This is a genomic window from Affinirhizobium capsici (genome assembly GCF_977018625.1).
On sequence record NZ_CDRNXD010000004.1, the window covers coordinates 345,017 to 457,784 of the forward strand.

General features: G+C 55.9%; 106 protein-coding genes and 1 tRNA gene (2 of these 107 cut by a window edge). 58 read left to right on the forward strand and 49 right to left on the reverse strand.

Going from position 1 to position 112,768, the window contains the following annotated elements; genetic code table 11:
* The 5 genes from AC0JZ1_RS05040 to tkt all read right to left on the reverse strand — a co-directional run.
* A protein-coding gene (locus AC0JZ1_RS05040) for a fructose bisphosphate aldolase (RefSeq protein WP_471881327.1) crosses the window boundary here: on the reverse strand, positions 1-110 show its beginning. It extends 790 nt beyond the left edge of the window; only the first 110 of its 900 coding nucleotides appear in the window; the start codon lies at positions 108-110; the stop codon falls past the left edge of the window.
* A 216-nt stretch (positions 111-326) separates the two neighbouring features.
* Positions 327-1,529 (reverse strand): phosphoglycerate kinase, encoded by a 1,203-nt coding sequence (locus tag AC0JZ1_RS05045; RefSeq protein WP_471881328.1) that lies wholly within the window; start codon positions 1,527-1,529, stop codon positions 327-329.
* 96 nt (positions 1,530-1,625) lie between these two features.
* Complete coding sequence (locus tag AC0JZ1_RS05050; protein ID WP_471881329.1) at positions 1,626-3,452, reverse strand: potassium/proton antiporter; 1,827 nt, start codon at positions 3,450-3,452, stop codon at positions 1,626-1,628.
* Positions 3,453-3,793: 341 nt separating this feature from the next.
* Positions 3,794-4,804, reverse strand: coding sequence for a type I glyceraldehyde-3-phosphate dehydrogenase (gap, locus tag AC0JZ1_RS05055; protein ID WP_471881330.1), 1,011 nt, complete (start codon positions 4,802-4,804; stop codon positions 3,794-3,796).
* A 70-nt stretch (positions 4,805-4,874) separates the two neighbouring features.
* Complete coding sequence (tkt, locus tag AC0JZ1_RS05060) at positions 4,875-6,848, reverse strand: transketolase (RefSeq protein ID WP_471881331.1); 1,974 nt, start codon at positions 6,846-6,848, stop codon at positions 4,875-4,877.
* A 374-nt stretch (positions 6,849-7,222) separates the two neighbouring features.
* Here tkt and AC0JZ1_RS05065 point away from each other — a divergent pair, with 374 nt between their 5' ends.
* Together AC0JZ1_RS05065 and AC0JZ1_RS05070 are read left to right on the forward strand one after the other, a co-directional pair.
* Complete coding sequence (locus AC0JZ1_RS05065) at positions 7,223-7,495, forward strand: DUF4164 domain-containing protein (protein WP_471881332.1); 273 nt, start codon at positions 7,223-7,225, stop codon at positions 7,493-7,495.
* Positions 7,496-7,510: 15 nt separating this feature from the next.
* Positions 7,511-7,891 (forward strand): cell division protein ZapA, encoded by a 381-nt coding sequence (locus AC0JZ1_RS05070; RefSeq protein ID WP_471881333.1) that lies wholly within the window; start codon positions 7,511-7,513, stop codon positions 7,889-7,891.
* Between the two features lie 69 nt (positions 7,892-7,960).
* Here AC0JZ1_RS05070 and AC0JZ1_RS05075 read toward each other — a convergent pair whose 3' ends face one another.
* Positions 7,961-8,464 carry a pyridoxamine 5'-phosphate oxidase family protein gene (locus AC0JZ1_RS05075; protein WP_471881334.1) on the reverse strand — a complete coding sequence of 168 codons (504 nt, stop codon included), beginning with the start codon at positions 8,462-8,464 and terminating at the stop codon, positions 7,961-7,963.
* Between the two features lie 196 nt (positions 8,465-8,660).
* On the opposite strand from AC0JZ1_RS05075, the gene AC0JZ1_RS05080 reads away from it, so the two are divergent.
* On the forward strand, positions 8,661-9,407 hold the full coding sequence (locus AC0JZ1_RS05080; RefSeq protein ID WP_471881335.1) for a YebC/PmpR family DNA-binding transcriptional regulator: 747 nt from the start codon (positions 8,661-8,663) through the stop codon (positions 9,405-9,407).
* A 74-nt stretch (positions 9,408-9,481) separates the two neighbouring features.
* Here the strand turns inward: AC0JZ1_RS05080 and AC0JZ1_RS05085 are convergent, their stop codons facing one another.
* Both AC0JZ1_RS05085 and AC0JZ1_RS05090 read right to left on the reverse strand, forming a co-directional pair.
* Entirely contained in the window at positions 9,482-10,477 is a 996-nt protein-coding gene (locus tag AC0JZ1_RS05085; protein WP_471881336.1) for an LLM class flavin-dependent oxidoreductase, read from the reverse strand.
* A 104-nt stretch (positions 10,478-10,581) separates the two neighbouring features.
* Positions 10,582-11,850, reverse strand: coding sequence for a hypothetical protein (locus tag AC0JZ1_RS05090; protein WP_471881337.1), 1,269 nt, complete (start codon positions 11,848-11,850; stop codon positions 10,582-10,584).
* Between the two features lie 186 nt (positions 11,851-12,036).
* Between AC0JZ1_RS05090 and ruvC the strand changes: the two genes are divergently transcribed.
* From ruvC to AC0JZ1_RS05175, 17 genes are all read left to right on the forward strand, one after another.
* Entirely contained in the window at positions 12,037-12,546 is a 510-nt protein-coding gene (gene ruvC, locus AC0JZ1_RS05095; protein ID WP_471881338.1) for a crossover junction endodeoxyribonuclease RuvC, read from the forward strand.
* Positions 12,547-12,615: 69 nt separating this feature from the next.
* The gene (gene ruvA, locus AC0JZ1_RS05100) at positions 12,616-13,233 is read left to right on the forward strand and encodes a Holliday junction branch migration protein RuvA (RefSeq protein ID WP_471881339.1); all 618 of its coding nucleotides are present in this window, start codon (positions 12,616-12,618) and stop codon (positions 13,231-13,233) included.
* A gap of 97 nt (positions 13,234-13,330) precedes the next feature.
* Positions 13,331-14,371 (forward strand): Holliday junction branch migration DNA helicase RuvB, encoded by a 1,041-nt coding sequence (gene ruvB / locus AC0JZ1_RS05105; protein WP_471881340.1) that lies wholly within the window; start codon positions 13,331-13,333, stop codon positions 14,369-14,371.
* Between the two features lie 3 nt (positions 14,372-14,374).
* Entirely contained in the window at positions 14,375-15,280 is a 906-nt protein-coding gene (locus AC0JZ1_RS05110) for a metallophosphoesterase (protein ID WP_471881341.1), read from the forward strand.
* Positions 15,277-15,801, forward strand: a complete 525-nt coding sequence (locus AC0JZ1_RS05115) for an NUDIX hydrolase (protein ID WP_471881342.1) — start codon at positions 15,277-15,279, stop codon at positions 15,799-15,801. Before AC0JZ1_RS05110 ends, AC0JZ1_RS05115 begins: the two co-directional genes overlap by 4 nt.
* 37 nt (positions 15,802-15,838) lie before the next feature.
* A complete protein-coding gene (locus AC0JZ1_RS05120; protein ID WP_471881343.1) occupies positions 15,839-16,057 on the forward strand; it encodes a hypervirulence associated TUDOR domain-containing protein in 219 nt (72 codons plus the stop codon).
* Between the two features lie 80 nt (positions 16,058-16,137).
* A complete protein-coding gene (gene ybgC, locus AC0JZ1_RS05125; RefSeq protein ID WP_471881344.1) occupies positions 16,138-16,584 on the forward strand; it encodes a tol-pal system-associated acyl-CoA thioesterase in 447 nt (148 codons plus the stop codon).
* Positions 16,585-16,814: 230 nt separating this feature from the next.
* Positions 16,815-17,534 carry a protein TolQ gene (tolQ, locus tag AC0JZ1_RS05130; protein ID WP_471881345.1) on the forward strand — a complete coding sequence of 240 codons (720 nt, stop codon included), beginning with the start codon at positions 16,815-16,817 and terminating at the stop codon, positions 17,532-17,534.
* A 30-nt stretch (positions 17,535-17,564) separates the two neighbouring features.
* Positions 17,565-18,023, forward strand: a complete 459-nt coding sequence (gene tolR / locus AC0JZ1_RS05135; protein WP_471881346.1) for a protein TolR — start codon at positions 17,565-17,567, stop codon at positions 18,021-18,023.
* 10 nt (positions 18,024-18,033) lie between these two features.
* Entirely contained in the window at positions 18,034-19,167 is a 1,134-nt protein-coding gene (gene tolA, locus AC0JZ1_RS05140) for a cell envelope integrity protein TolA (protein WP_471881347.1), read from the forward strand.
* Between the two features lie 14 nt (positions 19,168-19,181).
* Complete coding sequence (gene tolB / locus AC0JZ1_RS05145; RefSeq protein ID WP_471881348.1) at positions 19,182-20,489, forward strand: Tol-Pal system beta propeller repeat protein TolB; 1,308 nt, start codon at positions 19,182-19,184, stop codon at positions 20,487-20,489.
* A gap of 164 nt (positions 20,490-20,653) precedes the next feature.
* On the forward strand, positions 20,654-21,193 hold the full coding sequence (pal, locus tag AC0JZ1_RS05150) for a peptidoglycan-associated lipoprotein Pal (protein WP_471881349.1): 540 nt from the start codon (positions 20,654-20,656) through the stop codon (positions 21,191-21,193).
* 204 nt (positions 21,194-21,397) lie between these two features.
* Positions 21,398-22,393: a tol-pal system protein YbgF gene (ybgF, locus tag AC0JZ1_RS05155; protein WP_471881350.1), complete on the forward strand. Its 996-nt coding sequence runs from the start codon at positions 21,398-21,400 to the stop codon at positions 22,391-22,393.
* A 2-nt stretch (positions 22,394-22,395) separates the two neighbouring features.
* Complete coding sequence (tilS, locus tag AC0JZ1_RS05160) at positions 22,396-23,763, forward strand: tRNA lysidine(34) synthetase TilS (protein ID WP_471881351.1); 1,368 nt, start codon at positions 22,396-22,398, stop codon at positions 23,761-23,763.
* A gap of 102 nt (positions 23,764-23,865) precedes the next feature.
* Positions 23,866-25,800, forward strand: coding sequence for an ATP-dependent zinc metalloprotease FtsH (gene ftsH, locus AC0JZ1_RS05165; RefSeq protein WP_471881352.1), 1,935 nt, complete (start codon positions 23,866-23,868; stop codon positions 25,798-25,800).
* 217 nt (positions 25,801-26,017) lie between these two features.
* A complete protein-coding gene (gene glmM / locus AC0JZ1_RS05170) occupies positions 26,018-27,373 on the forward strand; it encodes a phosphoglucosamine mutase (RefSeq protein ID WP_471881353.1) in 1,356 nt (451 codons plus the stop codon).
* Between the two features lie 210 nt (positions 27,374-27,583).
* Positions 27,584-28,432: an outer membrane protein gene (locus tag AC0JZ1_RS05175; protein WP_471881354.1), complete on the forward strand. Its 849-nt coding sequence runs from the start codon at positions 27,584-27,586 to the stop codon at positions 28,430-28,432.
* Between the two features lie 66 nt (positions 28,433-28,498).
* Here AC0JZ1_RS05175 and AC0JZ1_RS05180 read toward each other — a convergent pair whose 3' ends face one another.
* Positions 28,499-29,098, reverse strand: coding sequence for a DoxX family protein (locus AC0JZ1_RS05180; protein WP_471881355.1), 600 nt, complete (start codon positions 29,096-29,098; stop codon positions 28,499-28,501).
* Positions 29,099-29,348: 250 nt separating this feature from the next.
* On the opposite strand from AC0JZ1_RS05180, the gene AC0JZ1_RS05185 reads away from it, so the two are divergent.
* The 3 genes from AC0JZ1_RS05185 to AC0JZ1_RS05195 all read left to right on the forward strand — a co-directional run bounded on the left by AC0JZ1_RS05185 (position 29,349) and on the right by AC0JZ1_RS05195 (position 33,418).
* Entirely contained in the window at positions 29,349-30,527 is a 1,179-nt protein-coding gene (locus AC0JZ1_RS05185; protein ID WP_471881356.1) for a phosphoserine transaminase, read from the forward strand.
* A gap of 93 nt (positions 30,528-30,620) precedes the next feature.
* A complete protein-coding gene (gene serA, locus AC0JZ1_RS05190; RefSeq protein WP_471881357.1) occupies positions 30,621-32,216 on the forward strand; it encodes a phosphoglycerate dehydrogenase in 1,596 nt (531 codons plus the stop codon).
* A gap of 173 nt (positions 32,217-32,389) precedes the next feature.
* Entirely contained in the window at positions 32,390-33,418 is a 1,029-nt protein-coding gene (locus tag AC0JZ1_RS05195; protein ID WP_471881358.1) for a Tim44 domain-containing protein, read from the forward strand.
* Here the strand turns inward: AC0JZ1_RS05195 and AC0JZ1_RS05200 are convergent.
* Positions 33,415-33,834, reverse strand: a complete 420-nt coding sequence (locus AC0JZ1_RS05200) for a DUF1810 domain-containing protein (RefSeq protein ID WP_471883362.1) — start codon at positions 33,832-33,834, stop codon at positions 33,415-33,417. The two genes, AC0JZ1_RS05195 and AC0JZ1_RS05200, sit on opposite strands and share 4 nt — an antisense overlap.
* 113 nt (positions 33,835-33,947) lie before the next feature.
* On the opposite strand from AC0JZ1_RS05200, the gene AC0JZ1_RS05205 reads away from it, so the two are divergent.
* From AC0JZ1_RS05205 to AC0JZ1_RS05215, 3 genes are all read left to right on the forward strand, one after another.
* Positions 33,948-35,075, forward strand: coding sequence for a mechanosensitive ion channel family protein (locus AC0JZ1_RS05205; protein ID WP_471881359.1), 1,128 nt, complete (start codon positions 33,948-33,950; stop codon positions 35,073-35,075).
* Positions 35,076-35,230: 155 nt separating this feature from the next.
* Positions 35,231-36,427: a tRNA 2-thiouridine(34) synthase MnmA gene (mnmA, locus tag AC0JZ1_RS05210; RefSeq protein WP_471881360.1), complete on the forward strand. Its 1,197-nt coding sequence runs from the start codon at positions 35,231-35,233 to the stop codon at positions 36,425-36,427.
* A gap of 136 nt (positions 36,428-36,563) precedes the next feature.
* Positions 36,564-36,640 (forward strand) — tRNA-Met (locus tag AC0JZ1_RS05215).
* A gap of 613 nt (positions 36,641-37,253) precedes the next feature.
* Here the strand turns inward: AC0JZ1_RS05215 and AC0JZ1_RS05220 are convergent.
* Complete coding sequence (locus tag AC0JZ1_RS05220; protein WP_471881361.1) at positions 37,254-39,563, reverse strand: hypothetical protein; 2,310 nt, start codon at positions 39,561-39,563, stop codon at positions 37,254-37,256.
* Between the two features lie 82 nt (positions 39,564-39,645).
* Here AC0JZ1_RS05220 and AC0JZ1_RS05225 point away from each other — a divergent pair, with 82 nt between their 5' ends.
* Complete coding sequence (locus AC0JZ1_RS05225; RefSeq protein WP_471881362.1) at positions 39,646-39,933, forward strand: hypothetical protein; 288 nt, start codon at positions 39,646-39,648, stop codon at positions 39,931-39,933.
* 711 nt (positions 39,934-40,644) lie between these two features.
* On the opposite strand, the gene AC0JZ1_RS05230 is transcribed toward AC0JZ1_RS05225, so the two are convergent.
* Positions 40,645-40,866 carry a helix-turn-helix domain-containing protein gene (locus tag AC0JZ1_RS05230; protein WP_471881363.1) on the reverse strand — a complete coding sequence of 74 codons (222 nt, stop codon included), beginning with the start codon at positions 40,864-40,866 and terminating at the stop codon, positions 40,645-40,647.
* A gap of 358 nt (positions 40,867-41,224) precedes the next feature.
* Here AC0JZ1_RS05230 and AC0JZ1_RS05235 point away from each other — a divergent pair, with 358 nt between their 5' ends.
* Positions 41,225-42,055: a universal stress protein gene (locus tag AC0JZ1_RS05235; RefSeq protein ID WP_471881364.1), complete on the forward strand. Its 831-nt coding sequence runs from the start codon at positions 41,225-41,227 to the stop codon at positions 42,053-42,055.
* Between the two features lie 138 nt (positions 42,056-42,193).
* On the opposite strand, the gene AC0JZ1_RS05240 is transcribed toward AC0JZ1_RS05235, so the two are convergent.
* The 5 genes from AC0JZ1_RS05240 to AC0JZ1_RS05260 all read right to left on the reverse strand — a co-directional run bounded on the left by AC0JZ1_RS05240 (position 42,194) and on the right by AC0JZ1_RS05260 (position 47,360).
* Positions 42,194-42,937: an aspartate/glutamate racemase family protein gene (locus AC0JZ1_RS05240; protein ID WP_471881365.1), complete on the reverse strand. Its 744-nt coding sequence runs from the start codon at positions 42,935-42,937 to the stop codon at positions 42,194-42,196.
* A complete protein-coding gene (locus AC0JZ1_RS05245) occupies positions 42,937-43,755 on the reverse strand; it encodes an ABC transporter permease (protein ID WP_471881366.1) in 819 nt (272 codons plus the stop codon). The genes AC0JZ1_RS05240 and AC0JZ1_RS05245 overlap by 1 nt, the downstream gene beginning before the upstream one ends.
* Before the next feature lies 1 nt (position 43,756).
* Entirely contained in the window at positions 43,757-44,662 is a 906-nt protein-coding gene (locus AC0JZ1_RS05250; protein ID WP_471881367.1) for an ABC transporter permease, read from the reverse strand.
* Between the two features lie 280 nt (positions 44,663-44,942).
* Positions 44,943-46,232 (reverse strand): ABC transporter substrate-binding protein, encoded by a 1,290-nt coding sequence (locus tag AC0JZ1_RS05255; RefSeq protein ID WP_471881368.1) that lies wholly within the window; start codon positions 46,230-46,232, stop codon positions 44,943-44,945.
* 42 nt (positions 46,233-46,274) lie between these two features.
* Positions 46,275-47,360, reverse strand: a complete 1,086-nt coding sequence (locus AC0JZ1_RS05260; RefSeq protein WP_471881369.1) for an ABC transporter ATP-binding protein — start codon at positions 47,358-47,360, stop codon at positions 46,275-46,277.
* 243 nt (positions 47,361-47,603) lie between these two features.
* On the opposite strand from AC0JZ1_RS05260, the gene AC0JZ1_RS05265 reads away from it, so the two are divergent.
* Positions 47,604-48,314, forward strand: a complete 711-nt coding sequence (locus AC0JZ1_RS05265; RefSeq protein ID WP_471881370.1) for a GntR family transcriptional regulator — start codon at positions 47,604-47,606, stop codon at positions 48,312-48,314.
* 50 nt (positions 48,315-48,364) lie between these two features.
* Here AC0JZ1_RS05265 and AC0JZ1_RS05270 read toward each other — a convergent pair whose 3' ends face one another.
* The gene (locus AC0JZ1_RS05270) at positions 48,365-50,170 is read right to left on the reverse strand and encodes a methyl-accepting chemotaxis protein (RefSeq protein ID WP_471881371.1); all 1,806 of its coding nucleotides are present in this window, start codon (positions 50,168-50,170) and stop codon (positions 48,365-48,367) included.
* 355 nt (positions 50,171-50,525) lie between these two features.
* On the opposite strand from AC0JZ1_RS05270, the gene AC0JZ1_RS05275 reads away from it, so the two are divergent.
* A complete protein-coding gene (locus tag AC0JZ1_RS05275) occupies positions 50,526-50,828 on the forward strand; it encodes a hypothetical protein (protein ID WP_471883363.1) in 303 nt (100 codons plus the stop codon).
* An 84-nt stretch (positions 50,829-50,912) separates the two neighbouring features.
* On the opposite strand, the gene AC0JZ1_RS05280 is transcribed toward AC0JZ1_RS05275, so the two are convergent.
* From AC0JZ1_RS05280 to AC0JZ1_RS05300, 5 genes are read right to left on the reverse strand one after another with little or no spacing between them, the layout of a single operon-like run.
* Positions 50,913-51,797: a glycerophosphodiester phosphodiesterase gene (locus tag AC0JZ1_RS05280; RefSeq protein WP_471881372.1), complete on the reverse strand. Its 885-nt coding sequence runs from the start codon at positions 51,795-51,797 to the stop codon at positions 50,913-50,915.
* 11 nt (positions 51,798-51,808) lie between these two features.
* Positions 51,809-52,567: an iron ABC transporter ATP-binding protein gene (locus tag AC0JZ1_RS05285; RefSeq protein ID WP_471881373.1), complete on the reverse strand. Its 759-nt coding sequence runs from the start codon at positions 52,565-52,567 to the stop codon at positions 51,809-51,811.
* Complete coding sequence (locus AC0JZ1_RS05290) at positions 52,564-53,517, reverse strand: iron chelate uptake ABC transporter family permease subunit (protein ID WP_471881374.1); 954 nt, start codon at positions 53,515-53,517, stop codon at positions 52,564-52,566. The genes AC0JZ1_RS05285 and AC0JZ1_RS05290 overlap by 4 nt, the downstream gene beginning before the upstream one ends.
* Positions 53,507-54,469, reverse strand: coding sequence for an ABC transporter permease (locus tag AC0JZ1_RS05295; protein ID WP_471883364.1), 963 nt, complete (start codon positions 54,467-54,469; stop codon positions 53,507-53,509). The genes AC0JZ1_RS05290 and AC0JZ1_RS05295 overlap by 11 nt, the downstream gene beginning before the upstream one ends.
* 48 nt (positions 54,470-54,517) lie before the next feature.
* Entirely contained in the window at positions 54,518-55,432 is a 915-nt protein-coding gene (locus AC0JZ1_RS05300) for a siderophore ABC transporter substrate-binding protein (protein ID WP_471881375.1), read from the reverse strand.
* A 143-nt stretch (positions 55,433-55,575) separates the two neighbouring features.
* On the opposite strand from AC0JZ1_RS05300, the gene AC0JZ1_RS05305 reads away from it, so the two are divergent.
* From AC0JZ1_RS05305 to AC0JZ1_RS05315, 3 genes are all read left to right on the forward strand, one after another.
* A complete protein-coding gene (locus tag AC0JZ1_RS05305) occupies positions 55,576-56,487 on the forward strand; it encodes an alpha/beta hydrolase (RefSeq protein WP_471881376.1) in 912 nt (303 codons plus the stop codon).
* Positions 56,488-56,557: 70 nt separating this feature from the next.
* Positions 56,558-57,418: an SDR family oxidoreductase gene (locus AC0JZ1_RS05310; protein WP_471881377.1), complete on the forward strand. Its 861-nt coding sequence runs from the start codon at positions 56,558-56,560 to the stop codon at positions 57,416-57,418.
* Positions 57,419-57,494: 76 nt separating this feature from the next.
* Positions 57,495-58,169 (forward strand): GNAT family N-acetyltransferase, encoded by a 675-nt coding sequence (locus AC0JZ1_RS05315; protein WP_471881378.1) that lies wholly within the window; start codon positions 57,495-57,497, stop codon positions 58,167-58,169.
* Here AC0JZ1_RS05315 and AC0JZ1_RS05320 read toward each other — a convergent pair.
* The 6 genes from AC0JZ1_RS05320 to AC0JZ1_RS05345 form a co-directional block, all read right to left on the reverse strand.
* Entirely contained in the window at positions 58,164-58,463 is a 300-nt protein-coding gene (locus AC0JZ1_RS05320) for a hypothetical protein (protein ID WP_471881379.1), read from the reverse strand. The two genes, AC0JZ1_RS05315 and AC0JZ1_RS05320, sit on opposite strands and share 6 nt — an antisense overlap.
* A complete protein-coding gene (locus AC0JZ1_RS05325; RefSeq protein WP_471881380.1) occupies positions 58,460-59,806 on the reverse strand; it encodes an NAD(P)/FAD-dependent oxidoreductase in 1,347 nt (448 codons plus the stop codon). Before AC0JZ1_RS05325 ends, AC0JZ1_RS05320 begins: the two co-directional genes overlap by 4 nt.
* A 429-nt stretch (positions 59,807-60,235) precedes the next feature.
* Positions 60,236-62,905 carry a malto-oligosyltrehalose synthase gene (gene treY, locus AC0JZ1_RS05330; protein ID WP_471881381.1) on the reverse strand — a complete coding sequence of 890 codons (2,670 nt, stop codon included), beginning with the start codon at positions 62,903-62,905 and terminating at the stop codon, positions 60,236-60,238.
* A gap of 87 nt (positions 62,906-62,992) precedes the next feature.
* The gene (locus AC0JZ1_RS05335) at positions 62,993-63,739 is read right to left on the reverse strand and encodes a metallophosphoesterase family protein (RefSeq protein WP_471881382.1); all 747 of its coding nucleotides are present in this window, start codon (positions 63,737-63,739) and stop codon (positions 62,993-62,995) included.
* Positions 63,736-64,590, reverse strand: coding sequence for a nucleotidyltransferase family protein (locus tag AC0JZ1_RS05340; protein ID WP_471881383.1), 855 nt, complete (start codon positions 64,588-64,590; stop codon positions 63,736-63,738). Before AC0JZ1_RS05340 ends, AC0JZ1_RS05335 begins: the two co-directional genes overlap by 4 nt.
* A gap of 89 nt (positions 64,591-64,679) precedes the next feature.
* Positions 64,680-64,952, reverse strand: coding sequence for a hypothetical protein (locus AC0JZ1_RS05345; RefSeq protein ID WP_471881384.1), 273 nt, complete (start codon positions 64,950-64,952; stop codon positions 64,680-64,682).
* A gap of 159 nt (positions 64,953-65,111) precedes the next feature.
* Between AC0JZ1_RS05345 and AC0JZ1_RS05350 the strand changes: the two genes are divergently transcribed.
* Positions 65,112-65,300, forward strand: coding sequence for a DUF3008 family protein (locus AC0JZ1_RS05350; protein WP_471881385.1), 189 nt, complete (start codon positions 65,112-65,114; stop codon positions 65,298-65,300).
* A 3-nt stretch (positions 65,301-65,303) separates the two neighbouring features.
* On the opposite strand, the gene hmuQ is transcribed toward AC0JZ1_RS05350, so the two are convergent.
* Positions 65,304-65,642 (reverse strand): heme-degrading protein HmuQ, encoded by a 339-nt coding sequence (gene hmuQ, locus AC0JZ1_RS05355; protein WP_471881386.1) that lies wholly within the window; start codon positions 65,640-65,642, stop codon positions 65,304-65,306.
* A gap of 19 nt (positions 65,643-65,661) precedes the next feature.
* Positions 65,662-66,021, reverse strand: coding sequence for a YbaN family protein (locus AC0JZ1_RS05360; protein ID WP_471883365.1), 360 nt, complete (start codon positions 66,019-66,021; stop codon positions 65,662-65,664).
* 162 nt (positions 66,022-66,183) lie between these two features.
* Here AC0JZ1_RS05360 and galE point away from each other — a divergent pair, with 162 nt between their 5' ends.
* From galE to AC0JZ1_RS05380, 4 genes are all read left to right on the forward strand, one after another.
* Positions 66,184-67,170 carry a UDP-glucose 4-epimerase GalE gene (gene galE, locus AC0JZ1_RS05365; RefSeq protein WP_471881387.1) on the forward strand — a complete coding sequence of 329 codons (987 nt, stop codon included), beginning with the start codon at positions 66,184-66,186 and terminating at the stop codon, positions 67,168-67,170.
* Positions 67,171-67,185: 15 nt separating this feature from the next.
* Positions 67,186-67,887, forward strand: a complete 702-nt coding sequence (gene ung, locus AC0JZ1_RS05370; protein WP_471881388.1) for a uracil-DNA glycosylase — start codon at positions 67,186-67,188, stop codon at positions 67,885-67,887.
* Between the two features lie 122 nt (positions 67,888-68,009).
* On the forward strand, positions 68,010-68,942 hold the full coding sequence (locus tag AC0JZ1_RS05375; RefSeq protein WP_471881389.1) for a VOC family protein: 933 nt from the start codon (positions 68,010-68,012) through the stop codon (positions 68,940-68,942).
* A 12-nt stretch (positions 68,943-68,954) separates the two neighbouring features.
* Entirely contained in the window at positions 68,955-69,551 is a 597-nt protein-coding gene (locus tag AC0JZ1_RS05380) for an alpha/beta hydrolase (RefSeq protein ID WP_471881390.1), read from the forward strand.
* 368 nt (positions 69,552-69,919) lie between these two features.
* On the opposite strand, the gene AC0JZ1_RS05385 is transcribed toward AC0JZ1_RS05380, so the two are convergent.
* The gene (locus tag AC0JZ1_RS05385; protein WP_471881391.1) at positions 69,920-70,330 is read right to left on the reverse strand and encodes a hypothetical protein; all 411 of its coding nucleotides are present in this window, start codon (positions 70,328-70,330) and stop codon (positions 69,920-69,922) included.
* Positions 70,331-70,553: 223 nt separating this feature from the next.
* On the opposite strand from AC0JZ1_RS05385, the gene AC0JZ1_RS05390 reads away from it, so the two are divergent.
* The gene (locus tag AC0JZ1_RS05390) at positions 70,554-72,107 is read left to right on the forward strand and encodes a hypothetical protein (protein WP_471881392.1); all 1,554 of its coding nucleotides are present in this window, start codon (positions 70,554-70,556) and stop codon (positions 72,105-72,107) included.
* A 71-nt stretch (positions 72,108-72,178) separates the two neighbouring features.
* On the opposite strand, the gene AC0JZ1_RS05395 is transcribed toward AC0JZ1_RS05390, so the two are convergent.
* Together AC0JZ1_RS05395 and AC0JZ1_RS05400 are read right to left on the reverse strand one after the other, a co-directional pair.
* Positions 72,179-72,748: a transglycosylase SLT domain-containing protein gene (locus AC0JZ1_RS05395; RefSeq protein WP_471881393.1), complete on the reverse strand. Its 570-nt coding sequence runs from the start codon at positions 72,746-72,748 to the stop codon at positions 72,179-72,181.
* Positions 72,749-72,827: 79 nt separating this feature from the next.
* A complete protein-coding gene (locus AC0JZ1_RS05400; RefSeq protein WP_471881394.1) occupies positions 72,828-73,721 on the reverse strand; it encodes a DMT family transporter in 894 nt (297 codons plus the stop codon).
* 192 nt (positions 73,722-73,913) lie between these two features.
* Here AC0JZ1_RS05400 and AC0JZ1_RS05405 point away from each other — a divergent pair, with 192 nt between their 5' ends.
* The 3 genes from AC0JZ1_RS05405 (at position 73,914) to fosX (ending at position 78,347) form a co-directional block, all read left to right on the forward strand.
* The gene (locus AC0JZ1_RS05405) at positions 73,914-75,212 is read left to right on the forward strand and encodes an adenylosuccinate synthase (protein ID WP_471881395.1); all 1,299 of its coding nucleotides are present in this window, start codon (positions 73,914-73,916) and stop codon (positions 75,210-75,212) included.
* Between the two features lie 60 nt (positions 75,213-75,272).
* The gene (locus AC0JZ1_RS05410) at positions 75,273-77,810 is read left to right on the forward strand and encodes a hypothetical protein (protein ID WP_471881396.1); all 2,538 of its coding nucleotides are present in this window, start codon (positions 75,273-75,275) and stop codon (positions 77,808-77,810) included.
* A gap of 126 nt (positions 77,811-77,936) precedes the next feature.
* Positions 77,937-78,347, forward strand: coding sequence for a FosX/FosE/FosI family fosfomycin resistance hydrolase (gene fosX / locus AC0JZ1_RS05415; RefSeq protein WP_471881397.1), 411 nt, complete (start codon positions 77,937-77,939; stop codon positions 78,345-78,347).
* Positions 78,348-78,420: 73 nt separating this feature from the next.
* On the opposite strand, the gene AC0JZ1_RS05420 is transcribed toward fosX, so the two are convergent.
* The 4 genes from AC0JZ1_RS05420 to AC0JZ1_RS05435 all read right to left on the reverse strand — a co-directional run bounded on the left by AC0JZ1_RS05420 (position 78,421) and on the right by AC0JZ1_RS05435 (position 83,623).
* Positions 78,421-80,223, reverse strand: a complete 1,803-nt coding sequence (locus AC0JZ1_RS05420; protein ID WP_471881398.1) for a methyl-accepting chemotaxis protein — start codon at positions 80,221-80,223, stop codon at positions 78,421-78,423.
* 285 nt (positions 80,224-80,508) lie between these two features.
* Positions 80,509-81,411, reverse strand: a complete 903-nt coding sequence (gene rpoH / locus AC0JZ1_RS05425) for an RNA polymerase sigma factor RpoH (protein WP_471881399.1) — start codon at positions 81,409-81,411, stop codon at positions 80,509-80,511.
* A gap of 186 nt (positions 81,412-81,597) precedes the next feature.
* On the reverse strand, positions 81,598-82,383 hold the full coding sequence (locus AC0JZ1_RS05430; RefSeq protein ID WP_471883366.1) for a class I SAM-dependent methyltransferase: 786 nt from the start codon (positions 82,381-82,383) through the stop codon (positions 81,598-81,600).
* Positions 82,384-82,597: 214 nt separating this feature from the next.
* Positions 82,598-83,623, reverse strand: coding sequence for an RluA family pseudouridine synthase (locus tag AC0JZ1_RS05435; protein WP_471881400.1), 1,026 nt, complete (start codon positions 83,621-83,623; stop codon positions 82,598-82,600).
* A 43-nt stretch (positions 83,624-83,666) separates the two neighbouring features.
* Between AC0JZ1_RS05435 and AC0JZ1_RS05440 the strand changes: the two genes are divergently transcribed.
* Both AC0JZ1_RS05440 and AC0JZ1_RS05445 read left to right on the forward strand, forming a co-directional pair.
* Positions 83,667-84,053: a hypothetical protein gene (locus AC0JZ1_RS05440; RefSeq protein ID WP_471881401.1), complete on the forward strand. Its 387-nt coding sequence runs from the start codon at positions 83,667-83,669 to the stop codon at positions 84,051-84,053.
* A 4-nt stretch (positions 84,054-84,057) separates the two neighbouring features.
* Positions 84,058-84,906: a TrmH family RNA methyltransferase gene (locus AC0JZ1_RS05445; RefSeq protein ID WP_471881402.1), complete on the forward strand. Its 849-nt coding sequence runs from the start codon at positions 84,058-84,060 to the stop codon at positions 84,904-84,906.
* Here the strand turns inward: AC0JZ1_RS05445 and AC0JZ1_RS05450 are convergent.
* Both AC0JZ1_RS05450 and AC0JZ1_RS05455 read right to left on the reverse strand, forming a co-directional pair.
* On the reverse strand, positions 84,882-86,078 hold the full coding sequence (locus AC0JZ1_RS05450) for a hypothetical protein (protein ID WP_471881403.1): 1,197 nt from the start codon (positions 86,076-86,078) through the stop codon (positions 84,882-84,884). The genes AC0JZ1_RS05445 and AC0JZ1_RS05450 overlap by 25 nt on opposite strands.
* A gap of 148 nt (positions 86,079-86,226) precedes the next feature.
* Positions 86,227-86,814, reverse strand: a complete 588-nt coding sequence (locus tag AC0JZ1_RS05455; protein ID WP_471881404.1) for a DUF1134 domain-containing protein — start codon at positions 86,812-86,814, stop codon at positions 86,227-86,229.
* A gap of 200 nt (positions 86,815-87,014) precedes the next feature.
* Between AC0JZ1_RS05455 and chpT the strand changes: the two genes are divergently transcribed.
* Together chpT and AC0JZ1_RS05465 are read left to right on the forward strand one after the other, a co-directional pair.
* On the forward strand, positions 87,015-87,662 hold the full coding sequence (chpT, locus tag AC0JZ1_RS05460) for a histidine phosphotransferase ChpT (RefSeq protein WP_471881405.1): 648 nt from the start codon (positions 87,015-87,017) through the stop codon (positions 87,660-87,662).
* 133 nt (positions 87,663-87,795) lie between these two features.
* Positions 87,796-88,158, forward strand: coding sequence for a response regulator (locus AC0JZ1_RS05465; RefSeq protein WP_471881406.1), 363 nt, complete (start codon positions 87,796-87,798; stop codon positions 88,156-88,158).
* A 384-nt stretch (positions 88,159-88,542) separates the two neighbouring features.
* Here AC0JZ1_RS05465 and ctrA read toward each other — a convergent pair whose 3' ends face one another.
* A complete protein-coding gene (ctrA, locus tag AC0JZ1_RS05470; protein ID WP_112562832.1) occupies positions 88,543-89,244 on the reverse strand; it encodes a response regulator transcription factor CtrA in 702 nt (233 codons plus the stop codon).
* Positions 89,245-89,685: 441 nt separating this feature from the next.
* Here ctrA and AC0JZ1_RS05475 point away from each other — a divergent pair, with 441 nt between their 5' ends.
* Positions 89,686-90,036: a flagellar export protein FliJ gene (locus AC0JZ1_RS05475; RefSeq protein ID WP_471881407.1), complete on the forward strand. Its 351-nt coding sequence runs from the start codon at positions 89,686-89,688 to the stop codon at positions 90,034-90,036.
* A gap of 178 nt (positions 90,037-90,214) precedes the next feature.
* On the opposite strand, the gene AC0JZ1_RS05480 is transcribed toward AC0JZ1_RS05475, so the two are convergent.
* Complete coding sequence (locus AC0JZ1_RS05480; RefSeq protein ID WP_471881408.1) at positions 90,215-90,496, reverse strand: GNAT family N-acetyltransferase; 282 nt, start codon at positions 90,494-90,496, stop codon at positions 90,215-90,217.
* Between the two features lie 78 nt (positions 90,497-90,574).
* On the opposite strand from AC0JZ1_RS05480, the gene AC0JZ1_RS05485 reads away from it, so the two are divergent.
* Complete coding sequence (locus tag AC0JZ1_RS05485; protein ID WP_471881409.1) at positions 90,575-91,084, forward strand: paraquat-inducible protein A; 510 nt, start codon at positions 90,575-90,577, stop codon at positions 91,082-91,084.
* A 15-nt stretch (positions 91,085-91,099) separates the two neighbouring features.
* Here AC0JZ1_RS05485 and sciP read toward each other — a convergent pair whose 3' ends face one another.
* Both sciP and AC0JZ1_RS05495 read right to left on the reverse strand, forming a co-directional pair.
* Entirely contained in the window at positions 91,100-91,375 is a 276-nt protein-coding gene (sciP, locus tag AC0JZ1_RS05490) for a CtrA inhibitor SciP (RefSeq protein ID WP_062555519.1), read from the reverse strand.
* Between the two features lie 183 nt (positions 91,376-91,558).
* Entirely contained in the window at positions 91,559-92,590 is a 1,032-nt protein-coding gene (locus AC0JZ1_RS05495) for a DUF2793 domain-containing protein (RefSeq protein WP_471881410.1), read from the reverse strand.
* 435 nt (positions 92,591-93,025) lie between these two features.
* Between AC0JZ1_RS05495 and AC0JZ1_RS05500 the strand changes: the two genes are divergently transcribed.
* The 6 genes from AC0JZ1_RS05500 to AC0JZ1_RS05525 all read left to right on the forward strand — a co-directional run bounded on the left by AC0JZ1_RS05500 (position 93,026) and on the right by AC0JZ1_RS05525 (position 98,527).
* Entirely contained in the window at positions 93,026-93,928 is a 903-nt protein-coding gene (locus AC0JZ1_RS05500; RefSeq protein WP_471881411.1) for a branched-chain amino acid ABC transporter permease, read from the forward strand.
* 4 nt (positions 93,929-93,932) lie between these two features.
* Positions 93,933-95,330: a high-affinity branched-chain amino acid ABC transporter permease LivM gene (gene livM, locus AC0JZ1_RS05505; protein ID WP_471881412.1), complete on the forward strand. Its 1,398-nt coding sequence runs from the start codon at positions 93,933-93,935 to the stop codon at positions 95,328-95,330.
* Positions 95,330-96,199, forward strand: coding sequence for an ABC transporter ATP-binding protein (locus AC0JZ1_RS05510; protein ID WP_471881413.1), 870 nt, complete (start codon positions 95,330-95,332; stop codon positions 96,197-96,199). Before livM ends, AC0JZ1_RS05510 begins: the two co-directional genes overlap by 1 nt.
* On the forward strand, positions 96,199-96,927 hold the full coding sequence (locus tag AC0JZ1_RS05515; protein ID WP_471881414.1) for an ABC transporter ATP-binding protein: 729 nt from the start codon (positions 96,199-96,201) through the stop codon (positions 96,925-96,927). Before AC0JZ1_RS05510 ends, AC0JZ1_RS05515 begins: the two co-directional genes overlap by 1 nt.
* A 24-nt stretch (positions 96,928-96,951) precedes the next feature.
* A complete protein-coding gene (locus tag AC0JZ1_RS05520; RefSeq protein WP_471881415.1) occupies positions 96,952-97,305 on the forward strand; it encodes a DUF6867 family protein in 354 nt (117 codons plus the stop codon).
* Positions 97,306-97,411: 106 nt separating this feature from the next.
* Positions 97,412-98,527 carry a branched-chain amino acid ABC transporter substrate-binding protein gene (locus AC0JZ1_RS05525; protein ID WP_471881416.1) on the forward strand — a complete coding sequence of 372 codons (1,116 nt, stop codon included), beginning with the start codon at positions 97,412-97,414 and terminating at the stop codon, positions 98,525-98,527.
* Between the two features lie 358 nt (positions 98,528-98,885).
* Here AC0JZ1_RS05525 and AC0JZ1_RS05530 read toward each other — a convergent pair whose 3' ends face one another.
* A complete protein-coding gene (locus AC0JZ1_RS05530) occupies positions 98,886-99,422 on the reverse strand; it encodes an AAA family ATPase (protein ID WP_471881417.1) in 537 nt (178 codons plus the stop codon).
* Positions 99,423-100,185: 763 nt separating this feature from the next.
* On the opposite strand from AC0JZ1_RS05530, the gene AC0JZ1_RS05535 reads away from it, so the two are divergent.
* The gene (locus AC0JZ1_RS05535) at positions 100,186-101,301 is read left to right on the forward strand and encodes a branched-chain amino acid ABC transporter substrate-binding protein (protein ID WP_471881418.1); all 1,116 of its coding nucleotides are present in this window, start codon (positions 100,186-100,188) and stop codon (positions 101,299-101,301) included.
* 100 nt (positions 101,302-101,401) lie between these two features.
* Here AC0JZ1_RS05535 and AC0JZ1_RS05540 read toward each other — a convergent pair whose 3' ends face one another.
* Positions 101,402-101,923 (reverse strand): chemotaxis protein CheD, encoded by a 522-nt coding sequence (locus tag AC0JZ1_RS05540; protein WP_471881419.1) that lies wholly within the window; start codon positions 101,921-101,923, stop codon positions 101,402-101,404.
* A 438-nt stretch (positions 101,924-102,361) separates the two neighbouring features.
* Between AC0JZ1_RS05540 and mhpT the strand changes: the two genes are divergently transcribed.
* A complete protein-coding gene (mhpT, locus tag AC0JZ1_RS05545) occupies positions 102,362-103,576 on the forward strand; it encodes a 3-(3-hydroxy-phenyl)propionate transporter MhpT (protein WP_471881420.1) in 1,215 nt (404 codons plus the stop codon).
* Between the two features lie 16 nt (positions 103,577-103,592).
* Here the strand turns inward: mhpT and AC0JZ1_RS05550 are convergent, their stop codons facing one another.
* Positions 103,593-104,516 carry a response regulator gene (locus AC0JZ1_RS05550; protein WP_471881421.1) on the reverse strand — a complete coding sequence of 308 codons (924 nt, stop codon included), beginning with the start codon at positions 104,514-104,516 and terminating at the stop codon, positions 103,593-103,595.
* Positions 104,509-107,895, reverse strand: coding sequence for a hybrid sensor histidine kinase/response regulator (locus AC0JZ1_RS05555; RefSeq protein WP_471881422.1), 3,387 nt, complete (start codon positions 107,893-107,895; stop codon positions 104,509-104,511). The genes AC0JZ1_RS05550 and AC0JZ1_RS05555 overlap by 8 nt, the downstream gene beginning before the upstream one ends.
* Positions 107,896-108,100: 205 nt before the next feature.
* On the opposite strand from AC0JZ1_RS05555, the gene olsC reads away from it, so the two are divergent.
* A complete protein-coding gene (olsC, locus tag AC0JZ1_RS05560) occupies positions 108,101-108,925 on the forward strand; it encodes an ornithine lipid ester-linked acyl 2-hydroxylase OlsC (protein WP_471881423.1) in 825 nt (274 codons plus the stop codon).
* A gap of 71 nt (positions 108,926-108,996) precedes the next feature.
* Here olsC and AC0JZ1_RS05565 read toward each other — a convergent pair whose 3' ends face one another.
* Positions 108,997-111,204 (reverse strand): methyl-accepting chemotaxis protein, encoded by a 2,208-nt coding sequence (locus tag AC0JZ1_RS05565; RefSeq protein ID WP_471881424.1) that lies wholly within the window; start codon positions 111,202-111,204, stop codon positions 108,997-108,999.
* A 381-nt stretch (positions 111,205-111,585) separates the two neighbouring features.
* On the opposite strand from AC0JZ1_RS05565, the gene AC0JZ1_RS05570 reads away from it, so the two are divergent.
* Positions 111,586-112,768, forward strand: the beginning of a protein-coding gene (locus AC0JZ1_RS05570) for a hypothetical protein (RefSeq protein WP_471881425.1). 2,429 nt of this gene lie beyond the right edge of the window; 1,183 of the gene's 3,612 nt are visible here — the first part of the coding sequence; it begins with the start codon at positions 111,586-111,588; its stop codon lies beyond the right edge, outside the window.

Genomic DNA, 112,768 nt, shown 5'->3' on the forward strand with positions numbered 1-112,768 from the left:
ATGACGCCGTATTGACGCAAGGCACCCGGTGTTGAACCTCCGCTCTGATCCAGCGCTGCGATAAAGCCTTGCGCTGAACTGATCTTGTCCAACATCTTTGGGTATCCCATACTCAACTCCTGTTCTTGAAACCGGGGCATAACGCGGTCATTCCGCTTGATACATCGCGGATAACAGAAGTTTTTTTGAAGGGAAATCCTGACCTAAGCCATTGAAACGATTGAAATCGTTTCAATCGTTTAAAATATCTAAATATTTTTAAATCAGTGGAAAGCGGGCTGCGGCGCTCTTGGAATAAGCTCCGCACGCCCTAATTGAGGCTGGCCTTATTGAGCGCGCGTCAGAACGGAAACGCCGGGCAATTCCTTGCCTTCCATCCATTCAAGGAAGGCGCCGCCCGCGGTTGAGACGTAGGTGAACTCGTCGGCAACGCTTGCATGGTTCAAGGCGGCTACGGTATCGCCACCGCCCGCGACGGATACGAGCTTCCCGGCTTCCGTTTGCTCGGCGGCAAACTTCGCCGCAGCAACGGTTGCGGTGTCGAAAGGTGCAATTTCAAAGGCGCCGAGGGGGCCGTTCCACACCAGCGTATGGGCGCGGCCAATCCATTCATTCACCGCCTCAACGGACTTTGGGCCGACATCGAGAACCATGGCATCTGCCGGGATGGCTTCGATATCGACAACTTCGTTTTCAGCATTGGCCTTGAATTCTCGGGCAACCACACCATCAACGGGCAGAACAATCGCGCATTGTGCGCTCGCTGCTTCAATCATGATCTGCTTGGCAGTTTCGGCAAGATCGTGTTCGCAAAGTGATTTACCCACGGATGTGCCGCGCGCTGCGATGAACGTGTTGGCCATGCCGCCGCCGATGACGAGGGCGTCCACCTTCTTCACGAGGTTCATCAGAAGATCGATCTTGGTGGAAACTTTTGCGCCGCCAACAATGGCTACGACCGGGCGGGTGGGGTTTCCGAGGCCCTTTTCCAGCGCCTCCAGTTCCGCCTGCATGGTGCGGCCCGCATAGGCTGGCATGTGGTGGGCCAAACCTTCGGTGGAGGAATGGGCGCGATGGGCGGCTGAGAAGGCATCGTTCACGTAGAGATCACCATTGGCTGCGAGCGCCTTGGTAAACTCTGGATCGTTCTTTTCTTCACCCTTATGAAAACGGGTGTTTTCAAGAAGAAGAATATCGCCGTTCTGCATGCCGGAGACGGCGGAAGCGGCAGCTTCGCCAATGCAATCCCCAGCAAAAAGTACGGCGTGGTCCAGCACTTCTTCGACGGCTGGCGCAATAAGTTTTAACGACATATCGGCAACCGGCGCACCCTTGGGGCGGCCGAAATGGGCCAGCAGGATAACCTTTGCGCCCTTGCCGGAAAGCTCAAGAATGGTAGGCGCAACGCGCTCGATACGGGTGGTATCCGTGACCTTCCCGTCAGAAACCGGGACGTTGAGATCGACGCGAACGAGAACGCGCTTTCCAGCAATATCGGTGAGGTCGTCAAGGGTCTTGAAGGCCGGCATGGTATCAATCCGTTCGTGGTTGAAATTCGCAGCGGACCATACCCAACCTGCCGCACGGCGCAAGCACCGCTTGAGCAAAAAGCGGCACCTCTCAAATTATCGCGCTTCCCGCTCCGGCACAGGTTTGCCGCGATAGCGGCGGATGAGGTCACGGATACGATGCGCAATTTCCCGCATATTAATGAAAATTGGCAATCGCGTCGCGGGCTCCACCGGTTCCAGCGAAATACCGACGGAACTGATATGCTCGTGTTCATCCAGATCGCGCACGATCAGAATGATAGAGCCGAGGCGAACACGGTCTGCGTAGTCTGCCTTGCCGCCTAGGCGATAGGTCATCAGATCGCCCACCGTCATGGCCTGTTCCGCCGTCGTCAAGAGGCCGGGGCCGTAGGCGGCATCCAGCTCTTTTGCCGGGCGGGAAGGGGAAACAGCAAAGGCACCGAAGAAATCGGCATCGTCTTCATCCACTGGCGCCCGGCTGGCAAACAGCCTGTCGAGCAGGCGTGAATAGCCAGGCGCGATGAAGAGATAGACGTGATCGTTTTCGCGCAAACGTCCCGCATATTGATAGCGCATGCTGCGCCCATCACGAATGACCAGCGAGGGTGCAGCCCAGCGCGGAATGCGCTCACCCCGCAAAACGGGGCTATCCTTGATGACGCGATAGGAGATCAGTTCGTGGTTGGCGCGTCCGGGCAGATCCAGTTCAACCTTGTCCACTTCGCCCATACGCGGCGGAATGATGAGACCGAGCCGTTCCGCAACCGGGCGGATGGTCCAGCCCTGCACCAGAAGCGAAACAAGGACGATGATGAAAGCCGTATTGAAGAAGATGTGGTTGTTGTCGATGCCGCCAAGGATCGGCATGATGCCAAGCAGGATTGAGACTGCACCACGTAGACCGACCCAGGCAACGAAGCCTATTTCCTGCTGCGTAAAATCGAAGGGCAGAAGGCTGAGCCAGGCGGCAATCGGGCGCGCGACGAAAATCAGGAACAGCGCAAGCAAAACTGCAGGTAGGAGAATGCTTGGAAATTGCGACGGTGTCGCGAGGAGCCCGAGCACCAGGAACATGATGATCTGCGCAAGCCAGGTCAGCCCATCCTGAAAACGCTTGATCGCCTCCTTGGCATAAAGCTTTTTGTTGCCCGCATAAATGCCGGATACATAAACTGCGAGGAAGCCGCTTCCGCCTACCGCTCCTGTGAAGGAGAAAATCAACATGGCTAGCGCCAGTACAAAGATGGGAGCGAGCCCCCGATCAACCGGCAGGCGGTTGAGAACGGTGACGATCATCATGCCGCCCAGCGCGCCCATGGCGCCTCCAAGTCCCATTTGCTTGAGGAACATGGCGAAGAGATCGAGATTGAAGCCCGCAGCGCCGTGACCGGAACTGATCAGTTCCACCAGTGCGATGGTCAAAAACACGGCCATCGGATCGTTGGTGCCTGATTCCACTTCCAGCGTGGAGCGTACCTTGTCTCGAATGTGAACGCCGCCCACACGCAGAAGGAAGAACACGGCTGCCGCATCCGTGGAGGCAACGATGGAGCCTAGAAGAAGGCCCTGCAGCCAGCTCAAATTCAAAAGAAGCGAAGCGGCAAATGCAAAGATGGAAGCGGTCAGCACGACACCAAGCGAGGCCATGGTGAGAGCAGGGGCTGCGGCTATCTTAAAGGCGTGCAGCGAGGTGCCGAAACCGGAATCGAACAGGATGACGGCCAGCGCCAAGGAGCCCAGCACATAAGCAAGGTTGTAATTGCTGAAGTTGATGCCGAGGCCATCGACACCTGCCAGCAGGCCGATCATCAAGAAGACAAGGAGGAGAGGGGCACCGAAGCGGAAGGCGAGAAGACTGGAAAAGGCTGCGGCAAGAACCAGAATCGTGCCCACCAGCACAAGGATGTAAAATGCCTCCAAAGCCCCAGTCCCTTCTCGCCGCCGTCAGCCCCATCGAGCAAAGTCATTCTTTCCGCGTCATTGCCGACGCACCGTTATCGGCTCGTCGTCAGCGCCTGCGTCTCAACATATCTATGTCATGCTGGCCCAGCATGTGCTGGAAAGAATCACCTGTGCCATCATTAGGCAGGATGAAATTCGGCAAGAGAAGGGCAAAGCTGCAACTTCCTGCTCGCAACTTGAGATATGCACCGGGGATAGAGCGGGACGTAAAGAAAGTCTGAACTTCAGCGCCTGACCGATGAAACGAATAAGGGCGGCCCGAAGACCGCCCCACAATTCTAGTGGCTGTTTGCGACCGATCAGATGAGCTTTGCCATGGCAACAGCGGTGTCCGACATGCGGTTGGAGAAGCCCCACTCGTTGTCGTACCAGCTGAGAATACGCACGAAGTTGCCTTCCAGCACCTTAGTCTGGTCGAGAGCGAAGATCGAGGAATGGCTGTCGTGGTTGAAGTCGCGCGAAACCAGCGGCTCGTCCGTGTAGCCCAGGATACCCTTCAACGCGCCGTTGGAAGCAGCGATGATGGCGTCGTTGATTTCCTGAACGGTGGTGTTTTTCTTCGCCACGAACTTGAAGTCAACGACCGATACGTTCGGCGTTGGAACGCGGATGGAGGTGCCGTCGAGCTTGCCCTTCAGTTCAGGCAGTACGAGGCCAACAGCCTTGGCAGCGCCGGTCGACGTCGGGATCATGGAGAGGGCCGCGGCGCGGGCGCGGTACAGATCCTTGTGCATGGTGTCGAGCGTCGGCTGGTCGCCGGTGTAGGAATGGATCGTGGTCATGAAGCCATGATCGATGCCGATCACGTCGTTCAGAACCTTCACCACCGGAACCAGGCAGTTCGTCGTGCAGGATGCGTTGGAGATGACGAGGTGATCCTTCGTCAGCTGATCGTGGTTGACGCCGTAAACGACAGTCAGGTCAGCGCCGTCAGCCGGAGCAGACACGATGACGCGCTTCGCGCCAGCCGTCAGGTGCGCAGCTGCCTTGTCACGCGCGGTGAAAATGCCTGTGCATTCCAGAGCAATATCAACGCCGAGTTCCTTGTGCGGCAGGGTTGCCGGGTCCTTGACTGCCGTCACCTTGATCGGCTTGCCGCCACCAACGGTGATGCTGTCGCCATTGACCTTGACGTCTGCCGGGAACTTGCCGTGGATGGAATCGTAACGCAGCAGGTGCGCATTGGTCTCGACAGGGCCGAGATCGTTGATCGCAACCACTTCGATGTCGGTACGGCCCGACTCGACGATAGCACGCAGAACGTTGCGGCCAATACGACCGAACCCGTTGATGGCAACCTTGACAGTCATGTGCATTCACTCCCTGAACATGGGCTTATGATGATAGAAAAACGGGCGCCACGAAGGCGCCCGGAAGAGTTTAAAGCTTGGCCTCGGCAGCAGCGACGACGGCTTCCACCGTGATACCGAAGTGCTTGTAGAGATCCTTGGCCGGACCAGAAGCACCGAAGGACTTCATGCCGACAAACGCGCCATCGCTGCCGATGATTGCATCCCAGCCTTCGCGAACAGCAGCTTCCACGGCGATCTTGACCGGAGCCTGGCCGATGACACTGGCACGGTATTCGTCCGACTGCTCGAAGAACAACTCGACGCAGGGCACGGATACCACGCGGGTGGCCACGCCCTTTGCGTTCAGCACTTCCGCAGCCTTCACCGCGATTTCCACTTCCGAACCGGAGGCGAAAAGGCTGACCTTTGCGCCATCGGCCTTGCGAAGTTCGTAAGCGCCGGAGGCAGAGAGGTTTTTCTGAGCATAATCCAGACGAACCGGCATGAGGTTCTGACGTGTGAGCGCAAGACCGGATGGGCGATGCTTCTCATGCAGCGCCAACTGCCAGCATTCAGCCGTTTCCGTTTCGTCTGCAGGACGGAACAGCAGCAGGCCCGGGATGGCGCGCAGGGCAGCGAGATGCTCAACCGGCTGGTGGGTCGGGCCATCTTCGCCAACGCCGATCGAATCATGCGTCCAGACATGCGCGACGCGAATGCCCATGAGGGCGGCGAGGCGCACGGACGGGCGGCAGTAATCGGAGAAGATCAGGAAGCCGCCAGAGTAAGGAATAAGACCACCATGCAGCGCAATGCCGTTCATGGCAGCAGCCGTTGCATGCTCGCGAATGCCATAGTGCATGTAGCGACCAGAGAAATCGTCAGGTGTGATCGACTTCATCTGGCTGGTCTTGGTGTTGTTGGAAGGCGTCAGGTCGGCAGAGCCGCCCAGCGTTTCCGGCAAGAGGCCGTTCAATACTTCCAGAACGTCTTCCGATGCCTTGCGGGTGGCAACGGTCGGGTTGTTCTCGGCAACCTTCTTCTTGAAGCTATCGATGGCTGCATCGAAGCCTTCCGGCAGATCGCCAGCGAAACGGCGAACGAATTCTGCGCGCTTCTCGGAAGCAGCCAGACGCTCTTCCCAGGTCTTGCGAACGCCTTCGGAGCGCTGGCCTGCCTTGCGCCAAGCATCCAAAACGTCAGCCGGTACGGAGAAGGCTTCCGCTTCCCAGTTCAGGGCCTTGCGGGCAGCAGCAATTTCTTCCGCGCCAAGCGGCGAGCCGTGCACCTTGTGGGAGCCCTGCTTGTTGGGAGCGCCAAAACCGATAATGGTTTTGCAGGCGATGAAAGTCGGACGGTCAGACTTCTGCGCAGCTTCGATAGCAGCAGAAATCGCAGCCTGATCGTGACCATCAACTTCGATCGTGTTCCAGTGAACGGACTTGAAGCGGGCGAGCTGATCGGTCGAGTCCGATAGGGAAACAGCACCGTCAATGGTGATTTTGTTGTCGTCCCAGAAGACGATCAGCTTGTTCAGCTTCAGGTGGCCAGCCATGGCAATGGCTTCCTGGCTGATGCCTTCCATAAGGCAGCCGTCGCCCACGAGTGCGTAGGTGAAGTGGTTCTGCAGGTCGGAGCCGAATTCTTCGGCCAGCTTGCGTTCTGCAATCGCCATGCCAACAGCATTGGCGATGCCCTGACCGAGCGGGCCAGTTGTAGTCTCAATACCGGAGGCATGGCCATATTCCGGGTGACCGGCAGTCTTGGAACCCAGTTGGCGGAACTGCTTGATGTCCTCCATCGTCATATCCTCATATCCTGTCAGGAAGAGGAGCGAATAGAGAAGCATGGAACCGTGGCCAGCAGACAGCACGAAGCGGTCACGATCCGGCCAGAGCGGGTTCTTCGGGTCGAACTTCAGGTATTTGCTGAAAAGGACGGTCGCGACATCAGCCGCGCCCATGGGAAGGCCGGGGTGACCGGAATTGGCCTTCTCGATCGCATCCATGGCAAGGAAACGGATCGCATTCGCCATCCGGTTATGTTGTTCGACAGAGGTCATGGCTAATCCGCTGGTTTGCAGTGTCAATCACAGCCCAAGAGTAGGACCAAATGAGGCGCGGGTGTTCAATATCAGGTGCAACGGCCAAGTCAATAAATCCCACCCGCCAGACGTGGCCGCGAATGTATTTGATCGACCCCTCAAGTAGGAGGAAAGAATCTCGGTTAAAGGGTCGCGGACAAGTTATCGGGCCAATGATGTCTCAAACATGGTGTGCACTTGACCTTCGTGCATCGATCCACAGGTAAGGCTGGGGCAGGGAGGTGTCCCTTTATTGACCACTATTGCGGTGGAGCATAGTGTGCAGTGCTTATGAAACATGGATCCAGGTTCGATTCGAGAACCTGCCCTGACGATGCGTCGCAACCTGCGGGATGCCGGTGAGTAAAACCTTGGAAGCAGCCATTTCCGAACTCTGGGCAGCGGTTAACCGCCTGGAGACCGCCGTTGATATGCGGATTGAGCGGCAGCGCGAGGCAGCCGATGTGGATCAGGAAGTTCGTCGCGTCCATGCCGACCGAGCGAAGCTGGCGCATGAGCTGGATCAATCTGAACTGCGCGCAAACCGCCTGGAAGAGGTCAATCGGGAAGTTTCCCGTCGTCTGGTGACAGCGATGGAAACGATCCGGGCCGTGCTTGACCGTTAAGAAGAAAGAAGGCGCATGGCTCAGGTCACAATCAATATCGATGGCAAGGCTTACAGGATGGCTTGTGAAGAGGGGCAGGAAAGCCACCTCGAAATGCTGGCCACTCGTTTTGACAAATATGTTGGGCATTTGAAAAGCCAGTTCGGCGAAATCGGTGATCTGCGCCTGACTGTGATGGCCGGTATCATGGTTATGGATGAGCTGGCGGAAACCAACCGTCGTGTTACAGCTCTTGAAAAAGAGTTGGATGGCCTTCGCGCACATGGCGATGGGGCGGCAGAGACCCATGCCCGCAACGAACAGGCCATGATTGGCACGCTCAGCGAGCTGGCAGGCCGTCTGGAAGGCATTGCATCCAAGCTCAGCACCAAACCCAGCCCTCAGCCTAACTCCTGAAGCAAGCGCGTTGCAAAAAAAAGCCGGGAACCCCAAGGGAACCCGGCGTCTTTGTGAATCAGGCTGGTATCAGGCGAAAGAAAGATGCTGCTTTACGCCAACATCCGGCATCTTTTCGTCACTCATATTGGCCTTGGCAATTTCCCAACCGAACTTCAGCGAGCTATCGGTAGAAGCCCAGATTTCCGCGTCATCCAGATGCAATGCGAGCATTGTAAGTTGCGGATCGTCCTTACCATGTTCGTACCAGGCAGCCGTCACGGCGCTCCAATATTCGTCAATCTTGGCGTGGTCCTTCTTCACTTCGATAACGCCTGCAAGGCAAGCGTGGTAATCGTGATCCTTGCCGACCACGCAGAAATGCGCCCGGGTGCCGGGGCGAATGGCTTTCACCAAATCGGTGTCTAGCTTGGTGTAGAACCAGACGGTGTTCGTCTTTGGATCCGCATGGGGTGCCATTGGCTGGAAATGCATGTGCGAACCTTCGATGCCCAGCATGCCCGCATGGATGGAATTGATCTCTTCCCACAGCTGCTTTGCTGGGGCTTCGCGGGCTTCGGTGAGACTTGCCATTACCATTCCTTCCTAATGTAAGAGTTCGTGCGGAGAACGCTGCCGGTTGTGCTTTGTTCCTTTTTCGCGATCGTGTCAGAAATGCTTGTTCAGCAAGATGCGCTGGCGCTGCCTGTTGCCGCTTTTTTCTTGAACACGGGGCGTTTCGTGCCTATAAGCCCGCCATTCCAGACATATTACGCGATGAAGGGGTGCCATGGCTGGCCATTCACAGTTCAAGAACATCATGCACCGCAAGGGACGGCAGGATTCCATCCGGTCGAAGATGTTCTCCAAGCTTGCACGCGAAATTACTGTTGCTGCCAAGTCCGGTCTGCCCGACCCGACCATGAACGCGGCTCTGCGTCTGGCGATCCAGAACGCCAAGGCGCAGTCGATGCCGAAGGATAATATCGACCGCGCGATCAAAAAAGCCTCCGGTGCTGACGCTGAAAGCTACGACGCGATCCGCTACGAGGGCTACGGTCCGGGCGGTGTTGCCGTGATCGTTGAGGCGCTGAGCGACAATCGCAATCGCACGGCTTCCAACGTTCGCTCCATTTTCACCAAGGCAGGCGGCGCATTGGGTGAAACCGGCTCGGTATCCTTCTCCTTCGATCACGTCGGCGAAATCGTCTACAAGGCCTCCGCCGGTAGCGCCGATGCCGTGATGGAAGCGGCCATCGAAGCCGGTGCAGACGATGTGATTTCTGACGACGAGAGCCACACGATCATCTGCGCGTTCGAAAGCATCGGCGAAGTGTCCAAGGCCCTTGAGGCATCGCTTGGCGAAGCAGATACTGTCAAAGCCGTCTGGAAACCGCAGAACACGGTTCCGGTCGATGAAGAAAAAGCACAGTCGCTGATGAAACTCATCGACACATTGGAAGACGATGATGACGTGCAGACCGTCTATTCCAACTTCGAAGTGTCTGATGAAGTGATGGCCAAGCTCTCGGCCTGATCTTTCTGTCCGTAAAGAAAAGCGCCGGTTGCTGGGCCAGCAACCGGCGCTTCTTTGTCTCCGGCGTGAAAGCCTCACATCTTTTGCATCAGCGGTAGGTTGGCGAAAATTTCCGCCGAGCGGAGGCGAGCCTCGAAGTCATGTACCGGCATGGAGATGATCAACTCATTCGCCCCGGTCTCGCCCAAAAACGCGGTAAGCTTTGCTTCAACAGTCGAGGCCGATCCCACAGCCGCGTAGCGCAGAGTATGCTCGACATTGATCTTTTCCATGTCGTTCCAGATGCCATCCATGCTGGCCACGGGGCGAGGGAATTTGGAGCGGATATTGCGGCGCAGATTGACGAATTGCTGCTGAGCCGATGTGAAATGATGCTGCGCTTCCTCATCCGTTTCAGCCGCGACACCCATGACACCCACCATCATGTAGGGCTCGGCTAGTGCCTCAGAGGGCTGGAAGCGCTCGCGATAAATCGCAATGGCGTCCATCAGCATATCGGGCGCGAAATGCGAGGCGAAGGCATAGGGCAGGCCGAGGGCTGCGGCGAGATGCGCGCTATAGACACTGGAACCCAGTAGCCAGATCGGAACATTGGAATCCACGCCGGGAACTGAGAGGATCGCCTGATCTTCGCGAGGCGCTCCCAGATATTGCTGCAACTCGATGATATCGTGCGGAAAGTTTTCGGCACCTGCATCCAGATTACGGCGAAGCGCCCGGGCCGTGCGCATGTCCGTGCCTGGTGCGCGGCCAAGGCCCAGATCGACACGACCGGGAAAAAGAGCGGCAAGTGTGCCGAACTGTTCTGCAACGACAAGCGGAGAGTGGTTCGGCAACATGATGCCGCCGGAGCCGATGCGGATGCGTTCCGTGCCCGCACCAACATGGCCGATGACCACTGCGGTTGCGGCGCTCGCTATGCCCGGCATGCCGTGATGTTCTGCCAGCCAGATGCGGTTATATCCGAGCGCCTCCGCCTTTTGGGCAAGCTTTCGTGATTGCTGGAGCGCCTCGGAAACCTGCAGCCCTTCTGCGATGGGCGAAAGGTCGAGAATGGAAAAGGGAATCATGATGATCTGCTTTGTTCAGTTCTTGAGTTGCCTTTTTATTTAGGAACTCCGAGCGCCGAACTTAAGAGGCGGAAGCGAATTAGCGCTCCTGCCTCGTTTATCGTTCAGGTCACTGAACGCAGGTTCGGGCCATTGGCTGGCGTGCGGCTTGGACCTTCCGGCACGGCAATTCGAAACAGCGAGAGGCGGGTTTCAATGGCGCTGGCATCGCTCATCATGCGGATGATGGCCGTTTCCGTGGCGCCTGCAATGGCGCTGGCGCGACTCATGACCCCTTCGATTTCGCGGGTGGTCGATTGCACAAAGGTGAGGCGCTGAAGCTCAAGATCGCTATTGCGCGCCACACGATCTGCGGGCTCAACGGCATGAGACAAATCCATCGCCAGGAATTTCGCTTCATTGCGCAGTTTGCCGTGAAGCCGTTGCTGCTTATCCAGCGTCAATGCGTTCTGACGGCAGATTTGCATCATGGACCGGGTAAGTGACAGGCACTCGCCGGCCAGCTCTCGCTCAGTGGTGGAAGATGTCCCTGCACCCTGTGCCACGGCGCGTTCTGCCCGGACTGCAAGATCCGCAAGCCGATGGGTCAGGCTATCCAGCTCATCGCGGCATTCCAGTGATTGCCGGCCAGCTTCCGTCAGCTCGCCCACGGCAGTGGTAAGAGCAGCGCTTCGCTCTGCGGCTTCCGTCAGGCGGCGTGCGGTGAGGCTTGCATCTCCGTGGCGCATACGCGCAGCCTTGGTGAGGGCCTCCAGCGCACTCGTCGTCTTGCGAACGGCCCCGAGTGAAGCGTCGAGACGCGCGGCCATGACAGCAAGGTCCGCTTGGGAGGACCGGGCTTGCTGCTTGACGGATTGCGCGTTTCCGCAAGCGGGCGCGATGTTTGCGCCAAGCGACGAGGCAAGCCTGTTGAACTGAACACGCAATCCATCAAAACGCTCAGGGAAGCTGGCGTAGAGAAGCGTTGCGACGTCGCCATTGGCCAGCTTGCGCATGGATTCCTCCAGCCGATGCAGCGGTGAATCCCGCTCTTCGGCCTTCCGGCGCGCAATATCTTCCTGCAGGCTCGATACGATACCGGCCAACTGGCCAAAATCATCGTTTCTGCCAGCAGCAAGATGCTGAAGGGACGCGGAATTGGTTTCCGGATCATGTGCGTGGCGAACAAGCCTGCGCAATGGATCGAGAACCTGTGTTGCGATCATTGCGATCGCGAGACATGCGGCGATAGCCGCGGCGATGCTGAAGCCCAGAATCCGGGGGGAATCCTGCAAAGCCTGAATGGCAATGAGCGAGGTTCCTACCAGGTTGAACGTCACGAGAAGAAGGATGATCTCGATCGGCCTGCGCTTCAAGCGGGTGAACATCTTCATGATGACCTCCAATCTTGGCACTCGCCTGAACTAATGCGATTCGTTGGCGCAAGTTCGGCCCAAGTTGAGGTAAAGGGCCTGTTCGAGAGGACAGCCTTAATACATGGTTAACGCTTATACTGTTTGTTTCTCATTTGTTCGCATTTTGGCTGGCTTCGGGGCAGGTCGCGAGAGTATGGTGAGATCATGACAAACACGATTCGCATTATTGGCATCGATCCGGGCCTGCGTCGCACCGGCTGGGGCGTCATAGATACCATTGGCAACAGCCTGAAATTTGTCGCCTCCGGTACCGTGACGTCAGATGGTGACATGGATCTCGCGTCGCGCCTCTGCCAATTGCATGATGGCTTGGCGGAGGTGGTGCACAGCTACAAGCCTGATGAAGCGGCGGTGGAGCAGACCTTTGTGAACAAGGATGCTGTCGCAACCTTGAAGCTTGGTCAGGCGCGCGGCGTGGTCATGCTGGTTCCGGCTCGTGCAGGCTTGCCGGTGTCGGAATATGCGCCCAATGCCGTGAAGAAAGCCGTGATCGGCGTGGGCCACGGTGAGAAACAGCAGATCCACATGATGCTGAAGATCCTGATGCCCAAGGCCGAGTTCAAGGGCAATGATGCTGCCGATGCGCTTGCGATTGCGATTTGTCATGCGCATCAACGGGCGGGAAATCGAATGAGGCAGGCCTTGGCCGGATAGTTTGTTCTTGACTTGTTCTATGCGCTGCACTTTGTTGCCAGCATTCTTACATTTTAGCGGATTGGCTGCATGATCGGCAAACTCAAAGGTACCATCGACGAGATTGGCGATGATTATATTCTCGTGGATGTTCATGGCGTTTGCTATGTCGCCCATTGCTCGGCGCGAACCCTTTCACGTGTCGGTTCGGTAGGGGAGGCAGTTATCCTCTTCATCGAAACCTATGTGCGGGAAGACCAGCTGAAGCTGTTTGGCTTCATGTCTGCGCGGGAGCGGGAGTGGTTTAACCTGCTGCAAAGCGTGCAGGGCGTAGGTGCGAAAGTGGCATTGGCCGTGCTTTCCACCCTTACGCCCTCAGAGCTTGCCAATGCGATCGCGCTTCAGGATAAGGCGGCGGTGTCTCGCGCACCGGGTGTTGGTCCGAAGGTGGCTGTGCGCATTGTCACGGAACTCAAGAACAAGGCTCCCGCCTTTGCCGGAGAGGCTTCCGCAACCATTGGCTTGAAGCAGGAACTTGGGGAGGGTGTGGCTTCCGCACCTGTGGCCGATGCGGTATCCGCCCTTACAAATCTCGGCTATTCCAGGGATCAGGCGGCCAATGCGGTTGCTGCGGCCATGAAGACTGCGGGCGAGGGAGCAGACAGCGCCAAGCTCATCCGGTTGGGTTTGAAGGAACTGTCCCGCTGACACTCGCGGTGTTTTTGACCTTGTATCCAAGACATGTTTGTTTAGTGCAGCGCCACGAGGGTGCGGCAAGGCCTGAAAATGCGGCACGGATTGAATGATGACTGAACAAAACCGCCTGCTTTCACCGGATAAAAAGGGTGAGGATCTGGATGCCGCGCTTCGGCCGCAGGCACTGGACGAGTTTACCGGACAGGCGGAAGCGCGCGCCAATCTGAAGGTCTTCATCGAAGCCGCGAAAAATCGCGGCGAGGCTCTGGACCATGTGCTGTTCGTCGGTCCGCCTGGTCTTGGTAAAACCACGCTTGCGCAAATCATGGCGAAGGAACTGGGCGTGAACTTCCGCTCCACTTCCGGCCCGGTGATTGCAAAAGCCGGAGATCTCGCAGCGCTTCTCACCAATCTGGAAGAGCGGGACGTTCTCTTTATCGATGAAATCCATCGCCTCAGCCCAGCGGTGGAAGAAATCCTCTATCCAGCCATGGAGGATTTTCAGCTCGATCTGATCATCGGGGAGGGGCCAGCGGCGCGTTCCGTGAAAATTGATCTTGCCAAGTTCACGCTTGTCGCAGCAACCACGCGCCTTGGCCTTTTGACGACCCCTTTGCGGGACCGGTTCGGCATTCCCGTTCGCCTCAATTTTTATACGGTTGATGAACTGGAACTGATTGTTCGGCGCGGAGCTCGCCTGATGAGCCTTGGCATGACGGATGAGGGTGCCCGCGAAATTGCCCGGCGTGCGCGTGGAACACCGCGTATTGCAGGACGTCTGCTGCGGCGCGTCCGTGACTTTGCCGAAGTGGCGCGGGCACAAGCCGTGACCAAGGAATTGGCAGATGAGGCGCTGACCCGTCTGCATGTGGATCATGCGGGCCTTGACCAACTCGATAAGCGCTATCTCAATATGATTGCCGTCAACTTCGGTGGTGGTCCGGTGGGAATCGAGACCATTGCAGCCGGCCTGTCCGAGCCGCGAGACGCGATTGAGGATATCATTGAGCCCTATATGATCCAGCAGGGCTTCATTCAGCGCACGCCCAGGGGACGTGTGTTGACGGTAACGGCGTGGAAACATCTGGGGCTGCAGCCGCCGAAAGATCTTGAGGCTGCGCAGTTTCGCCTGTTCAGCGAAGAGGAATAATAGGTGATCAGCAGGCGCGCTTTGATCAAGATGGCCGCTGCGGGTTTCATCACGGGGATTGGCGCGATCAGCTACCCATTTATTGAAGCCTTCGCGAAGCCTCGGATCACCCGTTACCAGCTGACGCCCGCCCGGTGGACAAGCGGTTTGAAACTCCGGATCGCGGTTATTGCCGATATCCATGCCTGCCGACCCTGGATGGACAGAAAACGCATCACGGGGATCTGCAAACAGGCGCAAACGCTTCATGCGGACCTCATTCTGCTTCTGGGTGATTTTACGCCCGGTATGCACCGTTTTGCGGAGCCCATCCCACCGGCGGATTGGGTTGAGCCCTTGTCCACGTTGCGGGCACCGCTTGGTGTTCATGCTGTGCTTGGAAATCACGACTATTGGTCCGATCGGGATTTTCAGCGTAACCCGACAGTCGAACCCGTTGTTGCAAAACTGCTCAGCCAAGCGGGGATCTCCGTACACATCAATAGTGCCATCAGGCTTTTAAAAAATGGCAACCCTTTCTGGCTTGCCGGGCTGGGCGATCAGATTGCCATCCTCCCGAAGCGGGATCTGGGTGAGACTGAAGGACGCGGGATCGAGGATATGATGGCAATGCTGGCGAATGTCACGGATGATGCGCCAGTCATCATGATGGCGCATGAGCCGGATGTGTTTCTTGAGCCTCATCAACGCATCAGTCTCACGCTCTCCGGCCATACCCATGGTGGGCAGGTGAATCTTTTCGGTTGGCGCCCCGTCAATGCGTCGCGGGGCTCTGAGCTTTATCCGGCGGGTCTGTTTCGCAAGGGAGACGCAGAGTTGATCGTCTCGAAGGGTCTGGGCTGCTCTAGCCTGCCCATGCGGATCGGTTCCTGGCCGGAAATTCTCGATATTGAGCTGGGGACTGCATGACCGGAACACGCATTCGCATCAAGACGAAGCCAAAGCGCACCTTTCAGATGCGAATCGCCGGTTTAGGTTTCCGGAACGGTCATGTGCTGGTGCATCGGGCGGTGCATGAGAGTTTCTGGACGTTCCCCGGCGGCGGTGCAGAAATTGGCGAGACCTCGGAGGAAACACTTCGGCGGGAGATGATGGAGGAGTTGGAGGTTCATGTCAGCGTCGACCGGCTGCTCTGGATGGTCGAGAACTTCTTTCACTATGAGGGACGCGACTGGCACGAGCTTGGGCTCTATTATCTGATGACGATTCCTGAGAGCTTTCCTTTTGCGTCGGACGAGATCGTCCATCGCATTCAGGATGGTGAGAACGTGCTGGAATTTAAATGGGTGCCAGCTACAACCGAAGCCCTGAATGCGCTGGATATTCCGCCCTATTTCATTGCCGGTGAGATTGAAAACCTGCCTGAGGCACCACGTCATCTGATCTGGGATGATCGCAACCTCGATGCCAAGGGAACGCCGCACGCCTGAAGCCGTTGATCTGCAACGATCATCAGGAGACCAAGCCATGAGCAATGTACACAAGGGCGACGAAGTCAGCTGGAAATGGGGCAAGGGCAAAGCGGAAGGCAAGGTCAGCCAAACCTTCGATCACGATGTTGAGCGCAAGATCAAGGGAAAGACCGTGAAACGCAAGGCAGATGAGAAAGAGCCTGCTGTTCTAATCCAGCAAAAGGGGGGCGACCGTGTGCTGAAAAGTGCCTCGGAAGTTCAGAAAAAGAGCTAAGGCTGGTCGCATCGCGACATTGCGAAATGCCGCTTCCTCTGGCAAGAGAGGCGGCATTGACGTCTAGCGGATTGCTTAACATGACCTCCAACACCCCCAACTTTCTTGCCGGAGAGCTGGTCGGCGATACACATCGCCTCGTGCAACGGGTCTATTATGAAGATACGGATTTCTCCGGTCTCGTTTATCATGCCCGCTATCTTCATTTCCTGGAGCGTGGCCGCACGGATTATCTGCGCTGCCTTGGCTGCGAACAAAGCACCCTGATTGGCATTGACGAAGAGGGGCTGGTTTTCGTCGTTCACCGCATGGAGATTGATTTTAAATCACCTGCACGCATGGACGATGTTCTAACAATTCATACCCGGACCGAAAAGGCCGGTGGTGCGAAGATGGTAATTGGCCAGGAGATCCGTCGCGGCGAGACCTTGCTCATTCAGGCCAGGGTGATTATTGCCGTCATCAACCGACAGGGACGCCCTCGAAGGCTGCCCGAAAGCCTTGCGCAATCCTTCACTGGCGTTTGATCGCACAATCGCCGGTAAAATTTTAACACAAGTTTAACCATAATAGAGTCTTACTAACGCTCATAGACTTTGTGCGGTGCACGCCTTCCTTTGACCAAAATTGAAGGCGAGAAGGCCCTTGAACTTCAAGGTACACGGGCATTTCTGCGCATTCGCGCTCGACACTATCAGCGCTTGCGAACCGGCCCGTTTTTACGTGCCGGGCGATTCGATTCAGGGGTATGGGAATAATGGAACACGCTGATCTGGCGGCGGCTGCAAGCTCGGTAAGCCTCCTTTCGCTATTCATGCAGGCTGGCCTGATTGTGAAGCTGGTCATGATCGGATTGATGGGGGCCTCGGTTTGGACCTGGGCCATCGTCATCGATAAATACATGAACTTCACCAAGGCAAAGCGTCATTTCGACCAGTTCGAGCAGGTCTTCTGGTCAGGTCAGTCGCTGGAAGAACTGTATCGCACGCTGGCAGACAGGCAAAATACCGGTCTTGCAGCAATTTTCGTGGCGGCCATGCGCGAGTGGAAGAAGAGCTTCGAGCGCGGTGCACGTTCGCCCATCGGGCTTCAGATGCGCATCGACCGCGCCATGGATGTGACAATTGCCCGTGAAAGCGAGCATTACGAAGCGCGTCTTGCCTCGCTTGCAACGATCGGCTCTGCCGGTCCCTTTATTGGCCTCTTCGGTACGGTTGTTGGTATCATGACCTCGTTCCAGGCCATTGCCGGTTCGAAGTCTACCAACCTTGCGGTGGTTGCTCCGGGTATTGCGGAAGCGCTTCTTGCAACAGCCATCGGTCTCGTGGCCGCTATTCCAGCTGTTATGGCCTACAACAAGTTCATGGGCGATGCAGGCAAGCTTTCCGCTCGGATGGAAGGCTTTGCAGACGAATTTTCTGCCATCCTGTCACGCCAGATCGATGAGAAGCTGCAACCGCGCCAGGCGGCGCAGTAACGGCTCTACCAGTCTCAAGGAGATAACCTCATGGGTATGTCGGCTGGAGGAGCCAAAGGTTCAGGTGGTCGCAGAGGCCGTGGCCGTCGCGGCGGTCGCGGTGGTGCTATCAGCGAAATCAACGTCACGCCACTGGTTGACGTCATGCTCGTGCTGCTCATCATTTTCATGGTGGCAGCGCCAATGATGACCGTCGGTGTGCCGATCGACCTGCCGGAAACGCAGGCCAAGGCCATGAATTCCGATACGCAACCCATCACCGTTTCCGTCAATCCGCAAGGGCAGATCTTTCTACAGGAAACCCCTATCGCGATTGATGAGGTGGTTCCCAAGCTCGAAGCCATCGCTACCACTGGCTATAATGAGCGCATCTATGTGCGCGGCGATACTGCCGCTGCCTATGGTGTCGTCATGAAGGTCATGGCCCGCATTTCTGCAGCCGGTTTCAAGAACATTGGTCTTGTGACGCTGCAGGAACAGGAGAAGTGATTCGTTCACAATGAAGAAGAGTATCGGCACATCGCTGGTTGCGCATACGCTGCTGCTCAGCTGGGCACTGGTTTCGATCAGCGCTCCGGCCTCGTTCGAGGTTGCTCCGGTGGAAGCATTGCCGGTCGACATCGTGCCGGTCGAATCGATCACCCAGATCCAGCAGGGCGATAAAAAGGCCCCCATGAACGACAAGCCTTCGCCGAAAGAGACGAAGAAGCAGAACGTCGTGGAAAATGCTGAAAATGCGGGTGAGAACGATGTGGATTTGAAAAATCCGCCGACGCCGGTGAAGAAGCCCGTGCAGACAGAAACGGCAGCTGCTCCGCCAAAGAATGAAAAGCCGCTGCCAAACCCGTCAAATGAAAACAATAATGTGAAGGACGTCGCGCCAGAAGAGACAGCGCCGAAGCCTGTCGAAACCGCAGCGCTGCCCACACCGAAGCCGGAAATTACGCCGCCTATCCCGAAGCCTGAGCCGCCCAAGCCAGAACAGCAAAAGCCGGAACCTGCCCCGCAGCAAGTGGAGGAAACACCGCTTCCAAGCAGCGTTCCTGTGCCGGAAATGCGTCCACGGCCTGAGCCGCCGAAGGAAACGGCCAAGCCGGTCGAGAAGCCGCAAGAGAAAAAGCAAGAGACGGCCAAGGCTGAAAAGCCGACCGACAAGAAGGTGGCTGATAAAAAGCAGGAGACTGCAAAGTCCACCTCTTCCAAGCAGAGCGATTTCAACGCTGATGATATCGCGGCCTTGCTCAACAAGCAGGAAGCTGCAGGTGGCGGCGCGAAGCGTTCGCAGCAGACGGCATCGCTTGGCGGCAAAAAAACTACGGGTGGCTCATCGCTCAGCCAGAGCGAGATGGATGCTCTCAAAGGTCAGATACAGAACAATTGGTCCGTCATTTCCGGCATCGACGGTGCCAAGGGAATGGTCATTACTGTGACGATGAAGCTGGATGAATCCGGCGCGATCGTTGGCAGGCCGGAAGTGACTTCGACGGGTGGCACCGAGAGCGCCCGCCGCATGCTGGAGGGCAGCGCAATTCGTGCGGTCATGCGTTCCTCTCCGTTCAAGAATCTTCCCGCCGACAAATACGACGCATGGAGCGAAGTTGTCGTGAACTTCGATCCGAGCGAACTGCTTTGAAAGGCTTTGTAACCATGTTGAAACGATCTTTCATCCGCGTCATGCTGGCGCTTGCTGGAATGGCCGTGATGTTTGCCGCGCCCGCTTATGCTCGCGTGGAAATCAACATCAATCGCGGTAATGTCGAGCCGCTTCCTATCGCAATCACCGACTTCATCTCCGGCAATGAGCTGGGTGCGCAGATCTCTGGCGTTATCGCCGCAGACTTGCAGCGCTCCGGTCTGTTTGCGCCGGTTAACAAGGCAGCCTTTATCGAAAAGATTTCCGATCCAAACAAGATGCCACGTTTTGAGGATTGGAAGGCGATCAATGCTCAGGCGCTTGTCACAGGTCGGGTGACCCGCGAAGGCGATGGCCGCTTGCGCGCGGAATTCCGCCTTTGGGATAGTTTTGCCGGCACCCAGATGACGGGCCAGCAGTTCTTCACGCAGCCGGAAAACTGGCGTCGCGTGGCCCATATCATTGCTGATGCGATCTACAAGCAGATCACGGGCGAGAACGGCTACTTCGATACACGTGTCGTGTTCGTGTCCGAAAGCGGCCCGAAAACGGCTCGTCAGCGCCAATTGGCCATCATGGACCAGGACGGCTTCAATGTTCGTATGCTGACCAATGCCAAGGATATCGTTCTGACGCCGCGCTTCTCGCCGAACCGTCAGGAGGTGACCTACATGTCCTTCGAAGGTCAGCAGCCGCGCGTGTATCTGTTGCAGCTGGAGACCGGACAGCGTGAAGTGGTGGGCAACTTCCCGGGTATGACCTTCTCGCCGCGCTTTTCGCCGGATGGGCAGAAGGTCATCATGAGCCTTCAGCAGGATGGCAACTCCAACATCTACACCATGGACCTGCGTTCGCGTACGACAACTCGCCTCACCAATACGGCAGCCATTGATACGTCGCCGTCTTATTCACCGGATGGCGGAAAGATCGTGTTTGAAAGTGACCGTGGCGGTCGCCAGCAGCTCTACGTTATGGGTGCCGACGGCTCTGGCCAGACACGTATCTCTTTCGGCGACGGCTCCTACTCGACGCCCGTTTGGTCGCCTCGTGGAGATCTGATTGCCTTTACCAAGCAGTCCGGCGGCAAATTTTCCATCGGTGTGATGAAGCCGGATGGTTCGGGTGAGCGTATCCTGACCACAGGCTTCCACAATGAAGGCCCGACATGGGCACCGAATGGCCGCGTGCTGATGTTCTTCCGCCAGAATGCGGGTGCAGGCGGTCCGCAGCTCTATTCCATCGATCTTACGGGTTATAACGAACAGCAGGTCAAAACACCGGCTTTCGCATCCGACCCGGCTTGGTCGCCGCTTCTCGAATAGTGACGTGATTATGACAGTCCGTGCCACGTTCCTGCCGCATTATGCTGAAAATGCGGAAGGAACTGGTCCGGTAGGGGATTGTTAACCATAACCGTTGGCAAGGCATTAACCGAGAACGGTTAGACTCTGGCAACGATGAAATTCTGATCAAGGAGAGACCGGCTATGAGCCGCACCCATACCCCGGCAATGAGCCGCATGCAGAACCTCGCTCGTAATCCTGCTGTTATTGCCCTGACTTTGGCTTTGGCACTCGCTGGTTGCGCCAACAAGAAGAACCTGCCCAACAGCGCCGGTGAACTTGGTCTTGGCGCCGGTGGCGCTGGTGCGGCAACACCGGGCTCTAGCCAGGACTTCACGGTCAATGTTGGCGACCGCATCTTCTTCGACACCGATTCCACGTCGATCCGCGCTGATGCGCAGCAGACGCTTGATCGTCAGGCTCAGTGGCTACAGCGCTACCCGCGCTACGCGATCACTGTTGAAGGCCATGCCGACGAACGCGGCACACGCGAATACAACCTTGCACTTGGCGCACGCCGTGCTGCTGCAACGCGTGACTACCTCGTATCGCGCGGTGTACCTGCAAACCGTATGAAGACCATCTCCTACGGCAAAGAACGTCCGGTCGCAGTTTGCGATGACATCTCCTGCTGGTCGCAGAACCGTCGCGCTGTTACCGTTCTCGGCGGCGCCGGAATGTAATCGCTTCGCCTGATGGTGAATGAACAGGGCGGTTGCTTGGCGAAACTGGTTCAGTTTCTATCCACGCACCGCCTTTTTCGTTTCTCCATAGTTTGGCCGAAGTTGCACGCTCTCTTGCAACTTAACAGTTGCCATTGCCTGTAATTGAAAACTCTCATGAAGCGCCACACGAATGCGCACTTCACGACAAGCAGGACGGACATCATGAAGAAACTTGTTCTGGCAGCGATGCTAGGGCTTGCGGCTACCACGAGCCACGCGAGCGCATTTTCGCTCGGCAATATTTTTGAAGGAAAGCCAGCGCGCCAGCAGCCAGTGGCACAACAGCGCCAGCCGGTTATCCTGGCTCAAAGCTCGGGCGAATCCGTTCGCATCCAGCAGTTGGAAGAGACGATCCGCCAGTTGAATGGCCGTGTCGAAGAAATGAGCTTCCAGCTTTTGCAGATGCAGGAGCAGATGCGCAAGACGCAGGAAGACAATGAATTCCGCTTCCAGGAGATGGAAAAAAGCTCCGGTGGCGGATCTTCTGCACCTTCAGTTGCTGCCGCTCCGGCAGCCGGCTCAAAAAAAAACGATGAAATTGCCACAATCATCGACGAACCAGGCGCTTCGGCGGGGGTAAACAGCTCCGCCGGTGCCAATCCCTCCGCGTCATCCACGACTGCGCCAGGGGCAACAACGCTGGGTTCTCTTGAGGTTGATCCGAGCGGTCGTCCACTCGGTGCGAAAGCAAACCCGAATGCGCGCAATTCTTCTGCCCTGCCGGGCGTCGATACGGGCACCTCGTCGCAGAAGACTCAGCAAACTGCATCGCTTGGTACGGAAAGCGATAGCTACCGCGCCGCCTATAACCACATCCTTTCCGGCGACTACAAAACCGCCGAAACCGAATTCACCTCCTATCTGCAAAGCTACCCGAAGAGTGCGCGCGCAGCCGACGCGAGCTTCTGGCTGGGTGAGGCACAGTATTCGCAAGCCAAGTATAATGAGGCTGCCAAGACCTTCCTCAACGCGCATCAGACCTATAGCACCTCGCCAAAGGCACCTGAAATGCTGCTGAAACTCGGGATGTCGCTTGCCGCCCTCGACAATCGCGAGACAGCCTGTGCAACACTGCGCGAAGTGCCGAAGCGCTATCCTTCCGCATCCAAGCCGGTGACTGCAAAAGTATCGAGTGAGTTGAAGCGGCTGAGCTGTTGAACTTGAGTTCCAACGGCGTCGATGCGCCTGCCAGGCTGCTTTCTCCGGTCGAGGCGATTGACCGTCTCCTGGAGCAGTTGAGAAAGCCTGCGCGTCTTCTTGTGGCGATTTCTGGCGGCAGTGATTCAACCGGCCTTTTATTGGCGCTGCATGAGCGTGTCCGACTGCACTTCCCTGATCAAATCCAGCTCTCTGCTGCCACTGTTGATCACGGTCTTCGCCCCGAAGCGCGACAAGAGGCAGAAGAGGTTTCGGCCCTTTGCCAACGCTATTCGATCGACCACACGATTCTCTCCTGGGTGGGTGAAAAGCCAAAGACTGGTATTGCCGCTGCCGCGCGTACCGCTCGATATCAATTACTGACGGATTTGGCAGATAGACTGGGTGCTGACGCGCTCCTCACCGGCCATACTCTGGACGATCAGCTTGAAACCGTAGCCATGCGCCAAGCCCGTGGCGCGACAGCCGAAGCGGGGCAGGGCACCTTTCGATCTGGCGATGCTGGCATGGCATCATCGGTGCTTCTTCACCAGAAAATCTGGATGGTGCGGCCATTTCTTCAAACACGTCGCCAGCCTATAAGGGCATTTCTGCAGGAGCTTGGTGAAGGTTGGACTGACGACCCCTCGAATGAAAACCGCGCTTCCGAACGAGTCCGCACGCGTCTGCAACTGTCAGGCATGGGAGATGACGAGGCCATTCATCGCATGGGGCTGATGACAGCTGCACAGGCTGAGCGCGAAAGATTGGCTCAATCGGCAGCCGAGTGGCTGTCTAGAAATCTTAACCTGCAGCATCAGCTCGTCGCTCATTTGCCCGTGGACTGGGAAACCGTTGAGCCTGACGTTCTGCAGGTTGCTCTGTCTTCCTTGATTGCGGTTATGGGCGGGCGCGAGCACGGTCCGCCTCCTGTAGCACTGGGACAGATTGTCGCTCGTATCAGGCATCATGAGCGGTTTTGTTACACGCTTGGGCGCGTGTTGCTCACCGCAAAAAAGCAAGGACTTTATTTGGTGCGCGAGACGAGGAGCTTTGGAAAACTCCTGTTGGACACCGGAGAGACGACCCTTTGGGACGGTCGTTTTATGCTATCCGCAAACAAATCTGTGAACACCCGTGAAGATGTACTGACCAAGGGTGCCTTCAATCATTTTCCCCCCGCCGTCGCGGAGGCGGCATGGCAGGCTTCGTGGCAGTTTCACAGCGTCTCTACCGGCAATATCATAGCGGTGTCGGCTCATCCAATCCTTCGGCCTTGGATGGAATTTCTTCCTGTATTTGACCTCGCAATTGCCAATTCTATTGCTCATGCGATGGGTTTGGCTCGATTTAAGCCATCTCCACTTAACGCTTTGCGCTCAAAAACATGATCTGCCGTGCCACTCGCCTTGGCAAGGGCCTTCGGGGAACCTATGTTAAGGACCAAGAAAGGCGGCTCGCGTAAAGCGGGCTGTCAATGTCCGGGGAGTTCGATGAACCCAAACTTTCGTAATTTCGCCCTTTGGGCGATTATAGCTTTGCTGCTGATCGCTCTGTTCAGCATGTTCCAGACTGCGCCCACGCAGACGAATTCTCGCGAGGTTCCGTACTCGCAGTTTCTGCGCGATGTGGATTCAGGCCGCGTGCGCGATGTTGTTGTCACCGGTAATCGCGTGGTTGGAACGTATACAGAGGGCGGCACAGGCTTTCAGACCTATTCGCCAGTTGTCGATGACACGCTGATCGAGCGCCTTCAGTCGAAGAACGTTACCATCGTAGCGCGCCCCGAGTCCGATGGTTCGTCCGGCTTCCTCAGCTATATCGGCACGCTTCTTCCCATGCTGCTGATCCTCGGTGTCTGGTTGTTCTTCATGCGCCAGATGCAGGGTGGTTCCCGCGGTGCCATGGGCTTTGGCAAATCAAAGGCCAAGCTTTTGACGGAAGCGCATGGGCGCGTGACGTTTGAAGACGTGGCTGGCGTCGATGAGGCGAAGTCCGATCTGGAAGAGATCGTGGAATTCCTGCGTGACCCGCAGAAGTTTCAGCGTCTCGGCGGTCGCATTCCGCGCGGCGTACTTCTGGTCGGTCCTCCCGGTACGGGTAAGACGCTTCTGGCACGCGCCATTGCTGGCGAAGCCAACGTCCCATTCTTCACCATTTCCGGTTCTGACTTCGTCGAAATGTTCGTCGGTGTTGGCGCAAGCCGCGTGCGCGACATGTTCGATCAGGCGAAGAAAAACGCGCCTTGCATCATCTTCATCGATGAAATCGATGCCGTCGGCCGCCATCGCGGTGCCGGTCTGGGCGGCGGTAACGATGAGCGTGAGCAGACGTTGAACCAGTTGCTCGTTGAAATGGACGGCTTCGAGGCGAACGAAGGCATTATCCTGATCGCCGCGACGAACCGCCCGGACGTGCTTGACCCAGCTCTTCTGCGTCCAGGCCGTTTCGACCGTCAGGTCGTTGTTCCGAACCCAGATATCGTCGGTCGCGAGCGCATTCTGAAGGTGCATGCCCGCAATGTACCGCTGGCCCCGAATGTCGATTTGAAGACCCTTGCTCGTGGTACGCCTGGATTCTCCGGTGCGGACCTGATGAACCTGGTCAACGAAGCAGCCTTGATGGCGGCACGCCGCAATAAGCGTCTTGTCACCATGCAGGAGTTCGAAGACGCCAAAGACAAGATCATGATGGGTGCGGAGCGCCGTTCTTCCGCCATGACCGAGGCGGAAAAGAAGCTCACTGCCTATCACGAAGCTGGCCATGCGATTACTGCCCTGAACGTGCCGGTGGCGGACCCGCTGCATAAGGCAACAATCATTCCGCGCGGTCGTGCACTCGGCATGGTTATGCAGTTGCCGGAAGGTGACCGCTATTCCATGAGTTACAAGTGGATGGTGTCGCGTCTGGTTATCATGATGGGCGGACGTGTTGCGGAAGAGCTGACCTTCGGCAAGGAAAACATCACCTCTGGTGCATCTTCCGATATCGAGCAGGCCACCAAGCTTGCCCGCGCCATGGTAACGCAGTGGGGTTTCTCGGATATTCTTGGGCAGGTTGCCTACGGTGAAAACCAGCAGGAGGTCTTCCTCGGGCATTCGGTTTCGCAGAGCAAGAACGTTTCTGAAGCAACGGCTCAGAAGATCGACAACGAAGTTCGTCGCTTGATCGATGAAGCCTATACGGAAGCGCGCCGCATTCTCACAGACAAGCACGACGAGTTCGTCACGCTTGCGGAGGGTCTCCTCGAATATGAGACCCTGTCCGGCGAGGAGATCAAGGCGCTCATTCGCGGCGAAAAACCTGCCCGTGATATGGGCGATGACACGCCATCTGCACGTGGCTCCGCTGTGCCAAAGGCAGGTTCCAAAAAGGATGAGCCGAAGGATGGTGAAGCGGAAGGTGGCCTGGAGCCGCAACCGCACTAATCCTCCAACATTGTTTGGATGCAAAGGGTCGCCATCGGGCGGCCCTTTTTCATGGGGATTTGGTAACGCTATATAATCAACTTTCGCGGTATTTTACGTGTCTTGCTTGTGAAACTATGCCAAGAGCAAGATCTCAGCCGTGCGCGTGTTCGCTTTGCAGGCTGGTTCTCATTATATTGATGTGCCCGTGCGCATCCGGGCTACCCAAGGAGCATTCATGACACGCCGTTACTTTGGCACCGATGGTATTCGTGGTCAGTCCAACGTTTTCCCGATGACGCCAGATCTTGCGATGCGGGTGGGCATTGCGGTTGGTACCATTTTTCGTCGGGGTCATCACCGTCACCGCGTGGTCATTGGCAAGGATACGCGTCTTTCCGGCTACATGCTGGAGAATGCGCTGGTTGCAGGTTTTACCGCAGCAGGGCTCGATGTTTTCCTGCTTGGCCCAATCCCTACACCTGCCGTCGCAATGCTGACGCGCTCATTGCGCGCTGATATCGGCGTGATGATTTCGGCTTCCCACAATCCGTTCCAGGATAATGGTATCAAGCTGTTTGGCCCGGATGGTTATAAGCTGTCCGATGAGCTCGAGCAGCAGATCGAAGAATTGCTTGAAAAGGATATCTATTCACAGCTTGCCAAGCCGAATGAAATCGGCCGGGCCAAGCGCGTGGATGGCGATATCTATCGCTACATCGAATTCGTGAAGCGGACATTGCCGCGTGACGTGACGCTCGAAGGTATGCGGATCGCTATCGATTGCGCCAATGGTGCGGCCTATAAGGTCGCGCCTACGGCTCTTTGGGAATTGGGCGCGGATGTCGTCACGATCGGCAACACCCCGAACGGAACGAACATCAATCTCGATTGCGGTTCGACCAGCCCAGATGCCTTGCGCAAGAAGGTTCATGAAGTACGGGCTGATATCGGCATTGCGCTGGACGGCGATGCGGATCGCGTCATCATCGTGGATGAAAACGGCCAGATCATCGATGGCGACCAGTTGATGGCCGTCATTGCCGAAAGCTGGCTGGAGGATGAGAAGCTGCGCGGCAACGGAATTGTCGCGACGGTCATGTCCAATCTTGGGCTGGAGCGCTTCCTGAAGAAGAAGGGGCTCGGTCTTGCGCGCACCAAGGTGGGTGACCGCTATGTGGTTGAACACATGCGCCAGCACGGTTTCAACGTGGGTGGCGAACAGTCCGGTCATATTGTTATGTCTGACTTTGGCACAACAGGTGATGGGCTTGTGGCAGCACTGCAGGTGCTCTCTCGCGTGAAACGAACCGGCCAGCCGGTGAGTGAAGTGTGCCGTCGGTTTGAGCCAGTGCCGCAACTCTTGAAGAACGTTCGTTTCTCTGGCGGCAAGCCGCTGGAAGATCCTGTTGTTATTCAAGCCATTGAGAGCGCTGAAGCTGAACTGGGCAAGAAAGGACGTCTTGTTATTCGTCCATCCGGTACCGAACCGCTTATTCGCGTTATGGCGGAAGGTGACGATCGAGCCCAGGTCGAACGCATTGTGGGTGAGCTGGTAAGCGTCATCGGTAATGTTCGAAGTGCTGCAGCCTAAACGTCATCAGCTTCATCCAATACTCAAGCCTGCACTTCGGTGCAGGCTTTTTTAATACGCGTAAATATTAATATTAAGAACAGTTATCGCTTTTTGTTAGGGGGATATTAGCCTTAATGGCTCCTTAACCTTTATCGTTAATGATCCTCTCCAGTGTAATCGTCCTCGCCGCCTGTGCGTCGCAAGGAGCTTGAACCTGGAGTTCACGAAATGAGGAATACCCTGATCGGCGCTTTGGCACTCGCCTTGTTGGCGGGGGCGGCGCATTCGGCAGATCTTTACCAGCCACAGCCAGAACAGGTGCCGCTCGATGCGCCGGAAGTGACCGTTCAGCAGTCCTCCAGTGGATGGTATCTGCGTGGCGATGTCGGCTATGGTTTCAACAAGCTGCGCGGCGCTAATTTTTATCAGGGTAATGATACCAGCCAGCGGGTTGATTTCGCATCTTCCGGTCTCCGCGATGCATTCACCGTGGGTGCGGGCGTTGGCTATCAGGTCAACAACTACCTGCGCACCGACCTGACATTCGATTATCTCTCCAAGAGCAAATTCAATGGCTCCACAGTGGGTGGCGGCGCGCCGTTTGGCGCTTGCGTCGGCCCCTGCACATCCAGCGACATTGCCAATATGAAAGCCTATAGCCTTCTGGCCAACGCCTATGTCGATCTCGGTACCTATGGCTATGTCACGCCTTATGTCGGCGCCGGTCTCGGCGGCACCTATGTGAAGTGGGACAAGCTTCGCAACACCTCTTGCGCCGATGACGGCAGCGGTTGCGATGACACGGTCGAACATGGCGGCAAGGGCAGCTGGCGCTTTACCTATGCGCTGATGGCCGGTGCAACGATCGATGTGACCTGCAACATCAAGGCTGATGTTGGCTATCGTTACCGCCATATTGAAGGTGGTGACATGTTTGGCTGGGCCCAGAATGGTGGTCCCGGCTTCGACAAGGGCATCAACGTCCACGAAGCTCGTGTTGGCGCGCGTTACCTTTTCGGCGGCTGCCAGGCCCCCTACGTGCCGGAAGAGCCAGCACAGCCAATCGTCTACAAGTAAACGTCAGAACGCACTGAAAATCAAAAGGTCGCCCCGCAAGGAGCGGCCTTTCTGTTTTAATCCAGGTTAGAATTCCCGCTTGAGCAGGTTTTTATCAATCGACCAGTATCCGCCGCCAAACGCTGCGTAGAAGAAGGCGCCGCCGCACCAGAAAAGCGATGCCAGTTCGGCCTTGGTCTGTACCTGTTCCAGGAACTTAGTACCGCCATCCGCAAGCCGCTTGACACCATTGGGTGTGAAGAGATCGCTGCCGGAGGCGAGGGCTGCGATGCCGTTGTCAGTCAGCAATGTGTGGCCATAGGGAAAGGCAAAGTGGAACCATAATGTGATGGCAAGCATCACCGCATTGGCCAAGGCAATCGGTCGGGTGAGCAGTCCAATTGCAATCATGGCTCCGCCGAAAAACTGCATGGCCGCGAGAACCGGCGACCAGACCCAGCCCGGATAAAAGCCGAGATTTTCCACAAAGCCCACTTGCGCCATCGGCGCCATGATTTTTGGGTAGCCTTCAACCATCAACATGCCGCCAATGGCGACACGAAAGGCCGTCCAGGCGAAGGGTTGCGCAAACTTTTCGTAAAAAACGGAAAGCGCTGGAAGAAAGTATCGGCTCTGGTTTTTGGCAGGCTGCGCAGGTGAGGGGCTATAAAGTGTTTCAATGGTCATGGTCGTGCCTCGATTGGGCTGGTTGCTGTGCTGACAGCCGTTGAATGAATGGGCGCTTCCTCCCTCGCGCCTACTTCCTCTTCATAAAACAAGGCGGCGAGATACTTGTTGATTCAGGTCAAGTTTTACAAGCGCCATGTGATTTTCTGAATATTCGACCGCTGCCTTGACGAGAGCGGCTCATTCCACTAGAAGCGACGGCGGGACACCTCTCCCCAACGAGAGGCTTTCTATCTGGAAGGATAGCCATATGGCGGATCTCGCGAAGCCGGACGTACGTCCGAATAATACCCATTTCTCTTCTGGCCCTTGCTCGAAGCGCCCCGGTTGGTCGCTCGAAGCGCTTTCTGATGCCCCGCTCGGTCGTTCGCACCGCGCCAAAGTGGGCAAGGCTAAGCTGAAGCAGGCCATTGATCTTACCCGTGAAATTCTGAACGTGCCTGCGGATTACCGCATCGGCATCGTGCCTGCATCCGATACCGGTGCTGTCGAAATGGCCATGTGGTCGTTGCTTGGCGAGCGTGGTGTGGACATGGTTGCTTGGGAAAGCTTCGGCGCTGGCTGGGTGACGGATGTCGTCAAGCAGTTGAAGCTCAAGGATGTTCGCAAGTTCGAGGCTGATTACGGCCTGCTTCCGAACCTCGCCGAGGTCGATTTCGATCGTGATGTCGTCTTCACCTGGAACGGCACGACATCTGGTGTTCGCGTGCCGAATGCAGATTTCATCCCGGCTGACCGCAAAGGCCTGACCATTTGCGACGCCACTTCGGCTGCCTTTGCCCAGAACATGAACTTCTCCAAGCTCGACGTTGTCACTTTCTCCTGGCAGAAAGTGCTAGGCGGTGAGGGCGGTCACGGCATGCTCATTCTCAGCCCCCGTGCTGTGGAGCGCCTTGAATCCTACGTTCCTGCATGGCCGCTGCCGAAAATCTTCCGCATGACAAAGGGCGGCAAGCTGATTGAAGGCATCTTCACCGGCGAAACCATCAATACTCCCTCAATGCTTTGCGTTGAAGATTATATCGACGCGCTGTTGTGGGCGAAGTCGCTTGGTGGTCTCGATGCCCTGGTGGCGCGGGCTGATGCCAATGCCAAGGTAATCTTCGATTTTGTTGACGCCAATGACTGGATTGCCAACCTCGCCGTTGATCCAGCCACGCGTTCCAATACTTCCGTTTGCCTCAAGATCGTTGATCCGCAGGTTGCGGCTCTTGATGCGGATGCGCAGGCTGCCTTTGCGAAGGGTATTGTTTCCCTTCTTGAAAAGGAAGATGTCGCTCTCGATATCGGTGCCTACCGCGATGCTCCTTCGGGTCTTCGCATCTGGGCCGGTGCAACGATTGAAACGGCTGACATGAAGGCTGTCATGCCGTGGCTGTCCTGGGCGTTTGAAACGCAGAAGGCAGCGCTTGCCAAGGCTGCTGCCTGATCTGGCATTCTCGGCCCTGCCGCCAAAGGCGGGGTCGTATTGACTGAACAATCATTCCCCTTTTCGCTTGAGCTCTTTTAAAGGAGGCCTCTCATGGCACCTCGCGTTCTCGTATCCGACGAACTGTCTGAAACCGCCGTCCAGATCTTCCGCGATCGCGGCGTTGAAGTGGATTTCCAGCCAAAGCTTGGCAAGGACAAGGATAAGCTTGCTGAAGTTATCGGCAATTATGATGGTCTTGCCATCCGTTCCGCCACGAAGGCAACGGAGAAGCTGATTGCCGCTGCCACCAATCTGAAGGTGATTGGCCGCGCGGGGATCGGCGTCGATAACGTCGATATTCCGGCTGCCTCCAAGCGCGGTATCATCGTGATGAACACGCCTTTCGGCAACTCCATCACGACTGCTGAACATGCAATCGCGCTTATGTTTGCTGTTGCCCGCCAGATCCCCGCTGCCGACGTTTCCACGCAAGCTGGCAAGTGGGAAAAATCGAAGTTCATGGGTGTTGAGATTACCGGAAAGACGCTTGGCGTCATTGGCGCCGGCAATATCGGCTCCATCGTCTGCTCACGTGCCATCGGCCTGAAGATGCGCGTCTTGGCATACGACCCCTTCCTCTCGGTCGAGCGTGCTCAGGAAATGGGTGTGACCAAGGTTGAGCTGGATGAGCTGCTGGCGCAGGCGGATTTCATTACGCTGCACGTGCCGATGACGGACAAAACTCGTGGCATCCTTTCCAAGGAAGCTCTGGCAAAAACCAAGCCGGGCGTTCGCATCGTCAACTGCGCCCGTGGCGGCCTCGTGGATGAGGCAGCGCTCGCAGAAGCCATCAAGTCAGGCCATGTTGCTGGTGCTGGTTTCGATGTGTTCGAGGTTGAGCCTGCCACGGAAAGCCCGCTCTTCGGTCTACCGAACGTTGTCTGCACGCCGCATCTTGGTGCCTCCACCACGGAAGCTCAGGAAAACGTAGCACTGCAGGTTGCCGAACAGATGGCGGATTATCTGGTAAAGGGCGCCGTTTCGAACGCTATCAACATGCCGTCCATCACGGCTGAAGAAGCGCCGATCCTGAAGCCGTTCATCAAGCTCGCCGATGTGCTGGGTTCTTTTGCCGGTCAGGTTACGGAGAGCCCGATCAAGGCTATCGAAATCTTGTATGACGGCCAGACGGCTGGCATGAACACCAAGGCTTTGACATCTGCACTGCTGGCGGGCCTGATCCGCAACCAGGTGGCGGATGTGAACATGGTTTCCGCTCCGATCATGATCAAGGAAAAGGGCATTGTTCTGTCCGAGGTCAAGCGGGATAAGACAGGCGTTTATGATGGCTATATCAAGCTGACGGTTACGACTGAAAAGCAGTCCCGCTCTGTTGCCGGTACCGTCTTCTCCGATGGCAAGCCACGCTTCATCCAGATCAAGGGCATCAATATGGATGCTGATGTGGGTGCCGACATGATCTACATCTCCAACACGGATGTTCCAGGCATGATCGGCTTTGTGGGTACCACGCTCGGTAATGCCGGTGTCAACATTGCGAACTTCCAGCTGGGCCGTGAAAAGGAAGGCGGCGATGCTATCGCGCTTCTTTATGTTGATGGCACCGTAGACAAGGCCGTGCTGGACCAGCTGACTGCCAATGCTGCCATCAAGCAGGCAAAGCCGCTGACGTTCAACGTCGACTGATAAAACCACATCTCAACTGTCAAAGCCCGGTAGATCGGTATCTGCCGGGCTTTTCATCGCGCACTTTTGATCAAAAGCACGTCAGAACGAGCGACTGCCACTAAAACTGAGATCACACACTCTCTATATGTAACTCCGACGCCCGCACAGGACGGGCATGTGAGGAGAGAGAAATGTTTTCAAAGCTTCGGCGCTTCAAGCACGTCGCATCGGTGATGGCCATCGGTCTGGTCGTGTCTCTTGCTGCCGTTGACTTCGCTGAGGCCCGCCGTGCTGGTTCCAGCGGCTTCGGCAGCCGTGGCACGCGCACCTATTCTGCGCCGCCTTCCACCAATACCGCGCCCGGTACATCTGCACCTATTCAGCGTTCGATGACGCCGAACACACAGCAGAACAACGCAACAAACCCCGGAATGGCAGCGGGCCAGCAGGCAGCTGGGCAGCAGGCACGACGTGGGCTGTTTGGTGGCTTTGGAGGCGGCATCCTGGGTGGCCTGTTCCTCGGTGGTCTTTTCGGCATGATGATGGGTAATGGCTTTGGCGGCATGGCCGGTATGCTTGGCATGTTGTTCCAAATGCTGCTCATTGGCGGTTTGATCTTCTTCCTGATGCGCATGTTTGCACGTCGCTCGCAGCCAGCTTCTGGCCCGAGTGCTGGTAATGCAGGCCGCTACGCCTATGATGCGCCAAATGCGCAGGGCTCCGGTTTCAAGATCCCTCAAATGGGCGCGGGTGCAACGGCGGCGGCAAGTGCTGCGGCGTCGCGTCCTCGTGTTGCGTCGAAGGCGACCGATGAAATCGGCATCACCAATGCTGATCTTGATCGCTTCGAGGCGCTGTTGAAGGATGTACAGACCGCTTACGGCGCGGAAGATTATGCCAAGCTTCGCGCTCTCGCCACGCCTGAGGCCATGTCTTACCTTGCTGAGGAGCTGGGTGAAAACGCAACACAAGGTGTTCGCAACGACGTCACGGATGTTCAGCTCTTGCAGGGCGATTTGGCTGAATCCTGGCGTGAAAACGGTCAGGAATTCGCAACCGTCGCGCTGCGTTATCAGAGCGTTGATGTCATGCGTAACCGCAACACAGGCGCGGTCGCTCACGGCGATCCTTCCACCCCGACGGAATCGACCGAAATCTGGACCTTCGTTCGCAAACCGGGTGAAGATTGGAAGCTTTCGGCCATTCAGGGCACGGATTAAGCCTTCAGCAGATCAAGGGTCGCTTGATCCGGTTCTGCATCGAAAAACACATCAAGGGCTCGCTCGAAAGGCGAGCCCTTTTCGCTGACCGCTGCGAAGAGCGTCATAGATGATCGAAATTTAAGATCGTCTGGTGAGCCGAGGATGGCATAGGCACTCTGTGAGGAATGGGTGAGCATAGCCCCTGTTGTTTCCAGCAAACGCGCACCCAAGACCGGATGGTCGAGATAGGTACGAGCTTCAGCCTTGCCCGAAAGCGCATAGAAGCGAGCCGTCTCTGAACGCCCAAGCCCTTCAATTTGCGGGAAAATATACCACATCCAGTGACTTTGCTTTCGTCCCTGGCGCAGTTCATTTAGCGCCTGCGAATAGCTGGTAGACTGGGCTTTGACGAAGCGTTCAAGATCGAAATTCATCATGATGTCTCCTGCCGCTAAAATCGGTTTGTGAACGTGCCGTTCCAGGTGCCTCACAGTTTTGTTAGCTGTTTTATCTTTTTTCTCCCGCACTGCACACTAAGTGCTGGCTCATGGAACAGCGACTGGAAAACACTCTGCAATTCATCATCCGGGTCACGCCGGATTGGCTGCTGAGCATGATCGTGCTGATAGCCGCCATCTTTGTGGCCTACTGCATCCACCGTATTGTCTTTCGCTTTTTGACCCGTATCGTGGCGAAGAGGGATCTGTTCTGGCGGTCGCTCGTTTCGCGCAACCGTCGGCCATTACGGCTTGCCATCGTCGTTTGGGTGTTATCGCCTGCGGTCACGATTGCGCCGCTGACGGACCCGCAGGCTGATTTCATTCGGCAGATATTGCTTCTGGCTTTCATCGCTCTTGTGGGATGGGTGGCTAGAACAGCGCTGCATATCTGGATGACGGTTTATCTGCGCCGCTTCAAACTGGACGCGGAAGATAATCTGCTGGCCCGAAAGCACGTCACTCAATCCCGCATCCTGGAGCGGGTCGCGGCAACATTGATCGTGGCTGTTAGCCTTTCTGCAGCCTTGATGACTTTTCCGGCGGTGCGCCAGTATGGCGTCTCATTGATGGCATCAGCCGGTGTCGCCGGTATTGTGCTGGGTCTTGCACTACAGCCGGTATTGAAGAACCTATTTGCCGGCATCCAGCTTGCCATCACGCAGCCCATCCGCATCGATGATGCGCTGATCGTGGAAGGCGAGTGGGGCAAGGTGGAAGAGATCACCTCCACTTATGTGGTCGTGAAGCTCTGGGATTGGCGACGTCTCATCCTGCCGCTCGGCTATTTTATCGAGAAGCCGTTTCAGAACTGGACGCGGGAAGGGGCGGCACTCATTGGTACCGTCATGATTTATCTCGATTACACAGTGCCAGTGGCCGATATCCGCCGAAAGGTAGAGGAAATCGCCGCCAACTCGCCGCTGTGGGATCGTCAGGTGGTGAATGTTGCCGTTACGGATTTTCGTGAGAACGTGGTTGAAATCCGCATTCTCGTTTCCGCATCGGATGGCGGAAGAACATTCGATCTCAGATGCGAGGTACGCGAGAAGCTGATGGAGTATATCCAACGTCGCTATCCCGATGCTCTTCCCAAGGTCCGGGCGCAAGGTATGGAGTCAAATACGTCGAATGCAGCGGTCGCGGCTAATGGCGTCACGCGCGTCATGCAATCCTGATCTGGCTGCGTTTCTTCGCACGCGCTTGCGTTTGCACCCCTTCCTTTCTATATCAGCACAAACATGCATGGTGGCGGACGATCCCGCCGCCCTTTGCCGGACTTGGACGCCACTGGCACGGATGGCGCTTCCCGAACCAAATCGAGAGAGTTCCTGTGAATACGCTGGATTTTAACAAGAAGCCGGAGGATACGCGCGTCGTCGTGGCGATGTCCGGTGGCGTGGATTCCTCCGTGGTGGCAGGGCTGCTCAAACGCCAGGGCTATGATGTCCTTGGCATCACGCTCCAGCTTTATGATCACGGCGCCGCCGTCCATCGCGCCGGTTCCTGCTGCGCCGGTCAGGATATCGATGATGCACGCCGTGTGTCGGAAACGCTCGGCATTCCGCATTACGTGCTTGATTACGAAAAGCGTTTTCGGGAAACGGTCATCAACCCGTTTGCGGAAGCCTACGCCATGGGCGAGACACCTATCCCTTGCGTTGCCTGCAACCAGACCGTCAAGTTCGCCGATCTTCTGGCGACCGCCAAGGAATTGGGCGCAGACGCGCTGGCAACCGGCCATTACATTCGCTCACGTGCCAATCCGACGCCTGATGCGCCACAGCGCCGGGCGCTCTATCGGCCCATTGATAGTGATCGCGACCAGAGCTGGTTCCTCTTTGCTACAACGCAGGAGCAGATTGATTACCTGCGCTTCCCGCTGGGTGGCATGTCCAAGGCTGAGGTTAGGGCGCTGGCGGAGGAGATGGGGCTGGTTGTCGCCAAAAAGGCTGATAGCCAGGACATCTGTTTTGTACCACAAGGCAAATATGCCGACATCATCAACAAGGTGAAGCCGAATGCGGCGCTCGCGGGTGACATCGTGCATATGGATGGCCGTGTGCTTGGTCGCCACGAAGGCATCGTTCATTACACGATTGGGCAGCGAAAGGGCCTGGGCGTCGCCACTGGCGAGCCGCTTTATGTGGTCTATCTCGATGCGCGTGGCCGCCGTGTGATCGTGGGTCCGCGGGAGGCGCTCGATACGCACCGCGTCTATCTGCGCGACATGAACTGGATTGGTGATTCCACGCTTGAAGCGGATGCGGCCAGTGGCTTCTCCTGTTTTGCCAAGGTGCGTTCCACCCGTCCGCCGACACCGGCCACGCTGCATGTGGATGAGCGCGGAATCTATGTTGACCTCGCAATGGGTGAGGCGGGTGTTGCGCCCGGTCAGGCTTGCGTTCTCTATTCGGCGGAAGGCCCAGATGCCCGTGTTTGGGGCGGTGGTTTCATTGAGCGCTCTGAACGATCCGCTAACGCTGAAGCTTCGCTGAAGGCGTTGCTGGAAGCCCCGCAGGCCGCGTGACTTGCATGCTCCACAGGTGCTTGCAAGCTCTGTTCCTTTTTGTGTGACACGCGCTTGACACTGCCGGGAGCATCCCTTTATAAGCCCGTCATCGCGTCGGGCGGTTCTTCGGAACGGTCTATTAAATCGCGGTCGTGGCGGGGTAGCTCAGGTGGTTAGAGCGTGGGATTCATAACCCCAAGGTCGGCGGTTCAAGTCCGCCCCCCGCTACCATTTTTCCTCATATACACTTCGTGGAATGCCGATGTTTAAGCGTCAGGGCAAATTCCCTGCCTGACGCGCAATAGGCAGGATCATTTCCATGAAGCCGTGACGGGAAGCTCTTGAACAGTCGGCCTCAACTATCCGTACTACGCTGCTGTACGAGGTCCATGGCGAACACACCTTTGCCGAACGCTATTGGCAATACGATATTCGCCTTGCAACCGATCCGTACCCCTGTCGACGTTTAAATATAGGGTCTGGCACCCGGCATCAAAACGTCCGCAGGTTGCTCACCCCAGGCAGCACCATTTCGCTTTTGCCAGAGCGGATATCGCTATGTGTTGCAGGTCAGGCAACCCGGGCGCAGCAAGATCCAGTATTTTGCCGAATGGCTGCGGACTGCTATTGAGGCTGCCCCAACATCACCGTGAGCGGTTCAAGTCTTCGAACACTCCGCATCGAGTGGAAGTCGCAATCGCCCCGGCCCTACAGTGAGAGCCGGGGCGTCTGCCGTATTGCTGCCAGAGTGTGAAGCCGGACGGACCCCTGTCCGGAAGGCCTCATTTTCAGATCATGATACGCTGGCGGGTTCCCCTTCCGGTCAGCGCATCATGTCCTCCACTCAGGCGGTTGCGGCAGTGTCCTGCCAGCTAGGCTTTCCGGTAAAGCCGGGAGGTGCATTGAGATCGGTTGCCGGGTTCACATTGCTAAAGCCAAGCCGCGGATCAATCCCAAGCTGCGCGAAGTCCAAGCCTCGTGTTGCCTGCCTGTCGGAAAGCATTGCAACGTAGGGATTGCTGGAGATCACGATATTGCCGTACTGCTTCAGGTTGTTGAACGACTGTGGCGGATTGTTTGCCATGCTGGTGATCTGGCCACGGTCATTATAGGCATATGGCGTTCCGTTGACAGAGAAGTCCTCCTGACGCTGTGTCACAGAGATCGGCATGTTCTTCTGGTCCGGGTTTGCAGCGCGATAGGCCTTCAGGACATCGTCCATGGTGTTGTTGTTGCCCGTGCGGGAAACTTCGGCCATGGATACATTACCAAGCTTATTGAAGCCGGATAGCCATTCTGCGCCCTGATTTGGCGTCACCTTGAAGCCGTTCTGGGACAAATCCTTGAGATTGTTCAGAACGGGAATGATGTTCAGGCGTGCCGATGGATCTTTGCCGGCAGCCTCATTGGCGGCAGTCAACTGCTTCAGGATATCGGAATTGGCATCTTTGCCCAAGGAAGGTAGCATTTCCGAATTGATCTTGATGCCAAAGCTGCCGCGGATATCAGCGTTTTCCGGCTTCGACAGCATATTGATGATGTTGAGCGCAGAGCTTTTGTCGTTCGGATTAAGGATGATGTTGGTCGCCTCATTGCCATTCTTGGCCATGTTGGCGCGCACGTAGTCAAGGGTCTGCTGGAAGGATTCCGGCTTCTGCGCGCCGCCCGCCAAGCCATAGGCCGGTGTGCGTTCGCCGGTCACCGGGTTCAGGTTGCTCATTGACATCTTGGAGAGCTGGTCGCTCGTCAAAGAGGATAGTTCGCGGTTTTGTGGGTCCCCGGTTTGAGGCCCAACAGTTTTGCCATCCCAAAGGTAGGCTTGGCCGTCCTTCGTGGAGCCAACGTTCAACTGCACGCCCTGGAAATTGTTCTGGCGTGCAAAATCCACGGCTGCCAGAGAGTTACCCTGAATACCCTTGGACGGATCGGCAAGACCGCCTTGAGCGATGTATTGCGTGCGGCCTGGGTCAAAGCCGTTTTTCTGGGCTTCCTTCGGGTTGAAAAGATGCTCTCCGTAGCCGCCTGCTTCAGCGCGTTGCGAGAGCGCTTGCGTAGCCTTTTCGCCAATGCCGCCATTGGTTGGCCAGGACGATGTGTTGCCGTGTGCCTGCCAGTTCTTGATGGCATTGTTGGAAGCACGATCAACTTCGGGGCCAGCAGCAGCATTCTGGTGGCCGCTGACTGGACCGCTTGGTTTGCCACTCTGGATTGGGCTTGGATGACCCGTTTGGTTACCTCTGCCAGCAGGACTTCCTGTACCCACATTTGGGTAGCCCGGACCCTGTGTTGCTGATTTGGTCGGCTGTGAGCCAGCAGATGCTGCAGAGCCCGGCTTCGCCGCTGTTGCCGTCTTGCCATCGGCAAGGTTGGATGGTGCCTGAGCCGTCTGCGGAGCTTTCGAACCCGATTGAGGCTGATTGCCAGAGGGACCATGCTGGCCATGAGGGCTTTGAGCCTTCACAGATGCAGATTTCGTGCCCGCAGGTGCATTTGCGCTCGCGCCGCCAGCGGAAGCTGCCGAACCACCGTTTTTTCCCGCAGGTGCCGTTTGCCCGCCTGATTGAGGGTGGCCTGCGCTACCTTTATTTGGCTGCTGCATTCCGCCCGTCGAGGCCGCGGCAGAGCTTGCTCCACCTGCACCGTTTGCTGCGGCAGAACTCGCGCTTGCGCCACCGGCGCTCGCTGCTGCAGCTGCACTCGCCCCTCCTGCGCTAGCCGCTGCTGCGGAACTTGCACTTGAGCCTCCTGCGCTGGCTGCTGCGGCTGCACTTGCGCCACCCTTACCTGCATTTGCGCCCGCCGAACCCTGAGCGCCGCCATGGGAGGCATGAAGATCCTTAGTTCCTTTTGGAGGCCCGCCGGCCTCAGTTCCTGCGTGTTTTCCGGCATCCTTGCCTCGGTATTGACCACCATGGAAGCCGCTGGTGTGATCTTGAGGGCGCGTGCCGTGGTGAGGAGCCTTATCTCCCCGATCCGGGCCGCCATGATGCGGTCCCTCATGTCTGCCTTCTGCGTGAGAAGCCTGTCGTCCGCCTTCCAGACCGCGTCCATGGGCGTTGCCGTTCTGGTGGCCAAGTGTGCCGTGCTCTCCGCCATGGCTTCGCGACTGGATGCCCGAATGACCGCCCTGATTGGAAGCAGCGCCGCCGTTCATGTTGGCGTGGAATGAAAAACCTGGTTTGGGGTTTGCCGTTTGCGTCCGCGGATCGATATGCCCTCTGCCTGGCTGCTGATTTATGTTGAAGGATACGCTAGAGCGAAACTGGGAATTGCTTGGCGCGGTTGCTGAACGCGAAGAGGCGCCAGCATTGCCAAAATTTGGCGATACTTTACCACTGTTTGCAGCACCGCTTCCAGACGACGCGCTGCTGCTGCTAGACGACGAACCGCTGCTTGCCGCACTGCTGCTGCTAGACGATGAGCGACCGCCTGCCGCGCTGCTGCTGGAAGAGGAACTGCTGCCCGATGTGCTGCTGCTGGATGAAGAACTGCTCGTCGAATTGTTGCTGCGAAAAAGTTCGTAATTATTACTGCTTGCGCTATCGCTTCCTGCACGCATGTCCCACTCCTAGTTTAATGAAGGTTACTGAAAACAATTCCCGCTAATAAAGCTAACGCTAAGCTTAATTATTATTGTTTTCTTTATAAGCTTTGTTTTCGTTAACTATGATTTTACTATATGCGGGTTTTTACGTGAATCAACGTCAAATTTTAATCGATCATAATCCTGGACTAATCATTCTCTAGATTCTATGTTTTTGAGTTGTTCATTATTGCTCTTAACTATGTATATGTTGCCTGATATATGTCTTTTAATTAGAAAGACGCATATATTATTTTGACGCTATCAGAATTATTCTGTTTTGATATGCAACATTACACGTAAATTGTGTTCAATAATGAATGCTCGGTCGTTCCGAAACAGGGGGATGCGGTGAAAGCCCGAAAGTTTCTGATGGAATTATTGAGGAACAACCATGGATAAGCCATGTCGCACATCGGCAGTGCTTGCCAGTGCGCTGGCCGGATTCTTCATGGGGTTTTTCACCAAGAGAATTTGCGGGTGAAATCTAATAATCGGACATGCCCTATCTGGTTATTGCGCAGGACAGCGAAAATTTCTGTTGCTGGATGCTTGTAAGATCTGCCGCCGCCGGGGATCGGACCCGCAAATGGGCATGAATTGAATATGCTCAGGAGAAGGAGCCGGGCAACCGAAGCTGCCCGGCAAATGCTCAAATAACAAGATGATTGAGTTGGAGCGATGAGGCCACTCGCTTCAAGCGGGCTGGATCCTGGTCTTTTCCATTTTCCAAGGCTTCAAGTTCGCTCACGGTGAGACCAGAGGCAATGGCCAGATCTTCAAAGCTGTATCCAGCTGCACGGCGAGCTTCCGCAAGCGCTTGCGCCAGAGAGATAGAGTCCTGATGATCGATATTATTTTGAGAGATTGTCATGGAATACTCCTTTGGTATGCCGACCTTGGTCGGAAATTTCGGGCATGAGCCTAAAGGATGCTGCGAACCCCCAAATCCAAATTTCTTCGCAGCGCAGCATTACTAGCCGTTCTTGATCATATGTTCAACAAGATCACGCTTGATTTCGACATGATCCAGAGCGTGAGCTTTGCGCTAGAAAGCCTGGCGCTCACTTTTGGTTCCCTCCAACCTGTGATGGCGGGGCGTTTCGTTTCACGCTTCCTGGTCCGAAGTTGAGGAAGATCAAAACGGTCTCTTAGGATTTTCGCTAGCTTACACGCATCAGGTGCTGCGCAAGAAAAGCGTGGCCCGCCTTAAGCGAGGAGGAGTAACAGCGATGTCATTTAAAACGATGCTGGCGGTTATTGGCAACCGGGAGCAGGAGGCCGATCTTGGTCGAGCCATCGATATGGCGGCGCAGATGGATGCGCACCTTTCTGTGCTGGTCATGGATATAGCCGTTACTCCAACCCTTGCGGATTATCCGGTCGATGTGAGCTGGCTCGATCTGCGCATCGGCGATATGGATGATCTGCATAAGGCGGCTGACAAAGCCGAGGCCGCCTGTAAAGTGGCGCAAATCTCTTTCGATGTTGAACGTTTTTATACGGAGCGGCCCTTCGTTGCGGAGATCGTTTACCGTCGCGCCCTTTATGCCGATCTGGTTATTGTCGGTCAGCGCACCCGCGCCAACTCCCCGCTGCTGGGCGCGGTTATTGATGGAGCTATTTTTGATGCTCAACGCCCGCTGCTGCTTCTGCCTGCTACCGGTTCCTCCAGTATGCAGGTGAGAAAAGTTCTGCTGGCTTGGAATTCAAGGCCTGAATCTGGTCGTGCAGCACGCGAAGCCCTCGGCATTTTACGTCATGCCGATGAAGTGCACCTGACCATGGTTGACCCCAATACATCCTACCTTGCCAGCGGCGGCGAACCGGGGGCAGACATGGCGACATATCTTGCACGCCACGGCATCACTGTCGTTGTTGATCAATTGCCGGGTGGGGGACGCCCGGTTCAGGAAATTCTCAAGGATCACGCTCTCCAGATCGGGGCCGATTTAATCGTCATGGGGGCCTATGGCCATTCCCGTCTGCGAGAGCGTGTGTTTGGCGGGGTAACCCAAGCTCTTGTCGAAGATGCGCCTTTGCCGGTGTTCATTGCTCGTTGAAGGCGGGATGAGGGAGCGGAACCTGCCTTGCGCCCAACTTCCCCGTGGTTGAGGGCAGGGCTGTTATCCGGTTACACCCCGGCGAGGCGTCCTTCTAGGCGGAGAAGGGCGCCTCAATCATTTCCAGCCTCTCTGCCGTCAGATGCCCATCGCTTCCGGTGCAAATCCTGAAAGCGCACCTGCATAGGGCTTTGTCACAGGTCTGGCATAGGCTCCCGCTTTGGATGTGGAGAGGCCGAGGGAAATCAAGCCTTCCGCCTGTTTTACCGCAGCTGCCACGCCATCAATGACAGGAACACCGAATTTCCGGCAAAGATCAGCGGCGAGGTCCGCCATGCCCGCGCAACCGAGAACGATGGCTTCAGCGCGATCTTCTTTCAATGCCAACTCAATCTGATAGCACAATTTCTCACGCGCATTGGAATAGGGATCTTCCAGCGAAAGAACTGGTATATCAGCTGCGCGCACATGCACGCGCTCCGCCATGCCGTAGCGTCGAACGAGATGTTCGAGAGGTTGCCGCGAGCGCTCCATGGTCGTGACGATGGTTATCTTCTGGGCGATGAAGGAGGCGCTGGCAAGCGCTGCCTCGCAGATGCCAAGAACAGGGATGTTTGCCATGGCACGGGCGGCATCCAGTCCCGTATCGTCAAAGCAGGCAATGATCGCGGCCTGTGCGCCGGCCCTTTCACCCTTTGCTATCTCCAGCAGCAGGCCGGGAACAGCGAATGCCTCATCATAATAGCCTTCAATGGAAACCGGCCCCATGGAAGAGGTAGCGGGAACAATCTCGGTGCCGAACGCGGTAACCAGCCGCGCGGCATGGGCGGCCGTTTCCGTCATGCTGACCGTCGTATTCGGATTAACAAGCAGGATCTTCATCAGTTGCTCATCCGGCGGCGGTTGAGGGTGACGATCAAGCCCAGGGTTCCTGCAATCACAAGGAAAGAGAAGAGGGTGGTGACGGTGCCGAGCGCATAGAGCACGGGCGTCGTGACGTTTGTGGTCATGCCGTAAATTTCCAGCGGCAGCGTGTTGTAGGTGCCTGCCGTCATCAGTGTGCGGGCAAATTCATCGTAGGACAGCGTGAAGCCGAACAGACCAACACCGATCAAGGAGGGTGCAATCATGGGCAAGACCACAAAGCGGAATGTCTGCCAGGAGGTGGCACCCAGATCGCGTGCGGCCTCCTCATAAGCGGGAGAGAAACGGTTGAACACGGCAAACATGATCAGCACGCCAAAGGGTAGCGTCCAGGTGAGGTGCGCACCGAAGGCAGAGGAAAACCAGGCAGGCTGAATGCCAACCTGCTGAAACATGACGCCGATGCCGAGCGAAATGATGATGGAAGGCACGACAAGGCTGGCAATCGAGAGATAGAAAAGGACGGTAGCCCCGATGAATTTGTGCCGAAAAGCCAGTCCAGCCATTAGCGAGACCAGCACGGTGACGATCATAACCATCAGCCCCAACATCGCGGAACGACGGAAGGATCCGCCGAAATCTCCCACCGCTTGCGTTTCCAGAAGGTTGGCAAACCAGTGAAAGGATATGCCGTTCAGCGGAAAGGTAAGGCCGCCATTCGGTCCCTGAAAGGAGAGAATGACGATGGCTGAAAGCGGGCCATAGAGAAAGAGAACGAAGATGCAGAAGAAGAAGGCAAGGATATAAAATTCGCGAGAACGCTTATCGGCATACATTTCAAAGCTCCTTGCGAATATCGACGATACGCAGAATGCCTGCCACCATGGCAAGAACGAGAACCAGCAGAATGACGGCATTGGCGGCCGCCGCCGGATATTGCAGCAGCGACATCTGGTTCTTCATCATCAGCGCAACAGAGGCGCTTTGACCGCCGGACATGACCTGCACGGTTGAAAAATCGGCCATGACAAGCGTGACAACAAAAATCGTGCCGATTGCCATGCCGGGTTTGGCCAGCGGAATGATGACGTTGGTGAGAACCTGCCAGCTGGAAGCACCTGCATCGCGCGCAGCTTCCACCAGCGATTTATCGATACGCATCAGTGTGTTGAAGATGGGCGTCACCATGAACAGCGTGTAGAGATGCACCATGGCCAGCACCACGGCAAAATCCGAATAGAGCAGCCATTCAACGGGTTCAGGAACGATTCCTGCCTTTATGAGCGCTGAATTCACGAGCCCGTTCCGACCCAGAACCGGAATCCAGGAAATCATGCGGATGATGTTGGAGGTGAGGAAAGGGACTGTGCAGACCAGAAACAGCACCATTTGCATGGCGGTGCTGCGGATATGGAACGCCAGGAAATAGGCAACCCAGAAGCCGATGAAGAGGGTGATGACCCAAACCATGGCCGCGTATTTCAGCGTGTTGAGATAGGTTTTCCAGGTCACCCAGGAGCCCAGCGTTTCCGCGTAGTTCATGGTCAGGAGATCGGGATACATCTGGGCGAAATCATAATCCCAGAAGCTGACGACGAAGATCATCAGAAGTGGCAGTGCCAGAAAAACGCCGAGGATCAGCGTTAGCGGTGTTGCCTGCAAATAGGCGACAAGCTTCGGTGGAATGCTGATGTTGCGCTTTGGCTTCGGATCACCGACACCTATAAAACGGACTGTTGCCATGGAGAGGCCATCCTTTCCGCGATCAAAACTATGGCAGGAACTGTTGGTGGGCTTGGCCTCACCCCCGCTGTCCTGCCGGACATCTCCCCCTCAAGGGGGGAGATCGACTTGTGCAACCGCGTTTATCCTCAACTGACCTTGAACAGGGAGCGCGTTGACTAAGCGTGGCGAATGGGTGGATAACCGTTCTGCCGATCTCCCCCCTTGAGGGGGAGATGCCTGGCAAGGCAAAGGGGGTAAACGCCCACGCCTGCCTACCCACAACAGAGGGCTGACCCGCTTAAGCCGCGATGAACTCGTTCCAGCGGCGAACCATATAGCGGTCCTCGTCCATGACGGAGTTCCAGCAGGCGACCTTGCCCATGCGATCTTCGAACGAACCGCCGTCACGCACGGAGCCAGCCTTTTCCATCACCTTGCCTTCCGGCGAGAGGATGTCGCCTTGCGCGGGTTTGCCATCGATCCAGTAACCCCATTCGTCGGCGGTCATGAATTTCTTCGCGGTTTCCATGCAGGCTGAGTAATAGCCTTGGCGATTGAGGTAAGCGCCGACCCAGCCGGATGTGTACCAGTTGATGTATTCATACGCGGCATCCAGCTGCGCGCCCTTGAGGTGCGAAGCCAGGCCCAAGCCGCCGCCCCAGGCGCGATAACCTTCCTTCAGGGGCTGGTATTTGCAGGCGATGCCCTTCGAGCGAACAGCGGCAACCGCAGGTGACCACATCGACTGGATGACCACTTCGCCTGAAGCCATCAGGTTTACGCTTTCATCGAAGCTCTTCCAGAAGGCGCGGAATTGACCCGATTGCTTGGTCTTGATCAGGAACTCGATCGTCTTGTCGATCTCGGCCTTGGTCATGTTGCCCTTGTCGGCGTATTTGATATCGCCTTTGGCTTCCATGATCATTGCCGCATCCATGATTCCGATCGAAGGAATGTTGAGGATCGAGGTCTTGCCTTTAAAGGCCGGGTCCAGAATATCAGCCCAGCTGTTGATCTCACGGCCAACCAGATCCGGTCGAATGCCGAGCGTATCAGCGTTATAGATGGTGGGCATCATGGTGAACCATTCGGTCTCACCCTTGGCGAAGGTCTTGGTGCCGGGCTTTTCGACATATCCGACCGTATGGGGCGCGGTGCCTTGCGCAATCACGCTATCGGCCTTCAGCTTGCCGTTCTTGAACAATGGCACGACGCTGTCGTAGTTCTTCAGCTTCTTCACATCCATCGGCTGGATGACACCTGCCGGATAGACCTTTTTCAAAATCCAGTATTCGATGTCAGCGATATCGTAGGAGTTTGGCTGCGTCACGGCGCGTTGGGCAGCGGCATCGGAGTCTGTTGCTGTCATCTCCAGCGTGATGCCGAGGTCCTTCTTGCACTGTTCGGCAACGGCATTGATGTTGGAAACGCCGGTGCCGAACTGGCGAAGCGTGATCTTGCTCTGCGCCCAAATGGTGGGAAAGCCGGTGATCGCACCGGAACCGGCAGCAAGACCGGCTGCGGCAGAGGCCGTTTTCAGCAGGGCGCGGCGGGAGATGCCTGAAGGCTTCTTAGGGGTATCAGTCATGCCATGTTCCTCTCTGTGGTTCTTGGTTTTGATGTTTTCTTGTTATGCGTTGTGTCCGAGCACGATTACGTCCTCGGCGTTCCAGGACAGCTGGATGGCTTCGCCAACCCGAATGGGTGAGGCAAAGAACATTGTGTCGCTGATGATGGCGGTGAATTCCTCGATGCCGGCGCCTGTAGCGACCAGCTTCACGGATGAGCCGCGATATTCGACGTTGGAAACAGTGCCGGTAAAGCCTCGCCCTTCCATCGGGGCATTGCCAATTTGCACCCGGTCTGTGCGGATCGCGATATCAACGGGGCTTCCTTCTTCAAGTTTGGAGGGAGGGGCCGAGAATCGGCCACCCGCGGGAATGGCAAGGGCGATGCCTTCATCGGTCCTTGCGGTGACCTTGCCGGAAATGACATTGTGATCACCCATAAAGCGAGCGACGAAGGCAGTGGCTGGACGCTCAAATACATCGCGTGGGGCAGCGGCTTGCTCTATGCGACCATCGTTCATCACCACGATGATATCTGCCAGCGCCATCGCTTCTTCCTGGCTGTGGGTGACGTGAACGAAGGTGATGCCAAGCGTATTTTGCAGCTTTTTGAGTTCAGCCCGCATGCGAATTTTAAGAAACGGATCGAGGGCAGACAGTGGCTCATCCAGAAGCAGAGCTTCAGGATCGGTAATCAGGGCGCGGGCGAGAGCCACACGTTGCTGCTGACCACCGGAAAGCTGGGCCGGACGCCGGTTGGCATAGGGTTCCAGCTGCATCAGCTTCAGCATGTCGAGTGCCTTGGCGCGTCGTGTTTCTTTATCGACCCCTTTCATTTTCAGGGAGAAGGCGACATTGTCGATCAGATCAAGATGGGGAAAAAGAGCGTAGGACTGAAACATCATGGCCGTGCCGCGTGCTGCCGGCGGAAGGTCTGTCACGTCCTTGTTGCCCAGAAGTATATCACCCTCGGACACGCTCTCGTGCCCGGCAATCATTCTCAAAGTTGATGTCTTGCCGCATCCGGATGGGCCGAGCAGGCAGCAATAACTGCCTGCGGGAATTTTGAGGTTGATTGAGTGGACGGCTTTGGTCGCACCATAGATCTTGGATACCGAGGCAATCTCAATTTCTGCTGCTTTGCTCATACACGTCTCCCTCAAGCCGAATTGATTGATGCATGAGGCGTGCCAATTCGGATTTCGCGGTGTTTGACGTGCATTAGGAAGGGCTCAGGCGGTTTTGTGCGCTGCACGCACAGCGCACGAGCAGTCTTTGCTCAAATTTTCAGCGATTGTGTACGAAGGATTGGGTGGATTGTATCCAATCGACCGAGCTTCTTTCTTCCGCTTCATGTTCAGGCTAGAAGAGGAGCGCAACTGGATTCGATCATGCAGATCAGCGACAAGATTTCTCCGTTTGAAGATGTGCCGGATGATCGCGCCCTGGCCATACGAGAAGCGCTGCGGGATGCCATTGTTGACCGGCGTCTTGCGCCCGGCACCAAGCTTTCGGAAGCGGAGGTTGGTACGCTTTTCGATGCCAGCCGCACCGTGGTTCGCGCAGCCTTGCAGATGCTGACATTTGAAGGCCTTGTGAAATCCGAGCGAAATCGAGGGGCTTTTGTATCCAATCCGTCTCCTGAAGAGGCGAGGCAGGTGTTCGCGTCTCGCCGTTTGCTGGAGCCCGGGATCGTGAGCGCGGCGATTGAGCGGTTGACTGACCGCGATGTTGAGGATTTTCGCAAACAGCTGGACGAAGAAACCCGCTACATGAACCAGCGAGGTCCGGCGGCACGGCGGGCGGAAATCAAGGCGTCGGGCGATTTTCACCTGATGTTGGCGCGGGTATCTGGCAATGTCATCCTAGAGCGCTTCATGGACGAGCTTGTCGCCCGCTCTTCGCTTGTAATTGCACTTTACGGCAATACTGGCGTTTCACGCTGTGGCCATCACGAACATGCTGATATTCTGGCAGCGCTTGAAGCGCGGGATGCTGCGAGAGCCAGCGCATTGATGCTGCATCACATCGATCATATCGAAGCGGATCTTGATCTGCGTGTTCGGGATGGTCTGGCTCTTCGAGAGGCACTGGATATCTGATATGGAAAAGCTCCCGACCCGGGCCGGGAGCTTTTGTAGCGTTGCCGTGATCAGGCTGCTCTGCTGTAGGATGAAGCGCTGCCCTGTTGTGGCAGGCGGAACTGGCCGAGCAGTTGAATAAGCGCCTGCGCGTCGCCTGCAAGGTTCTGCGAGGTGGAGGTTGCGTCCTGAACCATGGCCGCATTTTTCTGCGTGCCTTGGTCGATAGAGTTCACCGCCGTATTCACCTCCTGCAGTCCCAAGGACTGTTCGCGATAGGCTTCCGCAATAGCCTGGATATTCGCAGTCATTTTCTGAACCTGTTCGACAATGCCTTCCAGCGATTTGCCGGTATTGCCAACCAGTTCCACGCCGCGCGCCACCTGTTCGCTGGAGGTGTGGATCAGATCCTTGATTTCCTTCGCGGCCTTGGCGGATCTTTGCGCCAGTTCGCGAACTTCCTGTGCGACGACAGCAAAACCCTTGCCCGCTTCGCCAGCACGCGCAGCCTCCACGCCTGCATTGAGGGCAAGAAGGTTGGTCTGGAAAGCAATTTCATCGATGACGCCGATAATGCTGGAAATTTGTTCTGAAGAAGTCTCAATGGCTTCCATTGCATCCACAGCGGAGCGAACGACAGCGCCAGACTGACGAGCGCCTTCTCCGGTTTCAGCCACCAATCGACGTGTCTCTTCAGCGCGCTTGGCGCCGTCGCGCACGGTCGTGGTTATCTCTTCCAATGCGGCGGCTGTTTGCTCAACTGAGGCAGCCTGCTGCTCCGTGCGGTGGGCAAGATCTTGCGTGGAATTGCGCAACTGATTCACGCCAGCACCGATCGTCTGGGCATTGCCGCCAACCTCCTGCATGGCAGCAGCCAGACGTTCAAGAGAATTGTTGAAGTCCATGCGAAGGTTATCGAGCGTAGGTGTGAATGGTTTGGAAATGCGGAAGGAAAGATCTCCATCCGAAAGAGCTTTCAAACCAGCAGCCAGAGACTGCACGACATTGGCCAGCGTGCCAGCCTCCTCAGCCTTAATGGCTTCGTTCTGCGCCCGCTCTGCATCCACCTCGCGCCGCGCAGCCTCCGCCTTGGCTTCAAGTTCCTGGCGCTCCAGCAGGTTTTGGCGGAAAATGGCCACAGTCTGTGCCATTGCGCCGATTTCATCAGCGCGATCCGTACCTTCAATCGCTGCCCCGGTTTCCCCGTTGGCCAGCGTCTTCATGCGGCCGCTCAAAAGGTTCATCGGAGATGTAATGCCCGCATGAGAGACGTAGAACGCAAAGCTGACAATGCCGATAATTCCTGCCAGAAGAACGTAGAAACTCATGTCGATGACAGCATCGGTTTCCGCAGCGATCGTGCTGCCGCCTGTATCGACCAGAGCCGTCAAGCTCGCATTGTTGGCGCCTGATTTGTCCGAGAAAGTTTGCGATAGCTTGTCCAGCGAGCGAACGATGGAATAAGCTTCCGCATCGTTACCCGCCTCCTTGGCGGCAACCACCTTGTCAAAAACTGTCTTGAACTCTTCGATCAAGGTATTGATCTCAGCGACTGCAGGGCGGCGCTCCGGCACGTTGGTGGAAATCGTTACCAGCTTTTCCTTCGCACCGGCCAAATTGCGAGCGAAAGCGGCTTTGCCCTCTTCATAAGCTGGGGAGCCGCGCTCATTCAACGCAACGCGCGTGATAGCGTTGACTGCTGTCCACATACCTGCGGAAGACCGTGCGCCCAAAACAGCGGATGCTGCCTGGGTCTTGATGAAGTCCGCATAGCGATCGTTTGCGCCATCGAATGTCTCGCTCAAATAGACGATGCCAGCGAACGTAAACAAACCCAGAGAAATGATCAGCGATAAGATCTTCGTCCTAATCGACAAGCGATTGAGCATCTTCGTCCATAACCCCCAAAAAACAGGTCGGCCCCCGCCGCCCTAAAATTAGATGCTCTGCATAAATGAAAATGATTTCATATGGATATGGAGCATTTCTCTATCAGTAGAGGGTCAATAGTTAAGCTGAAGTATAATATCGGCTCGATTTCATAAGGACCTAGTGTTCGTACTCTTTTAACATTTGCGATGAGGTTTCAACGATGTTGACTTTTCTCTGTGCCATGGAACAAAACTTCATATGGCCGCGTTGATGGCCCGCGTAACGATAGAGAGTGCCCATCGAGCGGCACGAGGAGGAAACATGTTCAAGGCGATCCAAGCTGCCTCTCTGGCGCTGACAATGGCGGTCGCAGGCGTTGTCACGGCTACGCCCGCAGGCGCTCAGGATGTGGAACTGCGCATCGGGCCGGATGGCGTTCGCCCTGTTGTTCGTGATCGCGAACGTGAGATGCAGCGCGATTACCGCCGCGGCCCTGGCCGTGGCTGCAGCGAGCGTGAAGCACGTGCAGCCGCACGCGATATGGGTCTTCGCGATCCTGAAGTGGTGCGCGTCACCCCGGGCCGTGTTGTCGTAGAAGGCGAAACTCGCCGTGGCGTACAGCGCGTCACCTTCGCAAACGAGCGCGGTTGCCCAGAAATGTAATTGAAGCCTCCTGCTGGAGTGCTTGATCAAAGAAACCCGCCGAGCGAAAGCGCTACGGCGGGTTTTTGATTTAAAGCACTGTCCTTATTGATCAGAATTCTTCGAAAAATTGACCGCCTCTCTTCTCAATTGCATGGCTCTTTCAGTGGCCGGAGCCTCGTCTGTTGTAATCTGATCGACGCGAAGATCGAGCAGGGATGCGAACTGCCGCCATTCCTCGGAGGAAAATCCAAGGTCACGATTCTGGAGATTGAATGTCCAGGCATCCACCGTGCGGCCTTTGGAATGGCAAAGCGCTACAAGGTCCAGCCCTGACGCGTGCGCTGCCAGAAGAAGCGGCCAGGAGAGATAGACCATATGCGGATCAGTAGGGCCATCCAGATAGGATAATAGCTCACGCTCCACCGCCTCCGGTCCCGCTCGGTGCAGCAAATTAAACAGCTTGTCAGTGGGATCAATACCACGGGGGACTTGAGGCAGTTCGCGCCGGATGGCTTCAATCAGGGAGAGGTCCGCCCCGCTGACGATCATGAACTGCCCCATCTCCGCGAAATAGCGCTTGAGATGCGCAAGACCACCTGGCCCAATTGTGGCGAGATCGTCCTTCATGTCGAATTGCAGCAGGGCTTGGCTGTGTGCCGATTGCATGAGGTGGGCCAGATCTTCACTGAGGATCGGAGGGGTTCCGCCACTTTTCATGGTGAGAACGCGGATATCGCTGCCGCTGGCCGCCCTGACCAAACCGTGACCGCTTGTTTCACCCTTCAGGTCTGCATCATGCAGAACCACAAAGCCACCATCGCCGCGTACACGAAGGTCCAGCTCCATGGATGCCCCGAGCCGAAAACCTTCCGCCATGGTATCTGCCGAAAACAGAGGCGCATCGAGCCTCAGTCGCAAACGATGCCATTTTAGCCTGATCCGGTGACCTTCGTGATGGAGATCGAGACCGGGATAGGCGTTCTGCATGTCATGTTCCGTCAGGTGAAATAAGTGGCAATCCTGTGCCCGTCGAGCTGGTGCACAGTAAACTCCGTACCATAGATTTCCGATAGGGTCTCTGGTTGTACGATATCGATTGGCGCGCCCTGCTTAAACAGCTTTGCCTCGCGCATGACGACGATGTGATCGGAATAGCAGGAGGCGAAGTTGATATCGTGCAGCACCACGACCACCGTCTTGTTGAGGTCGCGGGCGGCATTCTTCAGAAGCTTCATCATGCCAACGGCGTGGCGGATATCGAGATTGTTCAGCGGCTCATCGAAAAGCATGTAATCCGTATCCTGGCAGAGTACCATGGCAACAAAGGCGCGTTGCCGTTGCCCGCCGGAGAGTTCGTCCAGGTAGCGTTCCGCCAGGGCTTCAAGGCCCAAGTAACTGAGCGCCCGCTCCACATGCTGCGCATCTTCCCGCGTCGGGCGGCCTTTGGAATAGGGGTAGCGGCCAAAGGTCACGAGATCGCGCACGGTGAGGCGGGCGACCATGTGGTTATCCTGCCGGAGAAACGCCAGCCTTCGCGCCAGAGCATCTCCCGAGGTGCGGGCCACATCCAGCCCATCCACCAAAACCTTGCCCTGATCCATGGGCAGCAAACGGGCAATCATCGATAGAAGAGTGGATTTTCCAGCGCCGTTCGGGCCGATGATGGAGGTGAGGCCTCCCTTTGGCAGGGTGAGCGTAACACCATCGACCACCACCGTTTCGCCATAGGCTTTGCTGACGCCCTGGATCTCGATCATCGGATGGCACCTCGCAGCAGGAAGAGAATGAAGAAAATACCGCCCGCAAACTCAATGATGATGGAGAGGGCGGTGTTGAAGCTGAACGCACGTTCCAAGAAGGTTTGACCTCCCACAAGCATCAGGATTGCCAGTAATACGGCGGTGGGAATGACGAAGCGGTGCTTGGCCGATGGCATCAGGATGTAGGCAAGGTTTGCGACCAGGACGCCGAAGAATGTGGCAGGACCAACAAGCGCGGTGGAGACCGACACAAGTACGGACACCAGAATGAGAATGATCAAGGTTAAGCGCTTGTAATCGACGCCGAGCGAAATGGCAGTTTCCCGACCGAGCGCCAGAACATCGAAAGTGTGGCCGATGCGCCAGGCAACGAGCGAGGCCATGCCGACCAGGCCGAAAGAAACGCCGAGCAGCTCCGCATCCATGGAATTGAAATTGGCGAACAGCCGATCCTGCAAGATAACGAAATCGTTCGGATCGAGAATACGCTGAATGAACCCGGAAAGGCTTCGAAACAGGACGCCGACCACAATGCCAGTCAGCATCAACAGATGGAGGCTTTTCAGCGCGCCGGAAAAGAGAAGCTGAAACAGGATCAGCGAAAAGCCCATCATCACTGCGATACTCAGCACAAAAAGCAGCCGTGGATCGAGCGTGGAAAGGCTGGCAGCGCCAAGCATAGACACAAGAAGGGTCTGCAACAGGCCGTAAAGGCTATCGAAACCCATGACGGAGGGTGTGAGAATTCGGTTGTTCGTGATGGTTTGGAAAAGCACGGTGGAGAGGGCTATGGCGTAGGCCACAAGCAAAATTCCAAGCAGCTTGGTTCCACGAAAGCCAAGGATGAAGGACCAGCTTCCGCGCGCGCCAAGGGTCATGAAGGCAAGGCAGGCGGCAAGACAGAGAACGCTCAAAACGCTAAGAATGAGCATAGGGTTACGCCGCACGGCTCTGCCTCCTTGTGAGCAGGAAGAGGAAGAAGCCACTGCCGAGCACACCGAGAACAGCGCCCACCGGCACTTCAAACGGCCAGACGACGATGCGCCCGATGATGTCGCAAGCCAGCACCAGTCCGGCGCCAAAAAGAGCTGTCCAGGGCAGGCTGCGGCGAAGGCTATCGCCCATCACCATGCTCACCACATTCGGCACGATGAGACCGAGGAATGGGATGACACCCGCTGTGACGACGACGCACGCCGTGACCATGGAAACAATGACGAGGCCAAGCATCATGACGTGGCGGTAGTTGAGGCCCAGATTAGTGGCAAATTCCTCACCAAGACCAGCGAGGGTAAACCGGTCGGCGGCGATATAGGCGGCAATCGTCAGCGCGAAGGAAAGCCAGAGAATTTCGTAGCGCCCACGCAAGACTGAGGAGAAATCGCCGTTCTGAAACGCTGCCAGCGTCTGCATCATGTTAAGCCGGTAGGCAATGAAGGCGGCAACAGAATAAATCACTCCGCCCAGCATCAGGCCGACCAGCGGCACCATGACCACCGAATGCAGCGGTATGCGCCGCAGGATGGCAAGGAAAAGCGCGGTCCCTGCCAGCGCGAATGCTGCGGCAAAAGCCATTTTGCCAAGCACGGGCATGCCCGGCGAAACGATGAGCGCGATCAGCATGCCAAGGCTTGCCGATTCCACCGTTCCCGCCGTTGAGGGTTCAACGAAGCGATTGCGCGCCAGCATCTGCATCAGTGTTCCGCAGACAGCAAGGCCGGAGCCCGCAAGCACGAGAGCCAACGTGCGGGGCAGGCGGCTTGCGGCCAGAACAAGCAGCGCTTTCTCGTCTGCCTGACCTGTCAAAACGGCAAGCGGGGAGATGTCGCTGACGCCGAAAAACAGGCTCAGCAAACCAAGAGAGAAAACAGCGAGAGTGGCGAGGGCAAGACGCATGATGCACCAGTCAGCAGGAGGCTAATCCGTTTGATCGACCTTTGCGCTGTCTCAACGAGCGGCGATTGCGCTGTTCAGTTGATCGACAGTCTTCTGCAAAGCCGTGAGACCGCCGCCGACGACATAGAGCGCCAAGCCATCGAGATAGACGACCTGCTTCTTCTTCCAGGCGGTGGTCTGGTGAACAATGTCATTGTCCAGCATCTTGGCAGCCGCTTCGCCCTTGCCGCCAATGGCCGCGTCGCGATCAATCACGATCAGCCAATCCGGGTTCTTTTCCAGAATATATTCGTAGGAAATCGGCTGGCCGTGGGTGTCCGCCTTAATGGTTTCATCGGCGGGCGTCATGCCGTAATCGGAAAATAGCACGCCAAAGCGCGAGCCGGGGCCATAGGTGCTCATCTTGCCGCCAGTGGTCAGCACGATCAGACCCTTGCCAGCCGTCTTTGTCTTTTGCTTCAATTCCGCTGTGGAGGTGTTCAGCTTATCGATCAGTCGGTCGGCTTCGCTCTCCTTATCGAAGATGCGCGCCAACATGCGGATGTTATCTTCCGATTGCCTGAGGAAGTTCGTGCCATCGACTGATAGATCAATTGTCGGAGCAATCTGCGACAACTCTTTGAATTTGGTGGCGGATCGCGCCGTTACAATAATGAGGTCAGGCTGCATGGCGGCAATGGCCTCGTAATCCGGCTCGAACAGGGAGCCGATCTTTTCGGTGCCACCGCCCTCGTATTTCGCGAGATAATCCGGCATCGGCGCTTTCGGCACGCCTGCCACGGAAACGCCCAAGGCATCCAGCGTGTCGAGTGCTGCAAGATCGAAGGTCACGACCTTATTTGGCGTCGCTGCCAGCTTGGTTTCGCCCTGCGCATGGCGGATGGTCAGATCCGCCCCATGGGCGGAGATGGCGCTGGCAGCCAGCGCGAAGGCAAGCGTGAAAGAGCGAAACGAAGAGAGCAGCATGGGGTGATCCTTGCGCCGGGTCCACTCACAGAAATCAGGATGAGCGGGCGATTATAAGTTGAGAATGTGGGTTCACTTATTTAAAGCGGTGTGAGTTCGTCAAGAATTATATGGAGGCGGCCATCACAACAGCGGGAGTTTTTATGCCAGGCTTCAACCTTCGTCGCCGTCAATTGCTCGCTGCCCTGCCGTTCGTAACCATGACATCCGTTTTGAAGCCAAGCCTGACCTACGCCCAGATGCGGGTTGCCGAAACAACACTCGATATCTTCAATATGGAGGTGCCGACTCACAGGCTGGATGACCGTGTGGTGAAACTTAGCAATGGCCGCATTTTCCGCATTTTCCGGGCCATTCCGAAAACGCCAGCGCCTGCTTCAGGATATCCGACGCTGACCATGCTGGACGGAAATGCGGTATTCGATGATCTGACGCCGGAACTGCTGGCGCTCTCGCCTGATCTGGTGGTGATCGGTGTAGGCTATGACACCTCACGCAAATTCGCGATGGTGGAGCGCACTCTGGATTACACTCCGCCGAAACAAGGTGAGGGACCGCATGTCGATGCTTCGCGACCAGAGCGAAAGATCGGTGGCGGCTTTGAGTTCCTGACCATGTTGACGGCTGAATTGCGCACTGAGGCTGAACGTGGATTGCAGGTGGACCCGTCGCGGCGGGTGCTCGGCGGTCATTCCTTCGGCGGATTGATGACGCTGATAACGCTTTTTCGGCAACCGGATGCTTTTTCAGCCTATGCACCTGTCAGTCCCTCGCTCTGGTGGGCGATGGAACCGATGCGCAAGCTGGAGAAAGAAGCTATTTGGCCGAAGCCGGATGAAGGCAAGATCAGAGTATTCCTGTCCCTCGGCGACAAGGAACAGCGCTCTAACGATAAGGGGCCGCCGCCCACCGGACCTGCGCCGGAGACAATGGCTCTCATTGGTCGCCTTGCGCAAAATCCAGCTCTTTCCGTTTCGTCGGAGGTGCTGGAAGGCCATGTGCATGGCGCGACCCTTCTGGGGGCGCTGCCGCAAATTTTGCGTTTTGCGGTCTGACAGGAAAGCTGGAACATCGGCGGTTGACTGACGTTGGGCCTCACATCCCCCAACGATCAGAGGTGACTTCATGAACCAGAACCATCCCACGCCGCCTTTCCCGCAGGAAAAAATCGAAATGCCCGGCCTGACGCGCCAGATGCAGCCGAAACCGGACCATGGAGAGACATCCTATAAGGGGTCAGGCCGCTTGGAGGGCAAGAAGGCTGTCATCACCGGCGGCGATAGCGGTATTGGCCGTGCCGTTGCCATTGCCTTTGCCCGTGAGGGTGCCGACGTGCTGATTTCATACCTGAATGAAGATGAGGATGCGAACGAAACCAAGCGTCTGGTGGAAGAGGCAGGGCGAAAGGCTGTCGTCGTCGCCGGCGATCTTCAATCTGCAGATCATTGCCGTAAGGTCATCGATTCAGCCGTTCAAGAGCTAGGTGGCATCGATATCCTCGTGAACAATGCAGCACATCAGGCGACCTTCTCGACCATTGAAGAGATTCCGGATGAGGAGTGGGAACTGACTTTCAAGGTCAACATCCATGCCATGTTCTATCTTACCAAGGCAGCAGTCCCGCACATGAAGCCGGGTTCGTCCATCATCAATACCGCCTCAATCAATTCGGATAGCCCCAATCCTTCGCTACTTGCCTATGCGACAACCAAGGGGGCCATCCAGAATTTCACAGCAGGGCTCGCCCAGATGCTGGCGGAAAAGGGCATTCGCGCCAATGCCGTTGCTCCCGGCCCGATCTGGACACCACTCATCCCTTCTACCATGCCAGAGGATTCGGTGAAGAACTTCGGCAAGCAGGTGCCGATGAAGCGACCGGGCCAACCAGCAGAACTCGCTACAGCCTATGTCATGCTGGCCGATCCGCTCTCGTCCTATGTATCCGGCGCGACAATTGCGGTCACAGGCGGCAAGCCAATCATCTAAAAACCCTTAGTCATTTCAAGGATTAGATGCGGGCTTTTCACAAAGCGCAAAAACATCTTAATATTGATTCTGAAGGATGGCGGTGACTGAAGTTCACCGCCATCTTTTGATTGCATCATTATTTTTATCAACTTTAGATTTAACATCTGAGATGCCGATGGCAGCAATTACAGACGACGTTATATTTCGTACTGCAACCGTTCAGGACTGTGCAGATCTAGTGCTGCTTGCAGATACAGCCTCGCGTGGACTGACGTCATATCTCTGGAGCCTTTCAGCAAATACAGGCGAGGCTCCTTCTAATGTCGGGCGAAGGATCATTGCCCATGACACCCGGCATTTCATTCACTGCTCGAACTGGACCCTCGCCACAATTGAGGGGCAAACAGTGGGGGCCTTCAACATATACACCCTGCCTGATCCCGCCGTGATGCCAGCGGATGCGCCGGACGTGGTAAGGCCGTTAAATGAGTTGAAAGCGTTGCTGCCCGGTTCTGCCTATATTTCTGCCCTTGCACTTTATCCGGAATGGCAGGGTAAGGGCTTGGGCAAGGTGCTTTTGAAGGAGGCAGCCAACCTTTCCAAAAAAGCGCGATCTTCCCGGCTCGCTCTCTTGGTTGGGAGTTTTAACCCGAAGGCTTTGGCGCTCTATGAAAGCTTCGGTTTCACCGAGCAAGATCGCAGACCCTTCGTGGCGTTTCCCGGATCTGATCCGTCAGGCGATCTGATCCTCATGACAAAGGCCCTATAGGGCGTCTTGCGTATCCTGCTGACCCACCTTGCGTGCCAAAGCCTCAAAGTTTGGATGCGCACCTTTTTCTGCGTCATCATTGGCAACAAGAAGCAGGCGGATGGGAAACGCCATGGCTTTGACATGAGAGGGGGAAACGCTTTGCGCTTTCGGATCGGTCAGGACTGCCCGCTCCACTTCGCCGAGGACGTCGCGAATTTCCTCATGGGTCAAAAGCTGCTTTTCCACAAGCAGGCGGTTGATGCCTGCAATGGCCATGTAGAGCCCTTCCAGCTGCGGGTTGGCCGTGTTCATGTTTCACTCCTATGCGTCGTGGCCGGAACCATGTTTCCGGCGTTTTCATCAATCAGCCGCGCTCCGCGCTGGCGGGTTGCATAGCGCCAAAGCCACTGGACACTGACGAGTAGGCGCTTTTCGAAATTTACCAACAAATAGACATGGACGAAGGCCCATAAAAGCCAGGCAGTGCGCCCTTTCAGGCGGCGTTTGCCGAAATCGAAAATGGCGGCGTGACGACCGATAACGGCTGTGTTGCCTCGATTGTGAAAGCGGAAGGGTTCTGGTTTTTGACCTTCCAGAAGTGCGTAGCGTAGCGAACGGCCCAGATATTCACCCTGTTGCTTTGCCACCTGGGCAAGCGCTGGCAGAGGCTTGCCATCCTCTCCTAGACAAAGCGCGGTATCGCCAATTGCATATATATCCTGGCTTCCCTCGACCAGAAGGTCCGGCCCCACCGGAATGCGCCCGTTTGCTTTTGGCTCCAGTCCAAGCCACGCAAAGGCCGGGGAGGCCTTCACTCCTGCGCCCCAAAGAATGTTGCCCGCGAAAATGGTCTCGCCACTGGCGATCACGCTGTCCTTGGTGATCCTTTCAACCATGCGGCCTGTCTGGACTTCCACGCCCAGCTTTTCCAATTCCTTACGCGCATAATCGGTCAGCTCGTCGGGAAAGGCAGCAAGGATTTTCGGTCCAGCTTCGATCAGCACAACCCGAAAATCCTCTGGGGCGAGCTTGCGAAAATCGCGGGTAATCATAAAGCGGCCAAGTTCGGCAATGGCTCCGGCCATTTCAACGCCAGTTGGTCCGCCTCCGATCACCACGCTCGTCAGCAGTGCCTTCTTTTCTTGGGGATCACGGGAAAGCTCTGCCTTTTCGAACGCGAGAAGCAGGCGTTGACGGATCAGCCGCGCTTCATGGATCGTCTTGAGGCCGGGTGCAAAAGCACGCCACTCATCATGGCCAAAATAGTTATATTCAGAGCCCGTCGCGATGATCAGCCGGTCATAGGGCACTGGATCTGCCTGATCGAGCAGCACCTGGCGGTTTGCCTGATCAATACCTGAAACCTGTGCCAACATGACCTTGATGTTGTGGTAGCGGCCCAGTGTGCGGCGAATGGGTTCGGCAATATCGGCAGGCGAAAGCGCTGCGGTTGCGACCTGATAAAGAAGTGGCTGGAAGAGGTTGTGATTGCGACGGTCGATGACCGTAACATCCAAAACGGAGTTTCCCAAAGCGCGGGCCACCGCAAGGCCGCCGAAACCAGCACCGACAATCACCACCCGCTGAGGCCGTTGCGGCTTGTTGTTTTGCGCTGGCAATACGCTGAGTGGGGAGGTGTCAGGTGTGATGGACATGGAACCTCTTCTTGATCCTCGAGATTTTCTCAGCTCTTCGAGTGAACACCGGCGCCAATCGAATGTTCCCGCGAGACGTGCGGAACCTTTGCTTCACGATCTCGTTGATTAGCCGAAACGAAAGGGAGCATGGGAATGAACAGCATCGTCTGGCTCGTCGGAGCCGTTGTTATTGTGATCGCGATCCTGAATCTGATCGGTCTTTCCTGATCGCCACCTTGAGATAAGCCCGCGGCTCTCTGCCGCTTAACAACCTCAACACTAGGGAGAAACACATGAACAGCATCGTTTGGCTCGTTGGAGCAGTCGTTATCGTTATTGCAGTTCTGTCTTTCGTCGGCATCGCCTGAACAAGACAAAACCGAAATTTAAAAAAGCGCTGGTTTAACGACCGGCGCTTTTTCTTATTCGGATGAAAAGATATTGCTGTCACGAGGACAGCAATACCGCAAATGGCTGGCGGGCAAAGAGCTTTTCCATGGAAATTCGCTCATCGCGTTCGAGAGTTTCTCCCGTAAAGAGATCACGGAAGGGGGAGCTTCCTGCCAGTTCCCGGGTGGTCAGGCTTGTGCCATGCCAGAAGGAAGGAGCCGGCAGGCTTCCCGTTTGTTGAATGTCGTCAAGAAGGAAGCGTGGAGCGACCGTCACCAGTGTGTGCTTGCCCAGGCGCCGGGCAAAGGACACCACGTGACTACCCCTCTCGCCAGCCGCATAGAGCGGAATATATTCGCCATGCCAGAAAAGATCAGGATGATCGCGACGTGTGTGCAGTAGCGTTTTGATGATTTGCTGCTTCAGGTGGCCGTTCAACCAAGCTTCTGGCTGCGCTGCATCCGTTGGCTGATCAATCTGGCGGATCAGGTGCTCGTAATTCGGCATCCGACGATTATCGGGATCAACGACGCTCAGGTCCATCACTTCGCTACCCTGATAGATATCCGGCACACCGGGCGCTGTCAGCTTGATCAGGGTTTGACTCATGGAATTGACGGCACCCGCCAGGAAGACCGGCTTCATCACACGCAGGAAATGCTCACGAAAGGGCCGGCCCTCCGGCGAAAGCAAATGCCGGACGTAAGCCGCGACCGCCTTCTCATAGCCTTCATTCGGGCCATTCCAGTTGGTGCGCAGTTTGGCTTCCCGAAGGCTTTTCTCCACGTAGGGCAGCAACCGCTCTTCGAGTGCTTTCAAGGCCTCTGTGTCGCTGGCCGCAAGATCATGCGGCCAAACGCCTGCAAGGGCCTGAAGGATAAGCCATTCCACCTCGGGCTCCGGTGCAGGCCCATCATTCAGTGCCACCAGTTCTGGCTTCTGCAGCGCTTGCCACTCCGTAAACGCACGCGTGAAAAGCTCTGGCTGTTCGGTGAGGGTGTAGAGCCGCGCCCGCGCATCTTCACCTCGTTTGGTATCATGGGTGGAGCTGGCGGAGAGGCCTTCCGGCTGGAGAGCCTGTCTCTGCTTCATATCCGCATGAAAATTTTGAAGGCTATAGCTTCGCGGTAAAGGCTCAGCGCCTACCTCGTTCAGGGCAAGAACCGGGTTGATGCGGTAGAACAGCGTATCCTCAATGGATTTTGCCATCAGCGGCCCGGTCAACTGCTGGAAGCGGGTGCGGAATACAGCGGCCTTTGCATCGAATTCCTGATCCACATCACCAACGAGTATACGAGCGATGAAGGCCAGCGCTTCTGGTTCCGGCGCGGTTGGTTTCGCGCGGATCTGGGTGAGGACATCCGTCAACCTCTGACGATCCGCGGGTTCCAGCCCATGCTTGTTTCCGTAGGTACGGTAGATGGGGAAGGCAATCAGCAGTTCCCGCAGCGCATTGGAAAGCACTGCCTCATCGCTTGCCACTGACATGCCGTGGCCTTGTGCCATTTCCTGACCCATGGTGGCGAGAGTGCGAAACTCCCCCTCAAAATTTACGTCCGCCATCAGGCCCTTGGCCTTGCGAACCTCTTCCTCGATATCGATTTCGCGTCCCGCCAGTTCAGCATAGGTATGGCGAAGCTGTTCCAGACCTTCCGGCTCAATCAAGGCATCAGAAACGGTGGCGATGAATTCATATCCGGTGGTGCCGGAGATCGGCCATTTCTGCGGAAGATGTTCGCCATGCGCGAGGATTTTTTCGATGAGCAGAATGCATTTTGGCCCAACCTCTTCCCGAAGGCGGGCAAGGTAATCGCCAGGGTTGGCAAGCCCGTCCACATGGTCAATCCGAAGGCCGTCGACCTGGCCCGAGCGTACAAGTTCAAGGATCAGGCGATGGCTTTCAAGGAAAACCTCTTCCTCCTCCACACGAAGACCGGCCAGTCCCGTAATTTCAAAGAAGCGGCGATAGCTGAGGTCACGCGGTGCATCGCGCCAAGACATCAGGCGATAGGGTTGCGCCTCATGCAGGTTAGCGAGAAAGCCATGATCCTGCGCGGCTTCAGTGAGTTTCTGGTCGAGGGTGGCGCTGTCTAAGTCTTGTGACAGTTGGCGGATGCTGTCGTGGAAGGTATCTTCCTCCTCCGGTTTTGCATCGCGGGCAAGCGCAATCAGCCCGTCTGCCAGCGGATGATGAATGCCAGCCAGAGCCAGAGCATAGGTGGATGGAGCAATTGGATAGTGGCTATCGAAATAGCCGAAGGCGAGATTGCCTGCCTCTTTGTCCAGCAGAAGTGTAATGTCTCCATCCCTCAAGACTTTGTCGAAGTCATCGCCGAGGAAGGGAAGCGTCAGCCTGCGCATCCAGTTCACATCGAAGAAGTGATGATAGCGGCTGTCTTTGCCCCATTCCACAATGCTGCGCCACCAGCGGTTCTCCAGGCCAGACGCCATGTGGTTCGGCACGATATCGAGAATGAGGCCAAGGCCCTCCTGCCTCAGCCGGGCGCTGAGGCGTTCGAAGCCCTCTCGACCGCCGATTTCCGGTTCGATTTCGTTGGCATCGGCCACATCGTAACCATGGGTGGAGCCTTTTGCCGCCGTAAATATCGGCGAGGCGTAAAGGTGGCTGATTCCCAGGGACTTAAGATAGGGAACAAGTTCCGCCGCCTTGTCGAAGGTCATGCCGTTGCGGAACTGAATCCGGTAGGTGGATGTGGGAATCGTCAAGCTGGCTGCGCCTCCGACGCGAATTTCAATGAGAGAGAAGAGCCCACTGAAACGTCGCCGGGAGGAAGCAGTTCCCGCGCTTATGCGTTACAACTCAATTATCGCATAGGGCCTGCCTGTGGGCTTCTCAATATGCGCGGCGACATTATAGACAGGCGCCCCGCCAGGGGTGCGACCTTCAAACTGGCCGCGATGGGCATGACCATGCACCACCGCGCTGACGGGGAAGCGATCAATGGTTTCGGCCAGCCGTGATGAGCCGAGGAAAGGATATATTTCCTTTGGCTCACCTTCCACCGTCTCCGGTATGGGTGCGTAATGCAGAACCACCATGGCTCGCTCAGAGCGCACTTGGCGAAGCGCGTTTTCCAGCCGCATGGTTTCCTCCATGCCCTCGGCGACCATGGCCTTGATGGCCGGCTCACCAAAGCTGCCCAGCATGTGCCGACCAAACCCGCCAGCAAAGCCTTTGACACCGGCAAAACCAACACCATTGATCTCGACCGCCTGACCTTCCAGCAGGTGGACGCCAGCATCCTTCAGGATGGAACGTACCTCATCCACCGCGCCGCATTCGAAATCATGGTTGCCAAGAACCGCAACCATGGGAATGGTGCAGGCGCGAAGATCGGCGGCCAGACGCTCCGCTTCCACCTTTTTTCCAAGATCGGTCAGGTCGCCCGCCATGACCAAGATGTCCGCTGCCTCGGAAATCTCGGTGAACAGGTCTTTATAGCTGGCAGAGCCGGCCTCTTTGACGTGGAGATCAGCGACTGCTGCAATCTTCAGCTTTTTCGCCTGCTCTGGCTTCTTGGTCTGGGCAGGTTTTGTCACAGTAAAGCTCCTTCCTGATCCTGTCTCAACTCACCTTCGCCGCCCACATCGGCAAAGCCCCACTCTTTCACGTCGATCTCGAAATCAATGCGCGAGAACATGCGGCCGCGGCAGATCTTCATCTGGGGCAGGGGAAGCTGACGTTGCGCAGCCAACCGCTCCAACAACTCGTCCATCAGCCAGTCCGGCACTTTGTCGCGCTCTGTCGGGTAGATCCATCGGAAGTTCAAAAGGTGCATGAACAGCACTTCCCAATGCACTTCCATATGGCCCAGCAGCCTCTGCCAATCGATCTGGTCGTGCGCACGGAGAATGATGTGGGCGACGTCTGCTCCATCGTAGCGATGGCGCAGTTGCACGAAGCATTTCGACCAGATCAATTCCGTTGGCGCGACCACGCGGACCTTATGATTGTTGAAATCCATCTGCCGTGCATTTTCAAACCAGGCATCGCCAATCGGCATGGTGCCGTTCGAGCCGGCAAAGATGACATCGAAGAAATGCTGGCCGCGCTTTACCTTGCCAAGCCAACGGTCATCTTCAACCTCAATTTCGAAACCCTTGGTCTTGAAATGGGCGAGGATGCGGTTGAAATCCCCTGCCTTGCAGAAGATATCGAGATCCTTCGTCTGGCGCGTAATGCCTGTATAGGCGCTGACAGCATAGGTTCCGGCAAGCAGAAACGGAATGTGGGAGGCCGCCAGTTCCTCCACCGATTCCGCCACGAAATCCTGCGCATCGGCCGTGGCCAGCGTGGGGGCGGCTTGTGCTTCAATATGCGGAACAGCCTCCAGGGACAGATCGGCTGGCCTTGTATCCTTGGCGGTCTCTGGGTCAGTCGGTGCATTCATGGGAGGTCTCCGGGGCCGTAAGCGTTTCAGGGGCGCGGGGAAACAGCCGAATGTGAACCAAGTTCCTTCACATCCGGCTCAATTGTGTCTTATCGCTCTGGGTTGTCTGCATTGGCCATGGGGCTTGGGCGGCCATCGGCGCCGTCGCTGTCAAGGCGCTCATCCAAATCCTCGAGATCGCTTTCAACCAGATAGGTGTCACCGCCGCCGAGGCGGGATGCTTCCTGAACAGCCTTCATATTCGTGGAATCGAGTTGCGTATGCAGGGCGTCTTCAGCACGCTCACGATCATCCTGTTCAAACCGCTGCGAACCCTCGTCGGTCATCTTGTCGCGTGCGTCCATATTGTCCTTGGCATCCATGTGGATTTCCTTTCTGGCTCAAGCAGTCTTAGCGGCTGCGATGATAAGGAAACCCGCAGAACAAGCTTCCGGTTCCTTCACTCAAACTGCGGTGCAAGGCGGAACGGAAGGATTGGTGGTGAGTTGGATATTGTCATTGCCAACTCACGGAGACATGTCATGCCCGCAAAATCAAAGGCACAGCAGAAAGCAGCCGGAGCCGCTCTTGCCGCCAAGCGCGGTGACATCAAGAAAAGCGAGTTGAAGGGAGCATCGAAAAGCATGGAGAAATCCATGTCGGAAAAGGAGCTTCACGACATGGCCGCAACCAAGCGGAAGGGCAAGCCGCAGCACGCGGCCAGCCACTGATCTTTATAGGGTTGACTGGCCGTCGCGGTTCTCACTGATGATAACCTCAAAACCTTCGAATTGCGGCGGCCCCAGATATTCCACTGTCTTGCGATTTTCGCCTGCACGGGAATGGGCAGCACGGAATTGTTCCGATTTCGTCCAGGCGGTAAAATCCGCTTCCGTTTGCCAGATGGTGTGGGAGGCGTAGAGGGTGTGGTCCTCTTTTTTAGGTCCCTTCAGCATGTGAAACTCCACATATCCGGGTACCGTGGAAAGATGACGTTCCCGGTTCTTCCACATATCCTCGAATGCCTGTTCAAAACCGGGCGCGACGCGGAACCTGTTCATCGCGATATACATCTGATCTTCCTCCTGAATGTCAGCCGCTATCCGGCCTTGTGATGATGAAAAGTGATGAGCCGCATAAGATGGCAAGAACCAGCATGGCCCGCCACAAGGGTGGGGATGTGCTGAGAACAAAGAGAGCGTAGCTGGCGGCCATCATGGAAACGGCAAGCAGTTTCGCCCTTCTGGGAATGGCTCCCTTCTCCCGCCAGTCACGCAGAGGTTGGCCAAAGCGCGGATGATTGAGTAGCCATGCTTCCAGCCGTGGTGAAGAACGAGTGAAGCAGGCGACGGCCAATAGCAGGAAAGGTGTGGTGGGCAGAAGCGGCAGGAATGCGCCTAAAACGCCGAGGCCGACAAACAGCCAGCCGAGAATCAGAAAGAGCCACCGCATCGCGTTGCCATCAACCTCTTGTTTGGCCTGACCATAGGCCAAGCCTTCTTATCCGCAAAATCCTTTCTTGAATGCTCAAGTTCATGATCTTGCCGCAGGCTGGCATTCTAAAGGCCGCCGTCTATATTCACCCTCAACGTCCAACGGAGTTTTGCGCGCTTCATGTCAATCAAGAAAGTTCTTGTTGTCGGCGGTGCCGGATATATCGGTTCGCACAATTGTCTTGCTCTTGCAGAACGCGGCTATCAGCCCATTGTTTTCGACAATCTGTCCAACGGGCACTCAGAATTCGTCAAATGGGGTCCTCTGGAAGAGGGCGACATTCGTGACAGGGCACGGCTGGATGAGGTGTTCGCCAAGCATAAACCGGATGCCGTGCTGCATTTCGCGGCACTGATCGAGGTGGGAGAGTCGGTCAAGAATCCGGTCGCCTTCTACGATAACAATGTCATCGGTGCCTTGACGCTTCTTTCCGCTGCCATGGATGCGGGCGTAAAGGCCTTCGTCTTTTCTTCCACCTGCGCCACCTATGGCCTGCCGCAGCAGGTGCCGATGGATGAAACGCATCCTCAAGCTCCGATCAATCCCTATGGCCGTACCAAGTTCATCATCGAACAGGCGCTGAAGGATTACAGTACCTACAAGGGCCTGCGCTCGGTGATGCTGCGCTACTTTAATGCCGCCGGTGCCGATTTCGAAGGTCGTATCGGCGAATGGCACACACCTGAAACGCATGCCATTCCGCTGGCCATTGAGGCAGCGCTCGGCAGGCGCGAAGGCTTCAAGGTGTTCGGTACGGATTACGACACGCGGGATGGCACCTGTGTTCGCGATTACATCCACGTGCTCGATCTGGCCGACGCGCATGTGCGAGCGCTGGATTATCTGCTTTCTGGCGGCGAGACGCTGGAACTCAACCTTGGCACAGGCACCGGCACGACCGTGAAGGAACTGTTGGCCACAATTTCGGATGTGTCGGGCAGGCCGTTCCCGGTGGAATATGCTGCACGACGGGAGGGCGATTCCACCTCTCTCGTTGCCAATAATGAAAAGGCGAAACAAGTGCTGGGCTGGGAGCCGCGTTATTCGCTGCACGATATCATCCAGTCCGCCTGGAACTGGCACTCCCGCAGCAACCACGTGCTTTGATTGGAATGACAGGCGATGAGCGAGACGGCAGTGAAGCTTGAGGAAAGCTGGAAACAGGCGCTGGGAGAGGAGTTTGCCAATCCCTACATGGGAGAGCTTCGCCAGTTTCTGCGCCAAGAAAAGGAAGCGGGAAAACATATCTTCCCGAAGGGGTCTGAATATTTCCGCGCACTGAACCTGACACCCTTGCCCGATGTGAAGGTCGTCATCCTCGGGCAAGACCCCTATCACGGGCAGGGCCAAGCCCATGGCCTCTGCTTCAGCGTGCGACCGGGGGTGCGCATTCCCCCGTCGCTCGTCAATATCTACAAGGAAATGCAGAGCGATCTCGGTATCAAGCCCGCCAAACATGGATTTCTGGAACATTGGGCGCGACAGGGAGTGCTGCTCTTGAACAGCGTCTTGACCGTGGAGGAGGCGAAAGCCGCCTCCCATCAAGGCAAGGGCTGGGAGCGCTTTACCGATGCGGTGATCCGCGCCGTCAATGAGCAGGGCAGCCATGTGGTGTTCATGCTCTGGGGCTCCTACGCGCAAAAGAAGGCGGGCTTTGTGGATCAGCGGCGGCATCTGGTTTTAAAGGCGCCTCATCCATCGCCCTTGTCGGCCCATAATGGCTTCTTCGGTTCGGGGCATTTTTCCAAGGCCAATGCCTATCTCATCTCCAATGGGCGAGACCCTGTGGATTGGCAATTGCCAGAAAATGCGGTTCAGCAATAGCTTATTTGTGAACAATCCGTTCTGATTGTTCAGTCTATACGTAACGACGTTTTGCCACCATCTTGGTCGTCATGGAAACGGCGCAAACAGTCGCGCCGCTCAATGCATCAGGAGGGTTTACAATGCTGAACCAGATCAAGGGCCTGCACCACGTCACTTCCATGGCGGCCAGTGCCAGCACCAATAACAAGTTCTTCACGGATACGCTTGGCCTTCGCCGCGTCAAGAAAACCGTCAATTTCGATGCGCCGGATGTCTACCATCTCTATTACGGCGATGAGCTCGGCACTCCTGGCTCTGTCATGACCTACTTCCCGTTCCCGCATATTGCCAAGGGCCGTCCCGGCACCGGCGAGGTGGGTACAACGCTCTTCTCCGTTCCGGAAGGTTCGCTTGGTTTCTGGGCCAACCGGCTTGCGTCCAAAGGTAGCCTGGAACTGCAGAATGCCGAAGCTTTCGGCGAAAAGCGCCTGAACTTCTTTGGTCCCGATGGCGATGGTTTCGCCCTTGTGGAAGTGAAGGACGATCCACGTGCCGCATGGACCGGCAACGGTGTTTCCGAAGATCACGCGATCCGTGGCTTTCATTCCGCTTCGCTGCGCCTTCGCGATGAGGGCGCAACGGCTGAGCTCCTGAAGTTCATGGGCTATCAGGAAGTGGATCGTCAGGATGGCGTTATCCGTCTTGGTATCCCTGGTGGCAATGGTGCGGACGTGATTGATATCGAGACCATGCCGAACATCAATCGCGCTAATCTGGGTGCGGGCTCGGTTCACCACATCGCATTCGCTGTAGAGAACCGGGAAAAGCAGCTGGAAGTGCGCAAGGCCCTGATGGACACGGGCTATCAGGTCACGCCAGTGATCGACCGCGATTACTTCTGGGCCATCTACTTCCGCACACCGGGCGGGGTGTTGTTTGAAATCGCCACCAATGAGCCCGGCTTCGACCGTGATGAAGATACGGCACATCTGGGTGAGGCACTGAAGCTGCCAACGCAACATGCGCATCTTCGTAACTACCTCGAAGAGCACCTGGAAAAGCTGGAAGGCTGAGGAAGCGGATCAATGACAACCGAAAACTATGTGCACCGGGCGAGGCCCGGTGCGGCGGGAGCGCCGATCTTTTTCGTTTTTCACGGCACAGGCGGTGATGAGAACCAGTTCTTCGATTTCGCAAGCCGTCTTTTGCCGGATGCAACAGTCATTTCACCACGCGGTGATGTGTCTGAACATGGGGCTGCCCGCTTCTTTCGCCGGAAGGCGGAGGGCGTCTACGATCTTGACGATCTAGCGCGCGCGACGGAGCGCATGGCCAATTTCATCATGGCCTGCAAGGACCAGTATCAGGCTGGGCAGGTCATTGGCCTGGGCTTTTCCAACGGCGCGAACATTCTCGCCAACGTCGTGATCGAAAAGCCTGACCTTTTCTCCTCGTCAGTGCTCATGCATCCGCTGATCCCGTTTCAGCCGAAGACGCGCAAGGGAACCGGCAAGGTGCTGATCACGGCGGGCGAGCGCGATCCGATCTGTCCAGTGCCGCTCACGCAATCGCTTGCAGACTATTTCGCAGCAAGCGGGGAGCAGGTGCATCTGGAATGGCATCAAGGTGGGCACGAAATTCGCGGCAATGAAATTGAGGCTGTGAAGGTATTCCTCGCCTGACTAATCACCCTGCGAATTCCTGAAGTTAATGCGCTCATCGTCTCGATGGGCGCATTTTTTATATTTCTAAATAACCTAAATAAATAAAGTGCGACTTTCCGTTGCTAGCGCGATCCAATTTCAATGCAATCTAGTAAAATTAATAATAAAATTCAGAATCAATTTGACAAGTTTGTACCAAAACCCAAATACTATTTCACAGGAGACTATTGAAGCCAACGTATTTATCTGAGGTGTATAATTTAGTTCGCTATATCGATTGAGTTCTGTCTTTATATACTTTGGGTAGGTTGTTGAATTCCATTTTTATCTTTGGTTGTGCGCAGCCGAAGACTGTGTGCCTTGCGACTGCACACCTAGTATTGCGCTCAAACATCCTGCCAGGACGTTCCAATCGACTTCGAAAGGTGAGGAAAAGCTGACTTAGAAGGAGTTGGGAAAATGGCTATTGCTGTCAGCAACGGGAATAACAAAACGCCGGCACAGGTGCATCCCACCGAGGATAAAAAGAAGCCATCGGCTAATAATGGCCAGGCATCGCCTAAGCCGATAGTGAATGCCACAAGATCGGTTGCTCCCACCACAGCTCCCGCTCCGGCTAAATCTTCGCCCTCTGGTGATATGAAATCCAATAATTTTGAAACTGCAAAGATCCAACCTGCAGACGGCAAAATCACTTCAACCAATACTAAGCAAGCGAACGCAAAACTCGAAGCGCTTCCAGGCACACAAAATTCGCCTTCATCTAAAAATATTGCGACCGAATCGACCGGAACCAAAATTGCCAGCTCTGGTAATAGCCAAGCAAATCCGAAGACACCGGAAAAGACTGGTCAGACTGATGCAAGCGGGGCCGCTTCGCTGCCGAAGAAGAGGGCTTCCGGGACAGAAGAGAAGTCCAGGCAGAGTGTCGATAAGACGGTCACTGGATCAAACCCGACCAAGGCTCCGCAGGGTGTCGACAAGACAGCAGTCGAGGCCAGCAAAAATGGTGCCGCGAAGGTGGAAGGCCCCGACAAGGCAGGCCATGAAGCCAAGGCAGGCCCCGAGAAATCTGCATCAGTTGGAAAGGCAGCTGAGACATCGGAAAAGACTGGTCAGGCTGATGCCACCGGGACCGCTTCGCCGCCAAAGAAGACGGCTTCCGGGACAGAAGAGAAGTACAGGCAGAGTGTCGACAAGACAGCAGTCGAGGCCAGCAAGAACGGTACCGCGAAGGTGGAAGGCCCCGACAAGGCAGGCTCTGAAACCAAGGCTGGTTCCGAGAAACCTGCCTTGGCCGCCCGAGGAGCCAATGCGGTTCTGGATAGCGGGCACAACCCGATCAATCACGGGCCGGGCGGTGGGCTTGGCGATGGCAACGATACCCCTTCTCAAGGTCATAACGGGTCTGGTCCAGGCGCGCCGGGCTCAGATACCCCGCCTCCACCCGGTGGAGGCGGCCCTCAACAGCCTGGAGGTGGAAGTACCGTTCCGCCAGGGCAAGGAAGTGCATCCGGCAACGATACCCCAGATAGTCTCGAGAAAGGACGTCCAATCGGAGATCAGACCGGCATGCCTGAAGGGGTCGTGCCGGGAAACCGAATGCTCACGGGTAGGGATCTTCCGCCGAACGCAACCAACGAGTTCACTCGAGATCCGTCCTCATTTGCGGCCAGTTACTTTGTAAACACCATGAATAACTTCGTGATGCCGGGTCGAACTGTGCCCGAGGCCAGGCCGGGAGAGACGGTCAACGGGTCTGATAACATCGTTGGTTTCACGATGCATCGAACCGATGACCGGAATGTGGATATGACAGTAACCGGGCGACCATCGGAATTGGGCCGGCAAGGGACACCAAGTTCAGCTCTTGCCTACTACGTGCCATTTACCAATGGTGGGGCAACAACGGTAAGGGTGCCGCGGAACCCAACCGCAGGCGATCCGCAATTTGTTGTCACGGGTCCATTTACCGGCTGCTCGTTCTATGTACAGCAGGACCCTAACGACGCTAATTCGCTTCTGTTTACTCACGATCCAAGAAGAGGACTCGGAACGACGACATCTCCAATGGGCATTCCCGACGGTGCAGTCGGCATGGGATATGATACGCATTATGGAAATAACGAGGGAATGGGACCTTTATCCGTGCCCTCCGCGACAGCCTTTGCCGGGTATAACCAGCAAACGCGACAGTGGGTGATGTATGTTCAGGATGCGACAGTCGATGCTCCTCAACCTGGGACGCGATCGGGCAGCACAGTACAGCGTCAGCGTGAGCCGGGCCGCATTGCTGGCGCCTTCATCCCGGTCGATTTCAATAGGCCACCCGCACAGCAAGCAGATCCTAATCGCCCTGGCCCATCTAATTCGCAGCCTGCGGAAGAAGGAAGCTCATTCTGGGCATCCGTTGGGGCAGGGGCGACGACCGGCGCCGTCGTGGGTGGCGTTGCCGGTGCTGAACTTGGGCCAGGGGACGCGGTCACGGCTGGTGGAGGCGCTCTCATAGGGGGCGTTGTTGCCGGAACCGCGTGGCTGTTCAACTGGGCTCAGCACCACGCTACGCATCCGTGAACTGAAACGAGTATAAATTCGTGATCCTTTGCCGGAAGCCCATGCTCCGGCAAAGGAATTCCCGTGGCGGTTCAGTAGCCGCAAGCGTGTAACTGCCGCTCATAGCGTTCCGCGATTTTGGCGGAGCGCTGCGCAGCCCCACGAATCGCAGAAGTAAACTCGCCTTTCGCATAGCCTTTGTGCCCTGCATAATAGGCAAGATAGAGCCGGTAGGTATCGTTGAGCGCGATACCGTTTCGTCTATTGCTCTTGTTATGGTACCAGGCGACAAAATGAATGCTATCGCCGAAATTGCTGCGACTTGCACCCCAACTGCCCGTTTCACGCTTGTAGGTTGCCCAGGTGCCATCGAGAGCCTGCGAATAGCCATAGGCCGTCGATATCCGCTTCCATGGAATGAAGCCAAGGATATACGTGCGACGTGGCTTGGCATAGGGCCTGAAGCTGGATTCGGTATAGATGGTTGCCATCAGAACCGGAACAGGCACGCCATATTGCCGTGAAGCGTGTCTCGCTTCTCGCGCCCAGTTATTGAAGAGCCCGTCACGCTGCGCAAAGATAGCGCATGCATTATCAATCCTGCTGGGTGCTGTTCCGCAACCGGCAAGAAAGAGAAGGGCGATGAAAAACGCATAACGCATCGCTTATCCTCTCGATCTGAGAGGATTAATAACCGGTAAGATTTAACTAAACGTTTACAGATCGTGACAGGGGCTCACCTTACTCCCCGCTTGGCTTCCACCGCTCGGCAATTGCAATGCCGCCAAGTGCGAGAACCAACGCCAGAATGTGAAAACCGTAGAGCTCTTCACCCAGAATCAGCACGGAAAGCAGGGTGCCAAAGACCGGAACGAGATTGATGAACAGACCGGCGCGATTGGCACCGATATGGACGATGCCCTGCACATAGAAAATCTGCGCCACCAGCGAGGCAAATAGCGCCGTGTAGAGCGCAACCACCCAGCCATAAGCATCCGGCCACACAGCATTGCCGCTGGATATTTCCCATCCCACGAGGGGAAGTGTGCAGAGGAGCGCTGCAAGGGCAGGTATGGCCATCAGGGTGCGCCAATCGACCGGAGGGCGCCAGCGCAGAAGAATTGTGTAGGCGGCATAGGCGGCGACAGCAATGAGCATCAGGGCATCGCCGAAATTCAATTCCAGCTCCAGCAGGCTTTCCAAATCACCGTGGGAGGCCGTGAGTGCCACGCCGACCAAGGTGAGCGAAAAGCCGATGACCTGTGCCAGCGAAATGCGAATGCGGAAGAATAGGAGATTGGCGAGAAAGATGAGGAAGGGAATGGCTGCCTGTTCGATCGTGACATTGATCGCAGTTGTGTAATGGACTGCCGAGTAGAGAAGGACGTTGAACAGCGTATAGCCGATTGCGCCGAGCCCGAAGAGGAGTGGCAGATGCCGTTTTACCACCGGCCAATCCTTTTTCAGCTGTGGAAGTGAGAGCGCAAAAATGAGCGCACAGGCGAAAATCCACCGCCACATCGTGAGAATCATCGGGCTGACATGACCGATGGCCAATTTGCCGACAACTGCATTTCCACCCCAGCAAAGGGCGGCGATGACGAGGAAAAAATAGGCTCTTAGATGCAATGTCATGTCCTGCAATCACGCAGCCAAGCGGCCGCAACCGAATGATGGTTGCGTTGAGATAGCCTTTCAGTTTTTGATATGTCACGCAAAAACGCCATAAAGCGCATAAACGGGTCGCTTTCCGTGAGATGACACAGTATAGATGCGCCGGTTTGAGCGGGTGACGGAAGCTCGCAGCACAGCAGGAAGACACAGGCAATGACCAACGTGGTGGTAATCGGTTCGCAATGGGGTGACGAAGGCAAGGGCAAGATTGTCGATTGGCTTTCCGAACGCGCAGATATCGTCGTGCGCTTTCAGGGCGGTCATAACGCGGGTCATACGCTCGTCATCGATGGCGTGAGCTATAAGCTTTCGCTGCTTCCTTCCGGCGTTGTGCGTCCTGGCAAGATGGCTGTCATTGGCAACGGCGTTGTGGTTGATCCCCATGCGCTGATTGCTGAAATGGGTCGCCTCAAGGATCAGGGTGTGGACGTCACGCCGGAAAACCTGCGCATCGCTGAAAATGCCACCCTCATTCTGTCGCTGCACCGTGAACTCGACGGGATGCGCGAAGATGCAGCCTCCAACAGTGGCACGAAGATCGGCACCACGCGCCGCGGCATTGGTCCGGCCTATGAGGACAAGGTCGGTCGTCGCGCCATCCGCGTCATGGATCTTGCCGATCTCGAGGCGCTGGAAGGCAAGGTTGAGCGAATTCTCACCCATCACAACGCCCTGCGTCGCGGCTTCGGTGTTGCCGAAGTCGAGCATAAGACCATCATGGAGGAGTTGACCTCCATCGCTGAGCGGGTTCTGCCTTTCATGGATTCGGTCTGGCGTCTGCTGGACAAGGAGCGCCGCAAGGGTTCCCGTATTCTGTTTGAAGGCGCGCAAGGCTCGCTGCTGGATATTGATCACGGAACCTATCCCTTCGTGACCTCGTCCAACACCGTTGCCGGTCAGGCTGCTGCCGGTTCGGGCATGGGCCCGGGTTCGCTCGGCTATATCCTCGGCATCACTAAAGCTTACACGACTCGTGTGGGCGAAGGTCCGTTCCCGACGGAGTTGACGGATGAAATCGGCCAGTTCCTGGGCGAGCGTGGTCATGAATTTGGCACAGTTACAGGGCGTAAGCGTCGTTGTGGCTGGTTCGATGCGGCGCTTGTGCGTCAATCGGTTGCCACCAACGGCATTACAGGCATTGCGCTGACCAAGCTCGATGTTCTGGATGGACTGGACGAGTTGAAGATCTGCGTTGGCTACAAGCTTGATGGCCAGGAGATTGATTATCTCCCGGCAGCACAGGCAGCCCAGGCCCGCGTGGAGCCGATCTACATCACGCTGGAAGGCTGGAAAGAATCGACGGTTGGTGCACGCAAGTGGGCTGATTTGCCCGCGCAAGCCATCAAATATGTTCGTCAGGTCGAGGAACTTATTGGCGCGCCAGTGGCTCTTCTTTCCACCAGTCCTGAGCGGGACGACACAATACTTGTGACGGACCCTTTTGAGGATTAAGGTTCAGCACTATTTGCCTTTTCACTCGGCGGGTAAGCCGGTGAGCAAGAGAAAGTATCAATGGCTGATTTTGTAGCGGTTATTCGTCGGGCCGTGGATGGGCTGGCGAACAATACTCCCGAAATGCGCGTGCGGGTGTACGAGAAAGCGCGCGGTGCAGTCCAGCGTCAGCTGGAGAATATGAAGCCGCGTCCTTCCGATGACATGTTGCGCCGCCAGTTGGAAAAGCTGGACGCTGCCATTCGGGAAGTGGAGGCCGAACATCAGGAGGCGCTGCCTGCCGAAGATTATGCGCCCGCTGCTGCCGCAGCGGCGCCCGCCTTCGTGCAGCCTGAGCCGGAAGCTGTTCCATACGAAGAGGCTCCAAGCCAGGCAGAAGCCTACCCGGAGCCCGCGCATGTACCGGCAGCACCTGAAGAGGTCGCACCCGCGCCTGTCTATGAAGAGCCTGTCGCCTACGAAAACCAACCGGTTCATCAGGCAGAGCGAGTCGATGAGCAGCAGTTGGCTCAACCTTCCGAGGTTGTTTCCCACGAGGCTGCCTACGAGCAGCCAGTACCGGCGGCGGAGGCGGAGCCCTTCTATCATGCTCCTGCTGAAAACGATGCCGATGTTGAACCTGAACCGCTACCGGTTCAGCCTTATGACGCTGTAGAGCGCCAGGCGGAGAATCCTGCTTGGAATGAGGCGGAACCCGTTCAGGCCGAGCCGGCTCATCAAACGCAAACAGCCGATCACGGAGCAGATCCGTTTGCCGATGATGAAGAGCATGTAGAGCAGCGCCAGAGCGGCATTGACGATGAGGCCGTTCAGCAGACGCCAGACAACACGGATTGGCGCAATGCGAATGCTGCAAATCCTGATCTTTATGGCCAGCCGTCCAGTTTCCGCAGCGCCCCGCAGGCAGCTCCCGCATGGCCGGATGCACCCTCGACAGCGCCCGATGTGCATGATGCTGAACCCGAGGTTGAGCAGCCAACTTGGCAGTCCGCAGAACCTCTAGTCGCACAGGCGGTGGACTTTTCCGTGCGCCATGAAGAACCCGAAGCGAATGAGGCTTTCTGGGCGCCGGAAGAGCAAGGACAGGATCAGCCGGATCATGCGCCGCGGCAAACAGGCGGACAGTCTTTCGATGATTCCGCCGCAGCCGATCTATTCTCCGCTCATTTTTCGCAAGAGCAGCATGCCGTCGCTGAAGCGCACATGCCCTCTGTTTCAGACCTGCCGGATTTCAATTCCAAGCCAGCACCAGAGCAGAGCCGCAGCCCGGACGATCTTCTCGCCGATTTCATTCAGCCGAGCGTAAAGCCCACCAAGGTGGAGAGCGTTGCAAGGGTTGAGGATCGTCAGGAAGAAAGTGATCCTTGGAACGATCTGGAAGAGTTCATCGGCCAGGACCGTAATAGCTTGGCAGCAGCGGGCGCTGCTAGCGGTGTGGCGTCGGCTGGTCTCGGCGGACGAGTGTCGCCGACCGAGGATAAGCCACGCACGGAAACGGAAGAAAATCACGAGCTGGAAGAGTTGATGGCAGCGCCTGCCGCGCGCGCCTATCGTGTTCAGCCGAAGCGCAAGCGCAGTTTCGCACCGCTCATTCTCTCCATCCTCGGCCTGCTGCTGCTCGGTGGGGGCGGTTACGCTGTCTGGATGAACCGTGATGCCTTAAGCGGTGTCATAGGCACGGTTGCGTCGACAGGTAGCCCGACCCCGCAAACCACACCGCCTGCAAACCAAGCACAGCAACCTGCGCAAACGAAGCCTGCACAGCCGGGAACAACGCCGCAGCAGACCGCTGGCACGCCTGCGGGGACCACCGAAACGGCAGGGCCACAAAAGTTTACACAGCGGCTGTTGGCCAATGGCAGCGAAGTGGACGAAGGTACGGGCGGTCCAGCCGCTACGGCTCAGAACCAGTCTGTCGCGCAGGTCAGCGCTGCCGCTGAAGCAGCGCAGCCTGCAACGCCCGGCCAGGCTGGCCCCACGTCGACAGCCACCCCGCCGGTTGGCACGCCGGAACAGCCAGCCAATACGGTGGCAGCCGCTGGCGATAAGATTTTCCTTTATGAAGAGCGTATCGGGCAGTCGTCACCCACTGCGGTTGAAGGTTCCGTGTCCTGGTCGCTTCAGAAGGAAAATGGAGAGAATGGCAAGTCGGAGCCGACGGTTCAGGGGCGCATCAGTGTTCCGGGCCGTGGTTTGACGGCTTTGGTCACGTTCAAGCGGAATACTGACCCTTCGCTTCCCGCCAGCCATCTGGTGGAGTTCGTCTTCTCGCTTCCGCCAAATTTCGAGGGCGGTTCCATCGATAATGTTCAGCGGATTTCGATGAAGTCGTCCGAACAGGATCGGGGCGATCCTCTCGTGGCTGTCCCAGCCAAGATCACCGCGGATTTTCATATGATCGCGCTGAATGATTTTCCGGATGCTCGCGCACGCAATCTCGATTTGATGAAGTCACGGGACTGGATGGATGTTCCCCTGATTTACGGCACGGGGCGCCGCGCATTGCTGACCCTGCAAAAGGGCGAGGATGGTCGCAAAGCATTCGATGAGGCCACTCGCGAATGGCAGGCGATGGCACCGACGCAACAGGGACAGTAATTAACTTCTAGAAGTGGTTTATTCAAAACCCGGCTCTCGTCTCGAGCGCCGGGTTTTTGTTTGCCAGCGACTTCTCGCCACAACGTTCGCATGCTGTCTTTAGCGAAACACACTGAAGAGGTTCTTATGCTTAGTCACATCACCTTTGTTTTTCGCAATCTCGATCGCATGGAGCAGATTATCGTCGAGGTTCTGAAGGGACGCAAAATCTATGACAGCGCCAGCCGCGAATTTTCACTCTCGCCTGAACGCTTCTTTATGGTCGGCGAGGGTGAGGCAGCCGTGTGGCTCGTAGCAATGCAAGGCGATCCACTTCCCCATCGCAGCTATAATCATGTCGCCTTCAAGATTGAGGAAGGCGAGATGGCAGCGCGGCTGGAGGCTATCGAAAGCTTAGGATTAGACGTGCGTCAGGGGCGCTCTCGGATTGCTGGGGAAGGGCAGTCTATCTATTTTCACGATGACGATAATCATCTGTTCGAGCTGCACACCGGCACGCTTGAGGCACGATTGTCTGCCTACGCCAAGCAGGCTTGAGCCAATAGGGCTCAAGAACACATGGAAAAGGCCGCATAGAGCGGCCTTCCACACTCTTATCTTGATCGATGGATCAGAACTCTTCCCAGCTCTCGTTTTTCAAAGCCGTATTGCCGCTGACAGCTGGCATTCTTAGGGGCGCGGCACTGGCACGGCCTGGCGCCGATGCTGCGGGTGCACGTAAGGGTGCAGGTGCGGCTTTCGGTGTTGAGGCCATGCTGGAGCGATTGCTGGTGCTAGGCAGCGCGAAGGCAGCGATCAGTGAATGCAGGCGGACCGCTTCCTGAGCAAGCGTCGCGCTGGCAGCATTTGACTGTTCCACCATAGCCGCGTTCTGCTGTGTCATCTGATCCATCTGGTTGACGGCAGAATTGACCTCCGACAAGCCCGTGGACTGTTCGCGGGATGCATTGGCGATAGCCTGCATGTGCTCGTTCACTGCAAGTATGTGATCCTGGATGGCCTTAAGAGCCTCGCCCGTTTCGCTGACAAGTTTGACGCCGGATTGTACCTCTTCCGAAGATTTGCGGATGAGTTCCTTGATCTCCTTGGCGGCCTGGGCGGATCGCTGCGCCAGTTCACGCACTTCCTGCGCGACGACGGCAAAGCCCTTACCTGCCTCGCCAGCACGCGCTGCTTCTACGCCTGCGTTCAGAGCGAGGAGATTTGTCTGGAAGGCAATTTCATCGATGACGCCGATGATATTGGAGATCTGGCTGGACGAGCTTTCAATACGGGCCATGGCGCCCACAGCCTGCGAGACGATTTCGCCAGAGTGAGAGGCGCTGGTATTGGCCTGTTCTGTTGCGCTACGGGCCTCTTCAGAACGCTGGGAAGCATTTTTTACATTGGCAGTGATTTCTTCCAGTGCCGCTGCCGTTTCCTCGAGCGAAGCTGCCTGCTGCTCGGTGCGCTTGGAAAGATCCTGCGCGCTCTGGCTTGTCTCGCGGGAGCCGCTTTCAATGAGATCAGCCGCGAGTGAAACGGAAACGAGCGTCTCTCCCAGGCGCTTCACAGCGTTGTTCATGCTGGCGCGAAGAGGCTCGAAAGCAGTTGCAAATTGCGTTTCTATGGCAAAGGCGAGATTGCCGTCCGCCAACTGCGTCAAAGCTTCACCGATCTTGTTGACCGCAAAGACACGGTCGCTCACATCTGTGGCGAACTTGACGATCTTGATCAGCTTGCCGTTTTCGTCTGTGATCGGATTGTATGAGGCGTTGAGGAAAATCTGGTTACCAGCCTTGGCAACGCGCACGATATCGCCAATGCGTGCCTTGTTCTGGCGAAGCTCGGTCCATAGCTGCTCATATTCCGCATCACCCACGGCTCCCGATGGCAGGAAGATACGGTGTGACTTACCTTTGATTTCACCCAGCTGGTACCCGGTCGCATCCAGAAAGTTCTGGTTTGCCAAAACAATCTCGCCGTCCGGCGTGAATTCAATAACGGCTTGCGCCCGCCCGATTGCCTTCAACTGACCGCAGTAGTCATTGTTCTGCATCCGAACTTTCGCATCTGCCCACTCGACCACAAAGCCTGTCGTCGTGGCCCCTTGTTTGAGAGGCGTGACATTGAGGTCGAACGCGTGCTGGCCGACGTAAATTGTCGCCGAGTACGGCTTCGAAAGCGAAGACAACATGTTGCGTTGGTGGCTGGGGTTCTTATGGAAAATGTCGATGCTGCTACCGACCAGCGTCTTCATGTCAAAGCGGGGCAGCTCTTTCTTCAGATCCGATTCGGCTGCCTGTAGAAAAGATCGCACCGCCTCGTTCATGTATATGATGTTGAGGTTTGCATCCGCGATCATGATGTTCGCGTTGATAACATCTAACGCCTTCAACTTGGCGTTATTGGTTCCAGAGCCGAATGAGAACATAAAATGGCGCGCTCCAAGGGTTGAGCGGTGCGGGGAGGGGCTGGTAGGTCGCTCTCCAAGCAACGTTTTGCGAATTGCATCTCAAAATACAATGGAGTGGTAACGCGAAGATTAATTAGGAGCGCATAATCTTTGCGCCCTAAAAGTTGTACTTAATGACGATTTGCACTTTTTTGCCTGCCATTCCTCGATGATAACCAGGTTTAAGCGTTCGGCGGAGCAGCAAAATGAAAAAGCCGCCAACCTTTCGGTGGACGGCTTCGGTTCATGCGCAGGTCTTGAGCGTCAGGCGTCAACCACGCGAAGGGCCTTGGCCTGAGCGAGAGCCTCTTTCTGGACGGCATCCTGGACCTTCTCAAATGCACGAACCTCGATTTGGCGCACGCGCTCGCGGCTGATGTCGAATTCGGAAGAAAGCTCCTCCAGCGTTACCGGATCTTCAGACAGGCGACGCGCCTCAAAGATACGGCGTTCGCGCTCGTTCAGAACACTGAGAGCCCTGTCCAGCATGCGGCGGCGTGTTTCGAGTTCGTCCTGCTCAATCAGGGTGTCTTCCTGGCTGTCGTGATCGTCCACCAACCAGTCCTGCCACTGTCCTGATTCACCTTCGGTAGCCCGGATCGGGGCGTTCAATGAAGCATCGCCAGTAAGGCGGCGGTTCATTGAAACGACCTCCTCTTCCGACACATTCAGCTTCGTTGCGATTTCCTTGACCTGATGCGGTTTCAGATCGCCCTCATCAATGGCCTGAATCTTGCCCTTCATGCGGCGCAGGTTGAAGAACAGCCGCTTCTGATTGGCAGTCGTTCCCATCTTCACCAGGGACCAGGAGCGCAGAATGTATTCCTGAATAGAAGCCTTGATCCACCACATTGCATAAGTGGCAAGGCGGAAGCCTCGCTCAGGATCGAACTTCTTTACGGCCTGCATCAGGCCGACATTGCCTTCAGAAACGACTTCGCCGATGGGAAGTCCATAGCCGCGATAACCCATGGCGATTTTCGCCACGAGGCGCAAATGTGATGTTACCAGTTGATGCGCGGCGTCACGATCCCCATGTTCATGGTAACGCTTGGCGAGCATGTATTCCTGCTGCGGCTCAAGCATCGGGAACTTGCGGATTTCGTCGAGGTAACGATTGAGACCGGCTTCACCGGCGGTAATGGATGGAAGCGTGTTACGGGCCATAAAGCACCCCTTTCTTTCTGTCTCCGGCCCCCATGCACATCTGCCGCGGCGAGCCGAAGGTGCGAGTCTTGTCCTGACCTCGCACCAAGCCATGTGACAGATAAGTACGATACGTCCACCATTCAAGATGTCGCACGTTCTGCTTCTGAATACGTCTGTCGTGACGATCAGATCAGTGGGAACCGATTAGCGGAACGCCCGGCTTGAAAAACTCCCAAGCCCGGAGCGCCTCATGATTTCAAACATAACCCGGCGTCTTATGGGCGTGTGCAGTTTGATCACACTGGACCCCAGGAACTCGATTTCCGAACGCTCCAGCCCTGATAATTGTTTCGCTTGGCGGATCGTTTCCAGATAAAAATCGCGATAGGAACGATGGCAGACATAGGTCTTGTACTTGGTGACACAAAAACAGCAGAGGGTATCTGCATTCTGGCGCAGGAAATCCGCAACCCCGACCGTGACCTCCGGCCAGGCGACATTGAACGTGTCATCGAAGGCGATGATACCGTGAGGCGCCATGCACTCCCGCGCCAAGGCTGCATCCGAGGCAACATGGTGCAGATGATGCCCGCCATCGATGCTGAAGAAGCGTACCGGTCCTACCTTGTTTAGAACCGTATCTGGCGTAAGCGCACAGCTATCGCCCCGAATGACATTCGCCTCATCGACGGGCAAACCCAAGCGCCAGCCATTGTTGAGGAAACGGTTATATTGCTGGGCTTCTCCTGATGAATCCGCATCGAGGTCGAAAAGATCGATCGCCAGTATGGGGGAGTGGCCCTGAGACAACTGTTTCATGAGGAAATAAGAGCGTCCGTAGAAGACGCCAATTTCCGCAAGTGAACCTGTCATGCGACGGTTTTGCTGACAGTGAAGAAGTGCCTGGAAAACCAGGGCATCCGCAGGGTCAATATAGCCCTCGATGGTTGAGAGCGATTGAAATATAAACTTTCTATCCGCTTTATCCATCTTCAACCTGCTCCAACCTTGTTGCACTTTAAAGTGTATTTCGCGACTTTTCGCGAAAAGCATTGGGTTGTGAATTGTATTCGTAGCAACCATTCCAATGTTGCTATCTCCATGGCAGATTAAAGCGGAATTAGGGCGCACTTTACGCACGAATACTGGCGCTTAGTTCGCGCCAGTATATTAGATTTACTTAAAATTTAGTGTGAGAAGAGGTTCAGCCTCGAAGTGCTTCAAGCAAGGCTTCCATATCATCCGGCACAGGCGCTTCAAATTCCATGATTTCCCCTGTTCGAGGATGTTCGAAAGCCAGCAGATAGGCGTGCAGTGCCTGCCGGTGAAAATGCTTCACCGCCTCCTTCGCCGCGTCGGGCAGGCGATTTGCCTTTGTCTTGAAGGCTGCGCCGTAGTCCGGATCGCCGATCAAAGGATGGCCGATATGCGCCATGTGCACGCGAATCTGGTGCGTGCGCCCTGTTTCCAGGCGGCATTCCACGAGCGAAGCAAGCGCCGTTGCATCGGGTTGTTCCACGAAGCGCTCAACCACGTCGTAATGGGTAATGGCCTCTCTGGCGTCCATGGCCTCTTCGCGCTTCACACTGCGCTTGGTACGATCTGCCGAAGAACGGCCGAGAGGCGCATCGATTGTCCCACGCAATTGCTGCGGCCTGCCCCAGACGAGGGCCAAATAAGCGCGCTCCAGATCGCCAGTGCGTCCGTGATCGGCAAATTGTGCGGCAAGATGCCGATGGGCATTGTCGTTCTTTGCCACGACCATCACGCCGCTGGTTTCCTTATCAAGACGGTGCACAATGCCGGGGCGGCGTACACCGCCAATGCCGGAAAGGCTGTCCCCGCAGTGATAGATAAGCGCGTTGACCAAAGTGCCGGTCCAGTTGCCAGCACCCGGATGCACCACCAGCCCCGCGGGCTTGGCAATGACAATGAGGTCTTCATCCTCGTAAAGCACTTCGAGCGGAATATCCTCGCCTTTTGGCTCCGGGTCTTCAGGTTCGGGCAGAAGAATTTCCACTTCCGCACCCGGCAAAACCTTTTTTTTGGCTTCGGTGCAGATTTTGCCATTCAAGGATACCGCACCCTGTTCAATGAGGGATTTGATGCGGCTGCGGGAAAATTCTCCATCAAGAACGCTCACAAGCCAGGCATCCAGGCGTCCTTCGGCGTCTTCACCGGCAGTCAGCACTTTCCTTGCGGTCTCGCCTTGGTTAAAGGGGTCGTTCATTTTTTCGTTTCCGTGACACGTTGATAGCAAGGACGCCTGACAGATGGCCCATCTTGAACCCGAGCAGAAGCATGAAGACGAGCCGCTCGATCCGGTGATGGAAAACGTTCGCCGCAAGATGGTGCGCCTGCAGATCGTTTCCAGCGGCATCATTATTGTCAGCCTTATGGCTGTGTTGTTCGCCGTTGTCTACAAGGTGCGCAGCCGTGCGGAAGCGGAAAAGATAGCCGTGCCAGCGACAGGCTTCGCAGTTCCGGCAGATCAACCGCTCGCAGCGCGCGCAGCCTTGCCCGCTGGTTTTGAGATCCAGTCCGTGTCGAATTCAGGTAGCCAGATCCTATTCTGGGGAACGTTGAACGGACAAAAGAAGGCGTTGATTTTCGATATCCCCGTGGGCCGCGTGGTAGCTGATATCACTGTCAGCAATTAACCGCATGATCAGCGGACGCCCTGACCTCATCCATATCGATGATCCTCGCGACCCGCGCATTGCGGAGTTTCGGGATATTCGCGAGCGTGATCTGGTTGGGCGGCAGGGCGGCTTCATTGCGGAAGGAACCGTGGTTCTGCGCATGTTGGCGTCGGCGCATTGTTCAAGCAACGGCGCCTTTTCGGCAGAAAAACTTCTGCTTCTTGAAAATCGGGTCGATGGTCTTTGTGGTCTGCTTGAAAACTTTCCGCCGGATGTTCCAGTCTATGTGGCGCAAGCTTCAGTGCTGGATCAGATTGCAGGCTTTCATCTGCATCGGGGGGTGCTGGCGCTGGGGCGGCGCCGCTCTGTTCCTGACCCCGCATCTCTGCTTGCGCAAGCGCGGACTCCCGGCTTGATTGCCGTCTGCTGCGGCATTTCCAATCACGATAATATGGGCTCGATCTTTCGCAATGCCGCTGCCTTTGGTGTGTCGTGCCTGCTGTTGGATGAAACCTGTTGCGATCCGCTTTACCGCAAAGCCTTGCGTGTTTCGGTCGGTTCGGTCCTTTCTGTTCCCTTTGCCCGTGGTGGCAACGCTCTGACCTTGCTGGAAGAGGTGGATGCCGCAGGATTTGCCATCTGGGGATTGTCACCGCGTGGCAGCGTGGATATCCGCCAGATACCACAGGTGCCGAAACTCGCGCTGGTGACAGGAACTGAAGGCGAGGGGCTTCCGGCCGAAATCATGCAGCGCTTCAACACAGCACGTATTCCTCAGATGCCACATCTCGATAGTCTCAATGCGGCAACGGCGACTGGAATAGCGCTTTACGAGATGGCGCGAGCTCAGGATTTACTGGACATCGCTTGAGCGCCAGATGGCTGGCCGGTGAGTGCATCAAGCGCGGCGACTGCCTTTTGCGCCAGACTTTCACGCGAGCCGGGCTCCTGTTCAGATAGCCTGGTCGCTAATGCTGATTTCACGGCAGCCACGTCGCCGTCCTTCAGAGCGGTCAGCGCCACCATATCAGCGGCAAGGGCTGCAAGCCCGCTACGGATATTGTCACGTTCAGCATCGTTGTCAGCCGTCAGAATGGCTGTTGAAAGCTCAGATGTCTGGCGCTGGATATGCGCTTCGAGTTCGCTCGAGACGTTTTGCATGGAAGCGGGCAATTCCGGCACGGTTGGCTTTGCACTCTTGGTTTGAGCCTTGGGGTTTGAAGGCTTCTTACGGGGCAGGGGATAGTTACCGGTGACGGGCTGGACGATGTCCGCGCTGTCTGCACGATTGATCCGCAAGCGCTCCAGTTCCTGCTCGCGCCAATCCAGCCTGGATAGAAGGTCGGATTTCGCCGAAACTTCTTTTTCCAGTTTCGCCTCCAGCCGCTGCAGCTTGCGTTCTGTCTCATGCAGCCGCAGTTCTGCATCCTTGGCTCGGGCGGTCAACAGCTTCACATCCATTCGCAGCGTATCGCGTTCCTCGCGAAGAGCCGTTGCGCGGATACGGGCATTCTCGATTTCTGTTTCGCGGGCGGAGAGATCCAGTTTAGCATCGTCGAAATCGGAGGCGAGACGGGCAATGCGGCGCTCCAGCGCTTCGCGTGCCTCATCCTTGGCTGTGCTGGCATGTTCCACGGCCGCAAGCGATTCCTTAAGCTGCCGGATGAAGCCTTCCTCGCGACGCAGGCGCGAGCGCAGGTCCGCAGCCTCCGTGCTCATATCTTGAACCTGCATTTGCAATTCATGATTGGAGGCATGCAGTTCAGCAGATTCGCGAACGAGTTTGTCGAAACGGATTTGAAGATCGACCGCCTTGTCGCGCTCCTGCAGCAGTTCCTGCTTGGTACGAGCGTTTTCGGCGGCGTAAACGGCGCGCGCCATATCGCGCTGCGCCCGAACTTCCGATGGACTGATCGGCATGGTCGCCTTCAACCGGTTTTCCGTAAATTGCACGACGCGGCGGTGGACGGCTGGTGCGAGAATCATGACCAGAAGCGTCGCGCTGAGAAAGCCAAAGCCGAAAAGTAGCGCGAACTGTATCACGGGAGGTCCATTTTAGGATGGTTATTTCCAATAGAGCTAAAGCTTCCGAAGAGGTTCGGCAATATCGGCAAGAACATTATAAGAATGTGGCTCATGCCTTGTGGCATGAGCCCGTTCGTGTGTGCGGCTTTGCAGCCTTAGGCCCCGGTCAGAAGGGGTTCCAGGTCGCAGACTGAGTGAATTTCAGGTAGCCGACGTTAACACCAAGGCGCGCGCCAAGGCCTGTGCGAATGGGAACCACGGTGACATCGCCGTTGCGCAGCGCCGTCATGCCTACGCCAGCCACGACGAACGCAGAGCCGCTGACGCCGCCATAACGCTGATAAAGGCTTGGCACTGAAGGCAGATTATAGACCAGCATCATGGTGCGCGTGCCCTGTCCGCCATAATCGATGCCAAGCGATGGGCCTTGCCAGAAGGCTGGATGGTTGCCAGCATTTTTGGTGTAAAGCTCGCCTTCGCCATAGGTCAGGCCCGCAATGAATGCGCCTGAACCTTCCTGCCCGAGAATGTAGCCATTGGGCAGGCCATATTGGGCGAAGGCGTTTTCCACGACCTTGGCCAGACCGCCGCTGGCTGAACCGAAGAAGCCATGACCGGCATCCACGATCTCCTGCACGGAATATTGAGAGGCGCCTTGCTGGGCAAATGCAGGCGCAGCCTGCATGGCCAGAAGCACTGAACAGAATGTGGCGGCCAGCAGCCGGGCGACAGCGGAAACTCGTTCGAAGTGCATGAGCGTGTCCGTTCCTTCCGATTTGAATGCCAGTTGTTACGGCGGGCCTATCTTGCTGGCATCGTGTTAACAACCGGTTTACCAAAAATGGTGTCATTATGGCGGCGAAACTCCCGGCCTTCGCGGCATGCAGAAAGCTCGGGGCAATCTTATCGTGTCATCTGGCTCTAAATGCCAAGACCCTGAAACAGGAATGAACCATGCCGAAGAATCCGAACCTCACGCTGAGCGGTCCCGATCTGGCGGCGCTCCTGTGCAGCCGAGTCTGCCACGATGTCATCTCGCCGGTCGGCGCCATCAACAATGGGCTTGAACTGCTCGACGAAGGTGGAACCGATGCTGATGCATTGGATCTGATCCGCACATCCGCGCTGAACGCCTCCGTTCGCCTGAAATTCGCTCGACTTGCGTTCGGCGCATCCGGCTCCGTCGGCGCGTCGATCGATACGGGCGAAGCTGAAAAGGCGGCCAAGGATTTCGCCGCTGCTGAAAAAAAGACGGAAGTGAGCTGGAGCGGCCCACGCGCCATTATTCCGAAGAATCAAGTAAAGCTTCTGCTCAATCTGTTTCTGGTGGCTTATAGCGCCATTCCGCGCGGCGGCTCGCTGGATGTCGTGGTTGAAAACCCGGAAACGGATGCGAAATTCAGCATAACTGTAAAGGGCCGTATGCTGCGCCTGCCTGCGAAATATGTTGAGGTCCTGTCCGGCCAGATGGAGGAGGCAGTCGATGCGCACACCATCCAGCCCTATTACACGGTGCTTCTGGCCGATGAGTGCAATATGGAACTGAAGCATGTGGTGCATGAAGACCGCATCACCTTCATTGCTGAAGCTGCCGCTGCCTGAACCGCCGCGCCTGAGGTTGGTCGCCTGACTCAAGGATAGATGGCGGTAACACTTCTTTAGCCTCAGAAGATTACCCTGAACCCGCGTATCTTTACCTACGCGGGTTTGGCCGTTTTGCGCCGGGAGGAACACAATGCAGCGCCTGATGATTGCCGATCATTCGGATATCGTAAGGACCGTTGCAAAGCGTATCCTCACGGAACTTAACTTCCTGGTGGTGGAAGCCTCCGGTGATCGGGAAGCCCTTATGCGATGCCAGGCCGATCTTCCCAATATTCTTATTGTCGATGCGGCCCTGGAAGGCGCCTTGGAACTGATTTCAGCGGTTCGTGGCCTCCCCAACGGGAAGAGTGTCCGCATATATTACTGTGTGATTGAAGCCGACCTGAAAAAAATGATGGCTGGCAAGCGGGCAGGGGCAGATGATTTTCTGCTGAAGCCTTTTGACCGGAAGATCCTCTCTTCCGTCTTTTCCGGGCTGAGCAAGGTCGCTTAAGGCAGATAGCTGCTCATCACGGCTTGCGAGCTATGCACTCTGATGCAGCATCTCTAACCTTACAAAAGCGCCATCGGCGTTGCATGCGAACTGCATGAAAAGAGATCGAAGGTTCAACTATCGCTCTTAACCGCCGCCACTTTGTAAAGCGCTCTTCAAAGGGTTCCAGTGCTTAGCGTCCTATGCCTGCCTCGCGCGGGCGAAATGCCTCATGGTCAAACAGATTTCTGCACTCTCGTTCTATGTGCTCGGTGGATTACAGTCTGCGGCTCTTATCGTTCGCATGGGCTCACGTGAGGGAAAACAGGAATTTTGCAAAGCAGAAATAGAAACGCCCGCACCGTGAGGTGCGGGCGGAATTCAAACCCTGCGGGTGGCAACTGATCAGGCCGTTTCGGCGTACTCAGCACCATCTGGTTCACGCAGCACATAACCACGGCCCCAAACAGTTTCGATGTAGTTTGCGCCACCGGCCGCATTGGCCAGCTTCTTGCGAAGCTTGCAGATGAAGACGTCGATGATCTTCAGTTCTGGCTCGTCCATTCCGCCATACAGGTGGTTGAGGAACATTTCCTTCGTCAGCGTTGTGCCCTTTCGCAGGGAAAGCAGCTCAAGCATCTGATATTCCTTGCCGGTCAGGTGAACGCGCTGGCCGCCCACTTCAACCGTCTTTGCATCCAGGTTCACAATCAGTTCGCCAGTCACGATGACCGACTGAGCGTGGCCCTTGGAGCGGCGAACGATGGCATGGATACGTGCAACAAGCTCGTCCTTGTGGAACGGCTTGGTCATGTAGTCGTCGGCGCCGAAGCCGAGACCACGAACCTTATCCTCGATGCCTGCCATACCGGACAGGATCAGGATTGGCGTCTTAACTTTGGAAAGACGCAGTGTACGAAGCACCTCGTATCCGGACATGTCCGGCAGATTGAGGTCCAGCAGAATGATGTCGTAATCGTACAGCTTTCCGAGGTCGACGCCTTCTTCTCCGAGATCCGTCGTATAGACGTTAAAGCTCTCGGACTTAAGCATCAGCTCGATGCTCTGAGCAGTCGCGCTGTCATCTTCGATGAGTAGAACCCGCATAATTTTCCCCTTTACCGCCGCGAAGGTGTGAATGCCCCCCAACGCGAAAACGGTTCCAGACGTTGCCTGATTTGGAAGCTGACACCAATTGGTTAACAAAATCTCACCGCCTTTGGCAAGGCACAGGAATTCGTTAAACAAACTTGGTATTCGCCTGATTTCTCACGTGAATTCGCCAGCGCCATTCCTGAATCTTTTTGGGAAGAATTCCCTCTAAGCGATTCATACGACTCATCATTGTCGTCGGCCGAAAACCGGCCATGGCATTTACGGACCCTTAAATGATCGTCCCTATCATTAATGATGCCCGTAAACGAAAGGTTACTGCGCACGTGAAATAATTAACGGCGTGGCAATTTTTAAGTCCCATGTGTTGCACAGCGGACTCAGGGTGAGAGTTGTGAAGTGGCCGGGGTCTCGCTATCCACGGGAGTATTGCGTATGAAGACGCGTGACAGCCTTGTGCGCCTGAAGGAATTTCAGGTGAATGAGAAGCGTCGTCAGCTGCAGCAGTTGCAGATGATGATGGCTGAATTCGAAAGAATGGCGAAGGAACTGGAGCACCAGATTTCGCTGGAAGAAAAGAAATCGGGTATCTCAGACCCGAATCACTTTGCATATCCAACCTTTGCAAAGGCAGCGCGTCAGCGTGCAGATAATCTGCAGGTTTCCATCCGTGAATTGCGGGTGCAGCAGGATGCGGCAGAACTGGCGTTGGAAGAAGCTCAGGCTGAGCTTGCCAAGGCGACAGCTCTGGAAGAAAGGGATGGGGGCGTTCGCGCCCGCGCCTGATAGTCGAGATAAAAACGGCCGGTGGAACCGCAGGCGCTTGCGCCTTGCGGTAAGCCCGTTTCTGCGTATTTCAAAAGGTCGCGTCAGTTGTTGCCGCGCAGCGGTTCTGCTTGAATTGCAGGCGGAAGAACAAATATTTTGAAGCCCAGGTCGCGACTCGCAAAAATCGCAACACGCTTTATCGCTGAATGGCATCCCGCCAGTCAGGGTGGCGTTCTGCCTGTGCGCTCATGAATGAGCATGATGGGATGATTTTCCAGCCGCCCTTTCGCGCTTCAGCCACAGCATGGTCTGCCAAAGCCTGAGCGATGCCTTTTCCCCGAAGTCCCTCATCAACTTGTGTATGGTCTACGTCGATCAGTTTTTCGGAAATTCGGGAATAGGTCATTTCCGCTGAACCTTCCGGCAAGGTAATCCGATAAGCGCCGCGTGATTTGTATTCTTCGTTGCTTATATCCATTCCAACTTCCTTTGGTCACGGTGACGTCCTAACATCAGATAGGCAAGTCACAAATCACATCAAGCAAGAGGATTGGCGTTGAAGCACGCTTTCAAGCGGTGGCGGTTGTTTTGCACATTGGTGGCCGCGGCATGGTTTGCGGCGGGCATTTCGTTGCCAATCATGCATTTCGAACGGCTCTATTTTCTCTCAAAAACGCCGTCCTTGCTGGATCTCATCGGTGAATTATGGGCAGAAGGGGAGGTGGCGCTGGCTTTGCTGGTGGCGCTCTTTTCCATCATCTTTCCTGCTGCAAAGATTGCAGTGCTTTTTACCCTGGAAATCGGAGCTATTTCCCTCAAAGGGTGGCTCGGCCGCGTGCTTCCGCATCTGTCGAAGTGGTCTATGGTTGACGTGATGCTGGTTGCAATCGCGATATTCGCGGCCAAGAGCAGTGGCCTGGCATCCGTTTCGGTTCTGCCTGGCCTCTGGTTCTATGCGGCCTCCGCCATTGGCGTGGGGCTGCTTTTTCCATCAACAGTCGCAAGAGATCTCGTTCCAGCCAAAATTCCCCCGGCGGATCATCCGAGGGAGCATGGGAAACAATGAAATCTCGCGTGCGGACTAGTGACGATACTGTTGGATACGGGTGGTTCTCAAGCCAGCAAGACCATGATCGTTGATGGAGGACTGCCAGGACAGGAATTCTTCAACAGTCAGGGTATAACGCGCGCACGCTTCCTCGAGGCTCAGCAAGCCACCGCGCACCGCTGCAACCACTTCTGCCTTACGGCGGATAACCCAGCGGCGCGTATTGGCCGGCGGCAAATCCGCGATTGTCAGGGGGCTGCCATCGGGGCCGATGACATATTTTACTCGTGGACGGATCATTTCGGTCATTGGACTCTCTACACTACACAAGACCACGAGGCAGACGGTAACCGGGCAGATTTAACAATTAACTAAACGTGTTCCGCAATTTGTATGAATCATGATGCAACACGCTGTTCTTGTGTAAGATCATTCGAATCTTGGCCGTTCACGGTCTACATTTGTCCATCCTTAAATACCCCAAGTCCTGACCTAAAGTCTTATCGCTACCAGCTCGGTTGCTGTGGGGCCTTCTTGCACTGTCGCAGAGCCCTGATGAATCAAGTTCAGAGTATCGTTCGCATTGAATGAGGCAATCGTTGTTCGGCTGAGTGTTGCAGCGCTGGAAGATGAGCAGTGCACAGTGAAAATCGTTTCTGCGCCATTGCGAACAAGACTGACGGAATGTCCGCTGGATGTGAGCAAGGTGATATTGAGGCAGATGAGGTAGGTGCCTGCCTCGGACAAAACCAGTGTGTTGCCCCCACCTGGCAACGAGGAACCAAGCGCCATCCCGCCCTGCGTATTGGCCAAGGCGGCAAAGCCGCGCGGGCTGTTGGAGGTGGGAACCATAGAGCCGGCGGCGGAAAACGCCCTAGCGACGGGGCGTGTGGGCTGTGTGACCAGCCCTTTGTCATTGATCGAGAGCGCGGTCACCCATTGACTGCCGTCCTCACTGACTTTGAGAGAAAACTGATCGCTGCCCATCAAGCCCAGTTCAGCGCGTCCAGACCAATTGCTTTGGAACAGCATGGAAGCCGTGTCAGGGTTTGATGCCTTGTTGATTTTAATCTGATGGGAGGTGCCAGCATGATTAAAGAGGCTTGCGGGAGATGAAACACAGAAACGATTGATCTGGTCGGCGCTGGCGGAAATACCCAACCGGCCCGTACAGAGATCGTCTGGCGTCGGGAGTGTCCGCCACTCGCTATTGCTGAAGATACGCAATCCATTCTCATGCCTGAACCACGCCAGAAAGCCTTCTCGTGGCTCAAGGAAGGACCAGCCATCTTCTTCCCGCACCGCAATATGGCCTTCGTGACCACCCCATTCGGATGCGGGGTTTGCGCTGACGATGAAACGAGCGCCCGGCAGTGCGCTGACGGGTGGTTGCGTGGCTTGTGCATCGATCGTCAAATGCACCAGGCTATCCAGGATAGCGACGGTTTCATTAAAGCTCACATGCTTTTGTGATTGAGAAGGCTGTATAAAAGAAAGAGCAAGATTATTACTTTCATCAAGCATGAATAAAACTCCGACCAAACTGTCGGACTATCCTAAATGCTGGCTTTAGCTGGTGTATGTATTTTGCCTAACGTATTGATGCGCCTTGCGGCTTGGCCGAATTCGTCATCATCCAACGTGAGGCCTGGAGCTGGTGAGTATGCTGCAATGCGGCGAAAAAGGGCACTTGGCGCGGTTTTTTCCGCTTGTCCTGAGGGGCCAGGCCCCGCAATATGCGCAAGCCATTTTTTCAGCGTAGGCTGCTGAAATTATAGTACTTTTGCTTACTCTAAAATCACTTTAAGCATTGTTTGGGGGAAGATGGCTAAATCAAAGCTTTTTTGCTTCACATTTTTGACGAAATGGTTATGACTCCCGCAAAATCTAAGAACCCTTAAGGGCCACACAGACATGGGCGCTACGGCAATGAGGCCGTGATGCGTCGGGGGAAAGTTTATGGAATATTTTATCCAGCAGCTCCTCAACGGGCTGACGCTTGGATCCATCTATGGCCTGGTCGCAATCGGCTATACGATGGTTTACGGCATCATCGGCATGATCAACTTCGCCCATGGCGATATTTTCATGCTCGGCGGCTTTGCCGCTCTCATCATCTTCCTGATTATCACCAGTTTTTTCGCGGGCATTCCGGTCGCGCTGGCGCTGTTGATTATGTTGATCGTGGCCATGCTGGTAACGAGCCTTTGGAACTGGACGATCGAGCGCATTGCTTATCGCCCGCTGCGTGGCTCGTTTCGTCTTGCGCCGTTGATTACGGCCATCGGCATGTCGATTGTGCTGTCGAATTTCATTCAGGTCACGCAGGGTCCGCGCAACAAGCCGATCCCGCCGCTGGTGAATGATGTTTACCACTTCGGCACAGTGACGATTTCGCTGAAGCAGCTGGTCATCGTTGCTCTCACGACGGTTCTTCTCGCCGCCTTCTGGTATATCGTTCACAAGACACCGCTTGGCCGTGCGCAGCGCGCAACGGAGCAGGACCGCAAGATGGCTGCTCTTCTCGGCGTGGATGTTGATCGTACGATCTCGATTACCTTCGTGATGGGTGCGGCACTCGCCGCTGTCGCTGGCACCATGTACCTCATGTATTATGGCGTTGCTTCCTTTGCCGATGGCTTCATTCCCGGTGTGAAAGCCTTCACGGCTGCCGTTCTTGGCGGTATCGGTTCTCTGCCCGGCGCAGTGCTCGGCGGGTTGCTGATCGGCCTGATCGAGTCCCTCTGGTCCGCCTACTTCTCGATTGCCTATAAGGATGTCGCGACCTTCGCGATCCTCGCCTTCGTGCTGATTTTCAAGCCGACCGGCATTCTCGGTCGTCCTGAAGTTGAGAAGGTGTAACGTCATGGCCAATACTCAAACTTCGGCTTCCACAGCCGCGCCTAGCCCCGTGGCAAAAGCTATGAAGGAGGCGTTGCTGGCAGGCCTTATCGCCTTCGGCATGTTCCTTCTGTACGTTGGCATTGAGACGTATCAGGATATAGACAACCGCCTGGTCTGGCGCACGCGCTGGACGCTTCTGGCTGTCTTTGTAGTGGTATCGGCTGTCGGACGCTTCCTTGTCGTCGGCTTCATCAAGCCGCATCTTGATCGCCGTAAGCTCGCCAAGGCGAAATCGGGTATCCTTGAGATTTCTGAGGACAAGGGCTTTTTCCATAAGCACTTCTTGAAGATCGCGCTGGTTGCCCTCGTTCTTTATCCGCCTTTGGCTATTTCGCTGAATGGCGTGCAGGGCTCGCTCAAGTTCGTCGACAACTTCGGTATCCAGATCCTCATTTATGTCATGCTGGCCTGGGGTCTGAACGTGGTCGTCGGTCTCGCCGGTCTGCTCGACCTCGGTTACGTGGCTTTCTACGCTGTCGGTGCTTACTCCTACGCCATTCTTTCAGACGCTTTCGGCTTCTCCTTTTGGATATTGCTGCCGGTCGCGGGCATTCTCGCCGCTTTCTGGGGCATTATCCTAGGCTTCCCGGTCTTGCGTCTGCGCGGGGACTATCTCGCCATCGTCACGCTTGCCTTCGGTGAAATCATCCGCCTGGTGCTGATGAACTGGACTGAAGTCACGGGTGGTACGGCCGGTATATCCGGCATTGCCAAAGCCTCTGTCTTCGGCATCTATTCTTTTGATGTCGGTGCGCCAAACAATTTCGCCAAGGCTTTCGGCCTTCCGATGTCATCTGCCTATTACAAGATCTTCCTCTTCTATGTGATCCTGGCGCTCTGCCTTCTCACGGCCTATGTCACGATCAAGCTTCGTCGCATGCCTATCGGTCGTGCCTGGGAAGCGTTGCGTGAAGATGAGATTGCCTGCCGATCCTTAGGGATTGACACTGTCAAGACCAAGCTCACAGCGTTTGCGATCGGTGCCATGTTCGGTGGTTTCGCAGGTTCGTTCTTTGCGGCTCGTCAGGGCTTTGTTTCTCCGGAAAGCTTCGTTTTCCTGGAATCGGCGGTCATTCTGGCCATCGTTGTTCTCGGTGGCATGGGGTCTCTGACGGGTATTGCCGTTGCGGCCATCGTCATGGTCGGCGGCACGGAACTGCTGCGTGAGATGGAGTTCCTGAAGCATGTCTTCGGTGATGATTTCACACCTGAGCTTTACCGCATGCTGATCTTCGGTCTGGCCATGGTCGTGGTCATGCTGTTCAAGCCACGCGGTTTCGTTGGCTCGCGCGAACCGACAGCCTTCCTCAAGGAGCGTAAGGCCGTCTCAGGAAGCTTCACGAAGGAGGGACACGGCTGATGACCTCCGGAGCTCACACAATGAACAAGGATACCATTCTCAAGGTCGAGCATTTGTCGATGCGTTTCGGTGGCCTCATGGCCATCAACGACCTGTCTTTGGAAGTGAAGCGCGGGGAAATTACCGCGCTGATCGGGCCGAACGGCGCAGGCAAGACAACTGTCTTCAACTGCATCACCGGCTTTTATAAGCCCACGATGGGCATGATCTCGATGACACAGAAAAGCGGCAAGCAGTATATGCTCGAACGCTTATCTGATTTCGATATCACCAAGCAGGCCAAGGTGGCCCGAACCTTCCAAAACATCCGGCTCTTTTCCGGCCTTACCGTTTTGGAAAATCTGCTCGTGGCACAGCACAACAAACTTATGAAGGCTTCCGGTTATACGGTTATGGGTCTTCTGGGTGTTGGCAGCTACAAGCGCGAAGCAGAGGCTTCTATCGAACTGGCTCGCTACTGGCTCGAAAAGACGGATCTGATCGATCGTGCAGATGATCCGGCGGGCGATCTTCCGTATGGTGATCAACGGCGTTTGGAGATTGCACGCGCCATGTGCACAGGCCCGGAACTTCTGTGCCTGGACGAGCCAGCGGCTGGTCTGAACCCACGAGAATCCCTCGCACTCAATACCTTGTTGAGAAGCATTCGCGACGAAACCGGCACGTCGGTGCTTCTGATTGAGCACGATATGTCCGTTGTCATGGAAATATCGGACCATGTCGTCGTCCTCGAATATGGGCAGAAAATTTCCGACGGCACGCCGGATCATGTGAAGAACGATCCAAAGGTCATCGCGGCCTATCTCGGCGTAGAAGACGACGAGGTTGAGAACGTTATTTCTGAAGAACTCGACGGGAGCGTGCAGTAATGGCTGGCGAACCTCTATTGAAGGTCTCCGGCGTTGAGACCTATTACGGCAATATCCGTGCGCTTGCTGGCGTGGATGTTGATGTCCATAAGGGCGAAATCGTCAGCTTGATCGGCGCAAACGGTGCCGGCAAGTCCACGCTGATGATGACGATCTGCGGTAGCCCACAGGCGCGCCACGGCAATGTGGTGTTCGAAGGGCGCGATATTACCCGTATGCCAACCCACGAGATTGCGCGTCTTCGCATTGCACAATCGCCAGAAGGTCGCCGCATCTTCCCGCGCATGACGGTGTATGAAAACCTGCAGATGGGCGCAGGGCTCGATAATCTGAAATACTTCCATGAGGATGTAGAAAAGATTTTCGCGCTTTTCCCACGTCTTCGGGAGCGTCAGAGCCAGCGCGGCGGCACCTTGTCGGGCGGTGAGCAGCAGATGTTGTCCATTGGTCGCGCCCTCATGGCTCGTCCGAAGTTGCTTCTGCTGGACGAGCCATCGCTCGGTTTGGCACCGCTGATCGTCAAGCAGATCTTTGAGGCCATCAGGCAGTTGAACGAGAAGGAGGGCCTCACGGTCTTCTTGGTCGAGCAGAACGCCTTTGCTGCATTGAAGTTGTCCCATCGCGCTTATGTCATGGTCAACGGCCAGGTCACCATGAGTGGATCGGGCAAAGACCTTCTGTCCAATCCTGAAGTTCGCGCCGCCTATCTCGAAGGCGGACGTCATTGATCGCAGGCGTAAGGAGAATCTGAAATGCAAGGTCTTTTCTTCGAAAGCGATACAGGCGCCCGCTATGTGTTGCGCTTGCTCGTGCTGCTGCTAGGCTTTTGGACTGCGTGGCGAACGGGCAAGGCGGTGGCGGATGGCTGGAACAACTATCCGTTGGTCATTGTCTACACGCTGCTGCTGGGTTTCATGATGCGCTTTCTGCATTATGCGCTTTTCCAAGGTCCATTCTTGAGCCTGGAATACTACGTAATCGATGTGGCGCTCCTCATCGTTTTCTCGACGGCTGGTTTCCGCCATCGTCGTACGCAGCAGATGACCAATAATTATTATTGGCTCTACGAGAAAACTTCACCCTTCTCCTGGAAGGCTAAGGGTTGACAGTTACTTCCTTTGCCAATTAAAAATTCAGTGTCGGACAGACGGCGCGGAAATATTTCCGCGCCGTCTTACATTTTAAGACTTCGATATATTTTGGGAGGATCATATGCGGAGCCTATTTTATTCGGCTGTTGCAGTTACTGCTATCGTCGCATTTGGGGGATCGGCTTGGGCTGATGTTCTTGTTGGCGTTGGTGCGCCTTTGACAGGACCGAACGCTGCGTTCGGTGCGCAGATTCAAAAGGGCGTTGAACAGGCAGCGGCAGATATCAATGCAGCTGGCGGCATCAACGGCGAAAAGATCAAGGTTGTACTCGGTGACGACGTGTCGGACCCGAAGCAGGGCGTTTCCGTTGCCAACAAGTTCGTTGCTGATGGCGTGAAATTCGTTGTCGGTCACTTCAATTCCGCTGTGTCGATCCCGGCTGCTGAAGTCTATGCGGAAAACGGCATCCTGCAGGTCACTCCATCCTCGACGAACCCAAAATACACTGAACGCGGCCTGTGGAACACGTTCCGCACCTGCGGTCGTGATGATCAGCAGGGCGAAGTTGCGGGCAAGTACATCGTTGAAAAGTTCAAGGATGCCAAGGTTGCCGTTATTCACGATAAGACGACCTATGGTCAGGGTCTTGCCGATGAAACCAAGAAGGCCATGAACAAGCTCGGCGTTAAGGAAGTCGTCTACGAAGGTATCACAGTCGGTGATAAGGATTTCTCAGCGCTGGTATCCAAGATGAAGGCGGCCGGCGTCGGCGTCGTTTACTACGGTGGTCTGCACACAGAGGCCGGTCTTCTGATGCGTCAGATGGCGGACCAAGGCCTCAAGGCTCCTGTTATGTCGGGTGACGGTATTACGTCGAACGAACTGGCCTCGATTGCTGGCGATGCCGTTAACGGCACGCTGATGACCTTCCCGCCAGACCCACGCACCAACCCAAGCGCCAAGGATCTTGTCGAGAAGTTCCGCAAGGCTGGTTTCGAGCCGGAAGCCTATACGCTCTATTCCTATGCTGGTCTCCAGATCATCGCTGACGCTGCCAAGGCAGCAGGCTCGAACGATCCGCAGAAGGTTGCCGAAACGATGAAGGCGAAGGGTCCATTCAAGACCGTTATCGGTGACATCGGCTTTGACGCCAAGGGTGATATCACGCGTCCTGACTATGTGATGTACCAGTGGAAGAAGGGCCCTGACGGCAAGTATTCCTACTTCCAGATGTAAGCTGTTTTTAGAATTCCTTTGTTTCATGGAAAGGCTCGGATCAGATCCGGGCCTTTTTCATTTTATTCTGCCATTCGTAAAATCAGTATTCATAGGCGCTTCTAGGGCATGGGCGTCCTAAAATATTTCCTTTTCAGCTGATGTGGTGTGAATAGTGGGCGATCGTAGTCGATGCACAGGCCAATCCGTTCGAAACCGGATAGGCCACATGGCAAACCCCTCCGTCGAGGGGAGCGCGGGTTTTTGACCGCCAGATAAACTGAGTTCCCGGCTCTGTTAATCTGGCGGCTTTAACAATTTTCCCGCTGGGAAAGGCACAGGTCCAAGACCTTGAAATGAGCTGGCCTCACCCCGTGCGCTATAAACTGGAAAGGATGAAGTCTGCACGTTCGCAGATGCTGCTCTGAGGAAGAATGTTAAGTTGATAGCCAAGCAAGGGATAGAAAGCGCAGAGGCGATCATACTCCTCCACAGCGCTGACAAATTCGTGTTTGCGCTCGCTATCTGTGCGGTAGATTTCCGGCCATGGTGGGGTCATGAACACGGTATGGTGATAGCGATAGCGTTTGCAGATCTCTACGGCCATTTTCCTGTCAGTCTCTGATGCTGAAGAAGCCAGTAGCGCACTTGCGGCATCTACCAAGCCCCGATCAAAGAAGATGAAGCCCTGCAACCGTCTTGCGTTTTCCAAATCTTCCAGGCTTCGCTTCATGGCCAAACTGGCGAACGCAGCCATATTGACCCAAGGCAAGCCTGAGCCATCACCCTTCATTTGGTCAGCAACGATTCGGCGGCCGGGCTCTTCAACGGTTTGGTGACCCCGAAGACCCAGTTCCTGCAAGAGTGATGATTTTCCTCCTCCAGAGCAGCCGGAAATGACAATGAGGCGGTTCATGCAATGTGTATCCTCTGATGGATTGCATGTGCATCAAGCGATGCGGAAATCGTGCTCCGTCTCACATGCTCAAGGCATTGTGCCGAGAGGGTTTTCATACAGTCTGGACGCGAAACTGTTAACGCAGGTTTGCTTGACGTTTTCTCGAGGCCGGCTGTCCCCTGGAGCCACTGCGCCGGGTCTATGCCTTACTGCCTTCATGCCGTTGTCGTCACTTGAGATCAGAAGGCATTTTTTCCATATACTTTAGTACAACTTCGATTTTGGACAAAATGTAGGCGCTGGAAATTCTCTTCTATTGATGAAGAAAGATCTTTGGAAAACCATGATGTTTGATCGGGTTGATCCTTAGTTCGAAGTTTTTTCAACAGGCTACGAATTTTTCTGTGAGAAGCCTCAACACTTATTTCTATAAACAGTTTGAAAACAATGTGTGGTTGAGGCGCGGCTGCGGTTAGCCTCTTTGCAAGTGAATGATTTTTCGGCAAAAAATTACAATTCCTTGCGTCTTAAAAATACATTTGCTCTTCTTTTGCGCATGTCTTCATTGTGCCCTTCGACGCGCCATGCCATGTGACGATATCAGAAATCCTTATGCATCTATAGCGTGAAAAAATAAATTAGTGTTCACGCAAGAGTAAGAATTGACAGCGCGTTGTTTTCCGCAGCAGAGTGTGTCTCGGGGAAACTCTTAACCGCGCAAGGAAAGTGGGGCTTGCGAGGGTAATTTATTGGACCCGCTGAATAAACTGGGAGTAAAATGATGAAGAAGTCTCTTCTTTCGGCGGTCGCGTTGACGGCTGTTGTCGCCTTCGGCGGCTCTGCCTTCGCGGACGTGCTGGTGGGTGTTGGCGGCCCGCTGACAGGCCCGAACGCTGCGTTTGGCGCGCAGTTGCAGAAGGGTGCCGAACAGGCAGCGGCAGATATCAATGCAGCTGGCGGCATCAACGGCGAAAAGATCAAGGTTGTACTCGGTGACGACGTGTCGGACCCGAAGCAGGGCGTTTCCGTTGCCAACAAGTTCGTTGCTGATGGCGTGAAATTCGTTGTCGGTCACTTCAATTCGGCCGTGTCCATTCCTGCCGCTGAAGTTTACGCAGAAAACGGCATTCTGCAGGTAACACCAGCTTCAACGAACCCAAAATACACGGAACGCGGCCTGTGGAACACGTTCCGCACCTGCGGTCGTGATGATCAGCAGGGCGAGGTTGCGGGCAAGTACATCGTTGAAAAGTTCAAGGATGCCAAGGTCGCGGTCATTCACGACAAGACGACCTATGGTCAGGGTCTTGCCGATGAAACCAAGAAGGCCATGAACAAGCTCGGCGTTAAGGAAGTCATCTACGAAGGTATCACAGTCGGTGATAAGGACTTCTCAGCGCTCGTTTCCAAGATGAAGGCGGCCGGCGTCGGCGTCGTTTACTACGGTGGTCTGCACACAGAGGCCGGTCTTCTGATGCGTCAGATGGCGGACCAAGGCCTCAAGGCTCCTGTTATGTCGGGTGACGGTATTACGTCGAACGAACTGGCCTCGATTGCTGGCGATGCCGTTAACGGCACGCTGATGACCTTCCCGCCAGACCCACGCACCAACCCAAGCGCCAAGGATCTTGTCGAGAAGTTCCGCAAGGCTGGTTTCGAGCCGGAAGCCTATACGCTCTATTCCTATGCTGGTCTCCAGATCATCGCTGACGCTGCCAAGGCAGCAGGCTCGAACGATCCGCAGAAGGTTGCCGAAACGATGAAGGCGAAGGGTCCATTCAAGACCGTTATCGGTGACATCGGCTTTGACGCCAAGGGTGATATCACGCGTCCTGACTATGTGATGTACCAGTGGAAGAAGGGCCCTGACGGCAAGTATTCCTACTTCCAGATGTGATTGAATAGATCGCCAAGTGAAGCCCGTCAAAAACGGGCTTTACCGGCACACAGGCCCGGGGAAAATCCGGGCCTTTTCCATTTTTGGACTAATTACAATCTCAGCAGGCAATTTTGTTGCCTGGATATTTTTGGGGCAGGCGTCGGAAGCTTTTGGCGGGTTCGGCAGCTTCGCGGATTTCGACCTCGCCCGTAGTAGGCTTAAAAGTTACCCACCGAGCAACCTGTCCGCCTAGTTTGGCGTCCAGCAGGGGGATTCCTTCGTCACGCAAAAATTGTTTGGCAAAGGCGGCATTCAATATGCCTGCTCCAGTTGTAGCTGCACCGCTTGTGCGTCCGCCATAGAGTTTGGCAACGAGACGCTCTGGCTTTGCGCCAAAGCGCACCAATCCGTCAATCAAATTACGCATCGCCACTTCTCCGTAGCGATTGGCAGCATCGCCCGAAGCTTGTTCTGCTCCATAAGGAAGAACGAAATGATTGATCCCACCCACTGCACTCATTGGATCATAAACGCAGGCGCATACGCAGGAGCCGAGTACGGTCATATAAACAGTGTTCGGATTGCGGGAAACCAAACACTCTCCTCCAATAACATGTCTAGGCTGGAGGATGACGGTCATGAATTGTCTCCGTTATGCTTCCCGATCATATGCTTGAGAGGATAACGAATGCTCAAACTCTGATAGGTAAATTATCAATGGCTAAAATTAGTTAAAGTTACCTTCGATGAGTACAATTTGGCTGTTTTACTCGCGTTAAATTAATTTCTCGAATTTTAAACAACATAAATTTCAAATTATTTTATGTTAGATAGTTATTACTCTCGCGAGAAGGAAGTTGTCTCGAACATGTCCGTTCCGCTTCGATTCCGATTGCCGTTACGTGTCCGGGACGTCGCGTGTCAACGCTTCTTATAATTGTATGCAACGCATACTACTTGACTTGCTATTCGACATAGCGTTATCGTCTTGACGATTGTTAGTCCGTCGCATGGAGGCGAAGAGGACAAAGTGGTCATGGCGCATGATCCGGGGAGGGTCGTGCCACGGGAGGACATCATGTTTATGCAAATACAACTTCGCCCAGGCGGAGGACGAGCGCTCGCGCTCGCTTTCCTGGCGGCAGTCATTGAAGGTTTTGACTTGCAGGCAGCTGGTGTTGCCGTTCCAAAGCTCGCGCCTGCCTTTGCGCTCAGCCCGCAGCAGATCGGAGCTTTTCTGTCATCGGCTACAATCGGCCTGATCCTTGGTGCTTTGGCAGGCGGGCGCATTGCCGATGTGTGGGGCAGGCGTACAGGGCTGGTTCTTTCACTTATTACATTCGGCTTCTTCTCAGTCATGACGATCTTCGTCTCGACCTATGAGCAACTCCTCATTCTTCGCTTCCTGACGGGCGTCGGGTTAGGTGGCGCATTTCCCAACATGCTGAATATTGCAGCGGAATCGGTGGAACAGAATGCACGTGGCCGCGCAGTAGCAGTAGTCTATGCGGGCGTGCCCTTGGGCGGTGCCGTGGCGAGCGGTGTTTCCATGCTTGGCCTTCATGGCGGTGATTGGCACACAATATTTTTGGTGGGGGGATTGATGCCGATCGCGCTGGCTCCCTTCGTCCACACCATGCTGCCGCCGATGGCAGTGGTTAAAAGTGCTACGAATTCAGCGGCTGCTGCATTTGCCAAGGTGTTTGCACCTTCCACCTTGTTCACAACGATTTCGCTTTGGGTTTCCTTCTTCCTGGGACTCATCGTGGTTTATCTTCTGCTCAACTGGATGCCGCAGCTCTTGGTTTCCCGTGGTCTGGAGCGCAATGATGCCGCGCTTGTGCAGATCTTGTTTAACATTGGTGGCATTGCTGGCAGTGTCATCGGGGGTCGAATTCTGGATCGGGAAAATCCGAAAGTCGCAGTTGGGGTGGCATTCGGAGCAGCTGCAGCGGCGCTGTTGATGCTGGCCGTACTGCCAGCCAATCTGACCCTCATGCTTGCGGGTGGCATGCTGGTGGGCGCGGCAATTTTGATGATGCAGGCCATTCTCTATGGTCTCGCCCCGCAGTGCTATGGTTTTGAAGTCCGAGGAACGGGCGTGGGGATGGCCGTGGCCGTGGGTCGTTTGGGCTCTGTTGCTGGGCCACTGCTTGCCGGTTTTCTAGTTGCTCGCGGCAGCACGCCATCTGATGTCATGATTGCACTTGTGCCAATCACCATTCTGGCCGGTTTCACCACGATGCTTCTCCTCAGGCAGAGGTCGCGCGCAGGAGTGGTTGCGTCTGTCTGATACTGGCCAAGCTGGCTTAACGTTCATGAAGCACATTGGCAGCCTTTACGGCTGCCGATGCGCGGTTCTCCACGCCCAGCTTGACGTAAATTTGCTCCAGATGTTTGTTGACGGTGCGCGAAGAGAGACCCAGAATTTCCCCGATATCCTTGTTGGCCTTTCCTTTAGCGATCCATAGCAAAACTTCTGCTTCTCTCGCAGTCAGGCTGAAGTGATCGCGCAGTAAGGCATCGCCAGCAAGCGTGCTGGCAGACGTAATGCGGATCAGATACTCGTCGACGCCGATGGCTCCCAGAAACGCAAATTGCAACGGGCTTTGTTGGGTTGCATCGAAAGTCGGAGTGAATTCTCTTGAAAAGCCCGCCCTCTCTCGATCTGCTAACCAGGGGGCCAGTTTTTCCGCCAGGCTATTCATCTTGTATCCCGCTTCAAGCACACTGTTCATCAAACGGGTGGCTTGCGGTGTGGACCAGTGAAGCTCTCCATTGGCGCGCACAGCCAGAAGGTGGCGACCTGCTGCGTCCAAGGCTACTCTTGCACTTTGGGTGGATCTTGCGTTCGAAAGATGAACCCGGATTCGAGCGCGCAATTCATCGATATTGATTGGCTTTGTGAGGTAATCCACACCTCCGCTATCCAGTGCATTCACGACATGCTCTGTTTCGGTGAGGCCGGTCATGAAGATGACCGGCACCTGGGACGCGGCTGGATTTGCCTTGAGACGACGACAGGTCTCAAAACCGTCCATGCCCGGCATGACTGCATCCAGCAGGATGAGGTCCGGCGTGATGCGGTCGATAATGGCAAGCGCAGATTGCCCGGATGTCGCTATCAGCACCGAAACGCCGCTTTGCTCCAATGCTTCGGTGAGAAACCCTAGCGCTTCCGGGCTGTCGTCCACCAGAAGTACGATATCGCGGGGGAGGGCCCGTTCAGCCATGGATGGAAGTCCTTTCCTCGCTGAACTGTTTGAGGAAGTTCACCAGTCCGGCCATGTCGAAACTTTGGATATAATTGCGGCACGCGTTCGTAAAGGCGGCATGGGTCTGTTCTGCTGCAATGTCTGAAAGACGCCCTTCAAGTCCGCGAATATAGCCAATTTCTGCAAGTTGAATGAGATCGCTGATATCGCTTGCCGGTGGAGGGTGAAGAGGTGCGGGGCCAGTTGATTGGATCTCGGGCTGTTCGCCTTCGTAGATCCAGCTTAGTCCAAGATGTTTGGCAAGTTTGTCCGATAGTTGGCGGATATCAACGGGTTTGGCGATTGCGTCATTATGGCCATCGCCCGCACGAATAGTGCTCGCTCCATCGCCAATATTGGCTGACAGCATCAGGATCGGTGCCATCTGTCCGTTTTCCCGCAGTCTTTCCACCAGCTGCCAGCCGGTCATGCCGGGCATGAGAATATCCACAAGGAAAAGGTCGGGCTTCACACCTTCAATCAAGGTCAGGCAGGCCGGGCCGTCGCTGGCGGTCAGCACCACAAAATCCAGCGGTGCCAGCACTTCGCGCATCAGGTCCCGATGATCTTCATTGTCGTCGACAACCACCAATGTTCGTCGCGGTCCACTATAGCCGATGATCTTCTTCTCCGGGGCGAGCAGCGTTGTCGGGCGGTTGACGGCGGAAAGCATCAATCGCACGCGAAAGCTCGAGCCTTCCCCTTTTTGGCTGCTGACGGAAATTTCCCCGCCCAACGTATTGGTCAGCAAGCGTGTAATTGTCAGTCCCAAACCAAGGCCTGGCATAGGGCGAATGCTTTCGGCTTCGCCGCGCTGGAAGGGCTCATAAATACGGGCAAGGTCTTTTTCCGCTATGCCGCGCCCTGTATCGCTCACTGTAAAGGTGGCGACCTGGCTTCGATAGGCCACCTCAAAGCGAACCGATCCCGCATCCGTAAACTTAATGGCGTTGGAAAGGAGATTAACGAGAATCTGTCGCAGCCGCTTTTCGTCTGTGCGAACATAAGTGGGAAGGCCGGAGGCTCGGTCATGATGGAAGCTCAACCCCTTGGCTTGAGCCTGCGGGCGAAACATATCAACGATCTGATCGAGAAAGTCCTGAATGCTGATTTCGTTGGAATAGACCTGAAGCCGCCCGGCCTCGATCTTGGAAATATCCAGCAAGCCATCGATCAGCCCAGAGAGGTGGTCGGCAGAGCGCCGGATGACCTTGATGGCGGATTGGCGGGGTGGGGGAATGGTCTCATCGCGCTCCAGAAGCTGAGCATAGCCTAAAACAGCATTGAGCGGCGTGCGCAATTCATGGCTGAGGCCAACGACGTACCGGCTTTTGGCACGGTTGGCGGCTTCCGCTGTTTCCTTGGCCTGTTGCAGCGCGCTGTCGGTTTTTCGGTGGGCGGCAATTTCCTTCAGCAGAAGCGTGTTCTGTCGTGAGCTTTCCTCTTCCGCCACGACGCGGCTGTCATGCGCCAGCACATAGAACCAGGACACGATGCCCGCAATTAGCGCAAAGGCGAAAAACACGATCAGCGTGGTGCCATAGATCACTTCAGTATTGGCAGGCGCTGCCTTGCCGACATGGTAGGCAATGACGAGAAGGATGAGGCCAATCAGCGAAATGGAGAGAACTGCCGTCAGCGCATAGCGACCCAACCGGGTCATGAGCTTTTCCACGACCCGGTCGGAGAGCATGGATCGCGCCACTGTGCCAATTTGCGCTTTCATCTGTGCCATCGGCTTGCACATGTCATGGCAGCGGCTATCGAGCGAGCAGCAGAGGGAGCAAATCGGGGCTGCATAGGCCGGGCACCATGCCATATCTTCCGGTTCGAACGGGTGTTCGCAAATTGAGCAGGTGATGGATGTGGACAGTTTCCAACCGTGGCGGGGCTTGCGTGCGAGATAGTAACGACCCTCTGTTGCCCAGGCGATGAACGGCGAGATGAGAAAGGCAAGAAGCGTCAGATAGCTGGCAAGCGAGGCGAGAGTGACACCAAATAGCCCAAAATGCGCGAGGAGTGCGATTGCGGCGGAGCCGAACATCGCCCCAAGACCCACGGGGTTCAAATCGTAAAGATGCGCACGCTTGAACTCGATACCGGGTGGGGAAAGGCCCAGTGGCTTGTTGATGAACAGATCCGCTGAAATCGTGCATAGCCAGGACATGGCAATAATGGAGAAAATGCCGAGCGTTGCTTCCAGCAGGCGGTAGATTCCAAGCTCCATAAGCAGAAGCGCAATCGCGACATTAAAGATCAGCCAGACCACGCGTCCCGGATGGCTATGGGTGAGGCGGGAAAAGAAGTTCGACCAGGCCAGCGAACCCGCATAAGCGTTCATCACATTGATCTTCAGCTGTGACACGACCACGAAGGCTGCCATGAGCAGAAGGGCAGCGGTTCCGTTCGGGATCATGTAACCGAAGGCTGCCAGATACATATGGGCCGGATCACCTGCTTCTTTGATTGGAACGCCTGTAGAGAGTGTGAGGACAGCCAGAAACGAACCCGCCAGCAGCTTTGGCACGCCCAGAACCACCCAGCCAGAACCCGCCAGGAAAACCGCCACCCGATGGCGCCAGCGTTTCTGCCCCTCCGCCGGCAGAAACCGCAGGAAATCCACTTGCTCGCCGATCTGCGGCATGAGAGCCAGGATGACAGCGGAGGCCGCGCCGAACTCGAGAAGGTCGAATGGTGCCGCACCCCCGATCCCGGTGTTGGAATGGCCGACCCCTGCAAAGGATCGCCAGAGATCGAACTTCTCCCAATCCATCACCGCAATAAAGAGAAAGGGCAGGATGTTGAGAATGATCCAGAACGGCTGTGTCATCAGCTGGAAGCGGGAAATGAGCTGGACACCATATACGACGAGCGGAATGACCACAGCAGCGCTGATAATATAGCCAATCCAGGGTGGAATCCCGAAGGCCAGATGAAGCGCACCCGTCATAATCGATGCCTCGATGGCAAAGAGCATGAAGGTGAAGCTGGCATAGATCAGTGACGTGATGGTGGAGCCGATATAGCCGAAGCTTGCGCCACGGGTCAGGAGGTCGATGTCCACGCCGTGCCGGATTGCGTAGCGGCTGATCGGCAGGCCAACCAGAAGCATGATTGTCGCGGCTGCAAGAATGGCAAAAAAGGCGTTCGTCGTGCCGTAGGAGATTGTGATCGCGCCGCCTATAGCTTCCAAAGCCAGGAATGAGATCGCGCCAATCGCCGTATGCGAGATACGGTTGGAGGAGAAGCGGCGTGCACTTTTCGCGGTAAAGCGAAGCGCATAATCTTCCAGCGTCTGGTCCGCCACCCAGCGGTTATAGTCACGCCGGATGGGGATGATGCGTTGCCGCGCTGCCATCTATTATGCCGTCTCTTTGTGCATGATGAGTAATTGTGCATTTTCGATGGTTCTGCAAAGAATTGCAAGCTCCATCCATCTCCGTCACAAGTCTGACACAGCTGCTTGCAAGTGACTGGGGACGCTTTATTTATTCCGCATCATCAACATTCGCTGCGGGGGAGGTTTCCGAGCCGTTCCCGCCCATGACATTGAGGCCGTCGCCGTGAAGCCTACAACAAATACCAATCTATCCTCTCCGCAGCAGAATTTCGGCACAACGGGCATCGCGCCCATGGACCGCCCAAGCCGGATCACGCGCTTTTTCATGGGTATCGTGGCATGGGCAGAAAGCTTGAACCTGAAATATGCCAAGCTCGGCAATCCGCCGGTTTACGATAATGCTACCTTTCCGTGGGTGAAGGACATAGAGGCCGCGACGCCCGCCATCCGCGCAGAATTGGACCGCATTCTTGTGCGCCAGCACGAATTGCCTTCGTTTCAAGACATCTCGGCTGATGTCAAAACCATTTCGACCGATAATCATTGGAAGACCTTCTTCCTGCTTGGCTTTGGTGTGCGCTCTGAACAGAATATCGCAGCCTGCCCGGAAACGTGGAAAGCCATGCAGAAAATTCCTGGCCTCACCACGGTGATGTTCTCAATCTTCGAGCCGGGAAAGCATTTGCCTGCCCACCGCGGACCCTATAATGGCGTGCTGCGTCTTCATCTCGGTCTGATCGTTCCTGAGCCGCGCGAAAAGCTTGCGATCCGGGTGGAAAACGAGATCTGCCACTGGGAGGAGGGCAAGGTGCTTATTTTCGACGATGCCTATGAGCATGAGGCCTGGAACCACACGGACAAGACACGCGTCGTTCTGTTCGTGGATTTCGTCAAGCCGCTGAAGTTCCCGGCGCGCCTCGTGAACTGGATGCTGATGCATCTGGCTATCTTCACCCCCTTCATTCGGGAGGGGCTGGATAACCATAAAGAGTGGGAGAAGAAATTCTACGCTCAGGCAGAAGCGCTTCGCAATCAACCGAAGCAATAGAGCGGAAGATCATACAAGAAGGGCGCGGCATTGAATGCTCGCGCCCTTTCTTTATCTTTGAAGCGAATGACTTACGCGACGCGGCGCATCTGCTGCTGCGATTTTCCGCTGATTTGGAAGCGTTCGACCATCTCCCGCAGCGAGCGGGCTTCATCGTTCAGAACGGCAGATGCAGCGGAGGTTTCCTCAACCATCGCGGCATTCTGCTGCGTTGTCTGGTCCATGTGGTTCATCGCGATGTTGATTTCGCGAAGGCCGGAAGCCTGCTCCTGCGCGGAGCGGGAAATGTGCTGGATCAGTCCGTTCACTTCCTGAACTTGCTCGGCAATGCGGTGTAGCGCCTCGCCGGTCTCGCCCACGAGTGCGACACCTTGCTGGACCTGATCGCTGGATGCGGAGATCAACGCTTTAATTTCCTTGGCTGCGTTGGCGGAGCGCTGTGCCAGTTCACGAACTTCCTGGGCAACAACGGCAAAACCCTTGCCTGCTTCTCCGGCGCGAGCCGCCTCCACCCCTGCATTGAGCGCAAGCAGGTTGGTCTGGAAGGCAATCTCATCGATGACGCCGATGATCTGCGTTACCTTGTTGGATGAATCCTCAATTCCTTCCATGGCGGCAACAGCGCGTTGAACCACCTGTCCCGAACGATCAGCATCGGCGCAGGCGCCATCCACCTTCTTGGCCGCATCGCCGGCATTGTGCGCCGTTTCATTGAGCTTCTCACCGATTTCATTCAGCGCCGCCGCACTTTCCTCCAGGCTTGCTGCCTGTTGTTCAGTGCGCTTTGAAAGCTGGTCGGCACTGCGGCTGATTTCGCCGCTACCATCGCTGATGGTGTGTGCAGACTGGTTGAGCCGTGCAATGATTTGCTCAAGGCTTTGGACCGCCGAGTTAAAGTCGTCCCGCAGAACTTTGTAGGAATCCGGGAAGGCTTCATCGATCCGGTAGGTCAGGTCGCCATCGGAAAGGCGGGCAAGACCTCTGCCCAGTGCATCAACGATTTTGCGCTGTGTTTCGGCCGTTGCCGCGCGTTCCTGTTCGCTCATGTTGCGAGCTTCGTCGGCAGCCAGACGCTGGCTTTCGTTCGTGGCTTCCAGTGATCGGCCATCCGCCAGCTTGTGACGGAAACTTTCCAGAGAGGTTGCGAGGGCACCGACTTCATCGCCGCGGTTCTGGCCAAATACGGGCTTGTCATAGTCGCCATTGGAGAGGCGAGCGACCTCCAGCATCAATTCGCCAAGCGGCTTTTGCACAAACAGGCGCACTGCCGCGAGAAGGGCCACGATCACCGCGGCCAGGATGACAATTGCACTCAATACAAGTGTCAAGGTTTGCTGGTTCACAACAGCCGTGATGACAGAGACTGGTACATCCTCCACAATATACCAGCGTGTATTCAGGCCTGTTAGCTCGAACGGGTAGACAACGCGGTAGACATCAATGTCCTCTGCTCCCTTTACACCTTCGACGATCCGGGTTTTCCCATCGCCAAGTGACTTTTGAACCTGTTCTTTCCCAACGTCGTCATAGTCTTTCATAATCAGGGAATCGTTAGGCGCTGTGAGCCATTTTCCACTTCCGGAGAGAAGATAGACGCGACCCGTGCCGAATGGCCTCTCGTTTTTCAGTGAGTCAGAGAGCGTTGCAAGCACAATATCCGTGCCAAGGACACCGCGTAACTTGCCATCGACAATCACCGGATCGGCGATGCTCATCATGGTCTGGTTGACGCCATTGTCTTCCAGGTATGGATCTGTCGCGGCGGTTTTGCGGCTTTTGGATGGAAGCGCGTAGTATTGAGCATCATAATCGATTTTGTCCGGCAGCACGAGTTCCGTGCCGGTAGCGGCGCGCGTCCAGTAGGGGGTGAATGCGCCTCCAGCGTTCGTACCTTGGCTGGTTGAGATGCCAGCAGTCAGCTTGCCATCAAAGCCTTTATCGGCTTCCGTCATCCATGAGCCGAAGACCAAGTCGAAGCGTTCGATCAAGGATGGAAGCGATGATACTACCATCTCGCGGGTCAGGTAGCCGTTGGCCAAGCCTTTTTCCACTTCGCCAGCCATGGAGCGCGTCGCGCCGACGACCATGCTCATCTTGGCATCGAAACCTTGTGCCGTGCTCTTGGCATCCAGTTGCGCTTGTTCCAGCGTGCTGGTGATCACACGGTTGCGCACCTCTGTGACAATATACGTAAAGGTCGTGGCCAGGATAACCGTAATGACCGTGACGCTCACCAGCAGAAGCTTCAGCGCTAGGGATTTCGTTAGTCTCGTGTGCATCGCTCATTCCATCCGATCCAACGGCAAGGAGTGAGGAAAATCGCCCTCCCTCGCATTGCCTCTTTCGAGATGCAGTGTCGGTGAGAATAAATAAATAATCACTAACATGCTTACTCAACCTGCGGCGGCGAGACATTCGTCTACTTAGAAGTCAGACGCGATGTGAATCCAGCGAATTTTTCAGATAAATTCTACTTCTCTAGCTGAATTGTCAGGTAGTTATTAAAGTTTACTCTTTGTTTTGTATCCTGTTTTCGGCTTTTCTTTTATAGCAAATTCAAAATAAACATGACATTCATTTATATTACTTGTTAAATTGTCATAAAACTTTTGATTAACCACAATAGGCACGCGCTGTAACCAAGTTCTTCGAAAGGTTTGATGACGATGGTCAACAGTGTTGGAAGTGCCGCGAGAAAAACAGAGGCACCTAAACCCGCTCAACAGCAACCTGCTCCAGCAGCAGCAAAAGTTCCTGAAAAGCCGAAGTCTGATACTTCTCAGACAAAAGCCCAGCCTGTTACCCAGGGTGCTGCGGCGAAAGTTGATCCCAACGCTTCGGCCAAGGCACAACAATCCAAAGTCCTACCAATGCCCCGACGTGAAGAACCTTCTCAGCAGGGGACAACGGGAAAAGTAACGCCTGACCCGAAGAGCAAACCTGTTGAGAAGGCTTCTGCTGCCAAGCCAACAGAAGCCAAGGCGGATTCGAGACAAGCTGATACCAAGACTGCCACGCCAAAGGCTTCTGAGCCAAAGCAGCCTGCGACAGCCGCCCCGAAGAAGACGGATGCAAAGTCTGACCCGAAAGCCGCCACGGCAAAGCCCACCGAAACCAAGACCTCTGAAACCAAAACCTCTGAAGCCAAGCATCTGAAGGAACCGGACGCGAAGGCTGAGGTGAAGGGTAACAAAACTGACGCAAAGGCAGCGGAAGCCAAGGCTGATCCCAAGTCCGCTACCGGCAAGGGCGGCGAGGCCGCCACGACGAAGTCCACCGAAGCCAAGCCTGCCGAAACCAAGACCTCTGAAGCCAGGAATCCAAAGGAAGCGGACGCGAAGGCTGAGGTGAAGGGCGACAAAACCGATGCCAAGGCAGCGGATGCCAAGGCTGATTCCAAGTCTGCTGATGCCAAGGATGGCGAGGCCGCCACGACGAAGTCCACCGAAGCCAAGCCTGCCGAAACCAAGACCTCTGAAGCCAGGAATCCAAAGGAAGCGGACGCGAAGGCTGAGGTGAAGGGCGACAAAACCGATGCCAAGGCAGCGGATGCCAAGGCTGATTCCAAGTCTGCTGCCGGCAAGGGCGGCGAGGCCGCTACGACGAAGCCCACCGAAGCCAAGCCCACCGAAACCAAGACCTCTGAAGCCAGGAATCCAAAGGAACCGGACGCGAAGGCTGAGGTGAAGGGCGACAAAACCGACGCCAAGGCAGCGGATGCCAAGGCTGATCCCAAGTCCGCTACCGGCAAGGGCGGCGAGGCCGCCACGACGAAGCCCACCGAGACCAAGACCTCCGAAACCAAGACCTCTGAAGCCAAGCATCTGAAGGAAGCGGACGCGA

Excerpts from the sequence above, each read along its gene's own strand:
- AC0JZ1_RS05045 (WP_471881328.1), bottom strand. The coding sequence starts at position 1,529 with ATGCCGGCCTTCAAGACCCTTGACGACCTCACCGATATTGCTGGAAAG.
- gap (WP_471881330.1), bottom strand. The coding sequence starts at position 4,804 with ATGACTGTCAAGGTTGCCATCAACGGGTTCGGTCGTATTGGCCGCAAC.
- tkt (WP_471881331.1), bottom strand. The coding sequence starts at position 6,848 with ATGACCTCTGTCGAACAACATAACCGGATGGCGAATGCGATCCGTTTC.
- AC0JZ1_RS05065 (WP_471881332.1), top strand. The coding sequence starts at position 7,223 with ATGCCGGTGAGTAAAACCTTGGAAGCAGCCATTTCCGAACTCTGGGCA.
- AC0JZ1_RS05070 (WP_471881333.1), top strand. The coding sequence starts at position 7,511 with ATGGCTCAGGTCACAATCAATATCGATGGCAAGGCTTACAGGATGGCT.
- AC0JZ1_RS05075 (WP_471881334.1), bottom strand. The coding sequence starts at position 8,464 with ATGGCAAGTCTCACCGAAGCCCGCGAAGCCCCAGCAAAGCAGCTGTGG.
- AC0JZ1_RS05080 (WP_471881335.1), top strand. The coding sequence starts at position 8,661 with ATGGCTGGCCATTCACAGTTCAAGAACATCATGCACCGCAAGGGACGG.
- AC0JZ1_RS05085 (WP_471881336.1), bottom strand. The coding sequence starts at position 10,477 with ATGATTCCCTTTTCCATTCTCGACCTTTCGCCCATCGCAGAAGGGCTG.
- AC0JZ1_RS05090 (WP_471881337.1), bottom strand. The coding sequence starts at position 11,850 with ATGAAGATGTTCACCCGCTTGAAGCGCAGGCCGATCGAGATCATCCTT.
- ruvC (WP_471881338.1), top strand. The coding sequence starts at position 12,037 with ATGACAAACACGATTCGCATTATTGGCATCGATCCGGGCCTGCGTCGC.
- ruvA (WP_471881339.1), top strand. The coding sequence starts at position 12,616 with ATGATCGGCAAACTCAAAGGTACCATCGACGAGATTGGCGATGATTAT.
- ruvB (WP_471881340.1), top strand. The coding sequence starts at position 13,331 with ATGACTGAACAAAACCGCCTGCTTTCACCGGATAAAAAGGGTGAGGAT.
- AC0JZ1_RS05115 (WP_471881342.1), top strand. The coding sequence starts at position 15,277 with ATGACCGGAACACGCATTCGCATCAAGACGAAGCCAAAGCGCACCTTT.
- AC0JZ1_RS05120 (WP_471881343.1), top strand. The coding sequence starts at position 15,839 with ATGAGCAATGTACACAAGGGCGACGAAGTCAGCTGGAAATGGGGCAAG.
- ybgC (WP_471881344.1), top strand. The coding sequence starts at position 16,138 with ATGACCTCCAACACCCCCAACTTTCTTGCCGGAGAGCTGGTCGGCGAT.
- tolQ (WP_471881345.1), top strand. The coding sequence starts at position 16,815 with ATGGAACACGCTGATCTGGCGGCGGCTGCAAGCTCGGTAAGCCTCCTT.
- tolR (WP_471881346.1), top strand. The coding sequence starts at position 17,565 with ATGGGTATGTCGGCTGGAGGAGCCAAAGGTTCAGGTGGTCGCAGAGGC.
- tolA (WP_471881347.1), top strand. The coding sequence starts at position 18,034 with ATGAAGAAGAGTATCGGCACATCGCTGGTTGCGCATACGCTGCTGCTC.
- tolB (WP_471881348.1), top strand. The coding sequence starts at position 19,182 with ATGTTGAAACGATCTTTCATCCGCGTCATGCTGGCGCTTGCTGGAATG.
- pal (WP_471881349.1), top strand. The coding sequence starts at position 20,654 with ATGAGCCGCACCCATACCCCGGCAATGAGCCGCATGCAGAACCTCGCT.
- ybgF (WP_471881350.1), top strand. The coding sequence starts at position 21,398 with ATGAAGAAACTTGTTCTGGCAGCGATGCTAGGGCTTGCGGCTACCACG.
- ftsH (WP_471881352.1), top strand. The coding sequence starts at position 23,866 with ATGAACCCAAACTTTCGTAATTTCGCCCTTTGGGCGATTATAGCTTTG.
- glmM (WP_471881353.1), top strand. The coding sequence starts at position 26,018 with ATGACACGCCGTTACTTTGGCACCGATGGTATTCGTGGTCAGTCCAAC.
- AC0JZ1_RS05175 (WP_471881354.1), top strand. The coding sequence starts at position 27,584 with ATGAGGAATACCCTGATCGGCGCTTTGGCACTCGCCTTGTTGGCGGGG.
- AC0JZ1_RS05180 (WP_471881355.1), bottom strand. The coding sequence starts at position 29,098 with ATGACCATTGAAACACTTTATAGCCCCTCACCTGCGCAGCCTGCCAAA.
- AC0JZ1_RS05185 (WP_471881356.1), top strand. The coding sequence starts at position 29,349 with ATGGCGGATCTCGCGAAGCCGGACGTACGTCCGAATAATACCCATTTC.
- serA (WP_471881357.1), top strand. The coding sequence starts at position 30,621 with ATGGCACCTCGCGTTCTCGTATCCGACGAACTGTCTGAAACCGCCGTC.
- AC0JZ1_RS05195 (WP_471881358.1), top strand. The coding sequence starts at position 32,390 with ATGTTTTCAAAGCTTCGGCGCTTCAAGCACGTCGCATCGGTGATGGCC.
- AC0JZ1_RS05200 (WP_471883362.1), bottom strand. The coding sequence starts at position 33,834 with ATGAATTTCGATCTTGAACGCTTCGTCAAAGCCCAGTCTACCAGCTAT.
- AC0JZ1_RS05205 (WP_471881359.1), top strand. The coding sequence starts at position 33,948 with ATGGAACAGCGACTGGAAAACACTCTGCAATTCATCATCCGGGTCACG.
- AC0JZ1_RS05220 (WP_471881361.1), bottom strand. The coding sequence starts at position 39,563 with ATGAACGGCGGCGCTGCTTCCAATCAGGGCGGTCATTCGGGCATCCAG.
- AC0JZ1_RS05225 (WP_471881362.1), top strand. The coding sequence starts at position 39,646 with ATGTTGAAGGATACGCTAGAGCGAAACTGGGAATTGCTTGGCGCGGTT.
- AC0JZ1_RS05230 (WP_471881363.1), bottom strand. The coding sequence starts at position 40,866 with ATGACAATCTCTCAAAATAATATCGATCATCAGGACTCTATCTCTCTG.
- AC0JZ1_RS05235 (WP_471881364.1), top strand. The coding sequence starts at position 41,225 with ATGTCATTTAAAACGATGCTGGCGGTTATTGGCAACCGGGAGCAGGAG.
- AC0JZ1_RS05240 (WP_471881365.1), bottom strand. The coding sequence starts at position 42,937 with ATGAAGATCCTGCTTGTTAATCCGAATACGACGGTCAGCATGACGGAA.
- AC0JZ1_RS05245 (WP_471881366.1), bottom strand. The coding sequence starts at position 43,755 with ATGTATGCCGATAAGCGTTCTCGCGAATTTTATATCCTTGCCTTCTTC.
- AC0JZ1_RS05250 (WP_471881367.1), bottom strand. The coding sequence starts at position 44,662 with ATGGCAACAGTCCGTTTTATAGGTGTCGGTGATCCGAAGCCAAAGCGC.
- AC0JZ1_RS05255 (WP_471881368.1), bottom strand. The coding sequence starts at position 46,232 with ATGACTGATACCCCTAAGAAGCCTTCAGGCATCTCCCGCCGCGCCCTG.
- AC0JZ1_RS05260 (WP_471881369.1), bottom strand. The coding sequence starts at position 47,360 with ATGAGCAAAGCAGCAGAAATTGAGATTGCCTCGGTATCCAAGATCTAT.
- AC0JZ1_RS05265 (WP_471881370.1), top strand. The coding sequence starts at position 47,604 with ATGCAGATCAGCGACAAGATTTCTCCGTTTGAAGATGTGCCGGATGAT.
- AC0JZ1_RS05275 (WP_471883363.1), top strand. The coding sequence starts at position 50,526 with ATGGCGGTCGCAGGCGTTGTCACGGCTACGCCCGCAGGCGCTCAGGAT.
- AC0JZ1_RS05280 (WP_471881372.1), bottom strand. The coding sequence starts at position 51,797 with ATGCAGAACGCCTATCCCGGTCTCGATCTCCATCACGAAGGTCACCGG.
- AC0JZ1_RS05285 (WP_471881373.1), bottom strand. The coding sequence starts at position 52,567 with ATGATCGAGATCCAGGGCGTCAGCAAAGCCTATGGCGAAACGGTGGTG.
- AC0JZ1_RS05300 (WP_471881375.1), bottom strand. The coding sequence starts at position 55,432 with ATGCTGCTCTCTTCGTTTCGCTCTTTCACGCTTGCCTTCGCGCTGGCT.
- AC0JZ1_RS05305 (WP_471881376.1), top strand. The coding sequence starts at position 55,576 with ATGCCAGGCTTCAACCTTCGTCGCCGTCAATTGCTCGCTGCCCTGCCG.
- AC0JZ1_RS05310 (WP_471881377.1), top strand. The coding sequence starts at position 56,558 with ATGAACCAGAACCATCCCACGCCGCCTTTCCCGCAGGAAAAAATCGAA.
- AC0JZ1_RS05315 (WP_471881378.1), top strand. The coding sequence starts at position 57,495 with ATGGCGGTGACTGAAGTTCACCGCCATCTTTTGATTGCATCATTATTT.
- AC0JZ1_RS05320 (WP_471881379.1), bottom strand. The coding sequence starts at position 58,463 with ATGAACACGGCCAACCCGCAGCTGGAAGGGCTCTACATGGCCATTGCA.
- AC0JZ1_RS05325 (WP_471881380.1), bottom strand. The coding sequence starts at position 59,806 with ATGTCCATCACACCTGACACCTCCCCACTCAGCGTATTGCCAGCGCAA.
- AC0JZ1_RS05340 (WP_471881383.1), bottom strand. The coding sequence starts at position 64,590 with ATGAATGCACCGACTGACCCAGAGACCGCCAAGGATACAAGGCCAGCC.
- AC0JZ1_RS05345 (WP_471881384.1), bottom strand. The coding sequence starts at position 64,952 with ATGGATGCCAAGGACAATATGGACGCACGCGACAAGATGACCGACGAG.
- AC0JZ1_RS05350 (WP_471881385.1), top strand. The coding sequence starts at position 65,112 with ATGCCCGCAAAATCAAAGGCACAGCAGAAAGCAGCCGGAGCCGCTCTT.
- hmuQ (WP_471881386.1), bottom strand. The coding sequence starts at position 65,642 with ATGTATATCGCGATGAACAGGTTCCGCGTCGCGCCCGGTTTTGAACAG.
- AC0JZ1_RS05360 (WP_471883365.1), bottom strand. The coding sequence starts at position 66,021 with ATGCGGTGGCTCTTTCTGATTCTCGGCTGGCTGTTTGTCGGCCTCGGC.
- galE (WP_471881387.1), top strand. The coding sequence starts at position 66,184 with ATGTCAATCAAGAAAGTTCTTGTTGTCGGCGGTGCCGGATATATCGGT.
- ung (WP_471881388.1), top strand. The coding sequence starts at position 67,186 with ATGAGCGAGACGGCAGTGAAGCTTGAGGAAAGCTGGAAACAGGCGCTG.
- AC0JZ1_RS05375 (WP_471881389.1), top strand. The coding sequence starts at position 68,010 with ATGCTGAACCAGATCAAGGGCCTGCACCACGTCACTTCCATGGCGGCC.
- AC0JZ1_RS05380 (WP_471881390.1), top strand. The coding sequence starts at position 68,955 with ATGACAACCGAAAACTATGTGCACCGGGCGAGGCCCGGTGCGGCGGGA.
- AC0JZ1_RS05395 (WP_471881393.1), bottom strand. The coding sequence starts at position 72,748 with ATGCGTTATGCGTTTTTCATCGCCCTTCTCTTTCTTGCCGGTTGCGGA.
- AC0JZ1_RS05400 (WP_471881394.1), bottom strand. The coding sequence starts at position 73,721 with ATGACATTGCATCTAAGAGCCTATTTTTTCCTCGTCATCGCCGCCCTT.
- AC0JZ1_RS05405 (WP_471881395.1), top strand. The coding sequence starts at position 73,914 with ATGACCAACGTGGTGGTAATCGGTTCGCAATGGGGTGACGAAGGCAAG.
- AC0JZ1_RS05410 (WP_471881396.1), top strand. The coding sequence starts at position 75,273 with ATGGCTGATTTTGTAGCGGTTATTCGTCGGGCCGTGGATGGGCTGGCG.
- fosX (WP_471881397.1), top strand. The coding sequence starts at position 77,937 with ATGCTTAGTCACATCACCTTTGTTTTTCGCAATCTCGATCGCATGGAG.
- AC0JZ1_RS05420 (WP_471881398.1), bottom strand. The coding sequence starts at position 80,223 with ATGTTCTCATTCGGCTCTGGAACCAATAACGCCAAGTTGAAGGCGTTA.
- rpoH (WP_471881399.1), bottom strand. The coding sequence starts at position 81,411 with ATGGCCCGTAACACGCTTCCATCCATTACCGCCGGTGAAGCCGGTCTC.
- AC0JZ1_RS05430 (WP_471883366.1), bottom strand. The coding sequence starts at position 82,383 with ATGGATAAAGCGGATAGAAAGTTTATATTTCAATCGCTCTCAACCATC.
- AC0JZ1_RS05435 (WP_471881400.1), bottom strand. The coding sequence starts at position 83,623 with ATGAACGACCCCTTTAACCAAGGCGAGACCGCAAGGAAAGTGCTGACT.
- AC0JZ1_RS05440 (WP_471881401.1), top strand. The coding sequence starts at position 83,667 with ATGGCCCATCTTGAACCCGAGCAGAAGCATGAAGACGAGCCGCTCGAT.
- AC0JZ1_RS05445 (WP_471881402.1), top strand. The coding sequence starts at position 84,058 with ATGATCAGCGGACGCCCTGACCTCATCCATATCGATGATCCTCGCGAC.
- AC0JZ1_RS05455 (WP_471881404.1), bottom strand. The coding sequence starts at position 86,814 with ATGCACTTCGAACGAGTTTCCGCTGTCGCCCGGCTGCTGGCCGCCACA.
- chpT (WP_471881405.1), top strand. The coding sequence starts at position 87,015 with ATGCCGAAGAATCCGAACCTCACGCTGAGCGGTCCCGATCTGGCGGCG.
- AC0JZ1_RS05465 (WP_471881406.1), top strand. The coding sequence starts at position 87,796 with ATGCAGCGCCTGATGATTGCCGATCATTCGGATATCGTAAGGACCGTT.
- ctrA (WP_112562832.1), bottom strand. The coding sequence starts at position 89,244 with ATGCGGGTTCTACTCATCGAAGATGACAGCGCGACTGCTCAGAGCATC.
- AC0JZ1_RS05475 (WP_471881407.1), top strand. The coding sequence starts at position 89,686 with ATGAAGACGCGTGACAGCCTTGTGCGCCTGAAGGAATTTCAGGTGAAT.
- AC0JZ1_RS05480 (WP_471881408.1), bottom strand. The coding sequence starts at position 90,496 with ATGGATATAAGCAACGAAGAATACAAATCACGCGGCGCTTATCGGATT.
- sciP (WP_062555519.1), bottom strand. The coding sequence starts at position 91,375 with ATGACCGAAATGATCCGTCCACGAGTAAAATATGTCATCGGCCCCGAT.
- AC0JZ1_RS05495 (WP_471881410.1), bottom strand. The coding sequence starts at position 92,590 with ATGCTTGATGAAAGTAATAATCTTGCTCTTTCTTTTATACAGCCTTCT.
- AC0JZ1_RS05500 (WP_471881411.1), top strand. The coding sequence starts at position 93,026 with ATGGAATATTTTATCCAGCAGCTCCTCAACGGGCTGACGCTTGGATCC.
- livM (WP_471881412.1), top strand. The coding sequence starts at position 93,933 with ATGGCCAATACTCAAACTTCGGCTTCCACAGCCGCGCCTAGCCCCGTG.
- AC0JZ1_RS05510 (WP_471881413.1), top strand. The coding sequence starts at position 95,330 with ATGACCTCCGGAGCTCACACAATGAACAAGGATACCATTCTCAAGGTC.
- AC0JZ1_RS05515 (WP_471881414.1), top strand. The coding sequence starts at position 96,199 with ATGGCTGGCGAACCTCTATTGAAGGTCTCCGGCGTTGAGACCTATTAC.
- AC0JZ1_RS05520 (WP_471881415.1), top strand. The coding sequence starts at position 96,952 with ATGCAAGGTCTTTTCTTCGAAAGCGATACAGGCGCCCGCTATGTGTTG.
- AC0JZ1_RS05525 (WP_471881416.1), top strand. The coding sequence starts at position 97,412 with ATGCGGAGCCTATTTTATTCGGCTGTTGCAGTTACTGCTATCGTCGCA.
- AC0JZ1_RS05530 (WP_471881417.1), bottom strand. The coding sequence starts at position 99,422 with ATGAACCGCCTCATTGTCATTTCCGGCTGCTCTGGAGGAGGAAAATCA.
- AC0JZ1_RS05535 (WP_471881418.1), top strand. The coding sequence starts at position 100,186 with ATGAAGAAGTCTCTTCTTTCGGCGGTCGCGTTGACGGCTGTTGTCGCC.
- AC0JZ1_RS05540 (WP_471881419.1), bottom strand. The coding sequence starts at position 101,923 with ATGACCGTCATCCTCCAGCCTAGACATGTTATTGGAGGAGAGTGTTTG.
- mhpT (WP_471881420.1), top strand. The coding sequence starts at position 102,362 with ATGTTTATGCAAATACAACTTCGCCCAGGCGGAGGACGAGCGCTCGCG.
- AC0JZ1_RS05550 (WP_471881421.1), bottom strand. The coding sequence starts at position 104,516 with ATGGCTGAACGGGCCCTCCCCCGCGATATCGTACTTCTGGTGGACGAC.
- AC0JZ1_RS05555 (WP_471881422.1), bottom strand. The coding sequence starts at position 107,895 with ATGGCAGCGCGGCAACGCATCATCCCCATCCGGCGTGACTATAACCGC.
- AC0JZ1_RS05565 (WP_471881424.1), bottom strand. The coding sequence starts at position 111,204 with ATGCACACGAGACTAACGAAATCCCTAGCGCTGAAGCTTCTGCTGGTG.